The sequence below is a fragment of the Bradyrhizobium ferriligni genome (genome assembly GCF_056837965.1).
Map to the genome: position 1 here is coordinate 56,398 of NZ_JBXEJO010000002.1, position 111,345 is coordinate 167,742.

Sequence of the window (111,345 nt, forward strand, 5' to 3'; positions counted from 1 at the left end):
GCGCACGTCGCCGACGTGCCCGCCGACGACGACGTCGCTACCCGGATCGCCAACTCGATCGGGCCGGCATTCGACGGCTCCGCGCCGATCTCCGGCACGCTGCCCTTCGATCTCGAACCCGCGAGCTTCCTGCTGGCGCAGATCGCGCAGAAGATCGAGAAGGTGTCGAAATGAGTTCTGATCCGGCCCTGATGACGCTGACCGCGGTCGCCAAGGCGATTGCCGACAAGAAAGTTTCCTCGCATGAGGTGACGCGCGCCGTGCTGCATCGCATTGCGGAATGGCAGCCGCGCCTCAACGCCTATGTGGCTGTTGAATCCGAGCAGGCGCTGGCCGCCGCCACCGAGGCCGATGCCGCGCTCGCCAGGGGCAATAGTCGCGGTGCGCTGCATGGCGTGCCGCTGGCGCACAAGGACATGTACTATGACGCCGGCAAGGTCGTGACCTGCGGCTCGCTGATTCGCCGCGACTTCGTGCCCAAGACGACTGCGACCGCCCTGCAGCGGCTGAAGGATGCCGGACAGGTCCGCCTCGGCTCGTTGCAGATGGTCGAGTTCGCCTATGGGCCGACCGGCCACAACGTGCATTACGGCGCGGTGCGCAATCCCTGGAACACCGAGCACATCACTGGCGGCTCGTCGTCGGGCTCGGGCTCGGCGGTTGCTGCGCGGCTCACCTTCGCGGCGCTCGGCTCCGACACCGGCGGCTCGGTGCGCATGCCCGCGCATTTCTGTGGCGTCACCGGCCTGAAGACGACGGTCGGCCGCGTCAGCCGCGCCGGTGCGATGCCGCTGTCGCAGTCGCTCGATACGGTCGGTCCGTTGGCGCAGACCGCGGAGGACTGCGCGCTGCTGCTCGGCCTGATGGCCGGGGCGGACCCGGAGGACCTGACAGCGTCGACGCAGCCGGTGCCCGACTACTTGGCCGCGACCAAGCAGTCACTGAAGGGCCTGAAGATCGGCGTGCCGACGTCGTTCTATGTCGACGACCTCGATCCTGAGGTGGCGCGTATCCTCGACGAGACCATCGCCACCCTGAAGAAAGAGGGCGCCGAGATCGTCAAGGTCGAGCTGCCCGATCAGCGCCAGCTCTCCTCGGCATCGCAGCTGGTGCTTGCGGTCGAGGCTGCCGCCTTCCACAAGCGCTGGATGATCGAGCGGCCGCAGGATTACGGCGCGCAGGTCTTGATGCGGCTGCAGAACGGGCTGACCATTCCGGCGGTCACCTATCTCGAGGCGATGCGCTGGCGCGGCCCCGCGCTCGCCGCGCACAATGCGGCGGTCAACGGCGTCGATGCGGTGATTGCGCCGTCGTCGCCGGTGCCGGCACCCACGATTGCCGAGAGCGATGTCGGCAATGGTCCGGGCGCCGACGCGGTGCTGCAGCGCCTGACGCGGTTCACCCGCCCGGTCAACTATCTCGGCCTGCCGTCGCTCTCGATTCCCACCGGCTTCACCAAGACGGGTCTGCCGGTCGGCATGCAGCTGATCGGCCGCTCGTTCGAGGAAGCCGCACTGCTTCGGATCGGCGCTGCGTTCCAGCGCGCGACCGATTTCCACGCCAGGGTGCCCAAGCTCGCATGACCAACCTCGTCGAGATCAACAACCTCAACATCCGCTTCACCGGCGATCGCACGGTCCATGCCGTGAACGATCTCAGCCTGTCGCTCGGCGAGGGCGAGGTGTTGGGGCTGCTCGGCGAGTCCGGCTCGGGCAAGAGCGTGACGCTGCGCGCGTTGATGCGGCTGTTGCCGAAGAAACGCACGCAGATCTCCGGCAGCGTCAAGGTGCTGGGCCAGCAGGTGCTGGCGATGGACGACGAGGCGCTGTCCGCATTCCGCGGCCAGACCGTCTCGATGATCTTCCAGGAGCCGGCGCTGGCGCTCGATCCGGTCTACACCATCGGCCGCCAGATCGCGGAGACGGTGATGCGCCACGAGGGCAAGAGCGAGCGCGAGGCGACGGCCCGCGCGCTCGAAATGCTCGAAGTGGTGCGGATCCCCTCCGCGAAGCGGCGGCTGGACTCCTATCCGCACGAGATGTCGGGCGGCATGCGCCAGCGTGCGATGATCGCGCTTGCGCTGGCCTGCAAGCCGAAGATCCTGCTCGCGGACGAGCCGACCACGGCGCTCGATGCCACCGTGCAGATCCAGATCCTGCTGCTGCTGCGCGAGCTGCAGCGCGAGTTCGGCATGTCGGTGATCTTCGTCACCCACGACATTGGCGTCGCGATCGAGATCTGTGATCGCGTCGCGGTGATGTATGCCGGCCAGATCGTGGAGCAGGGCGCCTTGCGCGACATCGTGCGCTCGCCGGTGCATCCCTATGCGAAGGGTTTGCTGGCCTCGACCATTCACGGCGCGATGCGCGGCCAGCGGCTGGAAACCATTCCGGGCACGCCGCCCTCGCTCGATCACGCGCCGTCCAGTTGCTCCTTCGCACCGCGCTGCAAGTTCGCCGAGCCGCGCTGCAGCGAGCGCTTGCCGCCGGTCGTGCAGGTCGCTCCCGGCCGCTTGGCACGGTGCATCCTGGCCGAGCCGGCGCCCGCCACGGTTTAGCTCGCGCGCGCGACCGCGTCCGTGATCCAGCGTCGCACCGCGGCGATGCGGCGGTCTCGCGCCTGCTCGGTGCGGGAGACCAGGTAGATCGTCTCGCTGTATGCGGCCTCGAACGCAAACGGCGCCACCAGCCGCTTGCCGAAGCCCGGCCGCACCTTGATCAGGGGCGCGATCGCAATCGCGACGCCGAGCCCGTGTTCGGCGGCCTCCAGCATCGCCGGCACGCTGTCGAGCCACAGATGTCCGCGCGGAGCGAGATTCGGCAGCCCGGCCTCCTTCAGCCAGGCCGGCCACGCCCGCGGCTGCGTCGTGACATGAATCAGCACCTCGCGCGACAGGTCCGCAGGGGTCCGAAGACCTGCCTTGACCAGCGCCGGCGCACAGACCGGCATCCCTTTGACCTGCACCAGCGGCTCGACCTTCAGTCCGGCGGCGTGTTCCCGCCCGTAGCGGATCGCGACATCGACGCGTGAACCGTTGAAGTCGGCATATTGGTGGGTGGCCTCGATCCGCAGCGTCAGTTTCGGATGGCGCCGCTTGAACTCCGGCAGCGCCGGCAGCAGCACGGCGCTGGTGAAGAACGGCAAAGAGCTGATCCAGAGCTCGCCGCTGGCCTCGCCGCGTTGCCGCAGCATGTCACGGCTCGCCTCCTGCAGCGTCGCCAGCGCGGCCGACACTTTTGCGAGGTAGCGCTCGCCGTCGTCGGTCAATCGCACTTGGCGCGCGCCGCGGACGAACAGCCTGGTGCCGAACTGCTCTTCCAGCCCGCGGATCTGATGGCTGATCGCCGAAGGGCTCAGCGACAGGTCTCGCGCGGCGCGCCGGAAGCTGAGTTGGGTGGCCGCGCGCTCGAAGGCGAGCAGTGCCGGCAGCGGCGGGATCACCCGCGGATCTGGGGCATCCAAGGGGTGAATCCTGCTCACCTGAAGTGATGAATGGCCTTTTGTCATGGCCGCTATTCTTGGATCAGATTGGCCGAACGCTCAATCCTGCTCATCTCAGGGATCATTCGCCTTGGCCATCTTCGAACCGCTCGCCACGCCCCATCACTGGAAGCCCGCGGCGCTGGCGGCCGGGCCGTTCACCGGCCTTCAGGGCGGGGCGGTCGCAAGCCTGCTGACCGGCGAGGTCGAGGCCATGGCCGGCGCGCGCAATTGGGGCACCGCGATCTCGGCGGCGGCCTGGTTCCTGCGGCCGACGCCAATGGCGGAACTGCGCACGCAGGTTACCGTGGTGACCGAAGGCGGCCGGGTCAGCGTGGTCGACAACACGCTCTGGCCGGCCGGTGAGGAGCAACCCTGCGCGACGGTGCGCGTGACGCTGTCGCGCGAGCGTGCCGTCGAGGTCCCGGGGTTTTACGGGAGCGCTGTCGATCCGGTGGATCCCACGGCATTTCCGTTGCGTAACCTGCGCGCCGTCCATGGCCATGGCCGCAGTTGGTTCATGGATGCGATGGAAGCCCGTGCCGGCGGCGATACCGCCTGGTTTCGCTTGCATCACGCCGTCATTGCGGACGCCGGCCCGCTGGCGCGGGTGCTCGGCCCGGCTGATTGGACCCACGGCATCGCGCGCCCGGTCCAGAACGTGGTGGCCGACCCCAATCCGAACCTCGCGGTGCAGCTGTTCAGGCCACCGCGGGGCGCGTGGATCGGCGTTCGCGCCGAGGCCCGCTGGCGGCCGGAAGCCGGGCTCGGCGTCGGCGGCGGGGTATTGCTCGATGTGGATGGCGAGATCGGCCGGGTCTCGATGTCGGTCATTCTCGTGCCGTTTCCGAGAAGCGCGCCCGCGCAGGGCCAGGGTTCCGCGGCCGGTTAACCCTAATTATTCCGTCAACTGTCGGTGCGATCACAAAATTAGGCCGCGAACCATGCTTTGGTTCACGCGACTTAAAATGGACGGTGGTCGCAAACGTCTATACAACGTGGTGATCACGTAACTCTTTTGTTTGCAGAGATCAGTTTTTATGGCAGCCGCGCCCGCTGTCCGGCGTTCCGAACTGGCTGAGGCGCTGCGCGCTTGCCGCAGCGCTTTTATCGGCGTCGGCCTCATCAGTTGCATGATCAACCTGCTGTACCTGACAGGTTCGATGTTCATGCTGCAAGTCTACGACCGAGTGCTGCCGAGCCGCAGCGTTCCCACCCTGGTCGGCCTCGTGGTCATCGCCGCGGTCCTCTACATCGCCCAAGGCGTGCTCGATCTGCTGCGCGGACGAATCCTCGGCCGCGTCGGCACCTCACTCGACGAAGCGCTCAACGCACGGGTGTTCGACACCGTCGTGCGGCTGCCGCTGATGGCGGGCAATCGCAGCGAGGGCCTGCAGCCGCTGCGCGACCTCGACAATGTGCGCTCCTTCCTCGGCAGCATGGGTCCCGGCGCGTTCTTCGATCTGCCCTGGCTGCCGTTCTACATGGTGATCTGCTTCGCATTCCACTGGCTGCTTGGCGTCACGGCGCTGGTCGGCGCGATCATCCTGGTGACCCTGACGCTGATCACCGAATATTTGTCGCGCACGCCGGCCAAGGAAGCGATGACGCTCGCGGCGCGGCGCAACGATCTCGCCGCCTCCAGCCGCCGCAATGCCGAGGTGCTGGTGGCGATGGGCATGGCCGGCCGCATGAACAAGCGCTGGAACGAGGCCAACGAGGAATATCTGTCCGGCAACCAGCATGCGAGCGACGTCACCGGCGGCCTCGGTGCGGTCGCCAAGGTGCTGCGCATGATGCTGCAGTCCGCCGTGCTCGCGGTCGGTGCCTATCTCGTGATCCATCAGGAGGCCACCGGCGGCATCATCATCGCCGGCTCGATCCTGAGCGCGCGGGCACTGGCGCCGGTCGATCTCGCGATCGCGCATTGGAAGGGCTTCGTCGCCGCGCGGCAGAGCTGGCATCGGCTCAACCGCCTGCTGCAGCAGATGCCGGCGCGTCCCGAGCAGACCCTGTTGCAGGCGCCGGAGAAGAGGCTCTCGGTCGAAGCCGTGACCATGGTCGCGCCGGGCGATCAGCGCGCCATCGTGCAGGACATCACCTTCGCCGTCGAGGCCGGCAGCGGCGTCGGCGTGATTGGCCCGAGCGGCTCCGGCAAGTCGTCGCTGATCCGGGCGCTGGTCGGCGTCTGGATGCCGGCGCGGGGCAAGGTACGGCTCGACGGAGCCGCGCTCGACCAGTGGTCGTCGGACCAGCTCGGCCGTCATGTCGGCTATTTGCCGCAGGACGTCGAGCTGTTCGCCGGTACGGTCGCGCAGAACATCTGCCGGTTCGATCCCGACGCCAAGTCCGACGGCATCATCGCGGCGGCCAAGGAGGCCGGCGTGCATGAGATGATCATCAAGATGCGCGAGGGCTACGACACCCAGGTCGGCGAACAGGGCACTGCGCTCTCCGCGGGCCAGGCACAACGCGTGGCGCTGGCGCGTGCGCTGTACGGCAATCCGTTCCTGATCGTGCTGGATGAGCCGAACTCCAATCTCGACAGCGAAGGCGACGAGGCGCTGACCCGCGCGGTGCGCGGCGCCCGCGAGCGCGGCGCGGTCGTCATTGTGGTTGCGCACCGGCCGATCGGCATCGAGGGCGTCGATCATCTGCTTGTGCTGAAGGACGGACGCATGCAGACCTTCGGGCCGAAGGAAGCCGTGCTCGCGCAGGTGCTGCAGCGTGCCGCGCCGCCGGTGCCGACGCCGATCAAGATCGTCGCGGATGCGGGAGCCGCCAAGTCATGACCGATCAACCGCGCAACGCCCATCGCTCGATCCGCAAGCATCTGATCGTCGGCCTCGTCGTGGTTCTGGTCCTGGGCGGCGGCGTCGGCGGCTGGGCCGCGACGGTGCCGATCTCCGGCGCGCTGATCGCGCCGGGCTCCGTGGTGGTCGAATCCAACGTCAAGAAGGTGCAGCATCCGACCGGCGGCGTCGTCGGCGAAGTCCGGGTGCGCGACGGCGACGTGGTCAAGGCGGGCGACATCGTCGTGCGCCTCGACGAGACCGTCGTGAAGGCCAGCCTTGCAATCGTGGTCAAGACGCTGAACGGGCTCTATGCGCGGGCGGCCCGGCTCGAGGCCGAGCAGCAGGGCCGCGACAAGATCGCCTTTCCGCCGCAACTTACCGAGCAGGCCAAGGATCCCGACGTTCGCGACATCATGGCGAGCGAAACCAAGCTGTTCGAGGTGCGGGTCAATGGCCGCACCGGTCAAAAAGCGCAGCTGCGCGAGCGCGTCACCCAGCTTAACGAGGAGATCTCGGGGCTCGAGGCGCAGGAGAAGTCCAAGGACAAGGAAATCGAGCTGGTGAAAACCGAACTGGTCGGTGTTCGCCAGCTTTACGAGCAGCATCTGGTGCAGCTCACCCGCCTGACCACGCTGGAGCGCGACGCGGCGCGGCTCGCCGGCGAGCGCGCGCAGTACATCGCCTCGCGCGCGCAGGCCAAGGGCAAGATCACCGAGACCGAGCTGCAGATCATCCAGGTGGACAAGGACATGGTCTCGGAGGTCTCGAAGGACCTGCGCGAGGCCAACGACAAGATCGGCGAGTTCGTCGAGCGCAAGGTGACCGCCGAGGACCAGCTCCGCCGTATCGATATCCGCGCACCGCAGGACGGCGTGGTGCTGCAGTCGACCGTGCACACCGTCGGCGGCGTCATCACCGCGGGCGATGCCATCATGATGATCGTGCCGAAGGCCGATGATCTGTCGGTCGAGGCCAAGGTCAATCCGCAGGACATCGACAAGCTGCAGGTCGGACAGAAGACCGTGCTGCGGCTCTCCGCCTTCAACCAGCGCACCACGCCGGAGCTGAACGGCGTCGTCACCCGCGTCTCCGCCGACGTCACCACCGACCAGCGCACCGGGCAGAGCTACTACACCATCCGCGTCTCGATGCCGTCGGAAGAAGTCGCGCGCCTCGGCAGCGAGGTGAAGATCATCCCGGGCATGCCGGTGGAAGCCTTCGTCCAGACCGGCGACCGCACCATGCTGTCCTATCTGATGAAGCCGATGAGCGACCAGTTCATGCGCTCGTTCCGCGAGAAGTAGGTTCTCGCGTTACTGCTTTCGTAGCCCGGGTGAAGCGAAGCGAAATCCGGGAACAGTCGTGCGGTGGATATAGCTGCCCCGGATTGCGCTTCGCTTCATCCGGGCTACGCCGTCTTCGTCAGGTTGCAGGCTCTTTCCTTGCGTCGTCCCTGCGAAAGCAGGGACCCATAACCACAGGATTGAGTTGTTGAAGCAGGCTGTGGCTCGAGCGGACCATCGTCAATGGCCATCGGTGGTTATGGGTCCCGGGTCGCGCTTCGCTTGCCCGGGACGACAGCGGAGATTTATTGCGCCAAATTCTTCAGCAACAACTCCAGCGCCGCCTTCGCAAATGCCTGCATGTTCGCCTGCCGGTCGCTGCTGGCGGTCTCCAGCGTGATCACCTGCTGCCGGAGGCCTGCGACCGCCATGCAGCTGTGGCCGGCGGCGTCGCCGTAGCGGTTGCCGGTCGGGCCGGCGGCGCCGGTCTCCGACAATCCCCAGTCGGTTGTGAGGCGCTCGCGGATCTGCCGCGCCAGCAATTGCGCGTAGGGTTCCGACGACGAGCAGAGCCCGCGCATGGCGTCGTCGGGAATGTCCATCAGCGCGCGCCGCGCGTCGCGGGTGTAGATCACGCCGCCGCCGAGGAAATAGGCCGACGCGCCGGGAACCGCGAGCAGCGATGCGGAGATCAGACCGCCGGTTGAGGATTCCGCGACCGCAATCGTCTGCTTGTTCGCGATCAGCTTTGCGGCGACCTGTTCGGCGATGGATGTGAGCGCGTTCATCGGCGTTCTTTCTCGTTGCTTGCCATGAAAATCCCGTGGGGCGTTCTGCCTTCCTAGCACAGCACGCAGGCCCTTGCCGAGTTGCAGGCCGCGGCATGGCCTGCTTGAATGCGAGCCAAGAACCAAGCGCCGCCCGACAAGCTTGTTGTGAGAGCGTGCGCGGAGGAAACATCATGACGTCGCCGATCGCGGGCGGCGTGGATTGCGATCTGCATCCCGCCGTACCTCACCTCACCAGCCTGCTGCCGTACATGAACGACTACTGGCGCGACCAGGTGACGACGCGCGGCATGACCGACCTGATCTCGCAATCCTATCCGACCAATTCGCCGATCTCGTCGCGGCCGGACTGGCGTCCCGCACAAGGCAAGCCGGGCTCGAGCCTTGCGGACATGCAGCGCCAGGCGCTCGACAGGTTCGGCACGGCCTACGGCATCTGCAATCCGCTTTACGGCGTGCAGATGGTGTTCTCCGAGGACATGGCCGATGCGTTCTGCCGCGCGCTGAACGACTGGCTGGTCAAGGAATGGCTCGACAAGGACGATCGCCTGCGCGGCTCGATCGTGATCCCGGTGCAGAGCATCGAAAAGGCGGTCGCCGAGATCGAGCGCTGCGCGCAGGACAAGCGCTTCGTGCAGGTGCTGATGCTGGTGATGGGTGACATGCCGCTCGGCAAGCGCCACTACTGGCCGATCTACGCCGCGGCGGAACGGCTCGGCCTGCCGGTCGGCATCCATGCCGGCAGCGCCTATCACAATCCGCCGACCTCGGTCGGCTGGGGTTCCTATCACATCGAGGATTATGTCGCGCAGGCGCAGGCGTTCCAGACCCAGCTCACCAGCCTGATCGTCGAGGGCGTGTTCGCGCGCCATCCGAACCTGAAAATGGTGATGCTGGAGTCCGGCTTCACCTGGCTGCCGCCATTCCTGTGGCGGCTGCATAAGTTCTGGCGCGGCGTGCGCATGGAGACGCCGTGGGTCGACCGCGCGCCGCTGGAGATTGTGCGCAGCAACATCCGCTTCTCGCTGCAGCCGATCGATGCGCCGCCGGACGGAGACACGCTGAACCGCCTGTTCGACCATATGCAGTCGGACGAATTGATCCTATTCTCGTCAGACTATCCGCATTGGCAGTTCGATGGTGACGAGGTGCTGCCGCAGGGGTTGTCGCAGGATCTGGTGCGCAAGATCATGGTCGATAATCCGCATGCGACCTATGGCCGGCTCAAGGTGAGGGAGATGACGCCATGAACATCCAGCTTCGCGAGCGCCCCGAAACAGCGTCGCCGACGAGCATCAAGACCGCGATCGCCGACTGCGACATCCATCCGGCCCGCGCCACCAAGGACGAGCTGTATCCTTATCTCGAAAAGCGCTGGCATGCGCATCTCGAGACCTTCGGCGTCCATGCTTATCAGGGCATGATGGAAGGTCCGCCCTATCCGAAGGCGCAGCCGAATGCGTCGCGCCGCGATGCCTATCCGCCGGAAGGCGGCCCGCAGGGCTCGTCGCTGTCCTTCATGCAGAAGCAACACCTCGATCCCAACAATGTCGTGCTCGGCGTGCTCAACCCGCTCAACACCGGGCAGGGCATCCGCAACCAGGATCTCGCCGGCGCGATCTGCTCGGCCATCAACGACTGGCAGATCGAGAAATGGACCAGCAAGGATTCCCGGCTGAAAGGCTCGGTCGTCGTCGCCAATGAGGATGGCATGTCGGCCGCGGCCGAAATCCGCAAGCGCGCGGGCGACACAAATTTCGTCCAGGTGCTGCTGCTGAGCCGCAATGTCGAGCCGCTCGGCCAGCGCCGTTACTGGCCGATCTATGAGGCGGCACAGGAAGCCGGCCTTCCGATCGGCGTGCACGCCTTCGGCTTCGGCGGCAACCCGATTACCGCGTCGGGATGGCCGAGCTACTATATCGAGGAGATGGTCGGGCATTCGCAGTGCCAGCAGACCGCGCTGGCGAGTCTCGTGCTCGAGGGCGTGTTCGAACGCTTCCCGAAATTGAAGATGGTGATGGTGGAGGCCGGGTTCGGATGGGCCCCATCGCTGGCCTGGCGCCTCGACAAGGTGTTTTCGCGGCTGCATACCGAAGTGCCGCATCTGAAGCGCAAGCCGTCGGAATATATCCGCGACCACATCTGGTGGACGACGCAGCCGATGGAGGATCCGGAGAGCCGCGACCATCTGTTCCAGACCATCGAGTGGATCGGCTGGGACAGACTGTTGTTCGCGACCGATTACCCGCATTGGGATTACGACGAGCCGTCGCGCGTGCTGCCGGCCGGCGTCAGCGATGCCAATCGCCAGGCGTTTTATCTCGACAACGCCAGGCAGCTGTACGGTATCGCATGATCCGAAAAAGTGGGAACCGGTTTTTCGAATCAGATTATGCGTGAGAACGATTGATGGCGCGGCATGTGATCGCCCCGGTGGACGAACTGCCGCCGGGTTCGCGAAAATTCCTCGAGATCGACGGACGGCCGATCGCCGTTTTCAACGTCAAGGGCGAGTTCTTCGGCCTGCTGAACCGCTGCCCGCATCAGGGCGCGGCGCTGTGCGAGGGGCCGCTGATCGGGCTCGCCTCGTCGTCGGATCCCGGCGAGATCGAATACACCAAGCTCGGTGAGATCCTGCGCTGCCCCTGGCACGGCTGGGAGTTCGACATCCGCACAGGCCAGTCCTATTGCGACCCGCGCCGCTTCCGCGTGCGCGCCTATCCGGTCAGCGTCGAGCCGGGCACCAATGTGGTCAAGGGGCCGTATGTCGCCGAGACCATCAAGGTCGCGGTGGAGAGCGACTACGTGGTGGTGGATCTGTAGCCGCGACCGTCCCGAAATCCTGTTCACCGGAGATGGCAATCGGTGAGCGTCCTGCAAAGCATCCTCTTGCGTGCGTTTGGCCGTCCTCGGGGTCTCCTGGGGAGGCTCGGCGGCATGATCATGGCGCGCACCAATGCCGATTGCGGCGCGTGGGTCGCAGATCGCCTCGAGGTCGGACCGGACGACAGCGTGCTCGAAGTCGGGTTTGGTCCGGGCGTCGTCCTTCAACGCCTGTCGACGTTGGTGCCGGCGGGACGCGTCGCGGGCATCGATCCGTCGCAGGAGATGGCCGGGCAAGCTCGCGCCCGGAACGCGGCCGCGATCGAGGATGGTCTTGTCGAGCTTCGGCTTGGCTCCGTGGAGCGCATGCCATTCGATGCGGATAGCTTCGACAAGGTGCTGGCGATCAACTCGATGCAAGTCTGGCCGGACGCCATCGCCGGGCTACGGGAGGTCCGGCGCGTGATGAAGCCGAGCGGCAGGATCGCACTCGGCTTTACGCGCTACTCCGGACAGCCCAAGGAAGGGGTCGCGGAAAAGCTGACAGCTGCCGGCTTCACGCAGGCTCAGCTGGTCGAGACAAATGAGTGGTTCTGTGCCCTGGCGACAAAGCCCGATGCAGGATGAGTTCGCAAGCTGGGTTACGCTGCGCTAACCCGCTACCATTCATTCGGCCATCATCCGCCGTTCGCGCGCATAGCGCACCAGCGCAACGAAGCGGTAGATGCCGTGCACGAATTTGCCGTAGGGCATGGTGATGAACAGCGCGAACACCACGCCGAGATGCAGCGCAAGCAGCGGGCCCATCGCGGCGGTCTCGCGCCACAGCAGCAGGGCGAGGCCGGTGATGCTGGTCAGGAACAGCATCAGGATGAACGCGGTATCCATGCCCATGCGCTGCTCGTCGACCAGCACGCGGTCGCGCTTCCATTTCTCGCTGAGCAGACCGAGCGGGCCGACCACGAGTCCGATGCCGCCGAGCGTGCCGAGCACGACGGGCAGGTCCCACCACGCATAGGGCGCCTCGCGCGCCAGCAGATAGTGGTAGAGCGTGCCGACGCAGGTCGCGGCGAAGCACAGGATGAAGCCGTAGAACGTGAAGTGGTGATACAGCTTGCGGCGGTCGGTCGGCTGGTCGTCCTCGTTGAAGCAGCCGACACCGCCGCCGTCGAGATAGCGCAGCTCGCCGGCGTCGCGGACCGCCTGCAACAGCGCCTTCGCATCCGTCGTCATGCCGACCGGCTCGCCGATGTCGCGCCAGAACGCGCGCACGCCCATCACCAGCGCTAGGATCGCGTAGAGCAGGGCCAAGCCGAACAGCAGCGCCATCGCATTGTGCGGCATCAGTTTATAGAACGCGCCTGGACCGGTGTGGATGCCGGTGAGCACGCCGCGATCATTGATCGCGGCGAAGCCGAAGATGAAGGCGGCGACGCTGAGCGATGCGATCAGGCTGATGACGAGGCCGTTGCGAGCGAACGCGGCGGCAAAGGCGCGCGGCCAGGCATAGGCGGCATAGGATTCGGCGCGCGCGACCGCCAGCGTCTTCGGTACATTGACGCTGAATTCGTGCGGCGGCGAGAACTGGCAGTCGGTGTAGCAGGCGCCGCAGCCATGGCAGAGGTTGGCGAGGTAATTGAGATCGCCGTCGGAGAAGGCGCGGCGCATTTCCATCGCGGGAAACACCGCGCACAGGCCCTCGCAATAGCGGCAGGAATTGCACACCGTCATCAGACGGTCGGCTTCCTGCAAGATCCTCGTCCCGTGCATCGCGTCAGTCCCGCCTTCAGTTCCGCGCATTCTTGGCTGCTTCCCGGCCGGCGACGCGGCCGAACACGCTGCCGATGGTCATGCCGATGCCAGCGGCATAGCCCTTGCCGAGCACGTTGCCGGCCATGATCTCGCCGGCGGCGAACATGTTGGCGGACGGCTTGCCGTCCTTCATCAGCATCCGCGCCTCTCTGTTCACGCGGGTGCCGAGATAGGTGAAGGTGATGCCCGGCCGCACCGGATAGGCGAGATAGGGCGGCGTCTCGATCCGGCGCGCCCAATGCGTCTTCGGCGGCGTGATGCCTAGGGTAGCGCAGTCATCGAGGATGGTGTGGTCGAAGGTGCCGGGCTGCACCGCGGCGTTGAACTCGGTGATGGTCTTTTCCAGCGCGGCCGCGTCGAGCTCGAGCTTGCCGGCGAGTTCGGCAATCGTCGCGCCCGCGATCGGCGGAAACAGCGTCGGCATGAAGCTCGTCACCACGGTCGAGTCGAAGATGATGTAGGCGATCTGGTCCGGCTGCGCGGCGACCAGCCGCCCCCAGATCGCGTAGCGCTTCGGCCAGATGTCCTCGCCCTCGTCGTAGAAGCGTTCGGCGTGCTTGTTGACGACGATGCCGAACACGACCGAGTCGTGGCGCGTGATGATGCCTCCGTCGAATTTCGGCGCGCGCGCGTCGATCGCCACCGCATGGCATTGCGTCGGATCGCCGATCTCCTGCACGCCCTTGGCGAGCAGCATCTTGAGGATCGCGCCGCGATTATAGGGCGTGCCGCGGATCAGGAAATTGTCGGCCGCATCGCCCCAGGACTCCTTCAGCCATTCGATGTTGGCCTCGAAGCCGCCGGCGGCCGCGACCAGGGTCGAGGCGCGGACTTCGGTCTTGCCGCCGACCGGTTGCTTCAGCTGCGCCGAAAGGAACATGCCGTCCTCGACCGTGAGGTCGATGACCTCGGCATCGTAGAGGATGTCGACGCCGAGCTCCTCGGCGGTGCGATAGAGCGCGTTCAGCATCGCGCGGCCGCCGCCGAGGAAGAACGAGTTGGTGCGGCCAAGGCTCAGCGTGCCGCCGAGCGAGGGCTGCCAGCGCACACCCTGTTCGACGATCCAGTTCAGGATGTCCTTGGATTCGTGGATCATGAAGCGGGCCAGTTCCTCGTCGGTCTGGCCGCCGGTCACCAGCAGCAAATCGTTCCAGAACTCGTCCTCGGTGTAGGGACCGGTGAGGATTTCGGTCGCCGCGTCATGGGCGCAGCGCATGTTGCGGGTGTGGCGGGTGTTGCCGCCGCGATAGAATTTCGGGGCGCCTTCCAGGACCAGCACGGCGGCGCCGGCGCGCCGTGCGCTGATCGCAGCGCACAGCGCGGCGTTGCCGCCGCCGATCACCAGGACGTCGAACCTGCGCGTCAGATCAACCATGCGCTCTTGTTATCGTTGTTGGCATGGAAAGCAACACGGCCGGGCGCATGAGCATGATCCGGAAAAGCGTGTCGCGATTTTCCGAAGAAGTCATGCCCAGCGAGCCCGCCCGGCCGCGAAGTGGATATCAGGCCGCAACCGTCTCGCGCTGCTCGATGGTCTGGCCGCCACGATAGACGATCAGCGTGGCGACGATGCCGAGAGCTGCGGCGCACATCAGCCAGTAGCCGGGCGAAGCCTTGTCGCCGGTCTGCTGGATCAGCCAGGTCGAGGCGAACGGCGTGAAGGTGCCGAACAGCCCGGCGGCCAGCGCAAAGGCCAGCGAGAAGCAGGTGGTGCGGACATGCGCCGGAACGATCTCGACCAGGCAGCCCAGCATGGTGCCGCTGTAGACGCCGAAATAGAACGAGAACATCATCTCGACCGCCAGCATCTTGCCGAACGACGGATTGGTCACCAGCCAGTGCAGCGCCGGATAGGCCGTGATGAGGGACAGGCCGGCGATCGCCAGCAGCACCGGCTTGCGGCCGATCCGGTCGGACACCGCGCCGCCGACCGGATTCCAGATGAAGTTGGTCACCGCAACCAGCAGCGTCACCAGCAGCGCATCCTGGGTCGAGAGCTTCAGCACGGTCTTGCCGAAGGTCGGCGTGTAGACGGTGACGAAGTAGAAGGTGGTGGTGGTCAGCACCGCGATCATCATGCCGAGGACGACGATGCGCCAGTTCGCGATCGCCGAGGCAAACACCTCGCTCGCGGTCGGATGCTTCTTCATCGCGAGGAACGCCGGGGTCTCCTCCAGCGTCCGGCGCAGGAAGAAGATCACCGGGATGATCAGGCAGCCGACGAAGAACGGGATGCGCCAGCCCCAGGAGGCAACGGTCGCGGCCGGCATGCTCTCGCTGAGGACGAAGCCGAGGATCGAGGCGACGAAGATCGCGACCTGCTGGCTCGCCGACTGGAACGAGGTGTAGAAGCCGCGATTGCCGGGCGTGGCGATCTCCGCGAGATAGACCGAGACGCCGCCGAGCTCGACGCCGGCGGAGAACCCCTGCAGCAGGCGCGCGATCAGCACGATGATCGGCGCCGCAATGCCGATGGTCGCATAGCTCGGGCAGAGCGCGATCACCACGGTGCCGATAGCCATGATCGACAGCGTCACGATCAGGCCCTTGCGGCGGCCGATGCGGTCGATATAGGCGCCGAGCACGACGGCGCCGACCGGGCGCATCAGGGCGCCGAGCCAGAACACGCCGAAGGCGTTGAGCAGCGCCGCGGTCTCGTTCTCGGAGGGGAAGAAGGCCTTTGCAATCGCCTGCGCATAGAAGCCGAACAGGAAGAAGTCGAACTGCTCAAGGAAATTGCCGCTGGTCGCGCGCAGGATGGCGCCAAGACGCGATTTGATCTGCGGGACTTGCGATGAACTCGACTGCGACATAACGCCCTTTCCTCCCCGTGACGAAACGGCCGGCGCAAATTGTTTCGCCGGCCAAAGCAGTTAACTGCCATGTGCGGCAATTTGGCACGCCTGTCCGGCGCGACCAACCCGAAATCACGCGGGGGGCTATGGGAAAAAAGCCGTAGGCGGATATCGCAGGGAGCGTATCGAGCGAAAGGGATACCGGTTCGCGCGAATAAACCTCGTCAAAACAACATTCTAGCGCTTCTGACCTGGTTCAATCAGAACCGAAGCTCCGGCCGTCGTGTGTGCCGCATCAAGGCGCGGCGTGTGCCGTTGTGCCGAGCCAGTCCCGGAACGCGGAGAGCTTTGGCGTATCGGCGCGTCCCTGCGGCGAAACCAGATAGAAGCCGGCGTCGGCTGGCAGCGCGATCTTGAAGGGAACCACGAGGCGGCCCTTGGCGATGTCGTCCTGCACATAGGAGGTGCGGCCCATCGCGATGCCGATGCCGTCGATCGCGGCCTGGATCGTCACGAACAGCAGGTCGAAGGTGACGCCGGGCTGCTTGGAAATATCCGTCGGCAATCCCGCCGCGGTCAGCCACAGCCGCCAGTCGTCGCTGTTGGCGTTGCTGGTGTGCAGGAGCGTGTGATCCCTGAGGTCTTCAGGGCATTTCAGCGGCCTGGTTCCCTGCAGCAGCGACGGGCTGCACACCGGAAACAGCTCATCCGCCATCAGCCAGTCCGCACGCAAGCCCGCCCATTGGCCGCGGCCATAGCGGATCGCCGCGTCGACCTTGTCGCGCTGGAAGTCGACCAGGCTGGTCGAGGTGGTGATGCGAACGTCGATGCCGGAATGCGCCTCCTGGAAGGCCGACAGCCGCGGCAGCAGCCATTTGGCGGCAAGCGATGCCAGCGTCGAGACGGTCAGCACGTGATCGTCGTCCCGGCGCAATAGGCGATCAGTTGCGAGCCTGAGGTCATTGAAGGCGGCGCGGACGCCGGGAAGGTATTCGGTAGCCTCCGGCGTCAGGCTCAGCGAGCGGTTCTGGCGGATAAACAGGCGGACGCCGAGCTCCTCCTCGAGCCGCCGGATCTGATGGCTGATCGCAGTCTGCGTCACGTTCAGTTCGGACGCCGCCAGCGTGAAGCTCATATGCCGTGCGGCGGCCTCGAACGCCCTCAGGCCATTCAGCGAAGGCAGGCGGCTGGTCATCTCTTGGGCGCCTCCAAATACATGACTTTAATTCATGCGAAACGGTACAAAGTGTCGTTTGTGAGCGGACCGAATAGCGCCAATATTAGCGCGAACAGGTTACCGACAGGAGCCGCAGATGTCCATTTTCACCCATGAATCGATGACAAATCATCATACGCCCGGATTGCTGAACCAGGTCGGGGAGACGCTGCATGTCTGGTTGGAGCGTTACGAGCGCCGTCGCGAGCTGTCGCAGTGGACCGAGCGCGATCTGCACGACATCGGCATGTCCCGCAGCGACATCGTGTTCGAGACCGAGAAGCCGTTCTGGCGGGCCTGAGAAGGACGCCATCGCTGGCGTCGCCTCGATCGAGGGGCGCCGGCTAGTTTCTTCACCCGAGGAGCGTGTCATGGTTGCGCTGCATCTCGACGATCTCAAGCAATACTCTGACGTGCTGCGCGCCAAGAACGGCAGCGAGGTCAAGGTGCGCTTCGTCGAGCCGCGCGACCGCGAAGAGCTGCAGAGCTACATCCGCTCGCTCTCCGCGGGGTCCCGTTACAATCGCTTCCTGGGTGCGTTGAGCGAGCTGCCGAAGACGGAGCTCGAACGTTTCATCCACGTCGGCGAGGCTGACCGGTTCACGGTGGTCGCGACGATGCTGGTCGATGGCTTTGAGACCATCGTCGGCGAAGCCCGCTACGCCTTCCATGCCGATACTTCGAGCGTCGAGTTCGGCCTGTCGATCGATGACCGGTGGCAGGGCCACGGCATTGGCAAGGCGCTGCTGAAGAATCTCGAATGCCGCGCGGCGTCCTTCGGAGCCGAGCGCATCTTCGGCGACACGCTGCGTTCCAATGCGACGATGATCGGCCTCGCCCGCAAGTCGGGCTACGCCTTCACCCAGAGCCCCGGCGACTGGAAGCTGGTGCGCTTCGTGAAAGAGATCCACGTCGAACCGCAAGACATTCCCTGTGCCAGCTGGCGGCTTGCCGCCACTTCCCGCTTGGCCGCGATGTCCTCGCTTGCGGTTTGACTGACTAGGCCCGGTTCTGGCCCCTCCAGAACCGGGCCCTTTTCTTTTTGATTGCTCCGACCCCGTAGCCCGGATGAAGCGCAGCGTAATCCGGGGTCGTACCGCGGCGAGACTTGTCCCGGATTTCGCTTCGCTTCATCCGGGCTACGAGTTCTCACCTCCCCTTTTCAAGGGGAGGTCGCTTTGCTCGTCAGAGCAAAGCGGGTGGGGATCAGCGCTCTCCTCGAGCAACAGTGCGTGCGGCTGGACCCCCATCCCGACCTTCCCCCTTTCAGGGGGAAGGAGAAGAGATCGCGCTCAACTCCCCCGGAACACCGGCTTGCGCTTCTCGATGAAGGCCTGCACCGCCTCCTTGTGATCGGCCGTCGTGGTGAGGCGGATCAGCCGCTCGGCCTCGTGGTCGCGCGCGGTGGCGAAGTCGAATTGCAGCGCCTCGTCGAGATTGTCCTTCATGTAGCGCAGCGCCAGCGTCGGGCCCTCGGCGATCGACTTCGCCAGCGCGAACGCTTCGTCCTTCAGCGTCTCATCCGGCACCACGCGGTTGACGAGGCCGATCTGCTCGCACCTCGCGGCGTCGACCTTCTCCGAGGTGAACATCAGCTCGCGGGCGCGCGAGGTGCCGACCAGGCGCGTCAACAGCCAGGCCATGCCGTAGTCGCCGCTCAGCGCGACGCGCAGGTAACCGGTCGAGATGAAGGCGGATTGTGCGGCGATCCGGATGTCGCAGGCCATCGCGATCGCAAGGCCGGCGCCGACCGCGGGGCCGGGAAGGGCGGCAATCGTCGGTTTCCGCACCGAGGCGAGCGCGCCGGTGAGCAGGCGCTGCCGCTCCTGCAAATCCGCGACCTTGTCCTCATAGGACATTTCGAGCTTCTTCTTGTCGCGATGCGCGCCCATGCCCTTGACGTTGCCGCCGGCGCAGAACGCCTTGCCGGCGCCGGTGACGAGCAGCACGCCCACCTCGGGGTTCTCGCCGCAGGTCCTGATCATCGTGCGCAGCGCCGGCGTCAGCGTGTCCGACAGCGAGTTGCGGGCGTCCGGGCGGTTCAGCGTGATGACGGCGACGCGATCGCGGATCACGCAGAGCAGTTCGTCGGTGCCGGTCTCGATCTTGATTTCGTTCGACATGGTTTCCTTCCCCAGTTCCATCCGTCATTCCGAGCCACCCGGTCGGCGCGCAGCGCCGCCGGATGACAGGCTCCGCGAAGCACTCCATGCCGCCGCAAGTGGAGGAATGGATTGCTTCGTCGCTTCGCTGTGCGCAATGACGAATGTGGCGGCGGTTTGCGTTCAGCCTACGCCGCTTGCATGATCTCCGTCATCTCAAAACTTCTCAACCCAGGGCCGCAATTCCAGCTCCCAGGTCCAGGCGCTGCGCGGCTGTTGCAGCACGTTCCAGTAGCTCAATGCAATCGCGTCGGGATCGAGCATCGAGTCCGGCCGGTCGGCGGGCTCGGTGCGGGCGGCGCTGCGGATGCCGCCGTCAATCACGAAATGCGCGACATGGATGCCCTGCGGCGACAATTCGCGTGCCATGCTCTGCGCGAGGCCGCGCAACGCGAACTTGCCCATCGCGAACGGCGCCGACTGCGCATAGCCCTTCACGCTGGCAGAGGCGCCGGTGAACAGGATCGCGCCCTTCTTGTTGGGCAGCATGCGCTTCGCCGCCTCCTGCGCTACCAGGAAGCCGCCGAACGCGGAGACTGCGATTGCCTGCTCGACCTCTGAGGGCACGAGTTCAACGAACGGCCCGCGCGAGCGGCCGCTGGCGTTGTAGACCACGAGATCAGGCGTTCCGATCTCGCGCTCGACCAGACCAAAAAGCCGTTCGACCTCCTCGGCCTTGGTGGTATCGCAGGCATAGGCGCGTGCGCCGGTCTCGGTGCAGAGCGCGCCGAGCTTCTCGATGCTGCGGGCGCCCAGTGCCACGCGAATTCCCTCTCGCGAAAATAGTCGCGTCAACGAGGCGCTGAGGCCCGCGCCGGCACCGACGATCAGGGCGATCTTGTACTTTGGAATATCCATTGGGCTTTCCTTTGCTCGGCCGGAGGAGGATAGTCGTGCCCAAACAAATGAGCACCGAAGCCGGGAATTCAATGCAGCCGCACAAGCAGGATCCGAAAACGTCAGCCGCCACCAACCAGCCGGGGCTGCTGGCGCCCGACACGACGGGAATGAATTTCTACCGGGCCGATCCGGCGCTGACCGATCTTCTGAAGCTGCATCTGCCCGAGGCATTGTTCCGCCACATCGAGCCGCATCTCGACCGCCTCGGTGGGTTAGCCGGAGGCTATCTCGACGAATGCGCGCGGCTTGCCGACCGGCATACGCCGGTGCTGTATCAGCGCGACAAGTTCGGCCGCGACGTGCAGCACATCGAATATCATCCGGCCTATCGCGAGATCGAGAAGGCTGCGTTCGGCGAGTTCGGCATCCATGCGCTGTCGCTCCGCAAGGGCATCATGGGTTGGCCCGACAAATACCCTGTGGTGGCCAAGCACGCCTTCACCTTCCTGTTCAACCAGACCGAATTCGGCATGGGCTGCCCGATCAACGTCACCGACGGATGTGCAAAGCTGCTGGCGAATTTCGGCAGCGAGGCGTTGAAGGCAAAATATCTCGACGGCCTGACCCAGACCGACATGAGCAAGCTGACGCAGGGCGGCCAGTTCATGACCGAGAAGGAGGGCGGCTCCGATGTCGGCACGCTGACCACGCGCGCCGTGCAGGAGGGCGATCATTGGCGGCTCTATGGCGAGAAGTGGTTCTGCTCCAACGCCGATGCCAAGGTGGTGATGCTGCTGGCGCGGCCGGAAGGCGCCGGGCCGGGCACCCGCGGCGTCGGCCTGTTCCTGATGCCGCGTTTCCTCGATGACGGCTCGCAGAACCATTACCGGATCGTGCGGTTGAAGGACAAGCTCGGCACCCGCTCGATGGCCTCGGGCGAGATCAAGCTCGATGGCGCGATCGCTTACGCCGTCGGCAAGCTCGACCGCGGCTTCGTGCAGATGGCCGAGATGGTGAACTCGTCGCGGCTCTCCAACGGCGTGAAGTCGACCGCGCTGATGCGCCGCGCCTGGCACGACGCGATCACCGTGGCGAAGGGCCGCGTGGTGTTCGGCCAGCGCATCATCGACCTGCCGCTGGCGCGGCGCCAACTGATGAAGATCATGCTGCCGACCGAGCAGGCGCTGTCGATGAGCTTTTTGACCGCCGACGCGCTCGACCGCGCCGAGGCCGGCAGCCAGGACGCCGCGGCGCTGCTCCGCATCCTGACGCCGACGTTGAAATTCCGCGCCACCCGCGACGCCCGAAAAGTCTGCGGCGATGCGATGGAGATGCGCGGCGGCATCGGCTACATCGAGGAATTCGTCACGCCGCGGCTGCTGCGCGACGCGCATCTCGGCTCGATCTGGGAGGGGACCGGCAACATCGTCGCGATCGATGCGCTGAAGCGCGCGGTCGGCCGCCATGGCGCCGACAATGCACTCGCCGCCGATCTGCATGCGCGGCTCGATGACAGCCCGAATGTGCCGCAGGCCTGGCGCAACCGGCTGCGCGATCTCAGCGACCGTGCGGTCGCGTTTGCGCGCGAGGTGGCGAGCCGCGTCGACAATGAGGGCGACGCGCGGCGTGCCACCAGCCTGCTCTATCACGTTGCAAGCGCCGTGGCGCTGGCATGGGAGGGCGGACGCATCCACGAGATGCGCGGCGATGCGCGCCGGCTGTTGCTGTCGCGGATGGTGGTCGATCACCGCGTGCTGCCGGGCGATCCGTTCCGGCTAACGGAAAATACCGTTCAGCGCAGGATGACCGAGCACCTGCTCGGCGATCGCGCGGTCGGCATGGCCGAGGTTGGCGAATTGCTTGACGCAGCGTAGGCTGCCGCGCGAGCGAACTTTTCAAACAATCAAAAACGTCAAGGGAGACCCCGATGAAGGCCGCCGTTCTGCATGAAGTCAATCAGCCGCTGGTGATCGAGGATGTCAGCGTGCCCAATCCCGGGCCGCGCGAAGTCCTGATCCGCACCGCGGTCGCGGGCCTCTGTCATTCCGACCTGCACTTCATGGAAGGGCTTTATCCGCACCCGCTGCCGGCGGTGCTTGGCCATGAATCGGCCGGCGTGGTCGAGAAGGTCGGCTCCGACGTCAATTACGTGAAGCCCGGCGATCACGTCGTCACCTGCCTCTCGGTGTTCTGCGGCACCTGCGACAACTGCACCACCGGGCGCACCGTGCTGTGCACCGACACCACCGTGAAGATGCTGCCCGGTGCCTCCAACCGCCTGTCATGGGGCAGGAAGGAGAAGCTGAATCAGTTTCTCAATCTGTCGTCGTTCGCCGAGCAGATGCTGGTGCACGAGAACGCCATCGTGAAGATCAAGAAGGAGATGCCGCTCGATCTCGCCGCGCTGATCGGCTGCGGCGTCATCACCGGTTATGGCGCCGTGGTGAACACCGCGAAGGTCACCGCCGGTGAGACCGTGGCTGTGATCGGCTGCGGCGGCGTCGGCATGGCAGCGATCAACGGCGCGCAGATCGCCGGTGCTGGCCGCATTATCGCGATCGACACCAATCCGGCCAAGCTGCAGCTTGCGACCAAGCTCGGCGCCACCGACATCGTCGATCCGGCCCGCGGCGACGTGGTCCAGCAGGTACGCGAACTCACCGGCGGCGGCGTGCAGCATTCCTTCGAGGTGCTCGGCCGCAAGGACACCGCCGAGCAGGCCTTCGCCATGCTGGCGGCGGGCGGCACCGCGACCATCGTCGGCATGATCCCGTTCGGCCAGAAGATCGAGCTGCACGGCTTCGACTTCCTGCGCGAGCGCCGCATCCAGGGCTCGTCGATGGGCTCCAACCACTTCCGCGTCGACATGCCGCGCCTCGTCGACTTCTACATGCGCGGCAAGCTGCATCTGGAGGACTGGATCTCGGCCAAGCTGAAGCTTTCCGAGATCAACGAGGGCTTTGCCAACATGAAAGCCGGCAAGACGCTGCGGAGCGTGATCATGTTCGACAGCTGACGAACTTGTCGTGGCCCGGCCTGACCGGGCGACCCAGTACGCCGCGGCGGAAGTTGTGTGAAATCAACTGCGGCCGCGGAGTACTGGATGCCCCGCATGAAGCGGGGCATGACAGCGGAGGGTGGCGCTGCGAACGTTCACCGCGCCACGTGCGCAGAGACCGCGAGCCATTTGCCGTTCTGCCGCGCCCAGCAATCGGTGTAGCGGCCGCGCGCCGGCTCTCCGTCCGCGTTGGTGTAGCTGGTCTGGGCGTGGATGATGGCGAAATCGCCGAGGATGCGGATTTTGACGTCCTCGGCCTTCAGGCCCTTGATCTTCACCGGGATCGCCGTCTGCTTCAGGAAGGCAGCGCGGTCGACCAGGCTCTTGTCGGGATTGGTGCAGTAGAAGTCCTGCGCCAGGATCTCGTCGAAGCGCTTGACGTCGCAGTTCTGAACGGAGTCAACGTAGTCCTTGTTGAGCTTCGTCAGTTCCTCGAGATCGTTGCTCATTGATTTCCTCCTGGTTCTGCTGTCCGTCATTGCTGTGTCGGCGGCCGCCTCGATACCGTCATCCTGGGGAGCCGCGAAGCGGCGTCTCGAAGGATGTACGGCCCGGCTGGTGGCCGTCGACCCTTCGAGACGGCCGCTTCGCGGCCTCCTCAGGGTGACGGTGATGCGGCCTCCTCAGGGTGACGGTGATAAGGTCAGGCGCGCGTCATCGCTCTGCAATGATGCTTACCTAATCATCGAACATCTTCGGCGGCACGAAGCCGCCGAATTCGCGCTCGATCAGCTCGGCGAGCTTGAGCGGCGTGCGGTCCTCGAGCCATGGACCGACGATCTGTACGCCGACCGGCAGTCCGTCGGGCGCAAAGCCGGTCGGGATCGCAGTCGAAGGCAGGCCGGGCAGGGTCGCGATGCCGGGCCAGGCGAGCTGGTCGGTGTAGACGTGCGGCACACCGTCGATCAAAATCCGCCGCTGCTCCTGGTCGGGCGCATGATCGTGCGGATAGGCCGGCGTTGGCATGATCGGGCAGATCACCGCGTCGAACGACTTGAATAGCTCGCGCCATTGCGCGCGCAGCCGCGAGCGGGCGACCGTCGCCTGCACCCAGTCGCGGTGGCTGAGCGCGATGCCGCGCAGCCGCTCGGCCTGCAGGCTGGTGTTGCTGGCCGGCAGCGCGGCCGCCGCCGCGCAGGCGCCGGCATAGACCTCCGGCGGGAAGGTCGCGGCGAGGAACGACAGCAGCATCCGCATATAGAGACGCGAGGATGCCGCGAAATCCGGCAGCAGTGGGCTCGAACGCGATATCTTCGCGCCGGCCTTGTCGAGGTGGCTCGCGAGCTTGTCGATGCTGCCGCGAACCGCCTTGTCGGTCGGCAACACCGGATCGGTGTCGATCACGAGGATGCGGAAATCCTTCAGGCTGGCGTGGCGCGCCGCCGGCAGGTCGAGGCGATAGGCCTTGCCGGCGTCGAGCGGATCGGGCGCGGCCATCACGTCGAGCAGTAGCGACAGGTCGGCCGCGCCGCGCGCCATCGGGCCGGTCACCGCAAGGTCGCGCTCATAGATGATGGGCGGCGCCGGCGGCGCGGTGTGGCCGCGCGACGGCAGCAGTGCGAAGGTCGGCTTGTGCGCATAGATGCCGCAATGAAACGCCGGCACGCGGAGCGAGCCGCCGATGTCGGAGCCGAGCGACAGCGCGCCATAGCCCGCGGCGAGCGCCGCCGACGATCCGCCGGACGAGCCTCCCGGCGTGCGGCCGAGGTCGTAGGGGTTGTTGGTGGTGCCGTAGATCTCGTTGTAGCTCTGCCAGTCGGCAAGCCCGACCGGCACATTGGTCTTGCCGAGGATCACGCCGCCGGCGTCCTTCACCCGCTGAATCGACAGCGCGTCCTCGGTCGGGACAAAATCCTTTTGCGGCAGGAAGCCCCAGGTGGTCGGCAATCCCGCGACGTTGAAGGATTCCTTCACCGTCATGGGAATGCCGAGCAGCGGCCTGTGCTCGCCGCGCGCGATCGCGGCATCCGCGGCGCGGGCAGCGGCGAGGCCGCGCTCGAAATCGCGCACGCAGACCGCGTTGACCTTGCCGTCGTGGCGCTCGATGCGGCCGATCGCGTCCTGTGCGAGCTCGACCGCCGAGACCTCTTTGTTGTGCAGCGCCTGCGACAGGTCGACGGCGGTCTTGAAACTATATTGCGATCTGGCCACGGCGTGCTCCCGGTTTGTCGTTGGCGCAATGATGGGCAGTTTGGCTGCCGCCCGCAAGCGCTGTAGCCGTGACGTCGTCGCCGTGTTTGATCGGAATTGCTACGCCGCGCCGATCAGGATGCCGACCGCGAGCACGATCGCGCCGCCGAGCACGATCTGGAACACTGCCTGCAGGAACGGCGTGTCCATGTAGCGCGCGCGGATGAAGGCGATCGCCCACAATTCGAAGAACACGACGATCCCGGCGATCGCGGTCGCGATCCAGAATGCGTTCGGCCAGGCGTCGGGCACCAGATAGGGAATGGTGTGGCCGAGCCCGCCGAGTGTCGTCATCAAGCCGCAGGTCAGGCCGCGTAGCCAGGGCGAGCCGCGGCCGGTCAGCGAGCCGTCATCGGACAGCGCCTCGGCAAAGCCCATGCTGATGCCGGCGCCGATCGAGGCGGCAAGCCCGACCAGGAAGGTTTGCCAGTTGTGATGCGTGGCAAAGGCGGCGGCGAACAGCGGCGCCAGGGTCGAGACCGAGCCGTCCATCAATCCGGCAAGGCCCGGCTGCACATATTGCAGCACGAACATCCGCCGCCGGGTGCGGTCTTCCTCCGCGCGCACGTCGGGCTTGAGGATCTCGCCGGTTAGCTTCACCGCGAGCTTCTCGTGGCCCTTCTCCTCCTCGGCAAGATCGCCGAGCAGCCGGCGCACGCCGACATCCTCGGCCTTCTCGGCCGCTTTGGCATAGAAGCGCTCGGCCTCCAATTCCATGGTCTCGACTTCCTTGCGGATGGTGTCGAGCGGCAGGTTCTTGGTCAGCCAGATCGGGCGCCGGCGCAGGAAGCCTTTGACGTCCTCGCGCCGGATCGGCGGCAGATGCGCCCCGAAGCGCTGCTCGTAGGTTTCCAGCAGCCGGTGGCGATGGCCGCGCTCCTCATCGGCCATCTCCTCGAAAATCTTGGCGGTGTCGGGATAGCGCTCGGCGAGATCTTCCGCGAACGTCATGTAGATGCGGCTGTCTTCCTCCTCGGAGGCGATCGCGACCGCCAGCACCTCGCGCTCGGTCAGATCGGCGAAATTCTTCACGGCAACGCCTTGTCCACTGAGTTTAGAATTAGAATAGTTCTAAACTATACGGTTGCACGGGAGCCGGGTCAAATCCGGATCGGCCCGGATTCGCTGCCGCAGCACCGGCAAGCCGCGCGGGTTGAGCGAAGAAAACGCGTGAGATCAACGGGATGCGACGCGACGGCCGAGCGGGCGTTCAGCGCTGCGCGCCGGCCTCTCGCAGGAATGTGAGCAGCAGCCGGCTCACCGCATCGGGCTGTTCCTGCTGCACCCAATGGCCGGCGCCGTCGACCAGATGGCAGCCGATCATGTTGGTGCAGGCTTTCGTCTGCATCGCCTCGAACACGCCGGGCCGCTGATAGGTGCCCCAATCCTGCTTGCCGGAAATGAAGGCCGACGGCTGGCCGATCGTGCGGCCGCTCCAGGTCTGCAGTTCCGGGACGAACGCGCCCGAGGTGCCGCAGCGATACCATTGCAGCCCACCCTGGAATCCCGTGCGCTGATATTCGGCGCTGTAGTAGGCGAGCTCGCTATCCGGCAGCCATGTGTTGGCGGCGATCGCCTCGCGTGACGGCATTTCCTCGGCGACGGTCGCGGCCATGTCCTTGGCGAGATCCATCACGTAATAGGTCGGCAGTTTTGCCAGTTCGCCCGCCGACCAGGACTGCAGCGGATACGGCTTGTTGTCCTTCCAGTCCGCGCTCTTGTGGTGGTAATAGGCGCGCAGGAAGTCGTGCACGCCCTGCGGTGCGCGATGCATGTCGTCATTGGCCGGGCGCGTCGAATAGTACCATTGGTAGTGCTTGCGCGGCCGCGGCAGCGCGGCGAGTTCGCGATGCACGGGGTCTTCGGTCGCGGGCCTTGCCGGCGCGCTCGCGGTGTTGAACGGCAGCGACGGCGGCCCCGAAAATGGCGCGCTCATCATCACCACCGCGCGGAACACGTCGGGCCGGATCAGCGCGCACCACGCCGCGACCGACGAGCCGAAATCGTGCCCGATCACCGCATCGACGTGCTTGTAGCCGAACGCTGCAACCAGCCCGAGCGCATCGCGCACCAGATTTGGCAGGCGGAACGACGCGAGATCGCCGTCATACTCCGCGCTCCAGCCTGATGTGCGGCCATAGCCGCGCTGGTCCGGCGCGATGACGTGATAGCCGGCAGCGGCGAGCCTCGGCATCACCTTGCGCCAGGAAAACGCCAGCTCCGGAAAGCCGTGCAGCAGCAACAGGCAGGGCCGGCCGGATGTTTCAAAGCCCGCTTCCAGCACATGCATGCGCAGGCCGTTGATGCCGTCGACATAACGCGAGCGGATGGTGGAGGGGAGCGGAACGTCGGGGAGGGCTTCCATTGTGCAGATCACCTGTTGGGCATCGCCGCAGAACCAGCGCATTTGGCTGTATGCTGACGGTCATTGTTGAACGATAGCAATTTTGCCCAGGGGATGCATACCGCATGCGCCACGCGAAGATTGCAGAGCTGCCCGGCCAGATGTCGCGTCTCGGTTTGACGATCGTGGCCGCAAGCCTGCTGCTGATCTCGGCGGTGCGTGCCGCCGATATCAAGCAGCTGACCGAAAAACTGCCGCACGCCTATATCGGCGAATTCCAGTGGGACGGCGACAACACCGTGCAGAACATCGTCATCACGTTCGACAAGGTGAGGGCCTTGAACGAGCAGAACGCGGAAGCGCTCGGCTGCGGTTCATACGAGGTCGGCCGTCGCGTGACCAAGATCGGCGTCCAGATGTTCATCCGGCTGTCCGATCTCGAGGTCGAGATCTTCGAACGCTCACCCGATGGCAGCGGGGCGTTCGAAACCGACGGCAGTCACCGCGGCAAGCTGTCGGAAGATTTTCAGCAGATCGATGCGCAATGGACCACCACGGCATCAGGCAAGCACGGCCAGCTGCATTTGCGTGCCGTGGCGTCTGCTGCGTGTGAGCCAGCGGCGGAGTTGTAGGAGTGGGTCAGCAGAGCGGGCGGGCTGGGCTGCGTGCGCTCTTCATCCTCCCCTGGAGGGGTCGAGACGAGCGGAGCTCGCTCTGGGATCGGTTCGCATGAAACGCGAACCGAGGTGGGGTAACTGTCCGTCCACTCAGGCGCTGCCCGTGTTGAGAGATCACCCCACCCCGTCTCAAATCTCGCTTCACTCGTTGTGAGCCGACCCTCCCGGGGGAGGGTGAAGCGCGGCTATGCCTTGACTGGAGCCTTCGGCCAATAGCGGTCGCGCAAATGCCGCTTCACCAGTTTTCCGGTCGGCGTGCGCGGCAACTCCTGCTCGAAGTCGATGCTCTTCGGGCATTTGATCGGCGACAGATGTTGCCGGCAGAACGCGATCAGCTCGGCCTCGAGTTCCTTGCCGGCCCTGGTGATGTCGTGCGGCTGCACCACGGCCTTGACCTCTTCGCCCATCTCTTCGTTCGGCACCCCGAACACCGCGACGTCGGACACCGCCGGATGCGTGATCAGCACGTCCTCGGTCTCCTGCGGGTAGATGTTCACGCCGCCGGAGATGATCATGTAGCTCTTGCGGTCGGTGAGATAGAGGAAGCCCTCTTCGTCGAGGTAGCCGACATCGCCGAGCGTCGACCAGCCCTTGGCGTTGTAGGCCTTCTTCGTCTTCTCGGGATCGTTGTGATAGGAGAACGCCGGAGCGTCGGCAAAAAAGACCTGACCGATCTGGCCGGTCGGCGCTTCCTCGTCGTTCTCGTCGAGGATCTTGACTTTGCCGACCACGGCGCGGCCGACCGTGCCGCGGTGGGTGAGCCATTGCTGCGAGGTCGAGACCGTGACGCCGTTGCCTTCGGAGCCGGCGTAATACTCGATCAGGATCGGTCCCCACCACTCGATCATCTTCGCCTTGACGTCGACCGGGCAGGGCGCCGCGGCGTGGATCGCGCCCTTCAGCGACGAGACCTTGTAGCGGCTCCGCACTTCGTCGGGCAGCTTCAGCATGCGCACGAACATGGTCGGCACCAGCTGCGACTGCGTCACCTTGTGCTTCTCGACCTGCTTCAGAAATTCCTCGGCGTCGAAATGCTCCATGATGACGGAGGTGCCCCCGAGCACGGTCGCCATCATGTTGAAGCGCAGTGGGGCTGCGTGATAGAGCGGCGCCGGCGACAGATAGACGCTATCGGCGTTCATGCCGCACATGTCTGCGGTGAGAATCCGCAGGAACGGGTTCGGCACGTCGATCCGGTTGCCTTCGAACTGCTTCTTGATGCCCTTTGGCCGGCCGGTGGTGCCGGATGAATACAGCATGTCGTAGCCCGCGACCTCGTCGGCAACCGGCGTGGTCGGCTGCGCGCCGGCTTCCTTGTCGTAGGAGCGGAAGCCCGGTGCGGGCTCGTCCATCATGTAGAACAGCGGTTCGCCTGCCTCGCCCTTGATCAGGCCCTTCACCTTGTCGGCGCATTGCGGGGTGGTGATGAACACCTTCGCTCCGCAGTCCTTGATGATGTAGGCGATCTCTTCTTCCGTCAGATAGCGGCTGATCGCCGTGTAATAGAGACCCGAGCGCTGCGCGGCCCAGCAGATCTCCATGAAGGCAAGCCGATTTTCCATCAGCAGCGCGATGTGGTCGCCGGCCTTCAGGCCGAGCGAGCGGAACAGATGCGCGCCCTGGTTCGAAAGCTCGTCGAGCTCGCGATAGGTGATCGCCTTGCCGCTGCCCGCCATCTGGTAGGCGATCTTGTTCGGATGGGTACGCGCGTGGATCGACGGATGGGTCATTGTGTTTCCTCAGGGCATCAAAAGTGGTCGTCCCCGCGAACGCGGGGACCCATAACCACCAATTTTTCTTGTTGGACTGAGTTGTGGCCCCAGCCGCGCTTAACCACGGGCGTTTGTGGTTATGGGTCCCTGCTTTCGCAGGGACGACACCTATTGCGTGGAGGCTGCGTGCCTCGTTTCTCGCGACGTTACAATCGTTCGACAATCGTCACATTCGCCATGCCGCCGCCTTCGCACATGGTCTGCAGGCCGTAGCGCTTGTTGCGCTGCTTGAGGGCATGCAGCAGCGTCGTCATCAGCTTGGTGCCGCTGCCGCCGAGCGGATGGCCGAGCGCGATCGCGCCGCCATTGACGTTGAGCCGGGCCGGATCGGCGCCGGTGGTCTTTAGCCAAGCGGTCGGCACCGAAGCGAAGGCCTCGTTGACCTCGAAGAGATCGATGTCGTCGATCTTCATGCCGGCCTTCTGCAGCGCGCGCTGGGTTGCCGGCAGCGGCGCTTCCAGCATGATCACGGGGTCGCCGCCCATCATGGTGAGGTGATGGATGCGCGCCATCGGCTTGACGCCGAGCGCCTTCAAGCCCTTCTCGTTGACGACCATGACGCCGGAGGCGCCGTCGCAGATCTGGCTGGCGCTGGCCGCGGTGAGCTTGCCGTTCTCGGCGATCAGCTTGACGCCCTTGATGCCGTCGAGGCTGGCGTCGAAGCGGATGCCTTCGTCGATGTGATGGGTGTCGGTCGAGCCGTCGGCGCGGGTGATTGTCACCGGCACGATCTCGTCCTTGAAATGGCCGGCCTGCGTTGCCGCGATCGCGCGCTGATGGCTGTTATAGGAGTATTCGTCGAGCTCGTCCTTCGACAGGCCGTACTTCTCGGCCATCATCTCCGCGCCGGTGAACTGGCTGAAGACGATGTTGGGATACTTCGCCTCGATGCCCGGGCTCTTGTAGTGGCCGAAGCCGTTCTTGGCGGGCAGCGAGGAGGCGAGGCCCATCGGCACGCGGGTCATCGATTCCACGCCGGCGGCGATCACGCAGTCCATCGTGCCAGACATCACCGCCTGCGCCGCGAAGTGTAGCGCCTGCTGCGAGGAACCGCACTGGCGGTCGATCGAGGTCGCCGGCACGCTCTCCGGCAGCTTCGAGGCCATCACCGCGTTGCGCGCGATGTTGGTGGATTGCTCGCCGGTCTGCATCACGCAGCCCATGATGACGTCCTCGACCTGCGCGGGGTCGGCGCCCGATCGCTCGACCAGCGCATCGAGCACGGTCGCGGCCAGATCGGCCGGATGCCAGCCGGCGAGACGCCCTCCCTTGCGGCCGCCCGCGGTGCGAGCGGCGGCGACGATATATGCCTCGGCCATGTCTGATCTCCCTGATGTTTCCGGATTGGGCGGTCTGAAAGTTGGGCCGGATTTAAGGGGCGGCTCAGCATTTAGTCAATCAATCAATTAACTCTTGAGTGCGACCCCGCCATGGGCTTATGTGCGGCCTCGATTTACCGTCGAACCCTGACACTGAGCGGGACCAGAGCGCAGTTGAATACCAGCGTACCGACGAAACTTCCGGCCGGCAAAAATGCCACCGCCGACAAGCTATTGGTCGCAGCCAGCGAGCTGATGATCGAGCGCGCCTCCATCGAGGTCTCGCTGTCCGACATCGCGCAGAAGTCGGGCGTCAACGCCGCCCTGGTGAAATATCATTTCGGCAACAAGGACGGGCTGTTGCTGGCGCTGTTGGCGCGCGACGCCGCCACCGAGATATCGCAGCTCGAATATCTCATCAGCCAGCCGATCACGCCGTCCGCGAAACTGCGGCTGCATATCGGCGGCATCATCCGCGCCTATCACCAGTTCCCCTATATGAACCGGCTGATCCATTATCTCCTGCACGAGAGCTCGCCTGCCGCCGCGAACGAGGTGTCGAAATTCTTCGTCGCGCCGCTGTTGGATTTTCACCGCCGGCTGCTGGCCGAAGGCATCAAGGCCGGCGAATTCCGCAAGATCGATCCGGTGCTGTTCTACACCAGCCTGATCGGCGCCTGCGATCATCTGTTCTTCGGCCGCCACGCGATGTCGCGCGCGGTCGGCGTCGGTCCGGTCACCGACGAGGTCTGCCGCGAGTACATCAAGCATATGGAAGCCTTGATCTTCGGCGGCGTGCTCAATCCCGACAAGGAAACGGCAGAAGTCGCCGCCGGATAACAAGTTCGAAGTCTAGAGAAGAAACGCCCAAGGAAAGGTTGTATCCATGCAGTTGAAAGACGTTGCCGTTCTCATCACCGGCGGTGGCTCCGGCCTTGGCGCCGCAACCGCGCGCGCCATGGCCGCCAAGGGCGCCAAGATCGGCGTGATCGACCAGAACAAGGAAAACGCCGAGAAGGTCGCCGCCGAGGTGAAGGGCGTTGCGCTGCATGCCGACGTCACCGACGAGGACGCGATCAAGGCGGCGATTGCCAAGGCCGAGGCCGCGCACGGCATCGCGCGCGTGCTGATGAACTGCGCCGGCATCGGCGGCTCGCAGCGCATCGTCGGCAAGGACGGCGTCTATCCGCTGGCGAAGTTCGTCCGCATCATCAACGTCAATTTGATCGGCACCTTCAACGTGCTGCGGCTGTTCGCCGAGCGGCTGGCGACCGAAGCCCCGATCGGCGAGGAGCGCGGCGTCGCGATCAACACCGCGTCGGTCGCGGCCTATGAAGGCCAGATCGGCCAGATCGCCTATTCCGCCTCGAAGGGCGGCGTCGTCGGCCTCACGCTGCCGGCGGCGCGCGACCTCGCCAGCCTGAAGATCCGCGTCAACACCATCGCGCCGGGCCTGTTCCTGACGCCGCTGCTGATGGGTCTCAACGAGGAAGCGCGCAAGAGTCTCGGCGCCCAGGTGCCGCATCCGGCCCGCCTCGGCGATGCCTCAGAGTACGGCAACCTAGCCGTCCACATCGTCGAGAACCCGATGCTCAACGGCGAAACCATCCGCCTCGACGGCGCCATCCGTATGGCCCCGCGCTAACGACGAATTCCGCCTGCTTACCCTCCCCCCCTTGCGGGGGAGGGCGGCAGCGAAGGCTGCCGGGAGAGGGGTTCTCTCCGCGGCCACCCCTCTCCGAAGCGAGCACGTGGCACCGCCGCGCTTGCCCTCTCCCGCAAGGGGAGAGGGCGCAATAACAGGCACCGCATCCGCAAATGCAGGAGTAACGCGTGTCTCAGCCGCTGCTGATCGAACATCACGACGGAACAGATTGGGTCACGCTCAATCGCCCCGAGAGCCTCAACGCGCTCGATCCTTCATTGATCGACGCGCTCAACGTCTACTTCCAGGGCTTGCAGCGCAATCGCGACACCCGCGTCGTGGTGCTGAAGGGCGCCGGTGCGAATTTTTGCGCCGGGCTCGACCTCAAGCACGCGATGGCGCGCCGCGGCGGGCAGGCCGAGCCGCCCGGCGTCACGGAGTCGCTGGACTCGCAGCGCCGCATTGCCGACATCGTGATGCTGATGCGGCGCGCTCCGCAGCCGATCATCGCGCTGGTGCAGGGCGCGGCCGCCGGCGGCGGCTTCGCGCTGGCGCTCGCGGCCGACATCCGCATCGCGGCGAAGAACGCGCGGATGAATTGCGCCTTCATCAAGCTCGGTCTCGGCGGCTGCGACATCGGCACCAGCTATTTCCTGCCGCGCCTCGTCGGCGTGTCGGTTGCTTCCGAATTGATCCTCACCGGGCGCTTCATCCATGCCGACCGCGCGCTTGCGGTCGGCCTGGTGTCCGAGGTGGTCGAGGCCCGCGATCTCGATGCTGCGGCCAATCCTTATGTCGAGGCGATGATGACGGCCTCGCCGGTCGGTCTCCGCCTCTCGAAGGAATGCATCAACATGAGCGTCGATGCCGGCTCGATCGAGGCCGTGATCGCGATGGAAGATCGCAATCAGGTGCTGTGCAGCCGCTCGGAAGATTTCCAGGAAGGCATCAGGGCCTTTCTCGAGAAACGAAAGCCTGTCTATATCAGGCGCTGAGAACAGATCCTCAAAAGGACAAGAATTCCGGGAGACGCAAAATGGATGGAGACGCGGCGATGCTGACGAAACCTGCCTTTCGCAAGGTGGATTGGCTCGCACGTGACATCGCGGTCGAGCGGCGCGCCGACGGCGCCGTCGTCCTGAAGTCGCGGATTCCGCTCCAGGCCTACGAGACGCATATTCCGGCCTATCTCGCCAAATGGGCGGCGCAGGCGCCGGAGCGGATCTGGCTCGCGCAACGCGGCGGTCCCGACCGGCAGTGGCGCAAGGTCTCCTATGGTGAAGCCAAGCGCACCGTCGATGCGCTGACGCAAGGCCTGCTCGATCTCGGCGTTGGCGACGACCGGCCCGTCGCGATCCTGTCAGGCAATTCGATCGAGCACGCGCTGATGACGCAGGCCGCGATGCAGGCGCGGCTGCCGGCCGCGCCGGTGTCGCCGGCCTATTCGCTGATGAGTCAGGATCATCTCAAGCTCAAATATCTGTTCAACCTGATCAAGCCCGCCGTCGTAATGGTGCAGGACGGCCCGACCTTCGAGAAGGCGTTGAAGGCAATCGATCTCACCGGCATCACGGTCGTCCACGTCCTGCGTCCCTGCGAGGGCATCAGGAGCGCGGCCTTCGCCGACCTTGCGGCAACGCCGGTGACGGCTGCGGTCGGCGAGTCCATCGCGAAGATCACGCCCAGGACCGTCGGCAAGCTGCTGTTCACCTCGGGCTCGACCGGCATGCCCAAGGCCGTCATCAACACCCAGGAGATGATGTGCGCCAACGCGGCGATGATGATGCAGGTGCGCCCGCGTGAAACGGAGGGACCGATCCCGACGGTGCTCGACTGGATGCCGTGGAATCACACCATGGGCGGCAACGCTGCGTTCAATCCGGTGCTGGTCGACGGCGGCACGCTCTATATCGACGACGGCCGGCCGATGCCGGGCCAGCTCGAGGAGACCATCAGGAATCTGCGCGAGGTGTCGCCGACCTATTACGCCAACGTGCCGGCCGGCTATGCCGCGCTCGCCGCCGCGATGGAGAAGGACGAGGCGCTGTGCGCGAGCTTCTTCAAGAACCTCTCGATCATGGCCTATGGCGGCGCGCGGCTGCCCGACGATCTCTATGACCGCATGCAGGCACTGGCGGTGAAGACCACGGGCGAACGCATCGTGTTCTACACCGGCTGGGGCTCGACCGAGACCGCGCCGACCTCGACCGGCACTTACTGGGACACCGAGCGTGTCGGCCTGATCGGCCTGCCGTTCCCCGGCGTCGAGCTGAAGATGGTGCCGTGTGGCTCGAAATTCGAACTGCGGCTGCGCGGCGTCAACGTCACGCCCGGCTATTTCGGCCAGCCGGACCTGACGGCAAAGATGTTCGACGAGGAAGGCTTCTACTGCATCGGCGATGCCGGCGTGTTCGTGAACTCCGAAGACCCGCTGCAGGGCATCATCTTTGCCGGCCGCGTGGTCGAGGATTTCAAGCTGACCACCGGCACCTTCGTCCATGTCGGCTCGCTGCGCACCGATGCAATCGCCGCCGCGACGCCGGTCGTGCACGACGCGCTGGTCGCGGGGCAGGATCGGGAGTTCATCGGCCTGCTGTGCTGGCCGAACCTGCATGCCTGCCGCCAGCTCGTCGGCAGTGCCGATGCCAGCTACGAGGACGTGATCCGGCATCCCGAGGTGGTCGCGTGCCTGAAGAAGGGCTTGCAGGCGCACAACGCTTCCACCACCGGCAGCAGCATGCGCATCGCGCGTGCGATGCTCATGGTCGAGCCGCCGTCGATCGACGGCAACGAACTCACCGACAAGGGCTACATCAACCAGCGCGCCGGCCTCGAACGCCGCGCCGCACTGGTCGAGAAACTGTACGCCGGCAAGCCCGGCGACGACGTGATCATCTTAAACTGACCGTAGGATGGGTCAAACGCAGCGAAACCAATCATCTCCAACCAGGCACAGGATGGGTATCGCTTCGCTCCACCCATCCTGTGAACAACAACAGCAACGCGGGTAAGTGCCATGAATTTCGATTTCTCCGACGAACAGAAGCAGATGCGCGACGAGGCGCGGAAATTCCTCAGCGAACAGTGCCCGCCGAAAGCCGTACGCGAGGTGCTCGACGGCAAGGCGCCTTACGACAAGGCGTTGTGGAAGGGCCTCGCCGAGATGGGCTTCCTCGGCGTCGCGATCCCGGAACAGTTCGGCGGTGCGGGCGCCGGCCATCTCGAGCTCTGCGTGATCGCGGAGGAAATGGGCCGCGCGCTGGCGCCGGTGCCGTTCTCCTCCACTGTCTATCTCGCCGCCGAAGCGATTCTGCTCGCAGGCAGTGACGCGCAGAAGCAGAAGTGGCTGCCGAAGATTGCCGCCGGCGAAGCCATCGGCACGCTGGCGCTGTTCGAGGGCAAGGGCAACCCGTCGCCGAACGCGATCAAGGTGACGGCCAATGGCGGCGCGCTCAACGGCGTCAAGAAGCCGGTGCCGGATGGCGCGATCGCCGATTTCGCCGTTGTCGCCGCGCGCACCGGCTCGAGCGGACGCGAGTCCGATATTTCCCTGTTCATCGTCGATCTCAAGGCCGGCGGCGTCGAGGTCAAGTCGCTCACCAACATCGACCTGACCCGCGGCCAGGCCGAATTCACCTTCAAGGATGCGAAGGCCGAGCCGCTCGGCGCTACCGGCGAGGGCTGGAGCGTGATCACCCAGGTGCTCGATCGCGCGGCCGTGTTGACGGCGTTCGAACAAGTCGGCGGCGCCGACCGCGCGCTGGAGATGGGCCGCGATTATGCGCTCGACCGCATCGCGTTCGGCCGTCCGATCGGCTCGTTCCAGGCGGTCAAGCACATGCTGGCCGATATGTATGTGTCGGCAACCCTGGCGCGCTCGAATTGCTACTACGGCGCCTGGGCGCTCTCGACCAATGCCGGCGAATTGCCGGAAGCAGCAGCCGCCGCGCGCATCAGCGCAACGCAAGCGTTCCAGCACTGCGCCAAGAACAATATCCAGGTCCATGGCGGCATGGGCTTCACCTGGGAGTTCGACTGCCACATGTACTACCGCCGCGCCAATGCGGTGGCACTCGGCCTCGGCAGCCTGTCCTATTGGGAAGACGCGCTGATCGATCGCATGCGCAAGAAGAACGCGGCGTAACCGTTGGTGATTTGTAGGATGGGTAGAGCGCAGCGAAACCCATCATGACGCGGGTGGTCCAAGAGATGGGTTTCGCTTCGCTCTACCCATCCTACGACGCCGGCGAAGGATGACAGACCATGAATTTCGACGACACCCCGCAGGAGGCCGCATTCCGCGCCGAGGCGAAAGCCTGGATCGCGGCCAATGCGCCGAAGCAGTATGAGGACGAGCTGCGCAAGGCCTCGCTCGGCCGCGTTGCGCTCAAGGGCGCCAACATCCTCGAGGTTGCAAAGGCCTGGCAGAAGAAAAAGGCCGACGCCGGCTGGGCCTGCCTGCATTGGCCGAAGGAGTATGGCGGCCGCGGCGCCTCGCCGATCGAGCGCGTGATCTGGCAGCAGGAGGAGGGGCCGTTCGGCCGCCTCAGCTCGATGTTCATCATCGGTCACGGCATGTGCGGCCCGACCATGATGGCGTTCGCCGGCGAGGAGCAGAAGCGCAACTATCTGCCGCCGCTCGCCTCCGGCGAGAAAATCTGGTGCCAGCTGTTCTCCGAGCCGGCCGGCGGCTCCGACGTCGCCGGCCTGCGCACCCGCGCCGAGAAGCACGGCGAGGAGTGGGTGATCAACGGCCAGAAGATCTGGACCTCAGGCGCGCATTATTCCGACTACGGCATCTTGCTCACCCGCACCGATCCGACCGTGCCCAAGCACAAGGGCCTCACCATGTTCTTCCTGGACATGAAGAGCCCGGGCGTCGAGGTCCGGCCGATCAAGCAGGCGAGCGGCGCCTCCGACTTCAACGAGGTCTATTTCACCGACGTGCGGATTCCGGACTCGCAGCGGCTCGGCAATGTCAATGACGGCTGGAACGTGTCGCTGACCACGCTGATGAACGAGCGGATGTCGATCGGCGCCGGCGTCGCCACCGGCTTCCCCGAGCTGTTCGACTATTGCAGCAGCCTGATGCTGGAGGATGGTCCCGCGATCGAGAATCGCGGGGTGCGCTCCAAGCTCGCGAACTGGGCGGTGAAAGCGAGCGGGCTGAAATACACCAGCATGCGCGCGATCTCGGCGCTGTCGAAGGGCGAGCGTCCGGGACCGGAGAATTCGATCGGCAAGCTGGTCGCCGGCTCGATGATCCAGGACGTCGCGACCTATGCGCTCGATCTGCAGGGCGCGGCCGGCGCGCTGAACGGGATCGAAGATGCCGAGATCGCCGGCAAATTCCAGGCGATGCTGCTGCGCGCGCCGGGCACCCGCGTCGAGGGCGGCACCGACGAGATCATGCGCAACATCATCGCCGAGCGCGTGCTGGGCCTGCCCGGCGACATCAGGGTCGACAAGGACGTTCCCTTCAACAAGATCCCGACCAAGGGAAGAGCTTCATGACCTCATCCTGAGGGGCCGCGCAGCGGCGTCTCGAAGGATGAGGCCCCAGTCGGGCCGCATGGTTCGAGACGGCGCAAGCGCCTCCTCACCATGAGGGGAAACAGTGACACTAGGATCGTAAAAGAGGTTCGCCATGAATTTCGATGACACGCCGCAGGAAGCCGAGTTCCGCGCCATCGCCCGTAAGTGGATCGCGGCCAACGCGCCGAAGGAGTTCGAAGAGGAGCTCTCGAAGTCGTCGCTCGGCCGTATCAGGCTCGCCAGGCACGACATGGTCGAGGTCGGCAAGGCCTGGCAGAAGAAGAAGGCGGAGGGCGGCTGGGCCTGCCTGCACTGGCCGAAGGAATATGGCGGCCGCGGCGCCACCCCGATCGAGCGCGTGATCTGGCAGCAGGAAGAAGGCGTCTACGGCAAGCTGACCCAGCCGTTCCAGATCGGCGAGGGCATGTGCGGCCCGACCGTGATGGCCTGGGGCAGCGAAGAGGCCAAGCGCCGATATCTGCCGAAACTCGCCTCCGGCGAGGAGATCTGGTGCCAGCTGTTCTCGGAGCCGTCGGCCGGCTCCGACGTCGCGGGGCTTCGCACCCGCGCCGAGAAGAAGGGCGACAACTGGGTCGTCAACGGCCAGAAGATCTGGACCTCAGGCGCGCATTACTCCGACTACGGCCTGTTGATCGCGCGCACCGATCCGAATGTGCCGAAGCACAAGGGCCTCACCATGTTCTTCCTCGACATGAAGAGCCCCGGCGTCGAGGTCAGGCCGATCAAGCAAGCCAACGGCATGCAGGAGTTCAACGAGGTCTATTTCACCGACGTGGTGATCCCGGACAGCCAGCGGCTGGGGGCGGTCGGCGAGGGCTGGAGCGTGTCGCTGACCACGCTGATGAACGAGCGCATGTCGATCGGCGCGCGGCTCGCCACCGGCGTGCCCGAGATGTTCGAGTTCTGCTCCAGCTTGATGCTGGAGGATGGTCTTGCGATCGACGATCCGGCGGTGCGCTCCAAGCTTGCGAGCTGGGCGGTGAAGGCGAGCGGGCTGAAATACACCAGCTACCGCGCCATCTCGGCGCTGTCGAAGGGCGAGCGACCGGGGCCGGAAAACTCCATCGGCAAGCTCGTCTCCGGCCTGATGCTGCAGGATATCGCGACCTATGCGATGGACCTCGAGGGCGCGGCGGGCAGCCTCACCGGCACCGATGAGGAGCAGGCCAACGGCCAGTTCCAGCAGATGCTGCTGTCGTCGCCCTCGATGCGCATCGCCGGCGGCACTGACGAGATCCTGCGCAACATCATCGCCGAGCGCGTGCTGGGCCTGCCCGGCGACATCCGCGTCGACAAGGACGTGCCCTACAACAAGATCCCGACCAAGGGGCGCTGAGCATGGATGCCACCACCAAGCCGCGTTACGCGACCGAGGACCGCATCGGCGCGCTCGAGGAATTGCTCAACGAGCGCTACTCGGTGCGCGCGTTCCAGCCGCGCGAAGTGCCGCGCGATGTCATCGAGCACATTCTGTCGACCGCGCAGCGCACCGCGTCCTGGTGCAACAGCCAGCCCTGGCAGGTGCTCATCGTCTCCGGCGAGGCCAAGGAGCGGTTTCGCAAGGCGATCTATGCGGAGGCCTCGCGCGGCATCGCCGAGGATTACGACTTCACGCCACCGCGCGAATATGTCGGGGTCTACCTGGAGCGCCGCCGCGAAAGCGGCTTCCAGCTCTACAACACGCTCGGCATCGCGCGCGGCGACAAGGCGGCCTACGCAAAACAGGCGTTGGAGAACTACAATTTCTTCGGTGCGCCGCACATTGCCGTGATCCACACCAACGAGCCGCTCGGCATCTATGGTGCGATCGACTGCGGCGGCTATGTCTCGAATTTCATGCTGGCGGCGCAGGCGCTCGGGCTCGGCACCATCCCGCAGGCGGCGATCGCGCGCCATTCCGGGCTGATCCGCCGTCATTTCAACCTGGCCGACGATCGCCGGGTTGTCTGCGGTATCTCGTTCGGCTATGCCGATCACGCGCAAAAGGTGAACAGCTACCGCACGTCGCGTGCAACCGTGGAAGACACTGTCACATTCGTCGATGTATAATTTCCTCAAGGCGGGAAGGTCGGTTCACCCCCCGCCGAGGACAAGAAAAGCTACAAAGAAACGACAAGAACAAAAATGGCGAATAACGCCTCCCTGACGCCGGCTGAGATCAGCTGGCAGCTGCACCGTCTGCCTGCGCTCGAGCGCGACGCGTTCATCGCCGCGCATTATCTGGGCCAGCAGGTCGCCTGGAAGACCCGCTTCTTCGACGCGATCGACTGGGGCGCGGGCTCGGTGCTGCAATTCAGCTTTCTGCAGCGCGGCTGGCATCGCCATTCGCGGCTCGACAATCCGATCTATGCCTATCTCGACATCGAGCAACATCCGGAAACGCGCGGCCTGCGTCGCGGCCGCCGGATCGATCTCGAGGGCACGATCAAGGGCGTCGACTTCGTGACCGGGATTACGCTGACGCTGGATCGGTTCGAAATCCTGCCGGTGAATTTTTTCGACCGCTTCGTCATCAGCTCCGACAGCCGCTACTAGCAAGCAGCGAACCGCAGACTCTGCTCCACCTCGCCCCGCGCGCGGCGAGAGGTCGGAACGCATCGTTAGATGCGTTCCGGGTGAGGGGGAGCCTCAGCAAGCGCAGCTATCACCGTATGCGCGGAGACAGCCCCTCACCCCAACCCTCTCCCCGTAAGAACGGGGCGAGGGAGCGCACTGCTCCTGCGACTCCATTCAACCCAATCTCATCGCGCTTTAGCGCCCGCCACTGCGCGGCGCGGCGGCGCCTCGGCATAGCGGGCGGCCATCGCGCCGGTCAGCTCGGCCATCTTCTCGCGCAACTCTTGCGGCGCGACCACCTCGGCCTCGGCGCCGAGCCGCAGCAATTCGGTCGCCGCGTGCCACACCGTCTTGCCGACCGGCATGGTGGCGAGCCGCCAGCCGTCGGCGTCGGTGCCATCGGTGAGCCGCATCCGCGCCTTGACGTAAGGGTGCGCCAGCGCGTCGAACAGTTTCAGCCCGAGCGGCGACAGCCGCACCGTGGCCCCGTTCGGATGCAGCTCGGCCTCCAGCCGCTCGATCGAGGCGCCCCAATAGGCGGCGAGGTCGAACTCCGCGGGTCGCGCGAACGGCGTCTCCAGCGTCGCGCAGTCCAGCACGCGTGCGACGCGATAGGTGCGCACATTGCCGTCGACAAGGCCGGCGAGGTACCAGCTGCCGCCCTTCAGCACGAGGCCGAGCGGCGCCACGCGCCGCCGCTTCTCGGCCTTCCAGCTCTGGTAGCGGATCTCGAGCATGGTCTCGCGCAGCACGGCGCCGGCGATGGCGCGCAGATGCTTCGGCTCCTCGGTCTCGCCGAACCAGCCGGGCGCATCGAGATGGAAGCGCTGCTGCATCCCTCTCGCGCTGGGCCGCAGGTTCTCCGGCAGCGCCGCCATCAGCTTGGTCTGCGCCGCCGCCATCGCGGCATCGAGGCCGAGCGCGGCGGCGGGCCCCGGAAGTCCGGCGATGAACAGCGCCTCGGCCTCGCCCTGCGACAGGCCGTTGAGCCGCACGCGATAGCCGTCGAGCAGACGATAGCCGCCCTCGGCGCCGCGGTCGGCATAGACGGGAACGCCGGCGGCGGCGAGCGCGTCGATGTCGCGATAGATCGTGCGCACCGAGACCTCGCAGGCTTCCGCCAGCTCAGGCGCGGTGACCTGCCCCCGTGCCTGCAGGGTGGTGAGGATGGAAAACAGCCGGCTCGCGCGCATGGCCAGATCATACCTGACACAAGATGTCAGGTATAGGCGGACATAAGGAGGCCATGCCCCCGACGGCGCAAGGAGACCCGCCCATGACCACCACCACCGACCGCATCACGCTGTATTATTCGCCGCAGAGCCGCGCCACCGGCACCCGCGTGCTGCTGGAGGAGCTCGGCGCGCCCTATGATCTGCACGTTCTCAACATGAAGGCGGGCGAGCAGCGCAAGGACGCCTATCTCGCTATCAATCCGCTCGGCAAGGTGCCGGCGATCCGCCTTGGCGACGCGCTGGTGACCGAACAGGTCGCGATCTTCATCTATCTCCCCGATCTGTTTCCGCAGGCCGGCCTGACGCCGGCGCTGACCGACCCGCGTCGCGGCCCGTATCTGCGCTGGATCGCCTATTACGGTTCCTCGTTCGAGCCGGCCGTGATCGACCATTTCATGAAGCGCGAGCCGGCGCCGATCACGCAGTCGCCCTATGCCGATTACGACACCATGCTGGGCGCGCTGGAGGCGCAGCTGGCTAAGGGGCCCTATCTGCTCGGCGAACAGTTCACGGCGGCGGACATCCTCTGGGGCATCGCGCTCTCTTGGACCATGATGTTCGGCATCGTGCCGAAAAGGGACGTGTTCGTCCGCTATGCCGAACGCATCGCCGCGCGCCCGGCTTTCCAGCGGATATCGAAGGCCGACGACGAGATGACGGCGCAGCATGCGGCGGCCGCCGGAGTGTGATACGGATCGGGCCGATGGCGAAAGTCCTGCACAGCACCAACTGCTTCAACACCCTGATCCGCGTTGCCGAGGATTGTCCGGCGCAGCGCGGCGAGGAGCCGCAGCCGCGCGGCGGCCAGCCGACGGTTGCCGTGCTGCAATACCAGATGATCGCGGGCGCGCCATACAAGTACACCTCCGACGACGTCGTGTTCGCGACGTCGGCGGCCGGCCGCGCGCTCGATGCGAAAGCCGCGAAGAAGGCGCGCAGCCTCGTCCGCGAGACGTTCTTCTCGCGCGGCCAGGCCTGCATGCGCGCCTCGCCGCTCGGCAAGCGCTTCGGCTGGGGTGTCCATGCCGACGCCGAGGGCCGCATCGCGCTCTACGCCGTCGACAGCAAGCGCTACCAGGCGCTCGCCCGCGACCCGGAGATCGCGCAGACGCGCGCGATGCGAAGCAAGCGGGCGTGAGGTGACTTAGTCTAGTGAGGGTGGCGCCACGGCTGGCGCATTGCTAAATCCGTCATCCTGAGGTGCGAGCGGAGCGAGCCTCGAAGGATGCACGGCCACCAGCCGGGCCGTCGGCCCTTCGAGACGCGCGTTCCGCGCTCCTCAGGGTGACGGGACTGATAGGTCAAAACCTCGGCGCCCGCTTCTCGGCGAAGGCCTTGATGCCTTCCTTGATCTCGTCGCCGCGCATGCTGTCGCGGTGGCGCTGGTCGGCGGCGGCCGCATCCAGCTCGCCACGAGCGAATTCGTTGATTGCGCGCTTCATGCCGGCCATCGCCTTGGGGGCATTGCCCGCCAGGATCGTCGCGAGCTTGTCGACCTCCTCGTCGAGCAGGTCGAGCGGCACCATCGCGGTGAGGTAGCCGATCCGCAGCATCTCCGGCGCCGTGATCCTTTGCGCGGTCAGGAACAGCATCTTGGCGTTGTCGACGCCGAGCCGCGTGACGTAGCGCTGGATGCCGCTCTTGTAATAGTGCAGCCCGAGCCGCGCCGCAGGCATGAACATCTCGGCGCTATCGACGCCGATGCGGAAGTCGCAGGCGAGCGCGAGGTCGGTCGAGCCGCCATAGACGCCGCCATTGAGCCGGCAGATCGTCGGCACGCTCAAATCCTCGAGGCGGTTGACCACGACCTCGAACGCCGAGCCCGCGCTCTGCTGCTCGCTCGCGCTCACCGCGCGCTCGGCCACCGAGTTGAGGTCGTAGCCGGCGGAAAACGCGCGGCCGGTTCCGGTCAGCACCAGCACGCGGATCGCAGGATCGGCCTCGATCCGGTCGAACAGTTTCAGTAGCTCGCCGAGGTCCTCGGCCTGCAGGCGGTTGAGATGCTTCGGCCGGTTGAGGCGGATCGTTGCACGCGCGCCCGCGATTTCGAGCAAGGGTCCGCTGGCGGTGTCGGCCGCGTCAGCCATCTTGGTCTCCATCATTGATTCTCACGTTCGCGCCGCTTCGCCTCGGCATCGATGGTCTCGGCGAGATCGGGATGCCTTGCCATCAACAGGCGGAAATCGACCAGGTCAAGCACCAACAGCTTGGTCACCTTGCTGGTTGCGACGCTGGCGCCGCGCTTTGCGTTGCCGAGCAGTGCCATCTCGCCGAAGAACTCGCCTTCGCCGAGCTTCACCTTGCGTCCGGGCAGGTCGACCTCGACCTCGCCGGCGGCGACGAAATACATGCAGTCGCCATTGGTGTCCTTGCGGATGATCATGGTGCGCGGCGGCAGGTCCATGGTCCGCAGCACCTGGGTGACGTCGGCGATCGCGGCCGGGCCGAGATGCGCGAAGAACGGCACCTTGCTGACGGTCTCCCAGGTTCTCAAAAAATTGTCGCGGCGGGTTTCGGCGGCAAAGCCGGTCGCCAGGATACCGGTCCACAGCCCGAACACGCCGAGGCCCGAGATCATCACCATGGCGGCGACCACGCGGCCGAGCGGGGTGATCGGCACCACGTCGCCATAGCCGGTCGTGGTCAGCGTCACCACCGCCCACCACAGCGCCGCCGGCACGCTGCCGAAGGTCTGCGGCTGGACGTCCCGCTCCAGGAAATATTCCGCGACGGAGGCCAGGAACACCACCATCAGGAAGATCACGAGCACGCTGAGCAGCGGCCCCGACTCCACCACCAGCACGCGCCGGAGCTGGCGCAGGCCGGGAATGCCCGGCACCACCTTGAGCACCCAGAGCACGCCGAGCAGCCAGGCGGTTTTCGGCTCGACGCCGGACAGCAAGGCCACCGGCACGGCCAGCGCGCCGATCGCATCGACGATGCCGGCGCTCGACAGCGCGTAGAACCAGAATTTGCCCTGCCGACCCATGTGGCGCAGCCGCACCAGCCATTCGAACACGAAATAGGCAAGGCAGGCCCACAGCAGCGCATCGACCCAGCCCGGCGCCGCGTCATGGGTCGGCGCGACCGTCAGCAGCGTCATCGTGGCGACGCCGGCCGCGACCGCGACATAGGCTGCCGTGGTCATGTTGCGGCCGGCGGTGGCGGAAACGAAGCGCGTCAAAGCCGGAAGGACGAGCCGCTTGGACATCGGAACGGAGCTTGCCTGTCGGTGAACTTCTGGAATTGAGGCCCTGCGAACCGCGGAGCCGATGGCACAACGTGCCTCTCCCGGTTGAGGCCGTCAACGCGCAGGCCGTGGCGGCATGATCGCTGGGGAAGACGACCGCATCTGTTGGACGAAAGGCCTAACCATGTTGGCCCGTTTTTGCGCCCGCGAATGTGAGAAATCGAACAAATCGTCGCTTTTTCCCCGTATATCAGGGATGCTGGTCGCTGATGCGACCCGGGCCGGAATGAAGCGACTAATAAGACGATCTTATTCACTTCTTGAGCATTGGCTGGTTTCCGATGGATACCTCACATCTCGCGCAGCACGCCGGCGCTGCCGGCAGTCTCTTCGCTTCGATCTTCGTGGTCGCCACGCTGTCAATGCGCACCATGATCCCGTTGCGCGTCTTCGCCATCCTGACCAACATCATCCTGATCGCGACCGCCGTCCCGACGCACAATTATGCGACGCTGATTCTGCATGCCGTGCTGCTGCCGGTGAACACCTATCGGCTGCACCAGATGCTGCAACTGGTCCGCAACGTGAAGAAATCGGTCAGCAGCGATCTGTCGATGGAATGGCTCAAGCCGTTCACGACGGAACGCAAATGCACCGCGGGCGAAGTCCTGTTCTACAAGGACGAGAAGGCCGACAGCATGTTCTACATTGTCAGCGGCCGCTTCCGCCTGGTCGAATCCGGCATCGAGCTGCCGGTCGGCGCCCTCGTCGGCGAGTTCGGCATGCTGTCGCCGTCGAACACGCGAACCCAGACGCTGGAGTGCGTCGAGACCGGCATGGTGCTGTCGGTGACCTATGACCAGGTCGAGCAGCTCTACGTCCAGAACCCGGCGTTCGGCTTTTACTTCCTGCGCCTCGCCAGCGCCCGCCTGTTCCAGAATATCTCGACGCTCGAGCAGCAGCTCGCGCAGCACACGACCCCACAGGTTGCGGAGCCAAAACCTGCATGAGCCCCGTGACGAGTTCTGGAGGCGCCGCAGTGCCGGATGACGACGGTCTCCTGGCTTCGCTCCGTTACCTCTTTGCCGACATCATCGGCGATGAGGACGAGGGGCCGCCGGTGCTGCCCGACGCCTGCCCGGACCATCTCGGGCCGGCCGTCACCAAGGCCATCGATCTGTTGATCGCCTATCAGAGCACGAGCTACGCCCAGCTCTATATCGACCGGCTCAAGCGCTTCGCCGGCCGCCGCGGCGTCGATGACGCCCTGCTTGCCGAGATCGCCCGCCTGATGGCGGGGCGCATGGCCTATGAGGACGCGATCCGCATCGCGCAGCTCAAGCTTGGCGAAGTCAATGCGGTGGGCGGCCTTGCGGCGCGCTCGGCCGACGACGTCAAGAAGTTTCGCCTTGACGAGTTGATCGACGCCTTGCCGGCGGTGGTCGCCGATCCGGTGCTCGGCGTGCTGGATCAATTCGGCTGGCGGCGTCGCCGGGTCTCGATTCGCTTCAGCGCCAACAACCGCTTCAGCGTTCGCCGGCTCAGGATCGAGGCGGGCCTGAAGCGCTGGCGGCTGTTCTCGGGACGCTATGCCAGGGAACGCGTCTGGGTCGAGCGTTGGCTGCACATGATCGATCGCAGCCTGACCAAGCAGCCGAGCGCCGCCCCGGCGGTCGTGCAGACCGCGACCATGATCCAGGGTTACGGCGATCCCTACCGCCAGGGCATCGCGGACTGGCACGTGATCATCGACGGGCTCGCCAAGCCGACCTTCGACGGCGTGCTCGTGCTTCCCGATCTTGCCGACGCCATTGCGGAAGCGCGCGCCGCCATCCTGCCCGATCCGCGGCAGGCAGCGCTGAAGCGCAAGGTCGCGGAGATTCGCGCGCGGGCGCCGGCGGTTGAGTCGCATTGAACGAGAGTGCTTGACCCGTCATCCCCGCGCAAAGGCGAAGCCTTTGTCGCTGGAGGTGTGAGCCTTGCGGCGCAATTGCGCCGCTGGGCGAGCCTCGAAGGATGCACGGCCACAGGCGGGCCGTCGATCCTTCGAGACGCGCGTTCCGCGCTCCTCAGGATGACGGTGACGGGCTCGAGTGCGTTGCATTCCCGCTCTCTACCGCTTCACATGCGGCGGCTCGTCGTAGCCGCGGCGGCTGGAATAGAACAACAGGCCCATCAGGCCGATGCAAACCGCAGCCAGAAGCGCAATGCCGATCGTGAACACCACGATGCCGTAGGTCGGTACCGGAGCGTCCACGGTCAGGCCTTCATAGGCGTAGGCGCCGACGGCGGCCAGAAAGGCCAGCAGGCCGATGCTGATTGCAATGCGCATGCGTAGCTGCCTCTGCTGAGGGCCGAGGGCAACAGGGCAATTGCGCCGGTTATCCCGCCGCGGCGGTGGCCTTGGCCAGCGCCTGCTGTCCGGCTTCGGTCAGCTCGGAGAGCGTCGTCCTGCCGTTCTTGGCGCATTTGATGATGTATCTGGCAACGCGGCGGCGGGTGTCATGTTCCTCGCCGTGAGGTGCGTCTGCGCAAACGCGATCGAGCGCAGCGTTCATGGCGAACAGCGTGCGTGAGTCAAACCGTTCCTCGATCATCGCAGCTCTCCTTTGCGACTCGCGGCTACTTGCGGAACGTCAGCCACTCGCTGACTTCCATCACAGTCTCGGTCTGTCTGGCCTTCTTCATCAGCGTTTCGCGTTCCCGTCCCGGCGGCAGCTTGCGTGCCGCAATGCGCGAATCTTCGGCGAATTTCTGCAAGCGGTTTTCGAACGATCCGGGAGGCCGCGACCTGTTGCGCTTCTTCTTGATCATGCCGTCTCCGAGCTGGAACCAGCAATACTAGGCTTGTTCCCCGGATGCCGTCGTTAACCCATGACATCGGGCGAATTGAAAAAACACGCGCCCAAAGTCGCGACCAAAAATCGCGACCAAGGATCGGGACCAAGGATCGCGCAAGACCGCAGGAACGATCTTCGGCGCTCTGCGTAACACCCGTGCGTTCGCTGCTTTGCTCCCCGAAAGGCGGTGGACCACTCCGGTGACGGGCCTCGGCGAATTTGATCGCCGGGGCCCGCATGTCTTCAAGCAAGGCAGCCAAGGAAACAAGAAGGACATAAGCCAAGAAGGACACCATCAATGGCACATTCCAATCAGGGTATCGTGAAGGACAACAAGGGGCAGGAACAGCCGGCCGACAAGCAGCGCGCGCAAACCGCGCACAAGACCGACCCGCGAAAGTCCAATGCGCGCGAAGCGACGCGTGATCCGAAATTGAACGATGCCGACAAGACGCCGGGATCTGGCATGACATCAGACGACCGCGGCGATCCTCCAACAGGCTGAACGACGTTCCGCTTTGCAGCAATCGCGGTAATGCGGCAGGAACGATGACCCGGGTCGACTGTTGGCGTCGAGGGATCAACGGAGAACTGACATGGCGATGGACGAGAAGGAGGTCGGAAACCTGATCGGCAGCGACAAGGTCGAGGGCACCGCGGTCTATGGCTCCGACGAGCGCAAGATCGGCTCGATCGAACGGGTGATGATCGACAAGAAGAGCGGGCGGGTGTCTTACGCCGTGCTCGGCTTCGGCGGCATTCTCGGTCTCGGCAACGACCATTATCCGCTGCCCTGGCAGTCGCTCAAATACGACACGAGGCTGGGCGGTTATGTCACCGGCGTCACCGAGAGCCAGCTGCGCGGCGCGCCGAAATACGTCAGCGAGCGGGATTGGAATTGGTCGGATATCGGCGCCACGCGCGCGGTGAACGAATATTACGGCGTGCCGTTCGTCTGAGCGGCGCCGGGCCCGCACTTCACTGGCGCCCCACCGGAGCTGACCCGTATGGCAGTTGCCGACATTACCGTCGTATCCTTGGGGCGTATGTTCACTAGTGAACATACGCCCAATGCTGTGCAATGTAACATACGTAATTGAAGTCGGTCCTGCAGTTGCCCGATTGAACATGCGGGAGACCAATGTCGTTGCCGTCGCTAATCCGGAAATTGGAGCAGTTTGCACGGCTTTCGCCGGTAGACCACGTTCTTCTCAATCGCGCGTCCACCGAGCGCGTCCGGCATTTCGGTCCGCGGGTCGACATCGTCCGCGAAGGCGAGAAGCCGAAGGACGTCCATCTGATCCTGTCCGGCTGGGCCTATCGCTACAAGCAACTCGAGGACGGCCGGCGTCAGATCGTGGCTTTCTTCCTGCCCGGCGACATTTGCGATGTGAACGTCTTCATCCTGCGCGAGATGGATCATTCGATCGGTACCGTCACCTCAGTGTCGATCGCCGACCTCTCCCGCGAATTCTTCGACAAGGTCGCCGCCGGACATCCGCGCATCGTGACCGCGTTCTGGTGGGAAACCCTGGTCAACGCGGCGATCCAGCGCGAATGGACCATGAGCCTCGGCCAGCGAACGGCGCTGGAGCGGATGGCCCATCTGCTGTGCGAGATCTGGCTCCGGCTGCGTGCCGCTGGCCTGACCCAGGGCGACAGCTGCGATTTCCCGCTGACCCAGGGCGATCTCGCCGATGCCACCGGGCTCTCCAAGGTTCACGTCAACCGAACGCTGCAGGAATTGCGCGCCGGCGGCCTGATCGTACTGAAAGGAAAGACCCTGGTCGTCCCCAATCTCGAGCGGCTGATGCAAGCCGGCCTGTTCAACCCGAACTACCTGCACATGGATCACGAGGGACGGCAGCTCGATGCCGCCGCGACGCCGACGGACGCGGCGGCCGGGTAGTAGCCCGCGCAACATATTCCCTGTCGTCCCTGCGAAAGCAGGGACCCATAACCACCGATGCTGATTGACCCGCGTCGTCGGAACGACGAGTCCCTTCAACAACACAAGCCGCAGCGTATGGGTCCCTGCTTTCGCAGGGACGACAGGTGTACGTAGCCAACGGCTTGGTTTCACCCATTCGCCGCCTTCACCACCACGAGGTTCTCGTCCGGCGTCGCCGGGTGGCGCTTGAGGTGATCGCGGCGCAGCGCGATCTCGTCGCGGACCAATTCGTAGCCGAGCTTGAACGTGTCCATTCCGTCGCCGGAAACGGTGCCGTCGCGCAGGCCGGTCACCGCGCCGCGCAGGATCGCCTCGAGCTCGTCCTGCAATTCGTCGAGATGCTCGGCGCAGGTGGCGTGCTCGACGCGCTCGCCGATGTCGAGGATCCTGCCCGCCAGCTCGCTGGCCTTCTCCGGTGCGACGCGGGTGATCTTGGTGTAGATCGCGGCGAAGATCGAGCCGATGATGCTGAGCGCGGCGGCAGCGAGATACATCACGTCGCTGTAGCGATCCATGAACGACTTGGTATCGTCGTTGATGTATTCGGCGGCGCCCTGATGGGCGACGATGAAGGCGTCCTTGTCGGTCGCCGCCGGCTCGATCTTGGAGGCGAAGCCGTCGTCGAGCGCGAGTTCCGACTTGTTCTCATAGATGATGCGCGCGAGCTCGGCGGCTGTCGTCGTGGACATCGAGGATTGCGCGACCAGCAGCCATTCCAGCCCGATGGTGTCGACCTCGTCATCGGGGATCGCCGGCGAGGACGACAGCATGCCGGTCGAGACCGTCTCCTCCGAAATCGCCGGGTATTTGCGCGCCAGCGCCTTGGCCGCGTCGATCGCATTCAGCGTGAAGCCGCCGGCGCGCTTGGCATATTGCTCGTAGGTCTTGTCCTTCACGATCTTCGAGGCATGCTCGATCGCGATCACGGCGGCAAAGCCGGAGGCGAACAGCTTGTCGAAAGGTGTGTTCGGCGGCGCCTGCTGTACCCGCTGCGCCGCTTCGGGGCTGTCGGCAATCTCGAGCGCGCTGCGGACGAAATTGACGTTGCTCTCGCCGTCGCCGACGACCGCGATCCGCTTCTTCTTGAGCTCGCTCAGCGATTTGATCTTCTTGCCGCCGGGGCTGAGCACCAGCACCACGTCATGCTCGAGGATCGCGATGGCGCGGGCACGCGGCGGCACCCTTGCGTCGGTGCGCAGGATGGCAAGCGAGGCGTCGCGGCGATCGAATTGCGCCAGCGCCTTGGCGATGTCGGGGTTCGGCGCGATCTTCAGCCGCAGCCGCGACGAATTGTTCTTCAGCACGATAGCGAGCTTGGCGGCGAATTTCGCCTCCGGGCCGTTGGCATCGCCGACCGCGAACACCAGCGTTTCGGAATTGCGCAACCAGAGGCGGCCGCCGATCACGGTGACCGCGCTCAGGAGCAGCGTCAGCAGGGTGAAGACGATGATCTGTGCGCGGTTGGTCTTGACGACCGGTTTGGCGACCGGAGGGCGCGGCGGCGTCGGCGCAGGCGAGGGGGCTTCGGCACTCATGGCTGATCACCTGGCTCATCACCCGTCCGGGACGGCCCGTTGCCGCAACAACCCGATCGGCGCGGCGCTGCCCGGTGAATCCGTAAATGACTATAAAAGAAAGAAAATTTCCTATGTTGCCGACGATATACCTCCCCGGGGGGAATGCAAACCGGCCGCCGGCCGTAACCTTAATCCCGGCCGGCCTGCGCCGCGATGCCACATGACCATTGCCACTATCGACGGCCGGACCGAGATGTGATTTTCGACGAGGCGCAGGTGCATTCCGGCGCCGGAGATGTCATAAATGAGACACGCTTCGGTTTGCGGAATTGTGCTGACGGCCTGACCCGGATTTTCTTGCAATCACATTCATCGAAGTAAAAGGGCGTCAGCTTGTTGTTTCCCTCCATGTCATCGTCGGTGTCGGTTGGTGCCCTGGTGGGATGGATGTTGCTTCTCACCGCAAAGCACATCATCGCCGACTTCATGCTGCAGAATGCCTGGATGGCGATCGGCAAGGACCAGAAGACCGGCTGGGCCATGCCGCTGCTGGCGCATTGCCTGGTCCATCTCGCGGTCGCGCTGGCGCTGATCCTGGTGGTGGCGCCGCGGTTCTGGTACGTCGCCTTCATTGACTTCGTGATCCACATCATCGTCGATCGTTGCAAGGGCATCTGCGCCTCGCATTTCGGCGTGACGCTGGAATCCGGCCATCCCTGGTTCTGGACCCTGATCGGGGTCGACCAGGCGCTGCACCACCTCACCGGCTTCGCGCTGTCGATCTACATGGCCGCGAACTGAGCGGTTCGCGCGCACCTTTCCTCACATCCTGGACCAGGAAGCCAGCCGGGCCGCGGCGGGCGGATGTGATTCGCGCGCAACGGGCAAGACCCTCCGGAAGCGACCGGAGGCCGTGGTTAACCTTTCGTTAGAGGATTACGCGGCATCTTCCCGATCGAGGGGGATTTGCAAATGTTTTCAAGCCGCGACGCCTTCGAGAACGATGCCTGCCCGGTTGCCGACGACCTGCTCGGCCAGATGTATCGCGCCAATCCGAACGGGCTCTCGTTGCTGGTTGCCAATGTCGCGCCCGATGTCAGGGCGCAGCTCGCGCTGTTCTGCTATCGCCGCAGCCATCTGCACGCACTCGCGGTCGCGATCGCGTCGAGTTGCAGCGAGTGGGAGCTGGTGAATTCCGGTGGCCGTGTCGGCTCGACGCTCTACGCGCTGTCGCGCGAGCCGGTCCGCGCCGCGACCGTTTCGCATGGCGGCCGCAAGCCGATCACGCTGTCGACCAAGCCGCTGTCGACCTTCGCGCCTGTTGTCGATGACGACCTCGACGACGAGGACGTCAGCGAGACGGTGACCGTGACGGCTTAAGCATGATCCGGAGAAGTGGAAACCGGTTTTCCCTCGCGACAAACGCGGAACGCGTTTGCGCGGAGATCATGCGCAAATAAAAGAGCCGTGCTCAACCCGGCTGCACGCTCGGGATGAGCGGCAGCCCGTGCCGGCGCCGCGCCATCGCGCATTCCGCGTCGCCCGGCTGGCAGGTCCGGCACACCTCCGGCCGCACCGCGTAGATCTCGCAGCGCGTTGCTTCTCCGACCCGGCCCGCTAGCGCCGAGCAGCGGTCGCCCTCGCAGCGCATGCCTGATTGTCGCGCGTTGACGAATCGCGCCGGGATCAGATCGAGCTGCGCGTCGTCCTCGATGGTGAAGCGCGGCCAGTTCTCCGAATAGCTGCAGCAGGCACCGCAGGACTGGCAGGGGTTTCCGTCGGCCGCGTCGATCGTGTCGTCGGCCATCAGGTGTCCCTCGGCGCTTCCCAGACCAGGCTGCGCCGCCAGCGCGCCCTGAGCAGGTCGCGCCGCTCCGGATATTTCTCGTCGTGATAGACCGCCGTGACCACGCGGTCAATGCGGAAGCTGCGGAAATCCCTGCGCAGCTCGCACCAGGCGGCGAGCAGCCGCACCGCCTCGTGATAGCCGACCGCGATCGGCCAGATCGTGCGCTCGCTATCGCGGCCATGCTCGTCGCGATAGTTCAGCGTGATCTTCTTGCCCTCATGGATCTGGCTGCGGGTCCTGACCATGTCGATGCGGTCTGGCTCCCGGTTCCAGGCCGAGCGGGCCCGGCTTGCCGGCTCCAGCACGAACGGCCGCAGCCGGTCGGGCACGGTCTCGGCGATCTTGGCCATCAGGTCCTCGGCCGCGCGCGCCAGCGCCGGATCGGCGTGGCCGACCACCCATTGCGCGCCGAGCACGCAGGCCTCGATCTCGTCGGGTGTCAGCATCAAGGGCGGCAGGTCGAATCCCTTCTCCAGGATGTAGCCCATGCCGGCCTCGCCGCGGATCGGCACCCGCTGTTCGATCAGGCTGGCGATGTCGCGATAGATCGTCCGCTTCGATGTCTCGAGCTCGGCTGCGATTGCATCGGCGGTCAAAGGCTTACGGGTGCGGCGGAGCACCTGGATGATCTGAAACAGCCGGTCGGCGCGTCTCATGGCAACTCTCTCGATCGCTCTCTTGGCACGTGTCTTTGTCAGCTCTCTCGGCGGCTGTCTTGACGAGTGTCTTGACGGGTCTCGTGGTCTCTCGGTGCGCAGACTTTTCTGGGTCCCGTCCGGCTGCTGCTGACAGCATGTTGGCAGCAGGTGGGGGCTATATCAGGACAACACCTCAAGTGAAGGGAATTTGTCCATGACGAATCTTGACGAACTCGGTTTCCGGCAGGCGCAAGGCTTTGCGCTGGAACAGCTGGTCACGGTCTACTCCACCTCCGGCGACCTGCGCTGGGCCCTGGTCGCGCTGATCGCACAGTCGATCAGCACGGTTTGGTCCTACGGGCGGGCACGGCTGGTCAAGCGCGTTCGCGAGGCGGTTCGCCGCCTCGCACCCGTCGGCCCGTTCGACAGTGAATGCCACTACTGCTGACACCATGCTGGCAGCAGGGGACGGCTAGCTTCAATTCACGACCACAGGCGATCGGGAGCTTCATATGATTACGCTTTTTGGCTTTGGCACGGGCTTCGGCTTGCCGGAAATCAGCCCCTTCGTGACCAAAACCGAGGTCCAGCTCAAGATGGCCGGGCTCGACTATCGCAAGGAGAAGGCGATGCCGCCGGCCTCTCCCAAGGGCCAGCTGCCGTTCATCGCCGACGACGGCGAGACGATCGCCGATTCGACCTTCATCCGCGCTCATATCGAGGGCAAATACGGCTTCGACTTCGACGCGCCGCTCAGCCTGCAGGCGCGCGCCCAGGCCTGGGCCTTCGAGCGCATGATCGAGCATCACGTCTACTGGGCGCTGGTCGGCGCGCGCTGGGTCGACGACACCAATTTCGCCAAGGGGCCCGCGCATTTCTTCGACGGCGCGCCCGACCTTATGCGCGACAAGATGCGCGAGGACGCCCAGTTCCGCGTTGCCGAGAACTATCTGCTGAGCGGGCTCGGCCGCCACGGGCCGGACGAAGACGTCGATCTCGCGATCCGCTCGCTGTTCGCGCTGTCGGTGCAACTCGGCGACAAGCCGTATCTGATGGGCGATGCGCCGTGCGGCACCGATGCCACCGCGTTCGGCGCGCTGGCGGGAATTCTCACCCCGTTCTTCGATTCGCCGCTGCGCGAGCGCACCGAGAAGTTCGACAATCTCACCGCCTATGTCGGCCGGATGATGCGGCAATATTATCCGGAATTCGCCTGGGCGCCGCTGCAGCAGCAGGCGGCCTAAGCCGGCGCCACAGCAGCGGGCTCGCCCTTCAACGCGGCGAGCTCCGCCTCGAGCTCGGCAATACGCTGGTCGCGCGAGGCCAGCGCTGCCGCCACGTCGGCCGCGTCGAACTTCTGCGGAATGTGCTGCGGGCAGTTGGTGTCCCACGCTGTGACCTTGAACAGGATCACCTGCTCGGGCCGCGCCCGGTACCCTAGCGGCATCAGCGCGCGCGTCAGCGCCGGATCGTCCTCCACCACCCGTGCCTCGCCCCACAGCTTGACGCGGCGGCGGTGCGCATAATCCATCACGAAGATATACGCCTTGGCATTCTCCGACAGATTGCCCTGGGTGATGAACTGGCGGTTGCCGCTGTAATCGGCGAACGCGATGGTGTGCTTGTCGAGCACCTTGAGAAAGCCCTTCGGCCCGCCGCGATGCTGGATGTAGGGCTGACCGTCGGCCGACGCGGTCGCGAGATAGAAGCTGTTCACCTCGCCGAGGAAGCCGGCGAGGTTCTCGTCGATCTCGGTGCGCCAGCCGCCATGTGCCTCGACCTCGGCGTAGGTGGCGCGCGAGCCCTTGCGGGTCTGGATCGCCTTCACCGCCGGACTGAATGCGACGTCGCTCGCATAGCTATGACCATCTGACATCGGAGCCTCCCGTGACGGGCGCCTTAAGCGGTTGTCCTCGCCGCTTAAAATGGACGTTCCCAGATCGTAAGCAATCTTGTGCATTGACACTTCACTGTTGCCGATTATGCAATAGTGCCATGGACCGGATCGATGCCATGCAGGCCTTCGTCGCGGTGGCGGACCTTGAGGGTTTCGCCCCCGCCGCCCGCAAGCTCGGCCTGTCGCCGTCCGCCATCACGCGGTTGATCGCGGCGCTGGAGGAGCGGCTCGGCGCGCGGCTGCTGCAGCGGACCACGCGGCAGGTGACGCTGACCGACGCCGGCTCGCGCTATCTGGAGCGGGCGCGCCGGATCCTCGCCGATGTCGAGGAAGCTGAGGACGCCGTGGAGAGCGAGCGCACCCGCCCCGAGGGCCGCCTCGTGATCTCGGCGCCGTTCGGCTTCGGGCGGCTGCATGTCAGCCCAGTCGTGAGCGCTTACCTGAAGCGCTATCCCGATGTCGGCGTCGACCTGCGGCTGTCGGATCGCAGGATCAATCTGGTCGAGGACGGCGTCGACCTCGCGGTCAGGATCGGGCACCTGCCGGATTCGACGCTGGTGGCGCGGCATGTCGGCCGGATGCGCCGCATCGTGGTGGCGTCGGCCGGCTATCTCAAGCTTCGCGGCAGGCCGAAGCGGCCGGCAGACCTCACCACCCATGACACGATTCAGTTCGGCGCCATGACCGCGACGCCGGATTGGCGCTTCATGGAGGATGGCCGCGAAATCCGCATCACCCCTACGCCGCGCTTCACCAGCAACAGTTCGGACGCCGCCATCCAGTATGCCGAGCAGGACGGCGGATTGACCCGAGTGATGGCCTACCAGGCCGCCGAATCGCTGAAGGCGCGGCGGCTCCAAATCGTGCTCGCCGAGTTCGAGCAGCCGGCGGTGCCGATCCATGTCGTCTATCCGACGACGCGGCTGTTGTCGGCCAAGGTGCGGACCTTCATCGATCTCGTGACCGAGATCACCGACTGGTATTTCGACTAGCTCACCGGCGGCTTCTTCGGCACCACGCGGAAGGTGCCGTTGGCGCGCGCGATGGTCACCCCGTCGGCCTTGATCAGGCTCTGCGCGAAGCAGATCGTGCTGCCGGTCTTGATCACGTCGCTCTCGATCGCGAGCCATTGTCCGACATTGGCGGAGCCTACGAAATCGACCGCGAGCGAGATCGTGACGAACGAGGTGGTCCAGCCGGTCGCCTGGCCGCAGCTATAGCCCATCGCGTTGTCGGCAAGGGCTGCGATCAGTCCGCCATGGATCAGGCCGCGGCCGTTGGTGTGCGGCCTCGCCAGCCGCAGGCCGATGATGACGGCCCGCTCGGTCTTCTTTTGGTAAAGCGGCTCCCAGGGCTCGGTGAGCGGGCTCTTGCGGAACAGCGGCTCGAAGCCTTGAGGGACGTCCTGGGGAGTATCGGGGACGACTTGCGTATCGGTGCTCATCTGAAAGCTCGCATATGGCTTTGGGTTGACGCCATTGAACGCGATGTCGATGACGGTTTCACCGCCTACAAAGTTTTAAACGGGATTTGCGCAGGTGTTTGAATGCAGCGCGGGCCTGTCGCCACAATCTCCTGCTGTCATCGCACGGCTTGACCGGGCGATCCAGTATTCCAGAGACCGCACGGCATGAATCGAGAAGCCGCGGCGTACTGGATACCCCGCAGGCGCGGGGTATGACGGCTGAGTGTGTAACGGAGAGGTTGCTCGACGAAAGAAACAGCGAGCTCGCCTAGAACGGCAGCCCCACATAATTCTCCGACAGCGAGGTCGAGGCCGCCTTCGAGCTGACGAGGTAGTCGAGCTCGGCGATCTGGATGCGCGCGGCGAATTCGCCCTCGTCGGGGAATTTGTGCAGCATCGAGGTCATCCACCAGGAGAAGCGCACCGCCTTCCAGACCCGCGCCAGCGCGCGTCCCGAATAGCCATCGATGCCGGCGGAGGATTTCTCGTCGTAATATTCGCGCAGCGCCTGCGACAGATAATGCACGTCGCTGGCGGCAAGGTTGAGGCCCTTGGCGCCGGTCGGCGGCACGATGTGCGAGGCGTCGCCGGCCAGGAACATGCGGCCGAACCGCATCGGCTCGGCGACGAAGCTGCGCAGCGGCGCGATGCTCTTTTCGATCGAGGGGCCGGTGACGATCTCGTCGGCGGCCTTCTGGTCGAGCCGCCGCTTCAATTCGTCCCAGAACCGATCGTCCGACCATTGGTCGACATGATCGTCGAGCGGGCACTGCACGTAATAGCGGCTGCGGTGGGACGAGCGCATCGTGCACAGCGCAAAGCCGCGCTCGTGATTGTTGTAGATCAGCTCCGGCGAGACCGGCGGCGTCTCGGAGAGGATACCGAGCCAGCCGAACGGATACACCCGCTCGTAGCTGGTGATCGCCGAAGCCGGTACGCTGGCCCGGCTGATGCCGTGGAAGCCGTCGCAGCCGGCGATGAAATCGCAGGCGATCTCGTGGGTGACGCCGTCCTTGACGTAGCTGACGCGCGGATGATCGGTGTCGAAATCGAGCGGCTTGACGTCGGCCGCCGAGTAGATCGAGGTCAGGCCGGCGGCCTTGCGGGCATTCATCAGGTCGAGCGTGACCTCGGTCTGGCCGTAGATGGTCACGGTCTTGCCGGTCGAGCCATGCAGGTCGATGCGGTGCCGCGCACCGCCGAACGCCAGCTCGAGACCGTGATGGACCAGGCCCTCCTGGTGCAGCCGGGCAGCGGCGCTGACGCTCTCGAGCAGCGACACGGTGCCTTCCTCGAGCAGCCCGGCGCGAATCCGCCCCAGCACATAGTCCGGGGTCTGCCGCTCAAGAATGATGTTGTCTACGCCGAAAGTATGAAGTAGTTGCCCAAGCAACAGTCCGGCCGGACCTGCGCCAATGATTGCTACTTTTGTCCGCAATACCTTGTCCTCCCGATCGGATAGGCTTTTAGCCGGTGCCCGCGCCGCGGCGCGCGCCGTCAACTTGCCAAGGCAACTATATCATATAACGGTTTTGGCAAGGCGGATTTGCGCGGGACGCTCGTTCACCGCAGCGCAAGATGCGGCGGGGGCGGACCGGGGCGGAGGGTGCGACGAGGCGTCCGCGCGGCGGATTTCGTCTTGAATATCCGTCCGAATTAGATAACATGTTAAGTAATGAGACCGGGCACCAAGCCCGTCCTGGAGAGGAGGAGACGTGATGAGGAAGACAGTGTTGGCGGTGTTGATGGCCGCCGCCATCGTGCCGGCCGCGGGACCTGCCGTCGCGCAGGACAAGACCGTCAATCTCAAAGTGTCGCTATGGGTGCCGCCGGCACATCCGCTGGTGCCGGCGACGCAAGCCTGGGCCGCCGACATCGAGAAGGCATCGGGCGGCACCATCAAGGTCACCGTGTTTCCGTCCGAGCAGCTCGGCAAGGCGTTCGACCATTACGACATGGCGCGCGACGGCATCGCCGACGTCACCTATGTCAATCCCGGCTATCAGCCCGGCCGTTTCCCGATCGCGGCCGCCGGCCAGCTTCCGTTCACCTTCTCCGACGGCAAGAAGGGCACGCTGGCGCTGAACGAGTGGTACCACAAATATGCGCCGACCGAGATGAAGGACACCAAGCTGTGCTTCGCCTTCATCCACGATCCGGGCGCGCTGCACGGCAAGAAGAAGATCGTGCTGCCGAGCGACCTCTCCGGCGTCAAGGTGCGTCCCGCGCAGAGCACCATCGGCGAGATGGTGAAGATGTTCGGCGGCACCAATGTGCAGGCCTCCGCGCCGGAATCGCGCGACGCGATCGAGCGCGGCGTGGCCGACGAGATCACCTTCCCCTGGGGCTCGATCTTCCTGTTCGGCATCGACAAGGTGGTGAAGTACCACATGGACGTGCCGCTCTATTCGACGGTGTTCACCTACAACATGAACCTCGCCAAGTACAATTCGATGTCGGCTGCCCAGAAGAAGGTGATCGACGATCACTGCACGCCGGAATGGGCCTCGAAGGTCACCGACCCCTGGACCGATTTCGAAGCCAATGGCCGCACCAAGATGAAGGCGCTGGAAGGCCACGAGGTCTATCCGCTGACATCGGATCAGCTCGCCGAGTGGAAGAAGGCGGTCAAGCCGCTGCGCGACAGCTGGGCCGAGGCGGTGAAGAAGGCCGGCGGCGATGCGGCAAAGATCGACGCCGATCTGCAGGCCACGCTGAAGAAGTACGAGGCGGGGATCTAGACGAGCCGCCGAGGCAAATGAGGTCGTCATGCCCGGGCTTGACCCGGGCATCCACGCCTTACTTCTCAACGGAAACGAAGACGTGGATGGCCGGGACGAGCCCGGCCATGACGCGGGGTGGGATATCGAACCATGGCTGCCAACTCCGAAGTTTCCCCAGACGGCGCGATCACCGGCCCACCCGAGCCGGTGCGCAAGAATTTCATGGACCGCTTCATCGATTCGATCGAATGGGTCGCGGCCTTCTTCGTCGGCGTCGTCGCGCTCAACACCTTCACCGCGGTGTTCATGCGAAAATTCTTCGCGGTGACGATCCCCGACTACTACAATTTCGGCCAGTTCCTGCTCGGCATCCTGATCTTCTGGGGCATTGCGGCGACCAGCTATCGCGGCACCCACATCACCGTGGATCTGGTCTGGGCCAACGCCTCGCCGCGCCACCAGCGCTGGATCGACATCTTCGCGACGCTGGTGCTGCTGTTCGTGGTGAGCGTGCAGACCTACACGCTGGTCGACAAGGTGATCGACACCAGGAACAGCCATATCGTCACCATGGATCTCGGCGTTCCGGTCTGGCCGTTCTTCCTGGTGTCGTGGATCGGCGATGTCTCCGCGGTGCTGCTGATCGCGATCCGCACCTACCGCCTGATCTTCCATCCGGAAGATATCCATGATGCCAAGATCAAGACCGCGGAGTAGACGGCCATGAGTCTCGACCTCAGTCCCGAGACCGTCGCCGTCATCGGCTTTGTCAGCCTGTTCGTGCTGATGCTGCTCCGTGTCCCCGTCGGCATGGCGATGGGCCTCGTCGGCATCACCGGCTTTGGCTATCTCACCGGCTTCGCGCCGGCGCTTAAGCTGGTCGGCCAGACCACGATGCGCACGGTGACGGATTATTCCTTCGGCGTGATCCCGATGTTCCTGTTGATGGGCGCCTTCGTGTCCGTCTCGGGCATCAGCCGCGAGCTGTTCCGCGCCGCCAACACCTTTGTCGGCCATTGGAAGGGCGGGCTCGGCATTGCGACCATCGCCGCCTGCGGCGGCTTTGCCGCGATCTCGGGCTCGTCGGTCGCGACCGCGGCGACCTTCTCGGCCGTCGCCTATCCCGAGATGCGCCGCTTCGGCTATCCGCAATCATTCGCTGCCGGCGTGATCGCGGTCGGCGGCACGCTCGGGGCGATGCTGCCGCCGTCCACCGTGCTCGCGGTCTACGGCATCATCACCCAGCAGGATATCGGCAAGCTATTTATCGCGGGCGTGGTGCCGGGCCTGCTAGCGATCCTGATGCACATGATCACGATCGGCATCATCGGCGTGACGCGGCCCGGCTTCCTGCCGGCGGGAAAGAAAGCGTCGTGGCACGAGCGCTTCGTCGCGCTGCGTGACGTCTGGTCGCCGCTGCTGCTGTTCCTGTTCGTGATCGGCGGGCTCTATGGCGGCTTCTTTGTCCCGACCGAAGCCGGCGCGGTCGGCGCGGTGGGCGCCTTCATCATCGGTGTCCTCCGTGGCAAGCTGACCAGGGAAGGCATCCTGCAATCGTTGCTGCAGGCGACGCGCACCGCGGCCGCCGTGTTCACGGTGCTGATCGGCGCGCTCTGCTTCGGCTATTTCCTCACCATCACGCAGACGCCGCAGCACGTCACCGAATTCCTCACCGGGCTCGGCATCGGCCCCTATGGCGTGCTGGCGCTGATCCTGCTGATGTATCTGGTGCTCGGCTGCCTGATGGACGCGATGGCGATGGTGATCCTTACCGTGCCGATCGTGTTTCCGGTGGTGACCGCGCTCGGCTTCGATCCGATCTGGTTCGGCATCATCATCGTCATGACGGTCGAGCTCGGCCTGATCCATCCGCCGGTCGGCATGAACGTGTTCGTGATCAAGAGCGTCATCAAGGACGTCAACATGTCGACAATCTTTGTCGGCGTGCTGCCGTTCGTGATCACCGATTTGATCCGGCTGGTGATCCTGATCCTGTTCCCGCTGCTTGCGACCTGGCTGCCGCAGCGCATGATTGGCTAGGCCCATGAATCCCGAGCTTGAGACCAGATACGTCTTCACCATCACGGCGCGGATCGCGGAGGTGACGTCCGCCGGCGACATCGGCACCGGTGTCCGCCGCATCATTCCGATCATCGGCGGCGAGGTGAGGGGCGAGAAGGTCAACGGCAACGTGCTGCCGTTCGGTGCGGACTTCCAGATCATCCGGCCCAATGAGCTGATCGAGCTGGAGGCGAAATATGCGTTCGAGACCGACGACGGCGCCGTCGTCTATGTCGAGAACAAGGGCATCCGCTTCGGGCCGGTCGAGTTGTTGCAGAAGCTGAAGCGCGGCGAGCCGGTCGACTCGAAGCTGATCTATTTCCGCACCGTGCCGAAATTCGAAACCGGCGCCGAAAACTACCGCTGGCTGATGCAGCACATTTTCATAGGCTCCGCCGCCCGCCACGCCGACCGCGTCGTGATCGACGTGCATCAGGTGCTTTAGCTTCGCACACTTGCCGTCTCACCTGCCGGGATCCGCCAACATTCGGTGTCGTCCCTGCGAAAGCAGGGACCCATACTCCGCGGCCTGTGTTGTGAACGGGACCCGTCGTTCCGTCATCGTCCAACAATAATCATTGGTGGTTATGGGTCCCTGCTTTCGCAGGGACGACGGGTGGTGGGGGAGTTGCGCGTATCAACTCCATCACCGTCACCCTGAGGAGGCCGCACTGCGGCCGTCTCGAAGGGTCGACGGCCACCAGCCGGGCCGCGCATCCTTCGAGGCCGCTTGCGCGTGCACCTCGGGATGACGGACTCGACAGCCGGGCGCGCCCATATTGACTCTCCCCCTAATCGTTATAAAACATAACTATTCTGAACAGGAAACAATAACGCCATGGGAAACTCTGCCGGCGGGGGAGACGCCTCGCTGCTCAGGATCGAGACGCGGGGGGCGGTGCTGACGGTCGGGCTCAACCGTCCCGCCAAGCGCAATGCGCTCAATGACGGCATCATCCTGGCGCTGCGGGACTGCTTCTCCGCGATACCGGACGCGGTCGGCGCCGTCGTCATCCATGGTATCGGCGATCACTTCTCGTCCGGCCTCGACCTCTCCGAACTGACCGAGCGCGATGCCACCGAGGGCCTGGTGCATTCCCAGATGTGGCACCGCGTGTTCGACCGCATCCAGTATTGCCGCGTGCCGGTTATCGCCGCGCTGAAGGGCGCCGTGATCGGCGGCGGGCTGGAGCTGGCCTGCGCCGCGCATATCCGGGTCGCCGAGCCGTCAGCCTATTTCGCGCTGCCCGAGGGCCAGCGCGGCATCTTCGTCGGCGGCGGCGGATCGGTGCGGCTGCCGCGCCTGATCGGCGTGCCGCGGATGGCCGACATGATGCTGACCGGCCGGGTCTATTCGGCGACCGAGGGCGCCGCCTACGGCTTCTCGCAATACCTCACCGAGGCAGACGGCGCGCTGCCGAAAGCGCTGGAGCTTGCCGAGCGCGTCGCCGCCAACGCGCCGCTGACCAACTTCGCCGTGTTGCAGGCGCTGCCGATGATCGCCGAGGCCAATCCGCAGACCGGCCTCTTGATGGAATCGCTGATGGCGACGGTGGCGCAGAGCGACAGGGAAGCCAAGAAGCGGATCCGCGCGTTCCTGGATCGCAAGACCGCCAAGGTGAAGCCGACATGAGCGCCGCGCCGTCTGCAACCGCCAGCACCGCGCATCCGCTGCGCCCGATCTCGTTCGGCAATCCCGACGTCACCGTCGAGCGCCGCGACGACGGCACGATCTATCTCCGTCCGAAGCTCAGCCTCGCGGATTTTCCGGTTCGCCTCACCGATCGCCTTCATCACTGGGCGAAGGCCGAGCCGAACCGCGTGTTCATGGCCGAACGTGCCGCCGGCGGCGGCTGGCGGCAGATCACCTACGCGCAATTGCTCGAGGCTATCAGGCGCATCGCCTCCGCCTTGATCGCGCGCGGATTGTCGGCCGATCGGCCGATCGTGATCCTGTCGGGCAATTCGATCGATCATGCCTTGATGGCACTCGGCGCGCTCTATGCCGGCGTTCCGTTCTGCCCGGTGTCGCCGGCCTATTCGCTGGTGTCGCGCGACTATGGCAAGCTCAGCTTCGTCATCAAGCTTCTGACGCCCGGCCTCATCTTCGTCGACGATGCCGACAAGTTTGCCGATGCGCTGCGTGCCAATGTCGAACCCGGTGTCGAGATCGCCGCGAGCCGCGGCACCGTGCCCGGCCGTGAGGTGACGCGCCTTGCCGGCCTCATGGCGACGCCGGAAGACCCGCGCCTCGATGCGACCAATGCGGCTATCGGTCCCGACACGATCGCGAAATTCCTGCTGACGTCGGGGTCGACCGGCAATCCCAAGGCCGTCATCAATACCCAGCGCATGATCTGCGCCAACCAGGTGATGCTGCGCGAGACGCTGGCGTTCCTCAAGGACGAGCCGCCTGTGATCGTCGACTGGCTGCCGTGGAATCACACCTTTGGCGGCAATCACAATGTCGGGCTGACGCTCTATAACGGCGGTTCGATGTATCTCGATGAGGGCAAGCCGATGCCCGGTGGCATCGAGGAGACCGTGCGAAACCTGCGCGAGATCTCGCCGACGGTCTATTTCAACGTGCCCAAGGGCTATGAATCGCTGCTGCCCTATCTGCGCGACGACGCCGGTCTGCGGGCAAAATTCTTCGACCGGCTGCATGCGATGTTCTTCTCGGGCGCCGCGCTGTCGCCGTTCATCTGGAACAGTCTCGATGCGCTCGCCGTGCAGGAGAAGGGCTATCGCGTGCCCATGCTGACCGGCCTCGGCGCCACGGAGACCTCGCCGTTCTTCATGTCGGTGCGCCCCGATACCAGCCGCTCCGGCCATGTCGGGCTTCCGGTGTCGGGCAACGACGCGAAGCTCGTTCCGAACAACGGCAAGCTCGAGGTCCGCGCCAAAGGCCCGAACGTGACGCCGGGCTATTGGCGGCAGCCCGAGCTGACCGCCAAGGCGTTCGACGAGGAAGGCTTTTATAAGTTTGGCGACGCACTGAAGCCCGCTAACGCGAGCGATCTCGATGCCGGTTTCAATTTCGACGGCCGCATCGCCGAGGATTTCAAGCTGGCGAGCGGCACCTGGGTCAGCGTCGGGCCGCTGCGGGCGCGCTTCGTCGGCACCTGCGCGCCGCTGGTGCGCGACGTCGTGATCGCGGGGCTCAACCGCGACGAGCTTGCGGCGATCGTGATCCTCGATCTCGATGGCTGCCGCCTGATCAATCCGGCGCTGGTCGCCAATGACATCGCGGCCGCGGCCAATGATCCGCTGGTGCGGGCGGCCTTCCGCGAGCGCTTCGCGCGCGTCCTTGCCGGCGCCACCGGCTCGTCGAACCGGATCGCGCGCGCGATCCTGCTCGACACGCCGCTGTCGATCGATCGCGGCGAGGTCACCGACAAGGGCTCGATCAACCAGCGCGCGGTGCTGGAGCATCGCACGGACATCATCGAAGCGCTCTATGCGCCGGTGCCGCCGGCATCGGTGATCACGTCAGTCTAGTTCTCGAACAGGAGAAAGCCATGCAGTTGAAGGACCAGGCCGCCATCGTCACCGGCGGCGCATCGGGATTGGGTGCTGCGACCGCGCGCCGTCTCGCCGCGCAGGGCGCCAAGGTCGCGGTCTGCGACCTCAACGCCAAGCTCGCCGAAAGCGTCGCTGCCGAGATCGGCGGTATTCCGGTTGTCTGCGACGTCGCCGATGCTGCGGCGGCCGAAGCCGCCGTCGCGACCGCCGCCAAGGCGCATGGCCCGGCCCGCGTGCTGGTGAATTGCGCCGGCATCGGGGTGGCAAAGCGCGTGATCGGCCGCGAGGGGCCGATGGCGCTCGCCGATTTCGACAAGGTGATCAAGGTCAATCTGATCGGCTCGTTCAACATGCTGCGGCTTGCGACCGCTGACATGGCCAAGCTCGAGCCGCTCGCAACCGGCGAGCGCGGCGTCGTGATCTCGACGGCCTCGGTCGCCGCTTATGACGGCCAGATCGGGCAGGCGGCCTATTCGGCCTCGAAGGGCGGCATTGTCGCGATGACGCTGCCGATCGCGCGCGAGCTCGCGCAATTCGGCATCCGCGTGCTGACCATCGCGCCCGGCCTGTTCATGACGCCCTTGCTGGCCGGCCTGCCGCAGGAAGCACAGGATTCGCTCGCCGCCGCGATCCCGTTCCCGCGCCGGCTCGGCCAGGCCGACGAGTTCGCCTCGCTGGCGCTGCACATGATCGACAATCCCTATCTGAACGGTGAAGTGGTGCGGCTCGATGCCGCGCTCCGGATGGCGCCGCGCTGAAGCATGATCCGGAAGAGCGCGAGCCGCCCTTCCGGATCGCTCACGCTCAATCGAGGACAAACCATGTTCGTCAATCGGCGCGACGTGCAGATCCAGTGGGGCGATTGCGACCCCGCCAACATCGTCTACTACCCGCGCTATTTCGCGATGTTCGACGATTCGACCTCGATCATGTTCGAAGCCGCCGGTTGCTCGAAGCAGGACCTCGTCCACAAATATGGCCTGGTCGGCATTCCCATGGTCGACACGCGGGCGAAATTTCACATCCCGTCGACCCATGGCGACTGGATTACCATCGAGAGCCGGATCGAGAGCATCAAGCGCTCGAGCTTCGAGGTGGTGCACCGCGTGTTCAAGGGCGAGGCGTTGGCGATCGAGGCGTTCGAGACCAGGGTGCTGGTCGGCCGCCACCCGGACGATCCCGCCAGGTTGAAATCGGCGCCGTTTCCGCAGGAGATCATTGACCGCTTCATGAAGGGCTGACGTGTGCATGAAGGTCCTGACTCGCAGCCCCTCATAACTCGACTTTCGGAGCATGATCCTCCCGGAAAACCGGTTTCCACTTTTCCGGATCATGCTCTAAAGAAGGGGCTGAATTGGCCCGCAAAACTGGTTTAAACCCAAAAAACTTATCCGCAGGGAGGAATGAATGAGGAAGGCCACTCTCGCCGCAGCAGTGCTCGCAGCAGCCATCGCGCTGCCGGGCGCGCCCGCACTGGCGCAGACCAATGAAATCACCATCGGCATCTCGATCTCGACCACGGGGCCGGCCGCGGCGCTCGGCATTCCGGAGCGCAACGCGCTCGATTTCGTGCCGAAGGAGATCGGCGGCGTGCCGCTGAAGCTGATCGTGCTCGACGACGGCGGCGATCCGACGGCTGCGACCACCAATGCGCGGCGCTTCGTCACGGAGTCGAAGGCCGACATCATCATGGGCTCCTGCACCACGCCGCCCTCGATCGCAGTGTCGACGGTCGCCAACGAGGCCGGCATCCCGCATCTCGGCCTCGCGCCGTTCCCGATCAACGACGCGCGCATGAAGTGGTCGGTCGATCTGCCGCAGTCGATCCCGATCATGGGCAAGGTGCTCTACGAGCACATGAAGGCGCACAACATCAAGACCGTCGGCTATATCGGCTATTCGGATTCCTACGGCGACCTCTGGGTCAACGACTTCAAGGCGCAGGCCGTGCCGATGGGCCTGACCATGACCGACGAGGAGCGCTTCGCGCGTCCGGATACCTCGGTCGCGGGCCAGGTGCTGAAGCTCGTCGCCGCCAATCCCGACGCCATCCTGGTCGGTGCTTCCGGCACCGCCGCGGCGCTGCCGCAGACCGCGCTGCGCGAGCGCGGCTACAAGGGCCTGATCTACCAGACCCACGGCGCCGCCAGCATGGACTTCATCCGCATCGCGGGTGCGGCCGCAGAAGGCGTCATCATGTCGGCGGGCCCGGTGATGTCGCCGGAAACGCAAGCCGACAGCGCGCTGACCAAGAAGCCTGGGCTTGCGCTCAACACCGCCTATGAAGCAAAGTACGGCGCCAACAGCCGCAGCCAGTTCGCCGGCCATTCCTACGATGCCTTCGAGGTATTGAAGCGTGTCATCCCGGTGGCGCTGAAGGCCGGCAAGCCCGGCACGCCGGAGTTCCGCGAAGGCATCCGCAAGGCGTTCATCTCCGAGAAGGAGATCGTCGCCACCCAGGGCGTCTATAACTGGACCGAAAAGGACCGCTACGGCCTCGACGACCGCTCGCGCATCCTGCTGACGGTCAAGGACGGCAAATACGTCCCGGCGATGTGAGCCGGTCGCGATCCGCGAAACGAAGAAGCCGGCCCCGATGGGCCGGCTTTTTCTTATCCTCCCCTGGAGGGCCCTCCAGGGGAGGGTGAAGTGGAGCGCAAGTGTTACGCGAATGCAAGCGCGGTAAGCAGTGGTTTCTGGTGGACGTGCTTCCCTTCATCCTCCCCTGGAGGGGAGGATCGCCGCGCATTGCATGCGCGGCGAGGTGGGGTGAAGGTCTATCCGCGTTGGCAGTATCGCCGCACACCAGCCCTAAATCGCGCTCTCGCCTTCGTGCTGGAAGCCGAGATAGCTTGCGGCGACGCCCTTGTTGGCGGCGATGTCCTTGGCGGTGCCCGACAGCACGAACTCGCCGAGCTCCATGACATAGGCGCGGTCGGCGATCTGCAATGCGGCCTGGGCGTTCTGCTCGACCAGCAGCACCGAGACGCCGGCTGCGCGAAGCTCGCCGACAATGCGGAAGATGTCGGCGACAATGATCGGGGCGAGGCCGAGGCTCGGCTCGTCCAGCATCAAGAGCTTCGGCGCGCCCATCAGCGCGCGGCCCATCGCCAGCATCTGCTGCTCGCCGCCGGACAGCGTTCCGGCAAGCTGCTTGCGCCGCTCCTTGAGTCGCGGAAACAGCGTGTAGACCCGCTCCAGCGAGACCGCCGCGACAGCCTTCGCGATCCGGAAGGCGCCGAGCTCGAGATTGTCCTCGACATTCATGGTGCCGAACAATTCGCGATGCTCGGGCACCAGGCTCAGGCCCGTTGCGACGCGGTCCTCGATATCGAGCGGGGCCATGTCGACGCCGGCGAAGGTGGTGCGGCCCTTCAGCGGCAGCACACCCATGATGGCGTTGAGCAGCGTGGTCTTGCCGGCACCGTTGGCGCCGATGATGGTGACGATCTCGTTGTCGGCGACGTCGAGCGAGACGCCGCGCACGGCCTCGACCTTGCCGTAGGAGATGTGGACGTCGGCAACCGATAGCAGCGCGCTCATGCGGCGGCTCCGAGATAGGCCTTGATCACGTCGGGATTGCGCTTGATCGCGGCCGGCGTGCCTTCGGCGATCTTGGTGCCGAAATCGAGCACCACGATGCGGTCGGCGAGATCCATCACGAACCCCATGTCGTGCTCGACCAGCAGCACCGACATGCCGCCGTCGCGCAACTGCCGGAGCAGCGCAGCCAGCCGCTGCTTCTCCATGTGGCGCAGGCCGGCGGCCGGCTCATCGAGCAATAGCAGCATCGGATCGACGCACAGCGCGCGGGCGATCTCGACAATGCGCTGCTGCCCGAGCGACAGCGAGCCCGCGAGCTGGTCGATCTGGTCGGACAGCCCGACGCGCGCGATCTGGCGCGCCGCTTCCGCCAGCAGTCTCGCCTCATCGGCGCGGTCGAGTCGCAGCATGCTGGAGATCGCGCCGGAATTGCCGCGCAGATGCGCACCGATTGCGACGTTCTCCAGCACAGTCATGTCGGGCACCAGCTTGACGTGCTGGAAGGTCCTGCTGACGCCGAGCTTGACCACCTCCTGCGGCGGGGCATTCGCGACCTCGTTGCCGAGCACGGAAATCTTGCCGCCGGTTGCGGTCAGGACGCCGGTGATCAAATTGAAGGTGGTGCTCTTGCCGGCGCCGTTCGGGCCGATCAGCGCGACGATCTCGCGGGCGTTGACGTCGAACGAGACGTCGTTGACCGCGAGCACGCCGCCGAACTGCTTGCGCGCCTTGTCGATGTGCAGAAGGATCGGAGACGTTCCGGGCGCCCGTTCGCGGTGCTCCAGCTTCACGGACGTGTCCAGGATCTTGCGGGCGGGCTTGAACGGCAGCCGCGACATCAGCCAGGGCCAGACGCCTTGAGGCGCGAGCTGCAACAGCAGCACCAGCATGATGCCGAACACGATGGTCTCGAGCTGGCTCTGGCCGCCGAAGATGTAGGGCAGGTAGCTCTGCAGCACCTCCTTGAGGATCACGACGATGCCGGCGCCAAGCACGCCGCCCCAGACGTAACCGGCGCCGCCGACCACGGCGATGAACAGATACTCAATGCCGGCCTGCGCGCCGAACGGCGTCGGGTTGGCGGCGCGCTGGAAATGCGCATAGAGCCAGCCGGACAGGCCGGCCAGCACCGCGGCATAGATGAACACCAACAGCTTCGCGCGCGGCGTCTGCACGCCGAACGCTTCGGCCGCGACATGGCCGCGCCGCAAGGCGCGGATCGCGCGCCCGGTGCGGGAGTCCAAGAGGTTCATGGTCAGCAGCGCGGAGAGCAGCACCGCGACCCAGATCGCATAGTAGATCGCATCCGGGCTCAGCATCTTGAACGAGCCGATCGACAGCGGCGGAATGCCGGAGATGCCGTCGTTGCGGCCGAGGAATTCGAGCTTGCTGAACAGATAGAACAGCCCGATGCCCCAGGCGATGGTGCCGAGCGGCAGATAATGGCCGGATAGCCGCACCGTGACGATGCCGAGCAGCACGGCCGCGATGCCGCTGACCAGGAGCGAAGCCGGCAGCGTCAGCCAGGGCGAGACGCCGTAGGCGGTGGTCAGCACCGCCGTGGTGTAGGCGCCGAAGCCGCAGAATGCGGCCTGGCCGAACGAGGTCAGGCCGCCGACGCCGGTGAGCAGCACGAGGCCCATCGCGACCAGCGCGGCGAGGCCGATATTGTCGAGCAGCACGATCCAGAACGGCGGGATGCCCGGGACAAGCGGAATCACCGCCATCACAAGTGCGAAGATGATGAGGGGAAGGCGCTGCGTCATCGCGCTCAATCCTTCTCTTCTTCGACCTCGGGCGCCGCGAGCGAGCGCAACACGAGCACGGGGAGGATCAGCGTGAACACGATGACTTCCTTGAAATTGCTGGCGTAGAACGACGAGAAGGCCTCGACGATGCCGACCACGATGGCGGCGACCGCGGTCAGGGGATAGCTGACCAGGCCGCCGATGATGGCGGCGATGAAGCCTTTCAGGCCGATCAGGAAGCCGGTGTCGTAATAGAGCGTGGTGATCGGCACGATCAGGATGCCGGAGATCGCGCCGATGACGGAGGCGAGCAGGAACGCGATCTGGCCCGACAGCGTGGTGCGGATGCCGACCAGGCGGGCGCCGAGGCGGTTGACCGCAGTGGCGCGCAGCGCCTTGCCGGTCTTGGTGTAGCCGAAGAACAGCCACAGGGCGACGATGAAGCCGATCGTCAGGCCGTAGACCGCAAGGCTCTGGCCGGTGAAGCGCAGCGGGCCGGCGGTCACTGCGGCATTCGACAGCGCAGGCGCGCGCAGGCCTTCGGCGCCGAAGAACACCAGGCCGAGGCCCTGCAGCGCCAGATGGCAGCCGACCGATGCGATCAACAGCACCAGCACGGAGGTGTGCGCGATCGGCTGGAACGCGATGCGGTAGAGGAACAGCCCGATCGCCGCCACGATCAGGAGCGCGAGCGCGATGTTGACGGCGATCGGCGTGCCGGGACCGACCAGCGCGTAAATCAGACCGAGCAGCGCGACGGGAAAGGCGATGTTGAGCGCGACCGAGCGGATCACCAGCCGCGCATGCAGCGCGTTGCGGGCGAAGAACAGGTCGAGGGCGAAGGCGACGAGGCCCATCGCGACGGCAAGCCGTGCCGTCCCGGGCACCTGGCCGGTCGCCAGCATGGCGTAGCTCAGCGCACCGTAGGTGACGAATTCGCCCTGCGGGATCAGGATCACCCGCGTGACCGCGAACACCAGCACCAGGGCCAGCCCGAGCAGTGCGTAGATCGCGCCATTGGTGATGCCGTCCTGCAGCAGGAACAGCATGATCGTTGTGTTCAAGGCCGAGCGCTCCCCCTCAAGCGTCGGACCGCCTCGACCGGTTGCGCCGGTCAGGTCGGCCGATATCGGCTGTTGAAAGCTGCCGATATTTGATATAGTCCATAACAATTATTAGATATAATCTCAAGGTCCCCGAGTGTCGTGCGGGATTCTTGTACCGGGATTGCGAGCCTGGAGCGATGACTGTTTCCAAGACCGCCACCGATGCCCTCCGTTCGTCGCGGGCCCTGCGCAGGGAACCGGCCGATTCTGCCGGGGACGACAGCATGCTGCAACTGGGCGAACTGTCCGGATTGCTCGGCTATTCGTTGAAGCGCGCGCAGCTCAGGGTATTCGAGGACTTCCTGCGCTGCGTCGCGCCGCTGCAGCTGACGCCGGCGCAGTTCTCGGTGCTGCTGCTGCTCGACAAGAATCCGGGCCGCAACCAGACCGAGATCGCCAACACGCTCGGCATCCTCAGGCCGAATTTCGTCGCGATGCTCGACGCGCTGGAGAGCCGCGACCTTTGCGCGCGGATGCGCTCCACCAACGACCGCCGGTCCCACATCCTCGTCCTGACCGACAAGGGCCGTGCTGTGCTGGCGCGCGCCAAGAAGCTGGTCGCCAACAAGCACGAGGCGCGGTTGATCGAGGTGCTCGGCCCCGCCAACCACGCCGCGCTGCTGGAGATGCTGGCGAAGCTCGCGCAGGAATTTTGAGAGAGCGCGACGGCCCGTCCGCTCGCAATGACGCGTTGGGTTGATACATATCCGGCATGCGGGCGCCGCCAGGCGGCGAACCATCGCGGTCTAAAGCTTGTAGCCGATGTTCCGCAGCAGATCCTTCCGCCACGCAATGTCGGCGTCGGTTTCGACACCCAGCGGCGAGGCGCCATCCACCACGCCGAGCACGCCGCGCCCGAGCTCCGTCTGCGCGACGATCACCTGTGTTGGATTGGCCGTCGAGCAATAGATGCGGCAGACCTCCGGCACTGCGCGCACCGCCGGCAGCACGTTGACCGGAAAGAACCCGTCGCCGAGGAAAATCAGGAAGGTGTGACCGGCGCCGATCGCCAATGCGTTGTCGCGTGCCAGGGCGAGCGAGGCGTCGTCGTTACCGGAGCAGCGCACCAACCGCTTGCCGGAGGCCTCGCAGAAAGCCAACCCGAAGCGGATGCGCGGAACCGCGCCCACCAGCGCTTCGTGAAGGTCTTCCACGGTCTTGATGAAATGCGACTGGCCGAAGATGAAGTTGGTCTCATCCGGCTTGACGATGGGCACCACGGTGAGTTCCATGGCTTCGCTCCCGCACGCGAACTCCCCAATCCATGGTAGGCCGTCGGAGGGCGTTTGCAAGCGGCCACAGGCGCTCAAATGTGCCGGCTGTCTGCTTCGGCTCACGCCGACCAGACCCGCGTCCGTACTCACGACGGCTCTCAAGGGGGGGACCGGAAATCGCCGGGAGGTTGCGCGCCGAAGGGCGGCAATTGTGGTATCCTCCGTCAAGCGCGATGGCCCGTATGTTGCCCGGCCCCTCGCAAAAGGCCGCGAAGCGTACCGAGCGTTGCTAACGGATCTGAAGGGAGCGCTTCCGGGGGCTCGAGGAGGATCAACGCCGTGAAGCGGGACTTCGACCTCATCGTCTATGGCGCGACGGGTTACACCGGGGGTCTCATCGCCGAATATCTGGCGACATCCTATCGCGGCGACGATGCTCCGTCCTGGGCAATCGCGGGACGCTCGACCGACAAACTCCAGAAAGTGCGTGCCGACATCGGCGCACCGGACGATTTGCCGTTGGTGAAGGCGGATGCCGCCGACCCGGCCAGCCTGCGTTCGATGTGCGAGCGCGCGGCCGTGGTCGTCACCACGGTCGGGCCCTATCAGCTTCACGGTCCCGAGCTAGTGGCGGCATGCGCGGCCACCGGCACGGCCTATGTTGATCTTTGCGGCGAACCGGGCTGGATGCGGGGTATGATCGACGCCCATCACGAAGAGGCAAAACGGACCGGCGCGCGCATCGTCTTCTCCTGTGGCTTCGATTCCATCCCGTTCGATCTCGGTGTGCTCACGCTGCAGGAGAAGGCGCGCGAGAAATTCGGACGCCCGGCGCGGCGGGTGAAGGCCCGTCTACGCAAGGTGAGGGGTGGCATGTCTGGCGGCACCGCGGCGAGCGCTCAGGCGACGCTGGCCGCCGCGGCGCGCGACCCGGCCCTGATCCGGCTGCTGACCGATCCCTTCGCGTTGACGCCGGGCTTCACTGGGCCGTCTCAGCCGTCGGGCCTCGTCCCCGAATATGACACGAGCATGCACGCGTGGCTCGTGCCGTTCCCGATGGCGCCGATCAACACCAAGAACGTGCACCGCACGAACTTCCTGTTGGGCCATCCCTACGGCAGGGACTTCGTTTATGACGAGATGATGGTGGCGCCGGGACTTGGGGACATCGCGAGCGTAACGACGGAGACGTTCGCCACGGTGGTGTCCTTGTTCGGGACCGGCGGTCTCAAACGCGGCGCAGGCCCGCCCCGGGAAGCGCGCGAGAGGGGCTTCTACGACATCTTCTTTCTGGGCGAGGTGCCGGATGGCGGACGGGCCGAAGCCGTTGTCACCGGCGACCGCGATCCGGGCTATGGCTCGACCAGCAAGATGATCACCGAAAGCGCTCTCTGCGTCGTGCGCGACGTGCAGGGCGAGGGCGGCATCTGGACGCCGGGCGCGCTGATGGGGCCGGCCTTGCGCAAGCGTCTAAAGGAGCGCGCCGGCCTCACCTTCAGTGCGCGTTGAGGTCACGCAGTCGGCAGGTATAGCAGCCAGTTCGGCCAAAAAGCGACTAGAGCATTTTCGGTTCTGATTGAATCAGAACCGAAGCTCTGGATTCTTGTTTTGACGCGTTTTCTTCACGCGAACCGGTGCCCACTTCGCTCGAAAACGCTCTAGAGGGCGATCATGCGATCTTCCGCTACGATACTTGAGCTTGGCTCCGACTCATCTGCTTGCAAGCAAGGCAGCCCTAATCCAGGGCCAAGCAATTGACGGCAGCGAAGCAGCGCCGCAAATCCGGACAGTGCGTCGAGACTGGTCCGAAGCAACATCGGTAACTCGCTCGGCTGTTTCATTGTCGCACGGACCAGCGCGGCGAGATCGATCGTCCCGTTTGCACGCACTGCGGACAGGGCGGCGGCAGGAAGCTGCCGACCGGCCGGATCCATGATCACGCGGACGGCAGTCATAGGGAGGCCGCGCGCTGCAGCGACACTCGCCGCCACATGGGATTCGTTATCGACCGCCAGCGCGCCTGTACTCATATGCAGCGAGCGCTTCGCTTCTGGATGCATGGCGACGGTGGTCACACCAGCAATAGGGCCATAAATCGAACCGGGGATGAGTCGAAGCAAGGCTTGCGACCAGTCCCGATCAGTGAAGAGCTGAAGCGTTTCCGAAACGATCGTCGATGCTACGACGCATGCGCCTGCCGGGAGGTCGGGCGAAAGGCCGCCCGCGACGCCAAAGCTGATGAGACCGCAGCAATCCTCAGCAATTGCCGACGCGAGAGACTCCGCGAGCGTGCTGCCATCGCCACTGCAGATCGCCTGCGTATGCAGGTCTGCAGCGATCCGCGCCTCAAATGCAAGTCCCGTGACTCCAATCACCACTGCCATGAGTCCGCTCCCCGGGTGCCGCGCTGCACGGCGGGTGTCCGCGCATGCGGATCGTATCAGGAGTGTTCTGCTCCAACGCCAAATCGCAAATGACTAACGAGTTAGTTTCTGACGGATATGTTAGCTGCATTGTTTTGGCACCGTGATAAATGCTGCCCTAGGGCCGGGATCCGTGGCGAGCGTGAGATCGTGCCGGAAGCTGCAACAGCGCACTTGACGAGCCAAATCGGGGACCTCACCAGACGCGAGCCGATGCAATGTCCGCCGCATCTCCAAGTCATTGTGCGGAGCGATTTGGAGCATTGTCCGCGCTGGCAGTTCGCCTTCGCGAGCGAGCGCAAGGATCATCGATACTATGAGTTGGTCGAGGATACCCTTCATCCCGAGTTCGATTACCGGTATTTCCTCATCAAGGATGCGGTTGACCAGGTTTGTGCTGTACAGCCATTCTTCCTGATGGACCTGGATTTGCTGGTCGGTGCGAGCCCGCGGTTTGGCGTACTCATCGACGCCATTCGCCGGGTGTGGCCAGGTTTGATGCGCGCCCGTGCGCTCATGGTGGGGTGCGTCGCCGGGGAAGGTCATCTTGACGGGGACGAGGCCTGCCATCGAGGCTGCGCGGAACTGCTGGCCTCTACGATTGCAATACATGCTCGCAGGCTCGGGGCGCGGCTGATCGTGCTCAAGGAGTTTCCGGCGCGATACCGACCAATCCTCGACTGCCTGATCGCTCACGGCTTCACCCGCATCCCCAGCCTGCCCATGACCAGGCTTTGCATCGATTACGCCAATTTCGATGACTATATGAATCATGCGCTCAACAGCGCAACCCGTAAGAAACTTCGCAAGAAGTTTGAGGCGACAGCGCGGGCCTCTCCATCCGTCGAGATGAACGTCGTCAACGACGCGACGCCGGTGATCGCGCAGATCTATCCATTGTATTTCCAAGTCTATCAGCGTTCGAAACTGCACTTCGAGAAGCTGACGGAACAATACTTCTGCGACTTGGGGAGGCGGATGGGGGACAAGGTCCGCTTCTTCCTCTGGCGTCAGAACGAGCGGGTCGTCGCGTTTGCCGCATGCATGGTACACGGTGACGCGATTTATGCGGAGTACATAGGTCTCGACTACGATGTCGCCTTAGACCTGCACCTCTATCATTATGTGTTTCGCGACATGGTGAGCTGGGCAATCGCCAACGGGTACAAATGGTTTCGCAGCAGCGGGCTGAACTATGATCCAAAGCTGCACCTGAGGCACTTGCTTGACCCGATCGACTTATACGTTCGGCACACCTCCGCGCCGATCAACTCAGTGTTGAAGCGCATTCTGCCGGTGCTCGAGCCGACGCGATATGACGAGACGCTTGCGAAGTTTCGTAACTATCAGGAGCTTTGGGCGCAGCCCGAGACTGGCCTTGGGCCCGCCGAGGATACGGCCTAATCCACCAAAATCACCCGCACGTCATTGACGTTGGTCAGCGTCGGCCCAGTCAGCAGCAGATCCCCGGTCTGGGCGAAAAACCCCGTCGCGTCGTTGTTCTCGAGATAGGCCTTCGGATCGAGGCCGATCGATTCCATCTTCGCGAACGTCTGCTGGTCGATCACGGCGCCGGCCGGGTCGGTCGCGCTGCCGGCGCCGCCGTCGGCGCCGTCGGTATCGGCGGCCAGCGCCGAGACGTCGGGCGTATCCTTCAGCAGACCGGCCAGCGCCAGCGCGTATTCCTGGTTGGGGCCGCCGCGGCCGTTACCGCGCACCGTCACCGTGAGCTCGCCGCCGGAGATGATCGCGACGCGCCTGCCTTCGCTGCGCGCCTTCAGCGCAAGCCGCGCATGCTCGGCCGCGACGTCGCGGGCTTCGCCTTCGAGGTCGGCGCCGAGCGCGATGGTCTCGTAGCCGGCGTCCTGCGCGACCTTCACCGCGGCGTCGATCGAGGCCTTCGGCTTTGCCAGCAGTTCGAATGCCGCCCGCGCGAAGGCGGCATCGCCGGGCTTGCAGCTTTCGTTCGCGGGATCGTCGAGTGCGCGACGGACCGCGTCGTCGATCGAGAGATTGTATCTGGCGACCAGCGCGCGGGCGTCCGCCAGCGTGGTCGGATCCGGCACTGTCGGCCCCGAGGCGATCGCGGAGGGGTCATCATGCGGCACGTCGGAAATCGCCAGCGTGACGATCTCGGCGGCGTGCTGGCCGGCGCGCGCCAGCCGTCCGCCCTTGATCCGCGACAGATGCTTGCGCACGGTATTCATTTCGCCGATCGGCGCGCCGGAGCGCAGCAGCGCGCGGTTGACCTGCTGCTTCTGCGCGAAGGTCACGCCCTCGACCGGCGCGATCCAGTTCGCCGAACCGCCGCCGGTCAAAAGCACCAGCAGGAGATCGTCCGGGGTCGCTGTCGCCGCGAGCTGCAGCGTGTCGTCCGCGGCCCGCAAGCCGGCTTCATCGGGCACCGGGTGACCGGCCTCGACGACCTTGATGCGGCGGGTCGGCACGCCATGGCCATGGCGGGTCGTGGCGATGCCGACCAGCCGCGACGGATCGAGCTCGAGCGCGTCGAGATAATGCCGCTCGGCGGCCGCGGCCATCGCCGCGGCGCCCTTGCCTGCGCAGAGACAGATCACCCGTCCCTTCGGCACCGGCCGCAGCCGCGACGCCAGCACGACATCGGGATGCGCAGCCGCTACCGCGGCATCGAAGATCGAACGCAGGAAAGGACGACGGTCGGTCATGGCTGTGCCTTTGCGCGGGTCGGGACGTAGGTACTGTTCCCTCTCCCGCTTGCGGGGGAGGGGCAGGGTGGGGGTGCTGCCACGAGTTGTATTGCGGAGAAAGCCCCCACCCGGATCGCATCTTTGATGCGATCCGACCTCCCCCGCAAGCGGGAGAGGTAAGAGAAGATTGCGGCCGTTTCGATCGAAGCAATATCCATTCCGGCTCTAGTTGCCGCCGACTTCGCCGCTGATGACGTCGCCGAACAATTGCCAGCGCTCGCCCTTGAACTGCATCAGCTGCAGCTGCTCGATCGGCTGGAAGTCGGCAGGCCCGGTCGACAGCGTCACGCCGGGCAGCAGGCCGCCCTGCGCGAATTGCTTCAGGCTCGCGGCCTGCTTCATCACATTGGCGCGGGTGAGGTCGTCGCCGCAGCGGCGCAGCACCTCGACCATCGTGGTCGCCATGTTGTAGCCGGTCATCGCCGAGGCATCGACGCGGTTGGTGTCGGGCATGTATTTGGCGAGCAGTTCGTCGAACGCCTTCATGCCGGCGTCATCCTTCCACTGCGGATCGCTGGCGTCCTTGGCGTAGGCGGCGGAGATCACGCCCTGCGCATTGTCGATGCCGGCCGGACGCATCACGGTCCCGGTGGAGGCCGAGACGTTGGAGACGATGGTCACCGGCTTCCAGTTCATCTCGCCGAGCTTCTTGATCGCCTGGGCGCCGAATTTCGGCGTGGTGAAGAAGACGATGACGTCGGGATTGGAGGACTTCAGCCGCACCACATGGGAATCGATGGTCGGCTCGGCGACTTCATAGCTCTCCTTGGCGACGACGCGCGCGGGGTCGCTGGCGAAGCCGTCTTCCAGGCCCTTGAGGTAGTCCTTGCCCATGTCGTCGTTCTGGTAGAGCACCGCGACCTTGGCGGTGGGCTTTTCCTTGAGCAGATATTTCGCGTAGATCCGCGACTCGCTCTGGTAGCTGGGCAGCCAGCCCATGGTCCACGGGAAGGCCTTCGGATCGTTCCACTTGGTGGCGCCGGTGGCGACGAACAGCTGCGGCACTTTCTTGGCGTTGAGATATTTCTGGATCGCGGTGTTGGAGGCAGTGCCGAGCGTGCCGAACAGGAACAGCACCTCGTCGCTCTCGACCAGCTTGCGGGCCTGCTCGACGGCCTTCGGCGGCGAGTAGGCGTCGTCATAGGAAACGAAAGTGATCTTGCGCCCGTTGATGCCGCCGTCGTCGTTGACCTTCTTGAACACCGCGGCCATCGCCTTGCCGACCACGCCATAGGCCGACGCCGGGCCGCTATAGGGCACGATGTTGCCGATCTTGATCTCGGTGTCGCTCGCACCGGTGTCGTATTTCTTCTGCGCCCATGCGGCATTGCCGGTCGCGGCGGCGACGGCGAGGCCGAGCAGGGCGGTTGCGACACGGTGTCGGATCGGCATCGGCATTTCCCGAAATCTCCTTGTTGTTGCCGCCGCGCAAGGGCGCCGGTTTTTTTTCGGGGTCTTGCCGGTTTACCTAGCGTATTGCCGGGCAAAGTGTAAGCAGGCATTGCCCGGGCCGGCCTGCGGGCAGGGCCATGGCTTTAAATTCCGGTTTCTGACGCGTTTTCTTCGCACGAACCGCTACCCGCTTCGGCCGAAAACGCGCCAACAAAAGCCCCCTGCGACGGTATCGCAGGGGGCCATTCCTGGTCGGAGGGCGGCGGGAAATCAGCCGCCGACGTCGGCGCTGATGACGTCGCCGAACAGTTCCCATTTCTCGCCCTTGAACTTCATCAGCTGCAGCTGGCTGATCGGCGCGAAATCGTTTGCCGCGGTGTTGATCTTGACGCCGGGCAGCAGCACCTCGGTGCGGAAGTCCTTCAGGCTTGCGGCCTGCTTCATGATGTTCTCGCGGGTGAGGTTGTCGCCGCACTGCTTCAGCACCTGGACCAGCGTCTGCGCCACGCCGAAGCCGACCACGGTGCCGCCGTCGAGCTTGTCGCCTTCGGGGAAGTCCTTGGCCATGAAGGCGTAGAACTCCTTCATGCCGGGGTCATTGTCCCATTGCTTGTCGGAAGCGTCCTTCAGGTAGGCGGCGGAGATGATGTCCTGCGCGTTCTCGAAGCCGGCCGGCTTGATCACGCTGCCGACCGAGGCCGACACGTTGTTGAGGAAGTGGGTCGGCTTCCAGCCGATCTCGGCGACCTTCTTGATCGCCTGGGCCGCGAATTTCGGCGTCGCGATGTCGATGAAGACGTCGGCGTTGCTCGCCTTCAGCTTGACGATGTTGCTGTCGATGGTCGGCTGGGAGGTCTCGAAGCTTTCTTCGGCGACGATCATGCTGGCGGCCTTCTGGCCGAGCCCGTCCTTCAGGCCCTTCAGGTAATCCTTGCCGTAATCGTCATTCTGGTAGAGCACCGCGATCTTGGCGTTCGGCATGTTCTTCAGGATGTACTTGGCGTAGATCTGGGTCTCGCTCTGGTAATTGGGCTGCCAGCCCATGGTCCAGGGAAAGTCCTTCGGGTCGTTCCACTTGGTGGCGCCGGTGGCGACGAACAGCTGCGGCACCTTCTTGGAGTTCATGTATTTCTGGATCGCCGAGTTCGACGGCGTGCCGAGCGAGTTGAAGATCAGCAGCACCTCATCGCTCTCGACCAGCTTGCGGGCCTGTTCGACGGCCTTCGGCGGCGAGTAGGCGTCATCGTAGGAGATGAAGTTGATCTTGCGGCCATTGATGCCACCAGCGTCGTTGACCTTCTTGAAATAGGCGGCCTCGGTGCGGCCGATGACGCCATAGGCGGACGCCGGGCCGCTGTAGGGCATGATGTTGCCGATCTTGATCTCAGTATCGCTGGCGCCGGTGTCGTATTTCTTCTGGGCAAGCGCAGCGCTGCCGGATGTCGCGACGAGCGCGAGCGCGGCCCCGAGGACCGCAAGTTTTTTGGTAGCGGACATCTATGTCTCTCTCCCTGTTTGTCAGACGCATGTGTCTCGGCCCCCTTGCTCGGAGAGCTCTTTGTTTGGCTGCAGTGATTATCATTTTAGGCGGTTCGCCTCAATGAGAAGCCCCTGCGGCAATGCCGCAGGGGCCGTATATCTTTGGTCGACGTTTCCCGGCTAACCGCCGACGTCGGCGCTCAAGACTTCGCCAAAGCGCTCCCAGGTCTCGCCCTTGAAGCGGATCAATTGCAGCTGCGAGAGCGGTGCGAAATCGGTCGCCGAGGTGTTGACCTTGACGCCGGGCAGCAGGCCGCCGGGCTCGTAATCGCGAATGCTGGCCGCCTGCTTCATGATGTTCTCGCGGGTCAGATTGTCGCCGCAGGCCTTGAGCACGTGGACCAGTCCCTGCGAGACGATATAGGCGTACATCACCGAGGCATCGGCCCGGTTCGCTTCCGGATAGTACTTATCGAGGAATTCGTTCCAGGCGATCATCGCCTTGTCGGTCTTCCACTGCGCGTCGGTCGGATCCTTGAAATATTGCGACGAGATGATGTCCTGGGCGTTCTCGAAGCCTGCCGGCTTGATCACGCTGCCGATCGATCCGGAGACGTTGTTGAGGAAATGCAGCGGCTTCCAGTTGAGCTCGGCGTTCTTCTTGATCGCCTGCGCCGCGAATTTCGGCGTCGTGATGTTGAAGAACACGTCGGCGCCGGAGGCCTTCAGCCTCACGATGTGGGAATCGATGGTTGGCTCCGTCACCTCGTAGCTGTCCTCGGCGACGATCATTGACGCTGCCTTGGCGCCGAGCCCGTCCTTGAATCCCTTCAGATAGTCCTTGCCGTAGTCGTCGTTCTGGTAGAGCACCGCGATTTTGGCGTCCGGCTTGTTCTTCAGGATGTACTTTGCATAGATGATGGACTCGCTCTGGTAGTTGGGCTGCCAGCCCATCGTCCAGGGGAATTCCTTCGGGTCGTTCCACTTGGTGGCGCCGGTGGCGACGAACAGTTGCGGCACCTTCTTCTGGTTCATGTATTTCTGGATCGCCGAGTTCGGCGGTGTGCCGAGCGAATTGAAGATCAGCAGCACCTCGTCGCTCTCGACGAGTTTGCGTGCCTGCTCGACGGTCTTCGGCGGCGTGTACGCGTCGTCGTAGCTGATGAAGGTGATCTTGCGGCCGTTGATGCCGCCCTCGGCGTTGATCTTGCGGAAATAGGCCTCCTCGGTCTTGCCGATCACGCCATAGGCGGAGGCCGCCCCGCTGTAAGGCATGATGTTGCCGATCTTGATCTCGGTATCGCTGGCGCCGGTGTCGTATTTCTTCTGGGCAAGCGCAGCGCTGCCGGATGCTGCGAGGAGCGCAAGCGCAGCAGCAAATGCCGCCAATTGTCGTATTCCAGACATGCCGTTTCTCTCCCTGATTGCAGATGATGTGTCGCGGCCCCCTGTTTCGAGGGCTCATTATTGATCTTAAAAACTATCATCTTACCTGGGGTGTCTCAATGAAAAGCCCCTGCGGCATTGCCGCAGGGGCTGCGTCTTTAGTCGATCACCCTCAAGGCGGGCCGCTGCTCAAAAATCCGCCAACGTGTTGGCTTGTGCGCCGCGCCAACCGCAGAGATTGCGATCGAGTAAAGCGGCGCCGTTGAGTTGAGCGCGCGGATCGAACAGACCGGCGTGACGATCAGTTGCTCAGATTGCTCGAAATGATGTCCCCGAACAGCTCCCACTTCTCGCCCTTGAACCGCATCAGGCGCAGTTGCTTGATCGGCGCGAAATCGGTGGCTGACGTGTTGATGCTGATGCCCGGCAGCAGCGTATCGGGGACATAATCCTTCAGGCTTGCGGCCTGCTTCATGACATTGGCGCGGGTGAGGTCGTCACCGCACATCTCCAGCACCTTCACCATGGTCTGCGCGGCGGCGTAGCCGAAGGCGGTGGCGCCGTCGAGCTTGTTGGCGTCCGGATAATTCTTCTTGAGGAAGGCGAGGAATTTCTCCATGCCGGGATCCTTGGCCCACTGCGGATCGGCGCCGTCCTTGAGATAGGACGCCGACAGGATACCCTGCGAATTCTCGAATCCCGCCGGTTGCATCACGCCGCCGACGGAGGCCGAGACATTGGCGACGATCTGCAACGGCGTCCATGCGATCTCGGCGGCCTTCTTGATCGCCTGTGCAGCGAATTTCGGCGTCGCGATGCTGACGAAGGTGTCGGCACCGGCGGCCTTCAGCTTGACGATGTGACTGTCGATCGTGGGCTCGGATGTCTCGTAGGCCTCCTCGGCGACGATCATCGATGCCTTGTCGCCGAAGGCGTCCTTCAAGCCCTTGAGGTAGTCCTTGCCGAAATCGTCGTTCTGGTAGAGCACGGCGACCTTGGCGTCGGGCTTGTGCTTCATGATGTATTTCGCGTAGACCCGCGCCTCGTCCTGGTAGGACGGCTGCCAGCCCATGGTCCACGGATAGTCTTTCGGGTCGTTCCACTTCGAGGCGCCGGAAGCGATGAACAGCTGCGGCACCTGCTTCTCGTTCATGTATTTCCGGATCGCCGCGTTGCTTGCGGTGCCGACCGAGCCGAACAGCAGCAGCACTTCGTCGTTCTCGACCAGCTTGCGCGCCTGCTCCACCGTCTTGGGCGGCGAGTAGCCATCGTCGTAGGAGATGAATTTGATCTTGCGGCCGTGGATGCCGCCGGCATCGTTGATCATCCTGAAATAGGCCGCCTCGGTCTTGCCGATCACCCCATAGGCCGACGCGGGACCGCTGTAGGGCATGGTGTTGCCGATCTTGATCTCGGTGTCGCTGGCCCCGGTGTCGTATTTCTTCTGAGCCTGCGCGACATTGCAGCTCGTCAGGATCAGAGCGAATGCGGACAACAGCGCCGTCAGGGACGGACGTGCGGCAGTCATGGTTTCCCCACCTCGGGTTCTTTGTTTGGAGTATTCAATACCATCGGCGCGGGGCGTCAACAAAAAGCCCCCGCGACGGATATCGCGGAGGCCGTTGTTTTATTCCCGCAGTGCAACGTCACCTCACTGGGAGGGGACGTCGCCGGAAATGATCTCACCGAACAGTTCCCACTTCTGACCCTTGAAGCGCTGCATCTGCAGCTGGGCGATCGGGGCGAAGTCGGTGGCCGAGGTGTTGATCTTGACGCCGGGCAGCAGGGTGTCGGGCGTAAAGTCCTTCAGGCTCGCCGCCTGCTTCATGACGTTGGCGCGGGTGAGATCGTCGCCGCACATTTCGAGCACCTTGGCGAGCGTCTGTGCGGCGCCATAGCCGTACACATAGCCGCCGTCGGTCTTGTCGGCGCCCGGCATGTACTTGTCGAGAAACTCGGCCCACTTCTTCATGCCGGGGTCGTTGTTCCACTGTGTGTCGGCACCGTCCTTGGCGTAGGCGGCCGACAACACGCCCTGCGCGTTGTCGAAGCCCGCCGGCTGCATCACGCTGCCGACCGAGGCCGACACGTTGGTGATGATCTGCAGCGGCTTCCAGCCGAGTTCGGCGGTCTTCTTGATGGTCTGCGCGCCGAACTTCGGCGTGGTGTAGATCAGCAGGACGTCGGGATTGGCGGCCTTGATCTTGACGATGTGGCCGTCGATCGACGGCTCCGAAATCTCATAGCTCTCCTCCATGATGATGCTGGAGGCCGCCTTGGCGCCAAAGCCGTCCTTGGTGCCCTTGAGGTAGTCTTTGCCGAAATCGTCGTTCTGATAGAGGATCGCGATCTTGGCGTCGGGCTTCTCCTTCATCAGCCACTTGGCGTAGATCTGCGCTTCGCTCTGGTAGCTCGGCTGCCAGCCCATGGTCCACGGGAAGTTCTTCGGGTCGTTCCACTTGGTGGCGCCGGTCGCGACGAACAGCTGCGGGATCTTCTTGGAATTCAGGTATTTCTGGATCGCGGTGTTGGATGGGGTGCCGAGCGGGTTGAAGACGAGCAACACCTCGTCGCTCTCGACCAGCTTGCGCACCTGCTCGACCGCCTTCGGCGGCGAATAGGCATCGTCATAGCTGACGAAATTGACCTTGCGGCCGTTGATGCCGCCGCGATCGTTGATCATCTTGAAGTAGGCTTCTTCGGTCTTGCCGATCACGCCGTAGGCGGAGGCTGGTCCCGAATAGGGGATGATGTTGCCGACCTTGATCTCGGTATCGCTTGCGCCGGTGTCGTATTTCTTTTGGGCGAATGCGGTCGTGGACGTCGCGGCAACAGCGACGATCGCCGCGGAAATCGCGGCGATCCGAACGGTAGAAAGCATAATATCTCCTGGTTTGCTTCTATAGGCTGTCAGTTTTTCTTGAACTTTGCGGCCAGTTGCTGGGCAACGATCGCAACCTGCCTGGCGCCGTGCGGCACGAGGAAGATGACGAGGAACAGCAGCACGCCGAACACCGCGCCCGAAAGGCCCTTCGAAATACCTTCGGCGATGTTGGGCACGAAGATGATGAAGGCGGAGCCCACGATCGAGCCGGGCAGCCAGCCGACGCCGCCGACCACCATGCCGAGGAACAGCGAGATCGCGAGCTGGATGGTGTAGCCGTCGGGTGCCACGAACTGCACCGCGATGGCGCCGAGACCGCCGGCAACGCCGGTGATGCCGGCCGAGACGCCGAATGCCAGCGTCTTGTACAGCGCGACGTCGACGCCCATCGCGGAGGCCGCGATCTCGTTGTCGCGGATCGCCATGAAGGCGCGGCCCGAGCGCGAGCGCAGCAGGTTCACCGAAGCGATATAGATCGCGATCGTGACCACCAGCGTGAAGTAATACAGCCACATGTCCTGCCCCATCGGCAGGCCGAACGGCGCATCCGGCTTGGTGACCACGAGACCCTGCACGCCGCCGGTCCAGTGCTCGAAATAGCCCAGTTTCAGAAGCTGCGGCATCGCGGTGGCGAGCGCGAAGGTGGCGAGCGCCAGATAGACGCCGGAAAGCCGCAACGCCGGCTGGCCGAACAGGAAGCCGAAGCCGAAGCAGATGATGCCGGCGATCGGCAGCGTGAGGGCATAGTTCATGCCCGCATGCTCCATCAGGATCGCCGAGGTATAGGCGCCGACGGCGTAGAACGCGCTCTGACCGAGCGAGAACTGGCCGGAGCCACCGGTCAGGATGTTGAGCGCCAGCACCGCGATGCCGTAGATCAGAAGCATCGTCATCTGGAAGATGATGAAGTTCTTGACGAACAGCGGGATCAGGATCAGCGCGGCGAGCACGACGAGCGAGGTGCCGTAGCCCAGCGTCATGGCGCGCTTGGGAACGGCCTCGACGGCCTGGCCTTCGGTGACGACTTCGACTTCTTCAGCGGCGCTCATGATCAAACTCGCTTCACGATGGCGCGGCCGAACAGGCCTGCCGGTTTGACGACCAGGACGACGATGATCAGCGCAAGCGCGATCGGAAGTTTCAGCTCATTGCCGACGCCGGGGATGTAGGTGCCGACGAGGTTCTCGAAGACGCCGACCAGGAAGCCGCCCATGACGGCGCCGAACGGGCTCGACAGGCCGCCGAGCACGGCTGCGGCAAATCCGTAGATCAGCACGCCGAGCATCATGTTGGGCTCGAGGAACACCACAGGTGCGATCATCATGCCGGCGATCGAGCCGATCGAGGCGGCCATGCCCCAGCCCAGCGCGATCATCCAGGAGGTGTTGATGCCGACCAGCCGGGCCGATTCCGGCAGCGAGGCTGCCGCCCGCATCGCAAGACCGACCCGGGTGAAGCGGAAGAAGAAGAACAGCAGGAGCAGCATCAACAGGGTGATGCCGATCATGCCGGCCTGGTGAGTCGAGATCAGCTGGCTGCCGAGGAACGGCGAGGAGCCGAACGGCGTCGGATACTGCTTGATGGTGAAGTCCCAGATCAGGCCGGCGACCGAGTTGATGATCGCGTAGAGCGCGATGAAGCCGGCGACGTTGGTCAGGATCGGCGCCTTGGCCAGCGGCTTGAACAGCAGCCGCTCGATGACGATGCCGGCGGCGAACGAAAAGGCGACGGTGAGCACGAAGGCGCCCCAATACGGCACGCCCCATTGCATCAGCTGCCAGGACACGAAGGTCGAGAACATCGCCATTTCGCCCTGGGCGAAATTCAGATGGTCGATGGCCTGGTAGATCATCACGACCGCGAGCGCCATGCAGGCATAGATCGCGCCCGTGGCGATGCCGGCCAGGACCTGGTTGGCAAAAAGCTCCATTGTGCCAGCTCCCTCAGTAGCCGAGATAGGATTTGCGGACGTCTTCGTTGTTCGCGATGTCCTTGGCATTGCCCGACATCACGATCCGTCCGGTTTCGATCACATAGGCCTGGTCGGCGAGTTCGAGCGCCAGCTGAGCATTCTGCTCGACCACCAGGATGGTCACCTTTTCCTCGCGATTGATCTTGCCGAGGATGCGGAACAGGTCGCGCACGATCAGCGGCGCGAGGCCGAATGACGGCTCGTCGAGCAGCATCAGGCGCGGCCGCAGCATCAGCGCCCGCGCCACCGCGAGCATCTGCTGCTCGCCGCCGGAGAGCGTGCCGGCCTGCTGGGTGTAGCGCTGCTTCAGCACCGGGAAATGCTCGTACATCCGCTCGATGTCGGAGCCGATCGCCTTCTTGTCGGGGCGGCTGATGGCGCCGAGCTGCAGGTTTTCCTCGACCGTCATGTTGGTGAAGGTGCCGCGGCCCTGTGGCACGTGAGCGATGCCGAGGCGGACTACGTTTTCGGTCGAGCGCGTGCCGATCGGCTTGCCCTCGAACTCGATCGCACCCGTGGAGCGCACCATGTTGCAGATCGCCCGCAGCGTCGTGGTCTTGCCGGCGCCGTTGGCGCCGAGCAGGGTGGTCAGCGAGCCCTCGTTGAGCGAAAAGGAGAGGCCGTGCAGGGCCTGAACCTGGCCGTAATAGGCGCGCAGGTCCTTGACGTTGAGCATCGTGGTCATTGGTCCTTGCTCCCCAGATAGGCCTTGATGACATCAGGGTCGGCCTGGACCTGGGCCGGCGTGCCTTCGGCAAGCTTGCGGCCGAAATTGAGCGCGACGACGTGGTCGGCGATCGACATCACGAGACCCATGTGATGCTCGACCAGCAGCACGGTGATCTTGCGGTCGTCGCGGATTTTGCGGATCAGGTCGCCGAGCACATAGACTTCCTCGTGATTGAGGCCGCCGGCCGGCTCGTCGAGCAGCAGGATCTTCGGGTCTGCGGCCAGGGCGCGCGCCAGTTCGACGCGCTTCTGGGTGCCGAACGGAAGTCCCGAGACCACGGTGTGGGCGACGTCCTCGAGATCGAGATAGCCGAGGATGTCGTGCACCTTCTTGTTCATGTCGGTCTCGCCGCGGCGGACCCAGGCGAGGCGCAGCGAGTCGCTGACGATGTCGCTTGAGGTGCGCGCATGCGCGCCGACGCGCACATTGTCGATCACGGACAGGTTGGGAAACAGCGCGACGTTCTGGAAGGTGCGGCCGATGCCGATCTCGGCGATCCGGTGCGGCGGGCGCGACAGGATGCTCTTGCCTTCCATCAGGATGTCGCCGGACGACGGCTGATAGAGCCGCGACAGGCAATTGAACAGCGTCGTCTTGCCGGCGCCGTTCGGCCCGATCAGTCCGAGGATCTGTCCGTGGCGCATGTCGAACGACACGCCGTTCAGTGCGATGATGCCGCCGAACACGACGCTGACGTCGCGAACCGCGAGCAGGGGATCGTTCCCCTGCGCGAGTTGTGCCTGCGTCATCTCGTCTCGCCCGCCGTCTTCGAGCGGTGCGAGCGGCCCTGCGATGCGTTTCGCTGGACGTGATGGAGGCTATCTGATCCCCTCGGCCAAACGTGCAACTTTCCCTCCTACTCTGGTCTTTTTGCGTTCTTCTTTTTTGGATTGCGGCGCCATTCCACCGAGCGCCTGCTCGATGTTCCTTACCATCGCCACAAGACGAGGTCCAATGTCGTTGAGCAATCTGTCTTCCGTGAAGCGGAATGCCGGCGCGCCGCAATTGAAGGCGTAAGGACCGGTTCCGTCGTTCAATCTCAATGCAACGCCGACCGCGGCGACGTCGTTCTGCCAGTCGCCTGCGGACATCGTGAAGCCGTGCTTCGCGACCGTCTCGCCGGAGCGCTCGATGCCGTCGCGCATCTTGGCCCAGCGGCTGCCGTAGTGATCGCGCAGCTCGCGCAGTAAAGCCGCACGCTCGTCGGGCGGCAATGCCCAAATATAGGCACGTCCCATCGCCGTGGTTGCGATCGGCACCCGCGAGCCGACGTCGAGTTGTACGCCGAGCGCCAGGCCGTTCCGGCTCTGGCCGAAATAGATCATGCTGTGGCGGTCGCGGCCACCGACCGCGACTGCGCCGCCGGTCGCGCGCATCACTTCTTCTCGATAGGGCTCGGACAAATGCCGAACGCCGAGATTGGCGAGCGCGGCGTAGCCGAGTGCCATCGCCGACGGCGCGAGCTGGTACTTCTCGAACTTCGGTACAGGTGTAAGGTATCCCAGCTTGGTGAGCGTGTAGGTCAGCCGGGAAATGGTTGGCTTCGGTAACTTGGTGCGGGCGGCAATCTCCTGATTGCCGAGCAGCCCGTCATTGGGTTGGAATGCGCGCAGGACGTCCAGTCCGCGGGAAAGCGCGACGACGAAATTGCGATCGGTCGCGGCTTTCTTGCTAGCGCGCTTCATCCCTATCCTTGCCCTGCCCTTGTCATGCTCGTTGACAAGGCACGTGCTTCAAAATAACCCTCCATGTCAAGATGTGGAATTAAATTTCGCAGTGCGAAATTGGTCTAATCGTAGCGGCTCAACGCAAGTCGTGCAGCTACTCAACACAAGTCCAAGAACAAGCATCCAGGGAGAGTCCCGGTGAGTGAAGTCGTCAAGCTCGAACGTCATGACAATATTGCCGTCGTCACGGTTAACAGTCCGCCTGTGAATGCGCTGAGCGCCGCGGTGCGCGGCGGCATTTTCGAGTGCATCAAGAGCGCGATCGATGACGCGCAGGTTCAGGGCATCGTGCTGACCTGCGCCGGCCGCACCTTCATCGCCGGCGCCGACATCACCGAATTCGGCAAGCCGCCGAAGCCGCCCGGGCTCGCCGAAGTGCTGAGCCTGATGGAGAGTTCGCCGAAGCCGATCGTTGCCGCGATCCACGGCACCGCGCTCGGCGGCGGTCTCGAGGTCGCGCTGGCCTGCCACTACCGTGTCGCCACCAAGGACGCCAAGCTCGGTCTGCCCGAGGTGAAGCTCGGCCTGCTGCCGCGCGCCGGCGGCACCCAGCGCCTGCCGCGCGCGGTCGGTCCCGAGCTCGCGGTCAAGATGATCGTCGGCGGCGATCCGATCGGCGCGGACGCGGCGCTGAAGGCCGGCCTGATCGAGGAGATCGTCGAGGGTCCGGCCTCGGGCGGTGAGGCATTTGCGCGCAAGGTGGTCGCCGAGAAGCGTCCGCTGCGCAAGCTGCGCGATGACGACTCTAAGCTCGCCGCGGCCAAGGCCGATCGTTCGATCTTCACCAATGCGGTCGCTGCGCTGACCAAGAAGTCGCGCGGCCTCGAGGCGCCGTTTGCCGCAGCCGACGCCGTCGGCGCCGCGATCGACCTGCCGTTCGACGAGGGCCTGAAGAAGGAGCGCGAGGGCTTCCTCAAGCTGATGAACGGCGACCAGTCCAAGGCACAGCGCTACGCGTTCTTCGCCGAGCGCGAGGCCGCCAAGATCTCCGGTGTCCCCGAGGGCACCAAGGGCCGCAACGTGGCGCGCGTCGCCATCCTCGGCGCCGGCACCATGGGCGGCGGCATCGCGATGTCGTTCGCCAATGCCGGCATCCCGGTCACCCTGATCGAGACCGGCGAGGAGCAGCTCAAGCGCGGCATGGGCATCATGCAGAAGAACTACGAGGCGACCGCCGCGCGCGGCGGCATCCCGGCGGACGCGCCCGCCAAGCGGATGGCGCTGATCAACGGTGTCGTCGGCATCGAGAACGTCGGCGACGCCGACCTCGTGATCGAGGCGGTGTTCGAGACCATGGCGGTCAAGAAGGAAGTGTTCGGCAAGCTCGACCAGTATGCCAAGCCGGGCGCGGTGCTGGCCTCCAACACCTCCTATCTCAACATCGACGAGATCGCGCAGTCGACCAAGCGTCCGCAGGACGTGCTCGGCATGCACTTCTTCTCGCCGGCCAACGTCATGAAGCTGTGCGAGATCGTGCGCGCCGACAAGACCGCGCCGGACGCGCTGGTCACCGCCGTCTCGATCGCCCGCAAGATCGCCAAGGTGCCGGCGGTGGTCGGCGTCTGCGACGGCTTCGTCGGCAATCGCATGCTGGCGCAGCGCGGCAAGCAGTCCGAGAAGCTGCTGTTCGAAGGCGCCCTGCCGCAGCAGGTCGACGCCGTGGTGACGAAGTTCGGCATGCCGATGGGCCCGTTCGCGATGGGCGATCTTGCCGGCCTCGATATCGGCTGGCGCTCGCGCAAGGACCGCGGTATCAAGTCGGAGATCGCCGACGCGCTCTGCGAGGCCGGCCGCTTCGGCCAGAAGACCGGCAAGGGCTACTACAAGTACGAGGCGGGCTCGCGCGCGGCGCTGCCCGATCCGGAGGTCGAGAAGCTGATCGACGAGACGCTGGCGCGCCTCGGCCGCAAGAAGCGCGTCGTCAGCGACGACGAGATCCTCGAGCGCATGATGTACCCGATGATCAACGAAGGCGCGAAGATCCTCGCCGAGGGCATCGCGGCGCGTCCGTCGGATATCGACGTGGTCTGGCTCTATGGCTATGGCTGGCCGATCTATCGCGGCGGTCCGATGTTCTGGGCGGACACCGTCGGTCTCAAGCACATCGCCGATCGCCTGGCCTTCTACGCCAAGGAGACCAACGATCCCTCGCTCGAGCCGGCGCCGCTGCTCAAGAAGCTCGCCGACGAGGGCAAGACCTTCGCCTCGCTCGCCGCGCCGTCGAAGGCGGCGTGATCGAGCGACGGCCCAACCATGTGTCGTTCCGGGGCATCGCAAAGCGATGAACCCGGAACCCTTGGCGCCGTCGAACGAGTGGATTGATGGATTCCGGGCCTGGCTCTTCGGGCCATCCCGGAATGACGATCTTTAAAGTCCCTGCGAAGGCATCCATGACCTATCCCGGCGAACAATATTATCCCAAGGGCGTGCAGTGGAGCGACGAGATCACGCGCGGCACGCTGCCGGACCTGCTCTCGAGCGCCGCCGCCGAGTTCGGCGCGCGCCCGGTGCTCGAATTCCGCGACCGGCCGATCAGCTACGCCGAGCTGGAGGCCCTGGTCGAGACCGCGGCCGCGGCCTTCATGCGGGCCGGCTACGGCAAGGGCACGTCGGTCGCGCTGTTCCTCGGCAATTCGCCTGATCATCCGATCAATTTCTTCGGTGCGCTGAAGGCCGGCGCCCGCGTCGTGCATCTGTCGCCGCTCGACGGCGAGATCGCGCTATCGCACAAGCTGTCCGATTCCGGCGCGCGGGTGTTGGTCACCAGCAATTTGTCGGCGCTGTTGCCGACCGCGCTGAAATTCCTCGCCAAGGGTCTGCTCGATCGTCTGATCGTCTGCGAGGACGACAATTGGGGCAAGGTCGGCACGCCGCAAACCGCGCTGCCCGACAATCCTGCTGTCATCACACATCGCCAGTTCATCGACGGCGCGACCAGGCCGTCGCAATGGCCGGCGGTCGACGTCGAGGACGTCGCGCTGCTGCAATATACCGGCGGCACCACCGGCCTGCCCAAGGGTGCCATGCTCAGCCACGGCAATCTCACCGCGGCGGTGTCGATCTACGACGTCTGGGGCAAGCCCGGGCGGCTCGAACGCAATGCGATCGAGCGCGTGATCTGCGTGCTGCCGCTGTTTCACATCTACGCGCTGACCGTCGTGCTGCTGTCGGCGATCCGGCGCGGCCATCTGATCTCGCTGCACCAGCGCTTCGACGTCGAGGCCGTAATGCGCGACATCGAGGTCAAGCGCGCGACGGTGTTTCCCGGCGTGCCGACGATGTGGATCGCGATCGCCTCGCTGCCCGATCTCGACAAGCGCGATCTGTCGTCGCTTGTGGTCGCCGGCTCCGGCGGCGCGCCACTGCCGGTCGAGGTCGCCAACATCTTCGAGCGCCGCGTCGGCACGAAGCTGAAGAGCGGCTGGGGCATGACCGAGACCTGCTCGCCCGGCACTGGCCATCCCAAGGAGGGGCCGGAGAAACCGGGCTCGATCGGTTTGATGCTGCCCGGCATCGAGATGGACGTGGTGTCGCTGGAGGATTCCACCAGGGTGATGCCGGTCGGCGAGGTCGGCGAAATCCGCATCCGCGGCCCGAACGTCACCAAGGGCTACTGGAACAGGCCGGCGGAGACGGCGGAGGCTTTCGTCGGCGACCGCTTCCTTACCGGCGACATCGGCTACGTGGATGCCGACGGCTATTTCTATCTGGTCGACCGCAAGAAGGACATGATCATCTCCGGCGGCTTCAACGTCTATCCGCAGATGATCGAGCAGGCGATCTACACCCATCCCGCCGTGCAGGAGGTGATCGTGATCGGCATTCCCGACGATTACCGCGGTGAAGCCGCAAAAGCCTTCATCAAGCTGCGCGACGGGCAGCCGGCGTTCTCGATCGACGAGCTGCGCACATTCCTCACCGGCAAGGTGGGCAAGCATGAACTTCCTGCAGCGCTCGAGTTCGTCGACGAATTGCCGCGCACCCCGGTTGGAAAGCTGTCGCGTCACGAATTGCGCCAGCAGCAGCCCAGGCCTTCTCAAACCAAGACTGCTCAAACCGAGACATCTCAATCTACGCAACAGCAGACTGCATCAGGATCCCGCTCATGACCGACGCCATTATCGTCTCCACCGCCCGCACGCCGATCGGCAAGGCCTATCGCGGCGCGCTCAACGTCACCGAGGGCGCGACCTTGCTCGGGCACGCGATCGGCGAAGCGGTGGCGCGCGCCAAGGTCGATCCGAAGGAGATCGAGGACGTGGTGATGGGCGCGGCGATGCAGCAGGGCGCGACCGGCGGCAACATCGCGCGCAAGGCGCTGCTCCGCGCCGGGCTGCCGGTGAGCGTTGCCGGCACCACGATCGACCGTCAGTGCGCCTCCGGCCTGCAGGCGATCGCGCTTGCCGCGCGCTCAGTGATCTTCGACGGCGTCGAGATCGCGGTCGGCGGTGGCGGCGAGTCGATCTCGCTGGTGCAGAACGACAAGATGAACTCGTTCCACGCCCAGGATCCGGCGCTGCTCAAGATCAAGGGCGAGGTCTACATGCCGATGATCGACACCGCCGAGATCGTTGCCAAGCGCTACAACATCTCGCGCGAGAAGCAGGACGAGTATGGGCTGGAAAGCCAGCGCCGCACCGCGGCTGCGCAGCAGGGCGGCAAGTTCAAGGAAGAGCTCGCGCCGATCACCACCATGATGGCCGTCACCGACAAGGCGACCGGTGCCGTCACGATGAAGGAGGTGACGCTGTCGCAAGACGAAGGTCCGCGGCCGGAGACCACCGCCGAAGGGCTCGCCAGCCTCAAGCCGGTGCGCGGTGAGGGTTTCACCATCACCGCCGGCAATGCCAGCCAGCTCTCGGACGGCGCCAGCGCCTCCGTGATCATGAGCGACAAGGAGGCCGCCAGGCGCGGGCTGAAGCCGCTCGGCATCTTCCGCGGCTTCGTCTCCGCCGGCTGCGAGCCGGACGAGATGGGCATCGGCCCGGTGTTCGCGGTGCCGCGTCTCCTGAAGCGCCATGGCCTCAAGGTCGACGACATCGATCTGTGGGAGCTCAACGAGGCGTTCGCGGTGCAGGTGCTCTATTGCCGCGACAAGCTCGGCATCGATCCGGAGAAGATCAACGTCAATGGCGGCGCGATCTCGGTCGGCCATCCCTACGGCATGTCGGGTGCGCGGCTCACCGGCCACGCGCTGATCGAGGGCCGCCGCCGCAAGGCCAAATACGCCGTCGTCACCATGTGCGTCGGTGGCGGCATGGGCGCGGCCGGCCTGTTCGAGGTGGTGCAGTAACGATGTCGTCCCGGCCAAGCGAAGCGCGAGCCGGGACCCATACGCCGCGGCCCTCGTAAGAGGCAGAGTGGCAGCCGGCTTTGTCAGTTGCGATGGCCGGTGGTTATGGGTCCCTGCTTTCGCAGGGACGACAGTAGAGAGTGACGAGGAAGTTGAATTTCAAAAGGAGGATCCGATGGATCTCGCTTTCACCAAGGAAGAGATAGCGTTTCGCGAGGAGGTGCGGGAGTTCTTCAAGAACAACGTGCCGCCGGAGACCCGGCGCAAGCTGCAGGAAGGCCGTCATCTGTCGAAGGACGAGATGGTCACCTGGTGGCGCATCCTCAACAAGAAGGGCTGGGGCGTCACCCACTGGCCGAAGGAATATGGCGGCACCGGCTGGAGCACCGTGCAGCACTACATCTTCAACGAGGAACTGCAGTCCTATCCCGCGCCGCAGCCGCTCGCCTTCGGCGTCAGCATGGTCGGTCCGGTCATCTACACCTTCGGCAACGAGAAGCAGAAGAAGGAATATCTGCCGCGGATCGCCAATGTCGACGACTGGTGGTGCCAGGGCTTCTCGGAGCCGGGCTCGGGTTCGGACCTCGCGTCGCTGAAGACCAAGGCCGAGCGTCGTGGCGACAAGTGGATCATCAACGGCCAGAAGACCTGGACCACGCTCGCCCAGCACGCCGACATGATCTTCTGCCTCTGCCGCACCGATCCGGCCGCGAAGAAGCAGATGGGCATCTCCTTCATCGTGTTCAGCATGAAGTCGAAGGGCGTCACCGTGCGCCCGATCCAGACCATCGACGGCGGCCACGAGGTCAACGAGGTGTTCTTCGACGACGTCGAGGTGCCCTACGAGAACCTGATCGGCGAGGAGAACAAGGGCTGGGATTACGCCAAATTCCTGCTCGGCAATGAACGCACCGGCATCGCCCGGGTCGGCGTTTCGAAGGAGCGGCTGCGCCGCATCCGCGCGCTGGCCTCCAAGGTCGAGGCCGGCGGCCGTCCGGTGATCGAGGATCCGGCGTTCCGCGAGAAGCTCACGGCCTGCGAGATCGAGCTGAAGGCGCTCGAGCTGACCCAGCTCCGCGTCGTCGCCGACGAGGGCAAGCACGGCAAGGGCAAGCCCAATCCGGCGTCCTCGGTGCTCAAGATCAAGGGCTCGGAGATCCAGCAGACCACCACCGAGCTGCTGATGGAGATCATCGGCCCGTTCGCCGCGCCATACGACGAGCACGGCGATGCCGGTTCCAACGAGAGCATGGATTGGACCGCGCAGATCGCGCCGAGCTACTTCAACAACCGCAAGGTTTCGATCTACGGCGGCTCCAACGAGATCCAGCGCAACATCATCAGCAAGGCCGTGCTGGGACTGTAGGCCACAAGTTCGGTGTCGTCCCCCGCGCAGGCGGGGGACCCAGTACGCCGAGGCGGTCGTGATTCCCAATGAGGGCCGCGGCGTACTGGATCCCCGCATTCGCGGGGATGACGGGTGGAGATCAGGGCAGGCGCCCGCGTGATTTTGGAGAGATGATAAAATGGATTTTGATCTGTCCGAGGAGCAGCGGCTTCTCAAGGAAAGCGTCGACGGGTTGCTGGCGGATGCCTACGACTTCGATGCGCGCAAGAAGTACATGAAGGAGAAGGGCGGCTGGAGCAAAGCGCTCTGGGGCAAGCTCGCCGAGCAGGGCCTGCTTGGTCTGCCCTTCGCGGAGACCGACGGCGGCTTCGGCGCCGGCGCGGTCGAGACCATGATCGTGATGGAAGCGCTCGGCAAGGCGCTGGTGGTCGAGCCTTATCTCGCCACCGTCGTGGTCGCCGGCGGTTTCCTGCGCCATGGCGGCTCGGCCGAGCAGAAGGCCAAGTACATTCCCGGCATCATCGACGGCAGCAAGACCTTCGGCTTTGCCCAGCTCGAGAAGAACTCGCGCTACGATCTGTTCGACGTCGTGACCACGGCCAAGAAGAAGGGCGCCGGCTGGGTGATCGACGGCGAGAAGTTCGTTGTGCTCAACGGCGAGAACGCCGACACGCTGATCGTGACCGCGCGCACCAAGGGCGGCCAGCGCGACAAGACCGGCATCGGCGTGTTCCTGGTTCCGGCGGATGCCAAGGGCGTCACCAGGAAGGGCTATCCGACCCAGGACGGCCTGCACGCGGCCGACATCACCTTCACCAATGTCGAGGTCGGTGCTGACGCTGCGATCGGCGATCCCGAGAACGGCCTGCCTTTGATCGAACGCGTTGCCGACGAAGCCCGCATTGCGCTGTGCGCGGAAGCCGTCGGCGCGATGGACGAGTCGCTGAAGGAGACCGTCGAGTACATCAAGACCCGCAAGCAGTTCGGCGTGGCGATCGGCTCGTTCCAGAGCCTGCAGCACCGTGCCGCCGACATGTTCGTGGCGCTGGAGCAGGCCCGCAGCATGTCGATGTTCGCGACCATGGCGTCGGATTTCAGCGATGCCAAGGAGCGTTCGTCGGCGGTCGCGGCTGCCAAGGTGCAGGTCGGCAAATCCCTGAAGTTCGTCGGCCAGCAGTCGATCCAGCTTCACGGCGGCATCGGCATGACCATGGAAGCCAAGATCGGCCACTACTTCAAGCGGCTGACCATGATCGAGAACACCCTCGGCGACACCGACTACCACCTCCGTCGCGTCAGCGAAGGCGGCGGGCTGCTGGCCTGAGATGTCGTTGCCGGGCTTGACCCGGCAACCCGTCGCTTTTCAAAAGATGGATGCGCGGGTCAAGCCCGCGCATGACGAGTCTTCGTAGAACTCAGGGAAACAACAACAATGAAAAACACCCCGTTCGATCTCACCGGCCAGGTCGCGGTCATCACCGGCTCGAGCCGCGGCATCGGCCGCTCCTCGGCCGAGCTTCTGGCCAAACTCGGCGCCAAGGTTGTGATCTCCTCGCGCAAGGCGGATGCTTGCGAAGAAGTCGCCGACGGCATCAAGAAGGCGGGCGGCGACGCGCTCGTCATCCCCTGCAACATCTCACGCCGCAACGAGGTCGAGGCGCTGGTCTCGGGCACGATCAAGCACTACGGCAAGATCGACATCCTGGTCTGCAACGCAGCGGTGAACCCGTATTACGGCCCGCTGCTCGACATCACGGACGAGGCGTTCGACAAGATCATGGGCGCCAACGTCAAGAGCAACATCTGGCTCTGCTCGCAGACCATCCCGCAGATGGCCGAGCGCGGCAAAGGCTCGGTCGTGATCATCTCCTCGATCGGCGGCCTGCGCGGCTCGACGGTGATCGGCGCCTACGGCATCTCCAAGGCGGCCGACTTCGCGCTGTGCCGCAGCCTCGCCGGCGAATGGGGCCCGAAGGGCGTGCGCGTCAATTGCGTGGCGCCGGGCCTGGTGAAGACCGACTTCGCCCGCGCGCTGTGGGAGGATCCGGACAATCTGAAGCGCCGCACCGCATCGACACCGCTCCGCCGCATCGGCGAGCCCGACGAGATCGCAGGCGCGGTGGCCTATCTCGCTTCCGACGCCTCGACCTTCATGACCGGCCAGACCATCGTGGTCGACGGCGGCGTCACGACGGCGGCGACGTAGGGGGCATGCTCGCTTCGCCTCTCCCGCTTGCGAGGAAGGCAGCGCGAACCAGTCACCACAAAATCAGTGTCGTCCCTGCGAAAGCAGGGACCCATACCCACCGCTTAGCACTGCTTGTGCAGGCTGTGGCCACAGCCTGCTCTAACAACTCGACCCTGTGGTTATGGGTCCCTGCTTTCGCAGGGACGACAGCGGAATATGCCGCGTGGGCCGACGACCACAATACTGGTGCCGTCCTTGCGAAAGCAGGGACGACGGCTTGCGGGAGGGGCGCAGCCCGCTCGGGGCTTCTACCTTTGCCTCAAACCTGCTCCAGCGCCCGCTCAAAATCCTCGATCAGGTCGTCGGGATGCTCGAGCCCGGCCGAGAAGCGAATAAAACCTTCGCTGATGCCGAGCTCGGCGCGGGCCTCCGGCGCCAGCCGCTGATGCGTCGTGGTCGCGGGATGCGTGACCAGGCTCTTGGCATCGCCGAGATTGTTGGAGATGCGCGAGATCTTCAGCGCGTTGAGGCAGCGGAAGGCGCCGGCCTTGCCGTCCTTCACCTCGAAGCCGACCAGCGTCGAGCCGGCGCCCATCTGCTTCTTCACCGTCTCGGCCTGCGGATGATCGGGGCGGCCCGGATAGACCAGCCGCGTGACCTTCGGATGTTTCGCCAGCGCCTCGGCGATCTTCGCCGCGTTCTCGGTCTGGGCGCGGACGCGGACGCCGAGCGTCTCCAGCCCCTTCAGCAGCACCCAGGCGTTGAACGGCGACAGCGACGGCCCGGTCTGGCGCATGAAATTGTGGATGTGCTCGGCGATGAAGGCTTCCGACGACAGGATGACGCCGCCGAGGCAGCGGCCCTGGCCGTCGATATGCTTGGTCGCGGAATAGACCACGACGTCGGCGCCGAGCGACAGCGGGCTCTGCCAGATCGGCGTCGCGAACACATTGTCGACGATCAGCCGGGCGCCGCCGCTATGCGCGATCTCTGCGATCGCGCCGATATCGAGCACGTCGAGCGTCGGATTGGTCGGGCTCTCCAGGAAGAAGGTCTTGGTGTTGGGCCGCAATGCGCGCTGCCACTGGTCGAGATCGAGGCCGTCGACCAGCGTCGTCTCGATGCCGTAGCGCGGCAACAGGTCCTGCACCACGTAGAGGCAGGAGCCGAACAGGGCCTTCGAGGCCACCACATGATCGCCGGCCTTCAGCGGCGCGAGGATCGCGGTGGTCACCGCGGCCATGCCGGTCGCGGTCGAGCGCGCGGCTTCCGCGCCCTCGAGCTCGATCATGCGGCGCTCGAACATCGCAATGGTCGGGTTGGAATAGCGCGAATAGATGAAGCCGGGGTCCTGGCCCTTGAAGCGCGCCTCGCATTGCTCGGCGGTGTCGTAGACGTAGCCCTGGGTGAGAAACAGCCCTTCCGACGTCTCTCCGAATTGCGAGCGCAGCGTGCCGCCGTGGACGAGGCGGGTTTCGGGACGAAAGCGGGCCGTGGTTTCAGATTCAGACATGTGACCTCCGAGGTGGCCATTTCCCCTGGAAACTGGCCACAAAAAAACCGGCCTGGAGCAACCTCCACAAGCCGGGATCACACTGTCCCCGGCCTGTTTAGCGACTTATTTAACGTGGCTGCAAGCCGGCCGGCTCAAATCACCACGGGATAAGTGCAGCTGATATTCCCTCGCGCCCTTTCCGTCAAGACGGTCATCGGATAACCCGTAAAAGCCCATATTTTGGGGCTTGATGGCCGCCTGGAGTATGATTTTTGGGCCATCTCGAGGGATCGCCGAGGGACCGCATCGTGTCGTTCACGCTGGAAGATGAATCCAACGGAATCCTGCCCGACCGCATGATCGCGGAGATGGCGGAGGCCGGCCTCATTCTGCCCGCCTATGACTTCGTCGAGAGCCAGATCCAGCCGGCCAGCCTCGATTTGCGCCTTGGCGACATCGCCTACCGGGTCCGTGCCAGCTTCCTGCCGGGGCCCGATGCCACCGTCGCCGAGCGGATCGACGAGCTGAAGCTGCACGAGATCGATCTGTCCGACGGCGCGGTGCTGGAGACCAACTGCGTCTACATCGTGCCGCTGCTGGAGAGCCTGGCGCTGCCGCCGGAGATCGTGGCCGCGGCCAACCCGAAGAGCTCGACCGGACGGCTCGACGTCTTCACCCGTGTGATCGCCGACGGCACCCGCCGCTTCGACATGATCGGCGCCGGCTATCACGGCCCGCTCTACGCCGAGATCAGCCCGAAGACGTTTCCCGTGCTGCTGCGCGAGGGGTCGCGGCTCAGCCAGGTCCGCTTCCGGATCGGCGAGGCGACGTTGACCGCCGACGAGCTCGATGCGCTGCATGCCGCCGAGCGGCTGGTCGATATCGACGATGCCGATCTCTCCGATGGCGTTGCGCTTTCCGTCGATCTCTCCGGCGAGAGCTCGGGTGGCTTCGTCGGCTATCGCGCCAAGCGTCACACCGGCGTGGTCGATGTCGATCGCCGCGGCGGCTATGCGGTCGACGATTTCTGGGAGCCGATCAAGGCGCGGCCCGACGGCAGCCTCATTCTCGATCCCGGCGAGTTCTACATCCTGGCGTCGAAAGAGGCGGTGCAGGTGCCGCCGGACTACGCCGCGGAGATGGTGCCGTTCGATCCGCTGGTCGGCGAATTCCGCGTCCACTATGCCGGCTTCTTCGATCCCGGTTTCGGCTATGCCGGCGCCGGCGGCAAGGGCGCGCGCGCCGTGCTGGAGGTGCGCTCGCGCGAGGTGCCGTTCATTCTCGAGCATGGCCAGATCGTCGGCCGCCTCGTCTATGAACGGATGCTCGAGCGCCCCGACGCGCTGTACGGCCAGCGCATCGGCTCGAACTATCAGGCGCAAGGCCTGAAGCTCTCCAAGCATTTTCGCGTGTAGCGGAATTCCTCCGCCATCATTCCCCGCGAAAGCGGGGAATCCAGTACGCCGCGGCCCCTCCATCGACAACGACTGTCTCTGGAATACTGGATCGCCCGATCAAGTCGGGCGATGACACTGCGCTTGGGTTTGGTTGCGTCGTCGTTTCGAGCGCGCGCTTAATTCCGTAGCCCGGATGAAGCGTAGCGAAATCCGGGACGCTGCATACGCGCATTGAGCTGCCCCGGATTGCGCTTCGCTGCATCCGGGCTACGATTGCGCGCGCGAGGCTTCATCTCGCCAACAAGAACAGCGGGAGCGGACATGACCGGAGAGCAGGACGCGCGCGAGGCTCAGTGGCGCAGATGGCGCAGCGTCGCCGATCTCTATCATGCCTTCTTCACCGGGCTGATCCTCACCGTCGTCACGCGGCGCGGCACCGCTGATGCCGCGGAATTCGTCTTCCGCGTATTTCGCCGCCAGCAGCAGGAACGCTTTCTCCCCGGCTTGAAGAAGCTCGGCCTCGACGGCCTGCCGCCGGCGGTCGCGGCCGCGCAGTATCATTATCTCTCCAACTGGATCGGCGGCGTGCATGTCGAATACATGTACGAGACCGACCGCAAGGCCTGGATCCGCTATCCGCCGCCGCGCTGGATCTGGAAGGGCACGGCGATCTGCGGCGTGCCCGGCGAGGTCTCGCGCGCGATGCTGCGCGGCTGGCACGCCAACAACGGCGTCGCGCTCGGGGATTTGCGGCTCGGCTTCGTCTGCACCAAGCAGAGTGTCGACGGCCAGGACGGCCTCGAAGGCTATTACTGCGAGTACGACCATCCGCTCGAGCTCGATCAGCGCCTGGTGTTCGCGCGCCATCTCGAGGCGCCGCTGTTCGATTCCAGAACCGCGCCGGCGCTGCCGGTCGACAGCTGGCCGAAGCCGCGGCTGGAAAAGGCCTATCGCAACTACGCGATGGAATATGTGAAGACCGCAGCGCCGGTCATCGTGCAGGTGTTCGGCCCGGAGGATGCGAGCTATCTGCTGCATCTCACCGGCAAGCTCATTGGCATGCAATATTACGACGAGGTCGCGCAGGCACTTGGCGGGAGCCGTGGCCGTGCCACGGAATTTGCCGCATTCCTGCGCACTCTCTTCGAGTCGCAGGACGATATCGCTGACATCACCGAATCCGAGGGCCAGTTCGAGATCCGCCAGCACGGCTGGAAGCTGATGGCCGATGTCGCCGACTATCATCCGGCCTGCGCCAGCGTGCTGACGGGCTTGTTCGAGGGGCTGGCCGCCGGCTGCGGACGGCATATTCCGGTGCATCTGAAGCCGAACCACGCCGCCGGCGCACCGTTCGTTTGGTCGATCGGCTAGCGCCAAGGTTCATCCGGGTTCACCTGCAATCGCGCAGGCCCCCCTTGCGTCCCGCGCACGTGGATTCCGTCGCCGCCATGGTAGGGAAACACCATGGCGCGGCTCCCCAGATCGCGCAGAGCGCGATCAGTAAAAGTGGGTACCGGTTTTGCGTCTGATCGCGCTCTGAATCATAAATTTTGGCGCATGACCTTTTCGCCAAACCGCTCACACTTTGGCGGGTCATGCGCCAGGGAGTAGAAATGTCCGATCTCGGCCTCGCCGAAATACCTGTCGACGAACAAGAGCGGCCGCTGCCGCCGCCGGTGACCAAGCCGGCGCGCAATGCGCTGCTCGACGGGCCGATCCTGCGCACGTTGCTCTGGCTGGCGTGGCCGAATGTGATCGCGCTCTCCGCCGGCACCTGCGTCGTCATCGCGGAGACTTCGTATATCGGCCGGCTCGGCGTCGAGTCGCTTGCGGCGATGGCGCTGGTGTTTCCCTGCGTGATCCTCACCATGACGATGTCCGGCGGCGCGATGGGCGGCGGCGTCGCATCCGCGATCGCGCGTGCGCTCGGTGCCGGCGAGATCGAGCGCGCCTCGACGCTGGCGATGCATGCGCTGCTGATCGGCCTGACCTTTGGTTTGACGTTCATGCTGGGCATGCTGATCTTCGGTCCGCGCCTGCTCGAATTGCTCGGCGGCCGCGGCAATGTGCTGGCGCAGGCGATCGCCTATTCGCAGGTGTTCTTCGGCGGCGCGATCCTGCCCTGGCTGATGAACACCATGGCCGGCATCCTGCGCGGCACCGGCAACATGAAGCTGCCGTCGACCATGATCCTGTCCTCGGCGGTGTGGCAGATCATTCTGGGCGGCACGCTCGGGCTCGGTCTCGGTCCGGTGCCGCAATTCGGCATGCGCGGCGTCGCCGCGGGGTCGCTGATCGCCTATTCGATCAGCATCAGCGTGATGGGCTGGTATCTGTTCTCGGGCCGCGCGCGCGTGAAGCCGAAGCTCAAGGGGCTGCGCGTGCAATGGGCGATGTTCATCGACATCCTCAAGGTCGGTGCCGTGTCCTGCTTCTCGCCGCTGCAATCGGTTCTGACGATCTCGATCTTCACCCACATGCTGGCGCAGTTCGGTACCGCGGTGCTCGCCGGCTACGGCATCGGCGCGCGGCTCGAATTCATGCTGACCTCGGTCGCTTTCGCGGTCGGCATCGCCTCGGTGCCGATGATCGGCATGGCGGTCGGCGCCGAGCGCGTCGCGCGGGCCCGGCGCATCGCCTGGACCGCGGGCACGGTGTCGTTCCTTGCGGTCGGCGTGGTCGGCAGCTTCATCGCCGTCTTCCCCGACCTCTGGGTCAATCTGTTCACCAACGATCCGCACGTGCGGGCGACCAGCCATCAATATCTTTCGACCGCCGCGCCGATGTACGCCTTCATCGGCCTTGCGATGTCGATGTATTTCTCCTCGCAGGGCGCGGCGAAGGTGCTGGGTCCGGTGCTGGCGCAGACCGCGCGGCTGATCTTCATCGGCGCCGGCGGCTGGTGGCTGTCGACGCATGGGGCGAGCGCGCAGAACTTCTTCGCACTCGCCGCAGCCTCGATGGGGGTGCTCGGCGTGCTGTCCTGCCTCAGCGTGATCCTGACGCGCTGGGGCAAATCAGCGCCGGTCGCCGAGGCGCAGCCGGCGCTGTCGTAGGCTCTCTCAATCCGTCATCCTGAGGAGCCGCGAAGCGGCGTCTCGAAGGATCGACGGCCCCGGTGCTTCGGCATTCGCTCCTGGAAACAGCAGGGCTGTCGCCCTTCGAGACGGCCGCTTCGCGGCCTCCTCCAGCGACAAAGGCGAAGCCTTTGCGCGGGGGTGACGGTCGTGGTTTGAATGCGCGGCCAGTCGCGTGACCTAGCGGATCACGCCGCGTTCTTCTCCTTGAAGGATTTGGCCATCGCCGCTTGCATCGCCGCCGCGCCGAGATCCATCTGCGCATGCATGTAGGGCGCGACCTCGTGCGGCAGCACGTCGGCGATCCACACCACGCGGCAGCGCGTGTCGCCCTCGGCGAACACCTGCACCGAGGCGGAATGCTGCTTCAACCGTTCGCTGCTGATCGCATAGACCAGCCGCTCTCGGTTGTCGTCGCAATCGACCAGCGTCTCGCGCGCCACGGTGCCGTTGGCGAAAGTGACGGTGCGGACGTCGCCGTCGAGTTGCGTGTCGGTCACGAAGCCCGGCACCAGCCGCGTATGCAGCGCGCCGAAATCGCGCAACGCGTCCCAGACATGATCAGCCGGCGCGTCGATCTGGATATTCTTGTGAATGGAAGCCATGATTGTAGCCTTTCGGGTGGTTGTCATCCCCGCGCAAAGGCTTCGCCTTTGTCGCTGGAGGTGCGAGCTGCGCGATGCCCCGGCATCGCGTTCCTGAGCGAGCCTCGAAGGATGACCGGATCTCGCTCGGGGCCATCCTTCGAGACGCCGCGCGTTGCGCGGCTCCTCAGGATGACGTTGGAATGCGCGGCTTTTTGTCAGGTGGCCACCGCCTCGACATTGTTGCCGTCGGGGTCGAGCAGGAACGCCGCGTAATAGGTCGGGCTATAATCCTTGCGATGGCCCGCCGCGCCGTTGTCCTTGCCGCCGGCTTTCAGGCCTTCGGTATGGAATGTCTTGATCGCGTCATGGCTCGGCGCGCGGAACGCAACGTGCGCGCTGCCTTGGGGTTTGCCCTTGTGCAAATGCAGCCAGAGCGCGGGCTCGCCCTTCGGGCCGAAGCCGGCGCCACTGTCGTCGCGCGAGCAGAGCACAAAGCCGAGCGGCGCCAGCACCGCGGTGTAGAAGCGCACGCTGGCGTCGAGGTCGGCAACGCGCAATCCGATATGATCGTACATCAGGAAATCTCCAGTCGCTATGCGCGTCGAAAGACGCGCGGACTGGAGCAGCCTAGCTATTGCAGCGCGAGACGTTCTTGGAAAATCTTGCGGTCGCCGCGCGAGGCCTGGCGGAACTTCAGCGGCGAGGCGCCGGCGGCGCGGTGGAAGCTGCGCACGAAATTGGACAGGTCGCCGAAGCCGACATCATAGGCGATGTCGGTGATCGGGCTGTCGTCGTCGGCGAGCCGCCGCGCCGCATGACGCAGCCGCGAGCGCACGAGATATTGATGCGGGGTGACGCCGAGCACGGCGGAAAACAGCCGCAGGAAATGGAAGGTGCTCAAGCCGGCCTGTTCCGCGGTATCGTCGAGGTCGATCTGATGATGTGAATTGGCGTCGATCCACAGCGCGGCCTCGACGGCACGGCGGCGATCGCGCAAGCCTGCGGTGAGGGGCTTCGTCTCGCGGTCGGACACCAGCTCGACAAGGCGGCTGGTGAGGAGGTGACCGATCTCGTCGAGACCGACGTCGCTGTTGCCAGCTGCGGCCGTTTGCGCGAGTTCGCCGATCACCATCAGTTCCGGCAGCGGCGGCACCGACCCGACCTGCCAGACCGCCGCGCGGTCGCCGATGGTCTCGACCAGCTCCGGGTCCAGGAAGAACGACAGGCATTCGTCACCGACCACGTGGTCGTGCGTGCAGGTGTATTCATCGCCGGGATGGCCGACCAGGATCGAGCCTGCCACCAGCTCATGGAAGCGGCCGCGGCAATGGCAGCCGAAGCTGCCGCTGCGCACATAGGACACCGAGTGGGAGGCGAACTGCTCGGCGAACGGCTTGTCGCCGGGTTCCGCCGTGCAGCGGAACTCGTTCACCGTGATGCGATCGCGCTGCAGCAGCGTGGTTCGGACCATACCCGGGATTTAAGCTTGCGGCCGGGACCGTGCAACGGGCAGCAGCACATCAAAAAGGGTCTTGCTGGTGGTCGGCTGGGCGCCCTCGATCGACAGCAGCCGCCGCTTCGAGATGCTGCCGCCGTTCGGCGAGATCCGGTCGGCATAATTGCCCGCCTCGAGCACGCGGTGGCAGGGCACCATGACCATGAAGGGATTGCGGCCGAGCGCCTGTGCCACCGAATAGACCGCGCCGGACGCGCGCAAGGCGCTCGCCACCTCGTCATAGGTCCGGGTTTCGCCGCGGGGAATGGTGCGGACAAACTGGTAGACGCGTGCGTTGAACGCCGGGATGCCGCTCATGTCGAGCGCAATACCGGCAAGGTCCCCAATGCCGCCGCGCACGGTCGCAGCGATGCCCTCGATCGCGACAGCGACCTCCTCGGGAGGGCGCATCTCGCGTGCATCTGGATAAAGCTTGAATAGCCGCTTGCGGGTCTCGATCTCGCGCAGCTCGGGAAGCTGCACGCCGGCTACGCCGAGTTCACCCCACGCGATACCGCATCGGCCGATCGCCGTGTCGAAAATAGTGTACCCACGCCCCGCCATGACGCCACTAGCCCCCATGCGCGCGATCTTAACATCGTCGCCGGTGTGCGCATCTTGAATCTTGACGTTTAGCTAACCATGTCGCGACCCGTTCTGTGTGACCCCGCCAATTACCAGTCACGCATCTTAAAGGCTTTGCCCGCTATCTGGTCGTCAGCATGCTGCTCCATGGTACGATCGGCGGAACGATGACCAGCACCGGCGCGGATATCGCGCGCGGCGGCAAAGCTGTGGCCGGGACATCGGCCGGGCGTCGTCATCCGCTGTTCGCATTGCTGTTGCTGGCCTTGGTCCTGCGCCTTGCGGCCGCGCTCTGGCCCAACGTGATGTATCCGGACGAGATCTTTCAATATCTCGAGCCAGCGTGGCGAATGCTCGGCCATGACGGCATTTTGACGTGGGAGTGGCGCGAAGGCATTCGCGGCTGGTTGCTGCCGACATTGCTGGCTGGGCCGGTCGCGGTGGGTGGCTTGATTGCGCCGGGCGGCGAGGGCGCTTTCCTGGTGCCACGCCTGGCCGCCGCAACAGCGTCGCTGTCGATCGTGGTCAGCGCCTGGTACTTCGGTGCCCGGATCTCGCGAACCCATGCCATCGTCGCGGCATTCGCGGCTGCGGTCTGGTTCGAGTTGATCCTGCTCGCGCCGCACACATTGGGCGAGCCGTTGGCGACGGCGCTGATCGTGCCGGCGGCGCTGCTGGTGACCGGTCGTCCGTCGCAGCGGCATCTCGCGATCGGCGGCGCGTTGCTCGCTTTCGCCTTTGTCTGCCGCTTTCAGTACGCGCCGGCCATCGCCGTGCTTGCGCTCGGCGCCTGCTGGATGCGTTGGCGAAACCTGATTCCCTTGATCGCGGGCGGTCTTGCCGCGTTGATGCTCTCCGCCGCGATCGACCTTGCGCATGGCGCCGTGCCGTTCGCCTGGCTGATCGGCAACATCAGGGAAAACCTGCTGCACGATCGCGCGACCGAGTTCGGCGTGACGCCGGCTTCGGCCTATCTCGTCAACTTCCTGATCGTGTGGTCGGCGGCGATCGTGTTGCCGCTCGCTGCGATCTGGCGCGGCTCGCGCCACGCGCCGCTGTTGCTGGCCGTGGCGTTGGTCAACCTCGTCTTCCACAGCCTGATCGCGCACAAGGAATACCGCTTCGTCTTCCTGTCGGTGGCGCTCTTCATCATCGTCGCGGCGCTGGGATCGGCCGATTGGGTGCAATGGCTGCGCGCAAGACCCGGGTGGCGCCGCTGGGCATTGCCGATCGTCACCGGCGGCTGGGCCTTGCTCTCGGTGACGCTCGCCGGTGCCAGCGAGGGGATGCGCGACTACTGGACGCGCGGTGTCGGCGCGGCGCGGCTCGCCGCCGAACTGCGCAGCGATCCGCAGCTGTGCGGCCTCGCACTTTACAATGTCCGTTTCCAGCTGTTGCCGGGGCGGGAACGATTGGTTGGGGCGACGCCGCTTTATGCGCTCGAGCCCGCCGATCCGCTCGCCGAGCTGATCCTGCCGCCGCTGTTGCAGGCGACCAGGCCGGCCTTCAACCGCATCCTCGCGCGGCCCGCGGCCGCCGGTGATCTGCCGGCGGATTTTTCAAGGCAAAGCTGTGCCCGCGTCGGCATCGCCGATGCCTGCATCTATGCGCGAAGCGGCAGTTGCGACGCATCCGCCGCCGCGCCTTTTGTCATCAATGCCGTGCTCGTGAGGATGGGCCACTAGCGGGCGCGGTGCGGCGATCCGCTCCAATGCGCGCTTGATCCGCTGCCTCCGCCCGGGCTATGGTCCGGCCGGTCGCACCGGGCAGGGGCGACCTCAAGCAATTGAGATCGCGGGCGTAGTTCAATGGTAGAACGGCAGCTTCCCAAGCTGCATACGAGGGTTCGATTCCCTTCGCCCGCTCCAGCCTTCAGGCAAATGTCGCAGGACAGTTTGTCGGCAAGGCAATGTATTTGACGACAGCAGGAGACGTGACGTGAGGTTGCTTGGAGCGCTGCTGCTTGCGCTAGGCGTGCTTTGGATGACGAGGCCGGCATCCGCGCAAATGTATGATCCGCGCTATCCCGTCTGCATGCATGTTTACGGTGAGTTGGTCGGCGAACGCATGGACTGCATCTTCACGTCGCTGGATCAGTGCCAGGCCAGCGCTGTGGGCATGCCGGCGACCTGTCTGGTCAACCCCTATTATGCGCCGAGGTCGGCGCGTCCTTACCGGCCTGAACGATGACCTTTCCGCTCGTATTGGCGAGCGTCATTTGAGATCAGTGCATGGCATGGTGGTACTACGCGCTCTTCGCGATCGTTCTGCTCGGATGTTGTGCATTGGTGGTTCGCGCCCGCCGCGGCAGCAATGAAAGAGAAGACGAGGAGCTGAACCGGCGGATTGACGAGCGCGTCGATCGCCTCGATCTCCCCCGGCGCAATCGCAACAGGGATTCCTGACCCGGGCGATCCGCAGACGGCCTTCGCTATTATCCCGGGATATTACGGCGATCTGTTCACGCAACGTGCGCGCCTAACGAACCGTACTCGACCTGTTCTTCTCACAACGCGCAGTTATGTTTCCGTAGTTCTCCGCGTTTGAGAACGAAGTTCCACCGGAACGATGTCGCGGGTTCCGGCATTGGTCGAACAGAGCCGACCGACCTCCGGCGAGAACGGTCGGTTCAAGCCCGCGCCGGGCCGTTCCCTCTCAACAGCCCCCCTAGAAGACGGCCGGCGCGGGTCCTTATCCCGGTTCTGCCCGATGTGACGAGGCTGCGCGCCGGTCGAGTATCGCTGACGTTGCGCGATGGATTCAGCGCCACCCCAAAGCGGGCGCGATCTGGGTCAGGATCGTCTCGATCACATGCGTGTTGTAGGCAACGCCGAGTTGATTGGGGACGGTCAGAAGCAAGGTATCGGCCTCTGCGATCGCTTCATCCGTCTTGAGCTGCTCGATCAGCCTGTCCGGCTCGGCTGCGTAGCCGCGGCCGAAGATCGCGCGCGTCCTCTCGTCGATGAAGCCGATCTGGTCTTCCTCCTGCCCGTTGCCGAAATAGGTGCGGTCGCGATCGTCGACCAGCGCGAAGATGCTGCGGCTCACCGAGACCCGCGGCTCGCGCGTGTGCCCGGCCTCCTTCCAGGCGGCGCGATAGGCGCGGATCTGGGCCGCCTGCTGGATATGGAAGGCCTCTCCGGTCTCGTCGTTCTTCAGCGTCGAGCTCTGCAGGTTCATCCCGAGCTTCGCCGCCCACACCGCGGTGGCGTTCGAGCCGGCGCCCCACCAGATGCGTTCGCGCAGGCCTTCCGAGAGCGGTTCGAGCCGCAGCAGGCCGGGAGGATTGGGAAACATCGGCCGTGGATTGGGCTGCGCAAATCCCTGGCCGCGCAGCATGTCGAGGAAGATCTCGGCATGACGCCGGCCCATGTCGGCGTCGGTCTCGCCCTCGCCCGGCTGATAGCCGAAATAGCGCCAGCCATCGATCACCTGCTCGGGCGAGCCGCGGCTGATGCCGAGTTGCAGGCGTCCCCTCGCGATCAGGTCGGCCGCGCCGGCGTCCTCGATCATGTAGAGCGGATTTTCGTAGCGCATGTCGATCACGG

At 64.8% G+C, this 111,345-nt stretch carries 109 protein-coding genes, 1 tRNA gene and 1 riboswitch (2 of these 111 cut by a window edge); of the genes, 62 read left to right on the forward strand and 48 right to left on the reverse strand.

The features are described 5' to 3' along the window. The 3 genes in view from AC1VNY_RS01290 to AC1VNY_RS01300 are tightly spaced (each overlapping or abutting the next) and all read left to right on the forward strand, a layout consistent with a single transcriptional unit that may run on beyond the window. Positions 1-174, forward strand: the 3' portion of a protein-coding gene (locus AC1VNY_RS01290; protein ID WP_482403806.1) for a hypothetical protein. 36 nt of this gene lie to the left of the window's left edge; only the last 174 of its 210 coding nucleotides appear in the window; its start codon lies beyond the left edge, outside the window; the stop codon is at positions 172-174. Beyond that, the gene (locus AC1VNY_RS01295) at positions 171-1,583 is read left to right on the forward strand and encodes an amidase (RefSeq protein ID WP_482403807.1); all 1,413 of its coding nucleotides are present in this window, start codon (positions 171-173) and stop codon (positions 1,581-1,583) included. Before AC1VNY_RS01290 ends, AC1VNY_RS01295 begins: the two co-directional genes overlap by 4 nt. Then, on the forward strand, positions 1,580-2,557 hold the full coding sequence (locus AC1VNY_RS01300; protein WP_304497581.1) for an ABC transporter ATP-binding protein: 978 nt from the start codon (positions 1,580-1,582) through the stop codon (positions 2,555-2,557). The genes AC1VNY_RS01295 and AC1VNY_RS01300 overlap by 4 nt, the downstream gene beginning before the upstream one ends. On the opposite strand, the gene AC1VNY_RS01305 is transcribed toward AC1VNY_RS01300, so the two are convergent. Continuing rightward, positions 2,554-3,462 carry a LysR substrate-binding domain-containing protein gene (locus AC1VNY_RS01305; protein WP_482403808.1) on the reverse strand — a complete coding sequence of 303 codons (909 nt, stop codon included), beginning with the start codon at positions 3,460-3,462 and terminating at the stop codon, positions 2,554-2,556. The two genes, AC1VNY_RS01300 and AC1VNY_RS01305, sit on opposite strands and share 4 nt — an antisense overlap. 109 nt (positions 3,463-3,571) lie before the next feature. Between AC1VNY_RS01305 and AC1VNY_RS01310 the strand changes: the two genes are divergently transcribed. The 3 genes from AC1VNY_RS01310 (at position 3,572) to AC1VNY_RS01320 (ending at position 7,579) form a co-directional block, all read left to right on the forward strand. Then, positions 3,572-4,372 carry an acyl-CoA thioesterase domain-containing protein gene (locus tag AC1VNY_RS01310; RefSeq protein ID WP_482403809.1) on the forward strand — a complete coding sequence of 267 codons (801 nt, stop codon included), beginning with the start codon at positions 3,572-3,574 and terminating at the stop codon, positions 4,370-4,372. A 148-nt stretch (positions 4,373-4,520) separates the two neighbouring features. Beyond that, complete coding sequence (locus AC1VNY_RS01315; protein ID WP_482403810.1) at positions 4,521-6,272, forward strand: type I secretion system permease/ATPase; 1,752 nt, start codon at positions 4,521-4,523, stop codon at positions 6,270-6,272. Further along, positions 6,269-7,579 carry an HlyD family type I secretion periplasmic adaptor subunit gene (locus AC1VNY_RS01320; protein ID WP_482403811.1) on the forward strand — a complete coding sequence of 437 codons (1,311 nt, stop codon included), beginning with the start codon at positions 6,269-6,271 and terminating at the stop codon, positions 7,577-7,579. Before AC1VNY_RS01315 ends, AC1VNY_RS01320 begins: the two co-directional genes overlap by 4 nt. Before the next feature lie 284 nt (positions 7,580-7,863). Here the strand turns inward: AC1VNY_RS01320 and AC1VNY_RS01325 are convergent, their stop codons facing one another. Further along, positions 7,864-8,346 carry a CinA family protein gene (locus tag AC1VNY_RS01325; RefSeq protein ID WP_482403812.1) on the reverse strand — a complete coding sequence of 161 codons (483 nt, stop codon included), beginning with the start codon at positions 8,344-8,346 and terminating at the stop codon, positions 7,864-7,866. 173 nt (positions 8,347-8,519) lie between these two features. On the opposite strand from AC1VNY_RS01325, the gene AC1VNY_RS01330 reads away from it, so the two are divergent. From AC1VNY_RS01330 to AC1VNY_RS01345, 4 genes are all read left to right on the forward strand, one after another. Next, the gene (locus AC1VNY_RS01330; RefSeq protein WP_482403813.1) at positions 8,520-9,596 is read left to right on the forward strand and encodes an amidohydrolase family protein; all 1,077 of its coding nucleotides are present in this window, start codon (positions 8,520-8,522) and stop codon (positions 9,594-9,596) included. After that, entirely contained in the window at positions 9,593-10,702 is a 1,110-nt protein-coding gene (locus AC1VNY_RS01335; protein ID WP_482403814.1) for an amidohydrolase family protein, read from the forward strand. The genes AC1VNY_RS01330 and AC1VNY_RS01335 overlap by 4 nt, the downstream gene beginning before the upstream one ends. Before the next feature lie 53 nt (positions 10,703-10,755). Further along, complete coding sequence (locus tag AC1VNY_RS01340; protein WP_016846808.1) at positions 10,756-11,169, forward strand: Rieske (2Fe-2S) protein; 414 nt, start codon at positions 10,756-10,758, stop codon at positions 11,167-11,169. A gap of 114 nt (positions 11,170-11,283) precedes the next feature. Further along, a complete protein-coding gene (locus AC1VNY_RS01345; protein ID WP_482403815.1) occupies positions 11,284-11,796 on the forward strand; it encodes a class I SAM-dependent methyltransferase in 513 nt (170 codons plus the stop codon). 39 nt (positions 11,797-11,835) lie between these two features. Here AC1VNY_RS01345 and tcuB read toward each other — a convergent pair whose 3' ends face one another. The 4 genes from tcuB to AC1VNY_RS01365 all read right to left on the reverse strand — a co-directional run bounded on the left by tcuB (position 11,836) and on the right by AC1VNY_RS01365 (position 16,971). Beyond that, the gene (gene tcuB / locus AC1VNY_RS01350; RefSeq protein ID WP_482403816.1) at positions 11,836-12,939 is read right to left on the reverse strand and encodes a tricarballylate utilization 4Fe-4S protein TcuB; all 1,104 of its coding nucleotides are present in this window, start codon (positions 12,937-12,939) and stop codon (positions 11,836-11,838) included. Between the two features lie 16 nt (positions 12,940-12,955). Continuing rightward, entirely contained in the window at positions 12,956-14,356 is a 1,401-nt protein-coding gene (gene tcuA, locus AC1VNY_RS01355; protein WP_482403817.1) for an FAD-dependent tricarballylate dehydrogenase TcuA, read from the reverse strand. A 127-nt stretch (positions 14,357-14,483) separates the two neighbouring features. Further along, on the reverse strand, positions 14,484-15,794 hold the full coding sequence (gene tcuC / locus AC1VNY_RS01360) for an MFS transporter (RefSeq protein ID WP_375763804.1): 1,311 nt from the start codon (positions 15,792-15,794) through the stop codon (positions 14,484-14,486). Between the two features lie 277 nt (positions 15,795-16,071). Beyond that, positions 16,072-16,971: a transcriptional regulator GcvA gene (locus AC1VNY_RS01365; protein ID WP_482403818.1), complete on the reverse strand. Its 900-nt coding sequence runs from the start codon at positions 16,969-16,971 to the stop codon at positions 16,072-16,074. 118 nt (positions 16,972-17,089) lie between these two features. Here AC1VNY_RS01365 and AC1VNY_RS01370 point away from each other — a divergent pair, with 118 nt between their 5' ends. Together AC1VNY_RS01370 and AC1VNY_RS01375 are read left to right on the forward strand one after the other, a co-directional pair. Next, positions 17,090-17,293, forward strand: coding sequence for a DUF1127 domain-containing protein (locus AC1VNY_RS01370; protein ID WP_482403819.1), 204 nt, complete (start codon positions 17,090-17,092; stop codon positions 17,291-17,293). Positions 17,294-17,363: 70 nt separating this feature from the next. After that, entirely contained in the window at positions 17,364-17,987 is a 624-nt protein-coding gene (locus tag AC1VNY_RS01375; RefSeq protein WP_168858646.1) for a GNAT family N-acetyltransferase, read from the forward strand. A gap of 297 nt (positions 17,988-18,284) precedes the next feature. Here the strand turns inward: AC1VNY_RS01375 and AC1VNY_RS01380 are convergent, their stop codons facing one another. After that, positions 18,285-19,115 (reverse strand): enoyl-CoA hydratase, encoded by an 831-nt coding sequence (locus AC1VNY_RS01380; RefSeq protein WP_482403820.1) that lies wholly within the window; start codon positions 19,113-19,115, stop codon positions 18,285-18,287. Between the two features lie 195 nt (positions 19,116-19,310). Then, positions 19,311-20,012, reverse strand: a complete 702-nt coding sequence (locus tag AC1VNY_RS01385; RefSeq protein ID WP_482403821.1) for an SDR family NAD(P)-dependent oxidoreductase — start codon at positions 20,010-20,012, stop codon at positions 19,311-19,313. Positions 20,013-20,083: 71 nt separating this feature from the next. On the opposite strand from AC1VNY_RS01385, the gene AC1VNY_RS01390 reads away from it, so the two are divergent. Beyond that, a complete protein-coding gene (locus tag AC1VNY_RS01390) occupies positions 20,084-21,868 on the forward strand; it encodes an acyl-CoA dehydrogenase family protein (protein ID WP_482403902.1) in 1,785 nt (594 codons plus the stop codon). Between the two features lie 53 nt (positions 21,869-21,921). Beyond that, positions 21,922-23,010: a Zn-dependent alcohol dehydrogenase gene (locus tag AC1VNY_RS01395; RefSeq protein ID WP_018269116.1), complete on the forward strand. Its 1,089-nt coding sequence runs from the start codon at positions 21,922-21,924 to the stop codon at positions 23,008-23,010. Positions 23,011-23,147: 137 nt separating this feature from the next. Here AC1VNY_RS01395 and AC1VNY_RS01400 read toward each other — a convergent pair whose 3' ends face one another. The 4 genes from AC1VNY_RS01400 to AC1VNY_RS01415 form a co-directional block, all read right to left on the reverse strand. Further along, a complete protein-coding gene (locus tag AC1VNY_RS01400) occupies positions 23,148-23,501 on the reverse strand; it encodes a nuclear transport factor 2 family protein (protein WP_304497567.1) in 354 nt (117 codons plus the stop codon). A gap of 229 nt (positions 23,502-23,730) precedes the next feature. Further along, positions 23,731-25,203, reverse strand: coding sequence for an amidase (locus AC1VNY_RS01405; RefSeq protein WP_482403822.1), 1,473 nt, complete (start codon positions 25,201-25,203; stop codon positions 23,731-23,733). Positions 25,204-25,302: 99 nt separating this feature from the next. Further along, the gene (mbfA, locus tag AC1VNY_RS01410) at positions 25,303-26,274 is read right to left on the reverse strand and encodes an iron exporter MbfA (RefSeq protein ID WP_028339122.1); all 972 of its coding nucleotides are present in this window, start codon (positions 26,272-26,274) and stop codon (positions 25,303-25,305) included. Positions 26,275-26,452: 178 nt separating this feature from the next. Further along, on the reverse strand, positions 26,453-27,607 hold the full coding sequence (locus AC1VNY_RS01415) for an alpha/beta fold hydrolase (RefSeq protein WP_482403823.1): 1,155 nt from the start codon (positions 27,605-27,607) through the stop codon (positions 26,453-26,455). 104 nt (positions 27,608-27,711) lie between these two features. Here AC1VNY_RS01415 and AC1VNY_RS01420 point away from each other — a divergent pair, with 104 nt between their 5' ends. Continuing rightward, positions 27,712-28,218, forward strand: coding sequence for a hypothetical protein (locus AC1VNY_RS01420; protein WP_482403824.1), 507 nt, complete (start codon positions 27,712-27,714; stop codon positions 28,216-28,218). Positions 28,219-28,448: 230 nt separating this feature from the next. Here the strand turns inward: AC1VNY_RS01420 and AC1VNY_RS01425 are convergent, their stop codons facing one another. Together AC1VNY_RS01425 and AC1VNY_RS01430 are read right to left on the reverse strand one after the other, a co-directional pair. Further along, a complete protein-coding gene (locus AC1VNY_RS01425) occupies positions 28,449-29,993 on the reverse strand; it encodes an acyl-CoA synthetase (protein WP_482403825.1) in 1,545 nt (514 codons plus the stop codon). Between the two features lie 188 nt (positions 29,994-30,181). Further along, on the reverse strand, positions 30,182-31,354 hold the full coding sequence (locus AC1VNY_RS01430; RefSeq protein WP_304497562.1) for an acetyl-CoA C-acetyltransferase: 1,173 nt from the start codon (positions 31,352-31,354) through the stop codon (positions 30,182-30,184). A gap of 111 nt (positions 31,355-31,465) precedes the next feature. Here AC1VNY_RS01430 and AC1VNY_RS01435 point away from each other — a divergent pair, with 111 nt between their 5' ends. The 9 genes from AC1VNY_RS01435 to AC1VNY_RS01475 all read left to right on the forward strand — a co-directional run bounded on the left by AC1VNY_RS01435 (position 31,466) and on the right by AC1VNY_RS01475 (position 41,090). Continuing rightward, positions 31,466-32,194: a TetR family transcriptional regulator gene (locus tag AC1VNY_RS01435; RefSeq protein WP_375763797.1), complete on the forward strand. Its 729-nt coding sequence runs from the start codon at positions 31,466-31,468 to the stop codon at positions 32,192-32,194. Positions 32,195-32,240: 46 nt separating this feature from the next. After that, positions 32,241-32,999, forward strand: a complete 759-nt coding sequence (locus AC1VNY_RS01440) for an SDR family NAD(P)-dependent oxidoreductase (protein ID WP_016847447.1) — start codon at positions 32,241-32,243, stop codon at positions 32,997-32,999. A 188-nt stretch (positions 33,000-33,187) separates the two neighbouring features. Then, the gene (locus AC1VNY_RS01445; RefSeq protein WP_482403826.1) at positions 33,188-33,994 is read left to right on the forward strand and encodes an enoyl-CoA hydratase/isomerase family protein; all 807 of its coding nucleotides are present in this window, start codon (positions 33,188-33,190) and stop codon (positions 33,992-33,994) included. Between the two features lie 41 nt (positions 33,995-34,035). After that, the gene (locus AC1VNY_RS01450) at positions 34,036-35,904 is read left to right on the forward strand and encodes an AMP-binding protein (RefSeq protein WP_482403827.1); all 1,869 of its coding nucleotides are present in this window, start codon (positions 34,036-34,038) and stop codon (positions 35,902-35,904) included. A gap of 111 nt (positions 35,905-36,015) precedes the next feature. Further along, positions 36,016-37,143, forward strand: a complete 1,128-nt coding sequence (locus AC1VNY_RS01455; protein ID WP_482403828.1) for an acyl-CoA dehydrogenase family protein — start codon at positions 36,016-36,018, stop codon at positions 37,141-37,143. Between the two features lie 119 nt (positions 37,144-37,262). Further along, positions 37,263-38,513, forward strand: coding sequence for an acyl-CoA dehydrogenase (locus AC1VNY_RS01460; RefSeq protein ID WP_482403829.1), 1,251 nt, complete (start codon positions 37,263-37,265; stop codon positions 38,511-38,513). Positions 38,514-38,646: 133 nt separating this feature from the next. Further along, the gene (locus AC1VNY_RS01465; RefSeq protein ID WP_482403830.1) at positions 38,647-39,891 is read left to right on the forward strand and encodes an acyl-CoA dehydrogenase; all 1,245 of its coding nucleotides are present in this window, start codon (positions 38,647-38,649) and stop codon (positions 39,889-39,891) included. A 2-nt stretch (positions 39,892-39,893) separates the two neighbouring features. Then, positions 39,894-40,604: a nitroreductase gene (locus AC1VNY_RS01470; RefSeq protein WP_482403831.1), complete on the forward strand. Its 711-nt coding sequence runs from the start codon at positions 39,894-39,896 to the stop codon at positions 40,602-40,604. Between the two features lie 75 nt (positions 40,605-40,679). Next, positions 40,680-41,090, forward strand: a complete 411-nt coding sequence (locus tag AC1VNY_RS01475; RefSeq protein ID WP_028339111.1) for a hypothetical protein — start codon at positions 40,680-40,682, stop codon at positions 41,088-41,090. 206 nt (positions 41,091-41,296) lie between these two features. Here AC1VNY_RS01475 and AC1VNY_RS01480 read toward each other — a convergent pair whose 3' ends face one another. Further along, on the reverse strand, positions 41,297-42,304 hold the full coding sequence (locus AC1VNY_RS01480; protein ID WP_482403832.1) for a helix-turn-helix transcriptional regulator: 1,008 nt from the start codon (positions 42,302-42,304) through the stop codon (positions 41,297-41,299). An 83-nt stretch (positions 42,305-42,387) separates the two neighbouring features. On the opposite strand from AC1VNY_RS01480, the gene AC1VNY_RS01485 reads away from it, so the two are divergent. Together AC1VNY_RS01485 and AC1VNY_RS01490 are read left to right on the forward strand one after the other, a co-directional pair. After that, a complete protein-coding gene (locus AC1VNY_RS01485) occupies positions 42,388-43,035 on the forward strand; it encodes a glutathione S-transferase family protein (protein WP_482403833.1) in 648 nt (215 codons plus the stop codon). A 14-nt stretch (positions 43,036-43,049) separates the two neighbouring features. Continuing rightward, complete coding sequence (locus AC1VNY_RS01490) at positions 43,050-43,484, forward strand: DUF6157 family protein (RefSeq protein ID WP_482403834.1); 435 nt, start codon at positions 43,050-43,052, stop codon at positions 43,482-43,484. 163 nt (positions 43,485-43,647) lie between these two features. Here AC1VNY_RS01490 and AC1VNY_RS01495 read toward each other — a convergent pair whose 3' ends face one another. Continuing rightward, positions 43,648-44,433 (reverse strand): enoyl-CoA hydratase/isomerase family protein, encoded by a 786-nt coding sequence (locus AC1VNY_RS01495; RefSeq protein ID WP_482403835.1) that lies wholly within the window; start codon positions 44,431-44,433, stop codon positions 43,648-43,650. 11 nt (positions 44,434-44,444) lie between these two features. Next, positions 44,445-45,557 (reverse strand): cyclic nucleotide-gated ion channel, encoded by a 1,113-nt coding sequence (locus AC1VNY_RS01500; RefSeq protein WP_482403836.1) that lies wholly within the window; start codon positions 45,555-45,557, stop codon positions 44,445-44,447. 320 nt (positions 45,558-45,877) lie between these two features. On the opposite strand from AC1VNY_RS01500, the gene AC1VNY_RS01505 reads away from it, so the two are divergent. After that, entirely contained in the window at positions 45,878-46,546 is a 669-nt protein-coding gene (locus tag AC1VNY_RS01505) for a Crp/Fnr family transcriptional regulator (protein ID WP_482403837.1), read from the forward strand. A 29-nt stretch (positions 46,547-46,575) separates the two neighbouring features. Further along, entirely contained in the window at positions 46,576-47,451 is an 876-nt protein-coding gene (locus AC1VNY_RS01510; protein WP_482403838.1) for a DUF6537 domain-containing protein, read from the forward strand. Between the two features lie 198 nt (positions 47,452-47,649). Here AC1VNY_RS01510 and AC1VNY_RS01515 read toward each other — a convergent pair whose 3' ends face one another. The 3 genes from AC1VNY_RS01515 to AC1VNY_RS01525 are packed head-to-tail and all read right to left on the reverse strand — an operon-like array spanning position 47,650 to position 48,350. Continuing rightward, positions 47,650-47,868, reverse strand: a complete 219-nt coding sequence (locus AC1VNY_RS01515) for a hypothetical protein (RefSeq protein ID WP_482403839.1) — start codon at positions 47,866-47,868, stop codon at positions 47,650-47,652. 49 nt (positions 47,869-47,917) lie between these two features. Beyond that, entirely contained in the window at positions 47,918-48,133 is a 216-nt protein-coding gene (locus AC1VNY_RS01520) for a hypothetical protein (RefSeq protein WP_028339102.1), read from the reverse strand. Between the two features lie 25 nt (positions 48,134-48,158). After that, positions 48,159-48,350, reverse strand: coding sequence for a hypothetical protein (locus AC1VNY_RS01525; protein WP_038384855.1), 192 nt, complete (start codon positions 48,348-48,350; stop codon positions 48,159-48,161). A 324-nt stretch (positions 48,351-48,674) separates the two neighbouring features. On the opposite strand from AC1VNY_RS01525, the gene AC1VNY_RS01530 reads away from it, so the two are divergent. The 3 genes from AC1VNY_RS01530 (at position 48,675) to AC1VNY_RS01540 (ending at position 50,285) form a co-directional block, all read left to right on the forward strand. After that, on the forward strand, positions 48,675-48,881 hold the full coding sequence (locus tag AC1VNY_RS01530) for a hypothetical protein (RefSeq protein ID WP_028339101.1): 207 nt from the start codon (positions 48,675-48,677) through the stop codon (positions 48,879-48,881). Positions 48,882-48,972: 91 nt separating this feature from the next. Beyond that, a complete protein-coding gene (locus AC1VNY_RS01535; protein WP_482403840.1) occupies positions 48,973-49,335 on the forward strand; it encodes a PRC-barrel domain-containing protein in 363 nt (120 codons plus the stop codon). A 188-nt stretch (positions 49,336-49,523) separates the two neighbouring features. Next, a complete protein-coding gene (locus tag AC1VNY_RS01540) occupies positions 49,524-50,285 on the forward strand; it encodes a Crp/Fnr family transcriptional regulator (protein WP_411780888.1) in 762 nt (253 codons plus the stop codon). Positions 50,286-50,455: 170 nt separating this feature from the next. On the opposite strand, the gene AC1VNY_RS01545 is transcribed toward AC1VNY_RS01540, so the two are convergent. Then, positions 50,456-51,862: a TAXI family TRAP transporter solute-binding subunit gene (locus AC1VNY_RS01545; protein ID WP_482403841.1), complete on the reverse strand. Its 1,407-nt coding sequence runs from the start codon at positions 51,860-51,862 to the stop codon at positions 50,456-50,458. On the opposite strand from AC1VNY_RS01545, the gene AC1VNY_RS01550 reads away from it, so the two are divergent. The 3 genes from AC1VNY_RS01550 to AC1VNY_RS01560 all read left to right on the forward strand — a co-directional run bounded on the left by AC1VNY_RS01550 (position 51,861) and on the right by AC1VNY_RS01560 (position 53,224). Further along, on the forward strand, positions 51,861-52,103 hold the full coding sequence (locus tag AC1VNY_RS01550; RefSeq protein WP_482403842.1) for a hypothetical protein: 243 nt from the start codon (positions 51,861-51,863) through the stop codon (positions 52,101-52,103). The two genes, AC1VNY_RS01545 and AC1VNY_RS01550, sit on opposite strands and share 2 nt — an antisense overlap. A 188-nt stretch (positions 52,104-52,291) precedes the next feature. Beyond that, positions 52,292-52,645 (forward strand): DUF3307 domain-containing protein, encoded by a 354-nt coding sequence (locus tag AC1VNY_RS01555; protein ID WP_080686645.1) that lies wholly within the window; start codon positions 52,292-52,294, stop codon positions 52,643-52,645. Positions 52,646-52,816: 171 nt separating this feature from the next. Continuing rightward, the gene (locus AC1VNY_RS01560) at positions 52,817-53,224 is read left to right on the forward strand and encodes a hypothetical protein (RefSeq protein WP_028339096.1); all 408 of its coding nucleotides are present in this window, start codon (positions 52,817-52,819) and stop codon (positions 53,222-53,224) included. A gap of 91 nt (positions 53,225-53,315) precedes the next feature. Here AC1VNY_RS01560 and AC1VNY_RS01565 read toward each other — a convergent pair whose 3' ends face one another. Continuing rightward, positions 53,316-53,651, reverse strand: coding sequence for a YkgJ family cysteine cluster protein (locus AC1VNY_RS01565; protein WP_482403843.1), 336 nt, complete (start codon positions 53,649-53,651; stop codon positions 53,316-53,318). Further along, positions 53,651-54,349 (reverse strand): helix-turn-helix transcriptional regulator, encoded by a 699-nt coding sequence (locus AC1VNY_RS01570; RefSeq protein WP_482403844.1) that lies wholly within the window; start codon positions 54,347-54,349, stop codon positions 53,651-53,653. Before AC1VNY_RS01570 ends, AC1VNY_RS01565 begins: the two co-directional genes overlap by 1 nt. Before the next feature lie 196 nt (positions 54,350-54,545). Between AC1VNY_RS01570 and AC1VNY_RS01575 the strand changes: the two genes are divergently transcribed. Both AC1VNY_RS01575 and AC1VNY_RS01580 read left to right on the forward strand, forming a co-directional pair. Next, positions 54,546-54,779, forward strand: a complete 234-nt coding sequence (locus tag AC1VNY_RS01575; RefSeq protein ID WP_028336548.1) for a hypothetical protein — start codon at positions 54,546-54,548, stop codon at positions 54,777-54,779. Positions 54,780-54,843: 64 nt separating this feature from the next. Next, positions 54,844-55,575: a glutathione S-transferase family protein gene (locus AC1VNY_RS01580; RefSeq protein ID WP_482403845.1), complete on the forward strand. Its 732-nt coding sequence runs from the start codon at positions 54,844-54,846 to the stop codon at positions 55,573-55,575. Here the strand turns inward: AC1VNY_RS01580 and AC1VNY_RS01585 are convergent. Further along, positions 55,572-56,207 (reverse strand): pyridoxamine 5'-phosphate oxidase family protein, encoded by a 636-nt coding sequence (locus AC1VNY_RS01585; protein WP_482403846.1) that lies wholly within the window; start codon positions 56,205-56,207, stop codon positions 55,572-55,574. The genes AC1VNY_RS01580 and AC1VNY_RS01585 overlap by 4 nt on opposite strands. A gap of 119 nt (positions 56,208-56,326) precedes the next feature. Between AC1VNY_RS01585 and AC1VNY_RS01590 the strand changes: the two genes are divergently transcribed. Then, the gene (locus AC1VNY_RS01590; RefSeq protein ID WP_482403847.1) at positions 56,327-57,220 is read left to right on the forward strand and encodes a LysR family transcriptional regulator; all 894 of its coding nucleotides are present in this window, start codon (positions 56,327-56,329) and stop codon (positions 57,218-57,220) included. Here the strand turns inward: AC1VNY_RS01590 and AC1VNY_RS01595 are convergent. Together AC1VNY_RS01595 and pobA are read right to left on the reverse strand one after the other, a co-directional pair. Further along, positions 57,217-57,672, reverse strand: coding sequence for a PaaI family thioesterase (locus tag AC1VNY_RS01595; RefSeq protein ID WP_461192565.1), 456 nt, complete (start codon positions 57,670-57,672; stop codon positions 57,217-57,219). The genes AC1VNY_RS01590 and AC1VNY_RS01595 overlap by 4 nt on opposite strands. Positions 57,673-57,961: 289 nt before the next feature. Then, complete coding sequence (gene pobA, locus AC1VNY_RS01600; protein WP_482403848.1) at positions 57,962-59,131, reverse strand: 4-hydroxybenzoate 3-monooxygenase; 1,170 nt, start codon at positions 59,129-59,131, stop codon at positions 57,962-57,964. Positions 59,132-59,411: 280 nt separating this feature from the next. Between pobA and AC1VNY_RS01605 the strand changes: the two genes are divergently transcribed. From AC1VNY_RS01605 to AC1VNY_RS01645, 9 genes are all read left to right on the forward strand, one after another. Beyond that, the gene (locus AC1VNY_RS01605) at positions 59,412-60,434 is read left to right on the forward strand and encodes a TRAP transporter substrate-binding protein (RefSeq protein ID WP_026191954.1); all 1,023 of its coding nucleotides are present in this window, start codon (positions 59,412-59,414) and stop codon (positions 60,432-60,434) included. Between the two features lie 189 nt (positions 60,435-60,623). Next, positions 60,624-61,133, forward strand: a complete 510-nt coding sequence (locus tag AC1VNY_RS01610; RefSeq protein ID WP_375790089.1) for a TRAP transporter small permease — start codon at positions 60,624-60,626, stop codon at positions 61,131-61,133. A 6-nt stretch (positions 61,134-61,139) separates the two neighbouring features. After that, entirely contained in the window at positions 61,140-62,456 is a 1,317-nt protein-coding gene (locus AC1VNY_RS01615) for a TRAP transporter large permease (protein WP_482403849.1), read from the forward strand. Positions 62,457-62,460: 4 nt separating this feature from the next. Beyond that, positions 62,461-62,922: a DUF3237 domain-containing protein gene (locus AC1VNY_RS01620; RefSeq protein ID WP_482403850.1), complete on the forward strand. Its 462-nt coding sequence runs from the start codon at positions 62,461-62,463 to the stop codon at positions 62,920-62,922. A gap of 393 nt (positions 62,923-63,315) precedes the next feature. Continuing rightward, complete coding sequence (locus AC1VNY_RS01625; protein WP_482403851.1) at positions 63,316-64,110, forward strand: crotonase/enoyl-CoA hydratase family protein; 795 nt, start codon at positions 63,316-63,318, stop codon at positions 64,108-64,110. Further along, complete coding sequence (locus AC1VNY_RS01630; RefSeq protein WP_482403852.1) at positions 64,107-65,978, forward strand: feruloyl-CoA synthase; 1,872 nt, start codon at positions 64,107-64,109, stop codon at positions 65,976-65,978. The genes AC1VNY_RS01625 and AC1VNY_RS01630 overlap by 4 nt, the downstream gene beginning before the upstream one ends. 20 nt (positions 65,979-65,998) lie before the next feature. Continuing rightward, on the forward strand, positions 65,999-66,760 hold the full coding sequence (locus AC1VNY_RS01635) for an SDR family NAD(P)-dependent oxidoreductase (protein WP_461193962.1): 762 nt from the start codon (positions 65,999-66,001) through the stop codon (positions 66,758-66,760). Positions 66,761-66,823: 63 nt separating this feature from the next. Further along, positions 66,824-67,243 (forward strand): acyl-CoA thioesterase, encoded by a 420-nt coding sequence (locus AC1VNY_RS01640; RefSeq protein ID WP_050629566.1) that lies wholly within the window; start codon positions 66,824-66,826, stop codon positions 67,241-67,243. 166 nt (positions 67,244-67,409) lie between these two features. Beyond that, entirely contained in the window at positions 67,410-68,561 is a 1,152-nt protein-coding gene (locus AC1VNY_RS01645; protein WP_482403853.1) for an ABC transporter substrate-binding protein, read from the forward strand. 252 nt (positions 68,562-68,813) lie between these two features. Here the strand turns inward: AC1VNY_RS01645 and AC1VNY_RS01650 are convergent, their stop codons facing one another. From AC1VNY_RS01650 to AC1VNY_RS01660, 3 genes are read right to left on the reverse strand one after another with little or no spacing between them, the layout of a single operon-like run. After that, positions 68,814-69,545, reverse strand: a complete 732-nt coding sequence (locus AC1VNY_RS01650; protein ID WP_482403854.1) for an ABC transporter ATP-binding protein — start codon at positions 69,543-69,545, stop codon at positions 68,814-68,816. Then, complete coding sequence (locus tag AC1VNY_RS01655; RefSeq protein ID WP_482403855.1) at positions 69,542-71,311, reverse strand: branched-chain amino acid ABC transporter ATP-binding protein/permease; 1,770 nt, start codon at positions 71,309-71,311, stop codon at positions 69,542-69,544. The genes AC1VNY_RS01650 and AC1VNY_RS01655 overlap by 4 nt, the downstream gene beginning before the upstream one ends. Before the next feature lie 5 nt (positions 71,312-71,316). Then, positions 71,317-72,357, reverse strand: a complete 1,041-nt coding sequence (locus AC1VNY_RS01660; RefSeq protein WP_028336532.1) for a branched-chain amino acid ABC transporter permease — start codon at positions 72,355-72,357, stop codon at positions 71,317-71,319. A 179-nt stretch (positions 72,358-72,536) separates the two neighbouring features. Here AC1VNY_RS01660 and AC1VNY_RS01665 point away from each other — a divergent pair, with 179 nt between their 5' ends. Continuing rightward, positions 72,537-73,055: a MarR family winged helix-turn-helix transcriptional regulator gene (locus tag AC1VNY_RS01665; protein ID WP_028336531.1), complete on the forward strand. Its 519-nt coding sequence runs from the start codon at positions 72,537-72,539 to the stop codon at positions 73,053-73,055. Positions 73,056-73,145: 90 nt separating this feature from the next. Here AC1VNY_RS01665 and AC1VNY_RS01670 read toward each other — a convergent pair whose 3' ends face one another. Next, a complete protein-coding gene (locus AC1VNY_RS01670; protein ID WP_028339081.1) occupies positions 73,146-73,631 on the reverse strand; it encodes an adenosine-specific kinase in 486 nt (161 codons plus the stop codon). Positions 73,632-73,952: 321 nt separating this feature from the next. Between AC1VNY_RS01670 and AC1VNY_RS01675 the strand changes: the two genes are divergently transcribed. Then, on the forward strand, positions 73,953-75,122 hold the full coding sequence (locus AC1VNY_RS01675; RefSeq protein ID WP_482403856.1) for a saccharopine dehydrogenase family protein: 1,170 nt from the start codon (positions 73,953-73,955) through the stop codon (positions 75,120-75,122). Positions 75,123-75,271: 149 nt separating this feature from the next. Here the strand turns inward: AC1VNY_RS01675 and AC1VNY_RS01680 are convergent, their stop codons facing one another. Then, positions 75,272-75,997 (reverse strand): phosphorylase family protein, encoded by a 726-nt coding sequence (locus AC1VNY_RS01680; protein WP_482403857.1) that lies wholly within the window; start codon positions 75,995-75,997, stop codon positions 75,272-75,274. Positions 75,998-76,210: 213 nt separating this feature from the next. On the opposite strand from AC1VNY_RS01680, the gene AC1VNY_RS01685 reads away from it, so the two are divergent. Then, positions 76,211-77,440 carry a GNAT family N-acetyltransferase gene (locus AC1VNY_RS01685; protein ID WP_482403903.1) on the forward strand — a complete coding sequence of 410 codons (1,230 nt, stop codon included), beginning with the start codon at positions 76,211-76,213 and terminating at the stop codon, positions 77,438-77,440. Here the strand turns inward: AC1VNY_RS01685 and AC1VNY_RS01690 are convergent. From AC1VNY_RS01690 to AC1VNY_RS01740, 11 genes are all read right to left on the reverse strand, one after another. Beyond that, positions 77,437-78,720 carry a glycerate kinase type-2 family protein gene (locus tag AC1VNY_RS01690; protein ID WP_482403858.1) on the reverse strand — a complete coding sequence of 428 codons (1,284 nt, stop codon included), beginning with the start codon at positions 78,718-78,720 and terminating at the stop codon, positions 77,437-77,439. The two genes, AC1VNY_RS01685 and AC1VNY_RS01690, sit on opposite strands and share 4 nt — an antisense overlap. 207 nt (positions 78,721-78,927) lie before the next feature. Further along, the gene (locus tag AC1VNY_RS01695) at positions 78,928-80,160 is read right to left on the reverse strand and encodes an ABC transporter substrate-binding protein (RefSeq protein ID WP_482403859.1); all 1,233 of its coding nucleotides are present in this window, start codon (positions 80,158-80,160) and stop codon (positions 78,928-78,930) included. A gap of 264 nt (positions 80,161-80,424) precedes the next feature. Then, the gene (locus AC1VNY_RS01700; protein WP_304497533.1) at positions 80,425-81,651 is read right to left on the reverse strand and encodes an ABC transporter substrate-binding protein; all 1,227 of its coding nucleotides are present in this window, start codon (positions 81,649-81,651) and stop codon (positions 80,425-80,427) included. Between the two features lie 162 nt (positions 81,652-81,813). Next, positions 81,814-83,040, reverse strand: coding sequence for an ABC transporter substrate-binding protein (locus AC1VNY_RS01705; RefSeq protein ID WP_411782414.1), 1,227 nt, complete (start codon positions 83,038-83,040; stop codon positions 81,814-81,816). A gap of 280 nt (positions 83,041-83,320) precedes the next feature. Continuing rightward, complete coding sequence (locus tag AC1VNY_RS01710; RefSeq protein WP_028339074.1) at positions 83,321-84,547, reverse strand: ABC transporter substrate-binding protein; 1,227 nt, start codon at positions 84,545-84,547, stop codon at positions 83,321-83,323. 123 nt (positions 84,548-84,670) lie between these two features. Beyond that, complete coding sequence (locus tag AC1VNY_RS01715; RefSeq protein WP_482403860.1) at positions 84,671-85,900, reverse strand: ABC transporter substrate-binding protein; 1,230 nt, start codon at positions 85,898-85,900, stop codon at positions 84,671-84,673. A gap of 29 nt (positions 85,901-85,929) precedes the next feature. Then, positions 85,930-86,952 (reverse strand): branched-chain amino acid ABC transporter permease, encoded by a 1,023-nt coding sequence (locus tag AC1VNY_RS01720; RefSeq protein WP_028339072.1) that lies wholly within the window; start codon positions 86,950-86,952, stop codon positions 85,930-85,932. Between the two features lie 2 nt (positions 86,953-86,954). Beyond that, positions 86,955-87,833 carry a branched-chain amino acid ABC transporter permease gene (locus AC1VNY_RS01725; RefSeq protein ID WP_028339071.1) on the reverse strand — a complete coding sequence of 293 codons (879 nt, stop codon included), beginning with the start codon at positions 87,831-87,833 and terminating at the stop codon, positions 86,955-86,957. A 13-nt stretch (positions 87,834-87,846) separates the two neighbouring features. Then, complete coding sequence (locus tag AC1VNY_RS01730; RefSeq protein WP_028339070.1) at positions 87,847-88,560, reverse strand: ABC transporter ATP-binding protein; 714 nt, start codon at positions 88,558-88,560, stop codon at positions 87,847-87,849. Continuing rightward, positions 88,557-89,354, reverse strand: a complete 798-nt coding sequence (locus AC1VNY_RS01735) for an ABC transporter ATP-binding protein (protein WP_016847575.1) — start codon at positions 89,352-89,354, stop codon at positions 88,557-88,559. The genes AC1VNY_RS01730 and AC1VNY_RS01735 overlap by 4 nt, the downstream gene beginning before the upstream one ends. A gap of 69 nt (positions 89,355-89,423) precedes the next feature. Continuing rightward, the gene (locus tag AC1VNY_RS01740) at positions 89,424-90,290 is read right to left on the reverse strand and encodes an IclR family transcriptional regulator (RefSeq protein ID WP_018269093.1); all 867 of its coding nucleotides are present in this window, start codon (positions 90,288-90,290) and stop codon (positions 89,424-89,426) included. Between the two features lie 180 nt (positions 90,291-90,470). Between AC1VNY_RS01740 and AC1VNY_RS01745 the strand changes: the two genes are divergently transcribed. The 6 genes from AC1VNY_RS01745 to AC1VNY_RS01770 all read left to right on the forward strand — a co-directional run bounded on the left by AC1VNY_RS01745 (position 90,471) and on the right by AC1VNY_RS01770 (position 99,179). Beyond that, positions 90,471-92,567: a 3-hydroxyacyl-CoA dehydrogenase NAD-binding domain-containing protein gene (locus AC1VNY_RS01745; RefSeq protein WP_482403861.1), complete on the forward strand. Its 2,097-nt coding sequence runs from the start codon at positions 90,471-90,473 to the stop codon at positions 92,565-92,567. A 155-nt stretch (positions 92,568-92,722) separates the two neighbouring features. Further along, positions 92,723-94,441 (forward strand): dicarboxylate--CoA ligase PimA, encoded by a 1,719-nt coding sequence (gene pimA / locus AC1VNY_RS01750; protein ID WP_482403862.1) that lies wholly within the window; start codon positions 92,723-92,725, stop codon positions 94,439-94,441. Then, positions 94,438-95,625, forward strand: a complete 1,188-nt coding sequence (locus AC1VNY_RS01755) for an acetyl-CoA C-acyltransferase (RefSeq protein ID WP_482403863.1) — start codon at positions 94,438-94,440, stop codon at positions 95,623-95,625. Before pimA ends, AC1VNY_RS01755 begins: the two co-directional genes overlap by 4 nt. Before the next feature lie 175 nt (positions 95,626-95,800). Continuing rightward, positions 95,801-96,991, forward strand: a complete 1,191-nt coding sequence (pimC, locus tag AC1VNY_RS01760; RefSeq protein WP_057016017.1) for a pimeloyl-CoA dehydrogenase large subunit — start codon at positions 95,801-95,803, stop codon at positions 96,989-96,991. 160 nt (positions 96,992-97,151) lie between these two features. Beyond that, the gene (gene pimD, locus AC1VNY_RS01765) at positions 97,152-98,297 is read left to right on the forward strand and encodes a pimeloyl-CoA dehydrogenase small subunit (protein WP_482403864.1); all 1,146 of its coding nucleotides are present in this window, start codon (positions 97,152-97,154) and stop codon (positions 98,295-98,297) included. Between the two features lie 108 nt (positions 98,298-98,405). Then, positions 98,406-99,179 (forward strand): SDR family NAD(P)-dependent oxidoreductase, encoded by a 774-nt coding sequence (locus tag AC1VNY_RS01770; RefSeq protein WP_106320824.1) that lies wholly within the window; start codon positions 98,406-98,408, stop codon positions 99,177-99,179. 301 nt (positions 99,180-99,480) lie between these two features. Here the strand turns inward: AC1VNY_RS01770 and AC1VNY_RS01775 are convergent, their stop codons facing one another. Beyond that, positions 99,481-100,674 carry an O-succinylhomoserine sulfhydrylase gene (locus AC1VNY_RS01775; protein WP_482403865.1) on the reverse strand — a complete coding sequence of 398 codons (1,194 nt, stop codon included), beginning with the start codon at positions 100,672-100,674 and terminating at the stop codon, positions 99,481-99,483. A 76-nt stretch (positions 100,675-100,750) separates the two neighbouring features. Then, a riboswitch (SAM riboswitch) is annotated at positions 100,751-100,830 on the reverse strand. 134 nt (positions 100,831-100,964) lie between these two features. Here AC1VNY_RS01775 and AC1VNY_RS01780 point away from each other — a divergent pair. The 3 genes from AC1VNY_RS01780 (at position 100,965) to AC1VNY_RS01790 (ending at position 105,109) form a co-directional block, all read left to right on the forward strand. Then, complete coding sequence (locus tag AC1VNY_RS01780; RefSeq protein ID WP_028339061.1) at positions 100,965-102,071, forward strand: 2'-deoxycytidine 5'-triphosphate deaminase; 1,107 nt, start codon at positions 100,965-100,967, stop codon at positions 102,069-102,071. 303 nt (positions 102,072-102,374) lie between these two features. After that, the gene (locus tag AC1VNY_RS01785) at positions 102,375-103,424 is read left to right on the forward strand and encodes a hypothetical protein (RefSeq protein WP_482403866.1); all 1,050 of its coding nucleotides are present in this window, start codon (positions 102,375-102,377) and stop codon (positions 103,422-103,424) included. Positions 103,425-103,666: 242 nt separating this feature from the next. Then, positions 103,667-105,109, forward strand: coding sequence for an MATE family efflux transporter (locus tag AC1VNY_RS01790; RefSeq protein ID WP_482403867.1), 1,443 nt, complete (start codon positions 103,667-103,669; stop codon positions 105,107-105,109). A gap of 209 nt (positions 105,110-105,318) precedes the next feature. On the opposite strand, the gene AC1VNY_RS01795 is transcribed toward AC1VNY_RS01790, so the two are convergent. From AC1VNY_RS01795 to AC1VNY_RS01810, 4 genes are all read right to left on the reverse strand, one after another. Beyond that, the gene (locus AC1VNY_RS01795) at positions 105,319-105,735 is read right to left on the reverse strand and encodes an SRPBCC family protein (RefSeq protein ID WP_482403868.1); all 417 of its coding nucleotides are present in this window, start codon (positions 105,733-105,735) and stop codon (positions 105,319-105,321) included. A gap of 197 nt (positions 105,736-105,932) precedes the next feature. Continuing rightward, complete coding sequence (locus tag AC1VNY_RS01800) at positions 105,933-106,292, reverse strand: VOC family protein (RefSeq protein ID WP_482403869.1); 360 nt, start codon at positions 106,290-106,292, stop codon at positions 105,933-105,935. 56 nt (positions 106,293-106,348) lie between these two features. Further along, positions 106,349-107,188, reverse strand: coding sequence for a helix-turn-helix transcriptional regulator (locus AC1VNY_RS01805; protein ID WP_482403870.1), 840 nt, complete (start codon positions 107,186-107,188; stop codon positions 106,349-106,351). A 9-nt stretch (positions 107,189-107,197) separates the two neighbouring features. Beyond that, positions 107,198-107,776, reverse strand: a complete 579-nt coding sequence (locus tag AC1VNY_RS01810; RefSeq protein ID WP_482403871.1) for a methylated-DNA--[protein]-cysteine S-methyltransferase — start codon at positions 107,774-107,776, stop codon at positions 107,198-107,200. 158 nt (positions 107,777-107,934) lie between these two features. On the opposite strand from AC1VNY_RS01810, the gene AC1VNY_RS01815 reads away from it, so the two are divergent. The 4 genes from AC1VNY_RS01815 (at position 107,935) to AC1VNY_RS01830 (ending at position 110,202) form a co-directional block, all read left to right on the forward strand. Next, the gene (locus tag AC1VNY_RS01815; RefSeq protein WP_482403872.1) at positions 107,935-109,482 is read left to right on the forward strand and encodes a glycosyltransferase family protein; all 1,548 of its coding nucleotides are present in this window, start codon (positions 107,935-107,937) and stop codon (positions 109,480-109,482) included. 109 nt (positions 109,483-109,591) lie between these two features. Continuing rightward, positions 109,592-109,665 (forward strand) — tRNA-Gly (locus AC1VNY_RS01820). Between the two features lie 70 nt (positions 109,666-109,735). Further along, positions 109,736-109,987 carry a DUF3551 domain-containing protein gene (locus AC1VNY_RS01825; RefSeq protein WP_028339053.1) on the forward strand — a complete coding sequence of 84 codons (252 nt, stop codon included), beginning with the start codon at positions 109,736-109,738 and terminating at the stop codon, positions 109,985-109,987. A gap of 41 nt (positions 109,988-110,028) precedes the next feature. Beyond that, positions 110,029-110,202 carry a hypothetical protein gene (locus tag AC1VNY_RS01830; RefSeq protein ID WP_482403873.1) on the forward strand — a complete coding sequence of 58 codons (174 nt, stop codon included), beginning with the start codon at positions 110,029-110,031 and terminating at the stop codon, positions 110,200-110,202. A 355-nt stretch (positions 110,203-110,557) separates the two neighbouring features. Here the strand turns inward: AC1VNY_RS01830 and AC1VNY_RS01835 are convergent, their stop codons facing one another. Next, positions 110,558-111,345, reverse strand: partial view of an LLM class flavin-dependent oxidoreductase gene (locus AC1VNY_RS01835; protein ID WP_482403874.1) — the 3' portion only. It continues 232 nt past the right edge of the window; 788 of the gene's 1,020 nt are visible here — the last part of the coding sequence; the start codon falls outside the window, past its right edge; the stop codon is at positions 110,558-110,560.

Coding starts and splice junctions, on each gene's coding strand:
- AC1VNY_RS01515 (WP_482403839.1), bottom strand. CDS start 47,868: ATGCGCATTGCAATCAGCATCGGCCTGCTGGCCTTTCTGGCCGCCGTC.
- AC1VNY_RS01575 (WP_028336548.1), top strand. CDS start 54,546: ATGACGAATCTTGACGAACTCGGTTTCCGGCAGGCGCAAGGCTTTGCG.
- AC1VNY_RS01460 (WP_482403829.1), top strand. CDS start 37,263: ATGAATTTCGACGACACCCCGCAGGAGGCCGCATTCCGCGCCGAGGCG.
- pimA (WP_482403862.1), top strand. CDS start 92,723: ATGACCTATCCCGGCGAACAATATTATCCCAAGGGCGTGCAGTGGAGC.
- AC1VNY_RS01505 (WP_482403837.1), top strand. CDS start 45,878: ATGGATACCTCACATCTCGCGCAGCACGCCGGCGCTGCCGGCAGTCTC.
- AC1VNY_RS01625 (WP_482403851.1), top strand. CDS start 63,316: ATGGGAAACTCTGCCGGCGGGGGAGACGCCTCGCTGCTCAGGATCGAG.
- AC1VNY_RS01795 (WP_482403868.1), bottom strand. CDS start 105,735: ATGGCTTCCATTCACAAGAATATCCAGATCGACGCGCCGGCTGATCAT.
- AC1VNY_RS01550 (WP_482403842.1), top strand. CDS start 51,861: ATGGCTGATCACCTGGCTCATCACCCGTCCGGGACGGCCCGTTGCCGC.
- AC1VNY_RS01480 (WP_482403832.1), bottom strand. CDS start 42,304: ATGCGCGCGAGCCGGCTGTTTTCCATCCTCACCACCCTGCAGGCACGG.
- AC1VNY_RS01680 (WP_482403857.1), bottom strand. CDS start 75,997: ATGGCAGTGGTGATTGGAGTCACGGGACTTGCATTTGAGGCGCGGATC.
- AC1VNY_RS01715 (WP_482403860.1), bottom strand. CDS start 85,900: ATGCTTTCTACCGTTCGGATCGCCGCGATTTCCGCGGCGATCGTCGCT.
- AC1VNY_RS01300 (WP_304497581.1), top strand. CDS start 1,580: ATGACCAACCTCGTCGAGATCAACAACCTCAACATCCGCTTCACCGGC.
- tcuC (WP_375763804.1), bottom strand. CDS start 15,794: ATGTCGCAGTCGAGTTCATCGCAAGTCCCGCAGATCAAATCGCGTCTT.
- AC1VNY_RS01430 (WP_304497562.1), bottom strand. CDS start 31,354: ATGGCCGAGGCATATATCGTCGCCGCCGCTCGCACCGCGGGCGGCCGC.
- AC1VNY_RS01545 (WP_482403841.1), bottom strand. CDS start 51,862: ATGAGTGCCGAAGCCCCCTCGCCTGCGCCGACGCCGCCGCGCCCTCCG.
- AC1VNY_RS01815 (WP_482403872.1), top strand. CDS start 107,935: ATGCTGCTCCATGGTACGATCGGCGGAACGATGACCAGCACCGGCGCG.
- AC1VNY_RS01755 (WP_482403863.1), top strand. CDS start 94,438: ATGACCGACGCCATTATCGTCTCCACCGCCCGCACGCCGATCGGCAAG.
- AC1VNY_RS01635 (WP_461193962.1), top strand. CDS start 65,999: ATGCAGTTGAAGGACCAGGCCGCCATCGTCACCGGCGGCGCATCGGGA.
- AC1VNY_RS01650 (WP_482403854.1), bottom strand. CDS start 69,545: ATGAGCGCGCTGCTATCGGTTGCCGACGTCCACATCTCCTACGGCAAG.
- AC1VNY_RS01830 (WP_482403873.1), top strand. CDS start 110,029: ATGGCATGGTGGTACTACGCGCTCTTCGCGATCGTTCTGCTCGGATGT.
- AC1VNY_RS01770 (WP_106320824.1), top strand. CDS start 98,406: ATGAAAAACACCCCGTTCGATCTCACCGGCCAGGTCGCGGTCATCACC.
- AC1VNY_RS01370 (WP_482403819.1), top strand. CDS start 17,090: ATGTCCATTTTCACCCATGAATCGATGACAAATCATCATACGCCCGGA.
- AC1VNY_RS01495 (WP_482403835.1), bottom strand. CDS start 44,433: ATGGCTGACGCGGCCGACACCGCCAGCGGACCCTTGCTCGAAATCGCG.
- AC1VNY_RS01645 (WP_482403853.1), top strand. CDS start 67,410: ATGAGGAAGGCCACTCTCGCCGCAGCAGTGCTCGCAGCAGCCATCGCG.
- AC1VNY_RS01485 (WP_482403833.1), top strand. CDS start 42,388: ATGACCACCACCACCGACCGCATCACGCTGTATTATTCGCCGCAGAGC.
- AC1VNY_RS01520 (WP_028339102.1), bottom strand. CDS start 48,133: ATGATCGAGGAACGGTTTGACTCACGCACGCTGTTCGCCATGAACGCT.
- AC1VNY_RS01705 (WP_411782414.1), bottom strand. CDS start 83,040: ATGTCTGGAATACGACAATTGGCGGCATTTGCTGCTGCGCTTGCGCTC.
- AC1VNY_RS01440 (WP_016847447.1), top strand. CDS start 32,241: ATGCAGTTGAAAGACGTTGCCGTTCTCATCACCGGCGGTGGCTCCGGC.
- AC1VNY_RS01560 (WP_028339096.1), top strand. CDS start 52,817: ATGTTTTCAAGCCGCGACGCCTTCGAGAACGATGCCTGCCCGGTTGCC.
- AC1VNY_RS01790 (WP_482403867.1), top strand. CDS start 103,667: ATGTCCGATCTCGGCCTCGCCGAAATACCTGTCGACGAACAAGAGCGG.
- AC1VNY_RS01565 (WP_482403843.1), bottom strand. CDS start 53,651: ATGGCCGACGACACGATCGACGCGGCCGACGGAAACCCCTGCCAGTCC.
- AC1VNY_RS01525 (WP_038384855.1), bottom strand. CDS start 48,350: ATGATCAAGAAGAAGCGCAACAGGTCGCGGCCTCCCGGATCGTTCGAA.
- AC1VNY_RS01775 (WP_482403865.1), bottom strand. CDS start 100,674: ATGTCTGAATCTGAAACCACGGCCCGCTTTCGTCCCGAAACCCGCCTC.
- AC1VNY_RS01805 (WP_482403870.1), bottom strand. CDS start 107,188: ATGGTCCGAACCACGCTGCTGCAGCGCGATCGCATCACGGTGAACGAG.
- AC1VNY_RS01535 (WP_482403840.1), top strand. CDS start 48,973: ATGGCGATGGACGAGAAGGAGGTCGGAAACCTGATCGGCAGCGACAAG.
- tcuA (WP_482403817.1), bottom strand. CDS start 14,356: ATGGTTGATCTGACGCGCAGGTTCGACGTCCTGGTGATCGGCGGCGGC.
- AC1VNY_RS01415 (WP_482403823.1), bottom strand. CDS start 27,607: ATGGAAGCCCTCCCCGACGTTCCGCTCCCCTCCACCATCCGCTCGCGT.
- AC1VNY_RS01665 (WP_028336531.1), top strand. CDS start 72,537: ATGACTGTTTCCAAGACCGCCACCGATGCCCTCCGTTCGTCGCGGGCC.
- AC1VNY_RS01320 (WP_482403811.1), top strand. CDS start 6,269: ATGACCGATCAACCGCGCAACGCCCATCGCTCGATCCGCAAGCATCTG.
- AC1VNY_RS01620 (WP_482403850.1), top strand. CDS start 62,461: ATGAATCCCGAGCTTGAGACCAGATACGTCTTCACCATCACGGCGCGG.
- pimD (WP_482403864.1), top strand. CDS start 97,152: ATGGATTTTGATCTGTCCGAGGAGCAGCGGCTTCTCAAGGAAAGCGTC.
- AC1VNY_RS01390 (WP_482403902.1), top strand. CDS start 20,084: ATGCAGCCGCACAAGCAGGATCCGAAAACGTCAGCCGCCACCAACCAG.
- AC1VNY_RS01340 (WP_016846808.1), top strand. CDS start 10,756: ATGGCGCGGCATGTGATCGCCCCGGTGGACGAACTGCCGCCGGGTTCG.
- AC1VNY_RS01530 (WP_028339101.1), top strand. CDS start 48,675: ATGGCACATTCCAATCAGGGTATCGTGAAGGACAACAAGGGGCAGGAA.
- AC1VNY_RS01810 (WP_482403871.1), bottom strand. CDS start 107,776: ATGGCGGGGCGTGGGTACACTATTTTCGACACGGCGATCGGCCGATGC.
- AC1VNY_RS01400 (WP_304497567.1), bottom strand. CDS start 23,501: ATGAGCAACGATCTCGAGGAACTGACGAAGCTCAACAAGGACTACGTT.
- AC1VNY_RS01615 (WP_482403849.1), top strand. CDS start 61,140: ATGAGTCTCGACCTCAGTCCCGAGACCGTCGCCGTCATCGGCTTTGTC.
- AC1VNY_RS01335 (WP_482403814.1), top strand. CDS start 9,593: ATGAACATCCAGCTTCGCGAGCGCCCCGAAACAGCGTCGCCGACGAGC.
- AC1VNY_RS01720 (WP_028339072.1), bottom strand. CDS start 86,952: ATGAGCGCCGCTGAAGAAGTCGAAGTCGTCACCGAAGGCCAGGCCGTC.
- AC1VNY_RS01425 (WP_482403825.1), bottom strand. CDS start 29,993: ATGACCCATCCGTCGATCCACGCGCGTACCCATCCGAACAAGATCGCC.
- AC1VNY_RS01670 (WP_028339081.1), bottom strand. CDS start 73,631: ATGGAACTCACCGTGGTGCCCATCGTCAAGCCGGATGAGACCAACTTC.
- AC1VNY_RS01455 (WP_482403828.1), top strand. CDS start 36,016: ATGAATTTCGATTTCTCCGACGAACAGAAGCAGATGCGCGACGAGGCG.
- AC1VNY_RS01385 (WP_482403821.1), bottom strand. CDS start 20,012: ATGGATATTCCAAAGTACAAGATCGCCCTGATCGTCGGTGCCGGCGCG.
- AC1VNY_RS01295 (WP_482403807.1), top strand. CDS start 171: ATGAGTTCTGATCCGGCCCTGATGACGCTGACCGCGGTCGCCAAGGCG.
- AC1VNY_RS01475 (WP_028339111.1), top strand. CDS start 40,680: ATGGCGAATAACGCCTCCCTGACGCCGGCTGAGATCAGCTGGCAGCTG.
- AC1VNY_RS01490 (WP_482403834.1), top strand. CDS start 43,050: ATGGCGAAAGTCCTGCACAGCACCAACTGCTTCAACACCCTGATCCGC.
- AC1VNY_RS01555 (WP_080686645.1), top strand. CDS start 52,292: ATGTTGCTTCTCACCGCAAAGCACATCATCGCCGACTTCATGCTGCAG.
- AC1VNY_RS01500 (WP_482403836.1), bottom strand. CDS start 45,557: ATGTCCAAGCGGCTCGTCCTTCCGGCTTTGACGCGCTTCGTTTCCGCC.
- AC1VNY_RS01375 (WP_168858646.1), top strand. CDS start 17,364: ATGGTTGCGCTGCATCTCGACGATCTCAAGCAATACTCTGACGTGCTG.
- AC1VNY_RS01585 (WP_482403846.1), bottom strand. CDS start 56,207: ATGTCAGATGGTCATAGCTATGCGAGCGACGTCGCATTCAGTCCGGCG.
- AC1VNY_RS01365 (WP_482403818.1), bottom strand. CDS start 16,971: ATGACCAGCCGCCTGCCTTCGCTGAATGGCCTGAGGGCGTTCGAGGCC.
- AC1VNY_RS01420 (WP_482403824.1), top strand. CDS start 27,712: ATGCGCCACGCGAAGATTGCAGAGCTGCCCGGCCAGATGTCGCGTCTC.
- AC1VNY_RS01380 (WP_482403820.1), bottom strand. CDS start 19,115: ATGTCGAACGAAATCAAGATCGAGACCGGCACCGACGAACTGCTCTGC.
- AC1VNY_RS01590 (WP_482403847.1), top strand. CDS start 56,327: ATGGACCGGATCGATGCCATGCAGGCCTTCGTCGCGGTGGCGGACCTT.
- AC1VNY_RS01640 (WP_050629566.1), top strand. CDS start 66,824: ATGTTCGTCAATCGGCGCGACGTGCAGATCCAGTGGGGCGATTGCGAC.
- AC1VNY_RS01470 (WP_482403831.1), top strand. CDS start 39,894: ATGGATGCCACCACCAAGCCGCGTTACGCGACCGAGGACCGCATCGGC.
- AC1VNY_RS01655 (WP_482403855.1), bottom strand. CDS start 71,311: ATGACGCAGCGCCTTCCCCTCATCATCTTCGCACTTGTGATGGCGGTG.
- AC1VNY_RS01325 (WP_482403812.1), bottom strand. CDS start 8,346: ATGAACGCGCTCACATCCATCGCCGAACAGGTCGCCGCAAAGCTGATC.
- AC1VNY_RS01605 (WP_026191954.1), top strand. CDS start 59,412: ATGAGGAAGACAGTGTTGGCGGTGTTGATGGCCGCCGCCATCGTGCCG.
- AC1VNY_RS01740 (WP_018269093.1), bottom strand. CDS start 90,290: ATGAAGCGCGCTAGCAAGAAAGCCGCGACCGATCGCAATTTCGTCGTC.
- AC1VNY_RS01800 (WP_482403869.1), bottom strand. CDS start 106,292: ATGTACGATCATATCGGATTGCGCGTTGCCGACCTCGACGCCAGCGTG.
- AC1VNY_RS01580 (WP_482403845.1), top strand. CDS start 54,844: ATGATTACGCTTTTTGGCTTTGGCACGGGCTTCGGCTTGCCGGAAATC.
- AC1VNY_RS01345 (WP_482403815.1), top strand. CDS start 11,284: ATGATCATGGCGCGCACCAATGCCGATTGCGGCGCGTGGGTCGCAGAT.
- AC1VNY_RS01595 (WP_461192565.1), bottom strand. CDS start 57,672: ATGAGCACCGATACGCAAGTCGTCCCCGATACTCCCCAGGACGTCCCT.
- AC1VNY_RS01315 (WP_482403810.1), top strand. CDS start 4,521: ATGGCAGCCGCGCCCGCTGTCCGGCGTTCCGAACTGGCTGAGGCGCTG.
- AC1VNY_RS01725 (WP_028339071.1), bottom strand. CDS start 87,833: ATGGAGCTTTTTGCCAACCAGGTCCTGGCCGGCATCGCCACGGGCGCG.
- AC1VNY_RS01700 (WP_304497533.1), bottom strand. CDS start 81,651: ATGTCCGCTACCAAAAAACTTGCGGTCCTCGGGGCCGCGCTCGCGCTC.
- AC1VNY_RS01465 (WP_482403830.1), top strand. CDS start 38,647: ATGAATTTCGATGACACGCCGCAGGAAGCCGAGTTCCGCGCCATCGCC.
- AC1VNY_RS01435 (WP_375763797.1), top strand. CDS start 31,466: ATGGGCTTATGTGCGGCCTCGATTTACCGTCGAACCCTGACACTGAGC.
- pimC (WP_057016017.1), top strand. CDS start 95,801: ATGGATCTCGCTTTCACCAAGGAAGAGATAGCGTTTCGCGAGGAGGTG.
- AC1VNY_RS01730 (WP_028339070.1), bottom strand. CDS start 88,560: ATGACCACGATGCTCAACGTCAAGGACCTGCGCGCCTATTACGGCCAG.
- AC1VNY_RS01785 (WP_482403866.1), top strand. CDS start 102,375: ATGACCGGAGAGCAGGACGCGCGCGAGGCTCAGTGGCGCAGATGGCGC.
- AC1VNY_RS01570 (WP_482403844.1), bottom strand. CDS start 54,349: ATGAGACGCGCCGACCGGCTGTTTCAGATCATCCAGGTGCTCCGCCGC.
- AC1VNY_RS01630 (WP_482403852.1), top strand. CDS start 64,107: ATGAGCGCCGCGCCGTCTGCAACCGCCAGCACCGCGCATCCGCTGCGC.
- AC1VNY_RS01695 (WP_482403859.1), bottom strand. CDS start 80,160: ATGCCGATGCCGATCCGACACCGTGTCGCAACCGCCCTGCTCGGCCTC.
- AC1VNY_RS01690 (WP_482403858.1), bottom strand. CDS start 78,720: ATGACCGACCGTCGTCCTTTCCTGCGTTCGATCTTCGATGCCGCGGTA.
- AC1VNY_RS01395 (WP_018269116.1), top strand. CDS start 21,922: ATGAAGGCCGCCGTTCTGCATGAAGTCAATCAGCCGCTGGTGATCGAG.
- AC1VNY_RS01710 (WP_028339074.1), bottom strand. CDS start 84,547: ATGACTGCCGCACGTCCGTCCCTGACGGCGCTGTTGTCCGCATTCGCT.
- tcuB (WP_482403816.1), bottom strand. CDS start 12,939: ATGCACGGGACGAGGATCTTGCAGGAAGCCGACCGTCTGATGACGGTG.
- AC1VNY_RS01330 (WP_482403813.1), top strand. CDS start 8,520: ATGACGTCGCCGATCGCGGGCGGCGTGGATTGCGATCTGCATCCCGCC.
- AC1VNY_RS01450 (WP_482403827.1), top strand. CDS start 34,036: ATGGATGGAGACGCGGCGATGCTGACGAAACCTGCCTTTCGCAAGGTG.
- AC1VNY_RS01735 (WP_016847575.1), bottom strand. CDS start 89,354: ATGACGCAGGCACAACTCGCGCAGGGGAACGATCCCCTGCTCGCGGTT.